Raw genomic sequence first — 114,230 nt, 5'->3', positions numbered from 1 at the left:
ACTGGCGACGTCGGGCCTCAGGGTCGCCAGCAAGGCGAGTGCCTGGTCGTCCTGTCCGGCGTGCGAAAGTGCGACCGCGCGGGCCAAGCCGTCGACCACGTTCTTTGCGCGTTTGGCATAGACATCCGTATCGCCCATGATTGACGTCCCTCCTCTGGATGGCCTCCGACCTCGACGAGAGGAGAGACGATCGATTGCCGGAAAAGCCTTCGGTCGATGATCCGCAGCCCGGCTCGCAGGTTGCGATTTGGATAAGAGGTCGACGTGCCGATCAAATCGTCGAGCCAAGGAGAGCCAATTCGGCTTTCACTTTGTCCGATCGAGCCGTGGAGGCGAGCTTGTCGTTGGCCAATTCCAACTGGACCTTGGCCTTCAGCGGCTCGAGCAGTGCACGCGCTTCGCTGATGCTCGGCGACAGATTGATGTTCGCGATGGAGGCGTCGCGAGCTTTGATCGACCCCTCCTTATATTCGCGACCGAGGTCGGTCAGCGCCGCCCAACGCGCGAGATAAGCGATCGCAGACGGCATGAACATGTCGCTCAGGTAGTATTCGATCCTCGCCTTTGGATCGTCTCCGCTTGCCAACTCGTCGCTGATCTTGGTGTTGATGTCGGAATCGGCCAGACGATCGCACGCCTTCTTCACGTTTTCCCAGAACTGCCTGGTCACGACCAGGGTCGTGGTGATATTGGCAAAGGCCCAAACTGCGATTTGCAACGCCACCTGAGCTGATTCATGGATCTTCTGCTCAGTGTCTGAAGAGGCGAGTTTCGAGCTCAACTCCGCAAGGTGGGAAACGATTTCACGCTTGGACGCCTCCTGCGCCAATTTCTGGTCGAGCAGTCTCATCTTCTCCTGGCGAACCGACTCGCCCGCCTTTGCGGCATCCTCGGACATTTGCCTGGTGGTTTTTCCCGCATCGTCGAGACCTGCGGCAACGCCGGCGGCCGTCGACCCGTCGCTCTTCTTGGCGCCTGTGCCTTTGTCTGCGGCGGTATCGTTGGCGGCTCCGGTGTCGAGGCCACCACCACTGGCCTGCCCGGTGGATGCAGATGTTTCGCCGGACGTTTGCTCCGTGGTCTCCTGACCCGAGCTGGATTGGCCGGGATCTTCCCGGTTCGGCTGGCGCGACAAGTTTGCGGCCACCGTTCCGAGCGGGTTCTTGGCCGCCGTGTAAGCGCCGAACGCCGATCCGAGGCCCGAGGTCACGCTGCTGACAATGCCCGTGATGAAGGCGCGCTCCTCTTCCTTCTCTTCGCGCGATTTGGCGTCTTCATACAGCGCATTGAGCGTGGCGATGCTGCCGGCCAGTTGTTCGTTCATCGACGTTTGCTTGGACTGTTCAGCCGCCATCTGCGCGCGCTCTGCGCGAATCTTGGCCAGAGCGTCTTGCTCCAACGCAGTGAGTTCGAGGGTGTCGTGCTGATCCTTTTGCACGTCGGTCCCGAGCGCTGCGCTCCGGTCGGCCAGGCCCTGCGCCGTTTGCGCCATGGCCGCGGCTTCCTTGCCCGATCTGGTGAGCCGGTCCATCGCACGCTTTTCCTGCCCCTTGACCAGCCAATGAAATGCTTCGGCGACGTCGTTGCCGATGCGACGCCCCGCAGTTTCGAAACTCGTCATCGCAGTGACACAGTCGGCACAAAGATCAAGAAAGACCTTGCGGCGATCGGAGATCGTCGCCTGCACGTGGGTTCCCGCGACGCCGCAGTAAGCCAGATAAAGAAGCTCCGAAACGCGCGACAGATTGGCGATCATTTCATGAAGGTCGAGATCGGTGAGGATCTCCTGCTTTGCCGCCGAGACCAGCGTCGAGCCTGCGTCGGGAAATTTGTCGATCTGGTATGTTTCGGAAGTCTGATCCGGGGTGGTAATTGTCATCGTCGCGCTGGCGGCGTCCAAAGTGACAGCCGCCTTGCTCGTCGTCGCCACGACTGAAGGCATGATCGACCCGCTGCTGGTTTGATGAATAGGAAAATTGCGAAAAGCTGCTTGGTGCCAATTTCGCCACCTTAGCGATCCACAAACGCAGATTGTGTGATATAGATTGCACAATCAAAACTAAATTCGCTTCAAATCATCAGCATGAAGATCGAGCGGGCTCGTCGTATGGCCCCCTCATCTCTCCTCAATGTTCGGGTCATGAGCGGAAGCCCAGGCGATCGCCGTGGGCGTGCGGACGGTTCGTCAACTGCAAATGCTACTCCGCTTCCCTCGCGTCGCGGGTCGACCCAGGGACGCACCGGAACTCCGGCATGGGCGCAAGGCCATGATCTCATTGCCGTCTGGGAACAGCAGCCGGTCGCCCTACTCCCGCGCCGACTGCGCCTCGACCGCCTGCACGGCGACATCAGCCACCTGCCGCAGCGCTTCGCGGTCCGCGCCGGAGGATGCCATCACGCCCATGCCGACCGACACCGCCGAGACATAGCGCGCGAGTGCGGCGGGATCTGACGTCGGCTTCAGATCACCTTCCGCCTTGGCGCGAACAAAACGGTCGCGAAGCTGGTCTTCGTTCTGGGCGCGGCGGGCGGCGAGCTCGAAGGGGACGTTCTCCGAACCGGTGCCGCAGGCGATGCCGCCCTGCACCAGCAGGCAGCCGGGCGGATTGGCGGGATCGGTCTGCTTGTCGGCGATACCCATCAGCATCCGCTCGGCCACGTCGCGCGCGGTGCGGGCCGCGACCACCTCGTCCATCCAGGCGCCGCGCAATTTGGTGTAGCGGTCGAGCGCGGCCTTCAGCAGGCCTTCCTTGTTGCCGAAGCAGGCATAGAGGCTGGGAGGATTGATGCCCATGGCGTCGGTCAGCTGCGCAATGGTGGCGCCCTCATAGCCATGGCGCCAAAACACTTCCATCGCCTTGTCCAACGCCGTTTCGGCGTCGAACTCGCGGGGGCGTCCCATGCGCATGTGCCTGTCTCCTCGGAATCGGCGAGCATCATCAACCTAACGCCGCCCCCTATCTATTTGTTCTAACTTTCTTTTTCTTGTGTCTTCCAATTGTCGCGGTATCGACGTACATTTTTCTTAGCGATTGGTACATAAGTATCTTGCGCTGCGGTATCCAGCTCCACATCTGTAGTGAACACTACATATATGGAGCGCGCAAATGCCCCCCTCCCAAGAAACATCTGCTGCCGGCCGTTTCCGCCGCCTTCTCGGCGGTGTCGCCATTGTCGGCGCCCTTGCCGCCGCCGGCTCGGTCGCGACCGGCCGCTACTTCCACGCCGCCCAGGCGACGGCGACGGCCGCCGCGGCTGAACAGGCCGTCCCCGTCACCGTCGCGCTGATCGAACCGAAGCAGACCGCGCTGTGGGACGATTTCTCCGGCCGGCTCGAGGCCATCCATCGCGTTGAGCTCCGGCCGCGCGTCGCCGGTGCGATCCTGGCGACCAAGTTCACCGAAGGCGCTCTGGTAAAGGCCGGCGACGTCCTGTTCAAGATCGACCCGGCGCCTTACGCGGCGGAGGTCGACAAGGCCAAGGCCCAGCTCGAGGCGGCGAAAGCGCGCGTCGTCTTCACCCAAAGCGAAGTCGAGCGCGGCGCGCAGCTCGTCGGCAATGCCGTCGTGACCCGTCGCGATTTCGATCAGCGCGAGAATGCCAATCGCGAAGCGATCGCCAACGTGAAGGCCGCCGAAGCGACGCTCCAGACCGCCCAGCTCAATCTCGACTATACCGAGGTGCGAGCCCCCGTGGACGGCCGCGTCGGCAAGATCGAGGTGACCGTCGGCAATCTCGTCGCCGCCGGCACCGCCTCCCCGGTGCTGACCTCGCTGGTCTCGGTCAATCCGATCTACGCCTCCTTCGATGCGGACGAAGAAGTCGTGCTGCATGCGCTGAACGCGATCGCGGACGCCTCCGGCCAGCGCGGCAATCTCGACCAGATCCCGGTGGAGATGACGACCTCCGGCAGCCTCTCGGCAAAAGGCCACATCCAGCTGATCGACAACCAGGTCAACGGCCAGAGCGGCACCATCCGCGTCCGCGCGGTGTTCCGGAACGAGGACGGGCGCCTGATCCCGGGCCAGTTCGCCCGCGTGCGCATGGGCCAGCCGAAGCAGCAGACCCTCGTGATGATCGACGAGCGCGCGATCGGCACCGACCAGGACAAGAAGTTCGTGATGGCGGTGGGCGATGACAGCCGCGCCGTCTATCGGCCGGTCACGCTCGGCGGCGCCGTGGACGGGTTGCGCATCGTCACTGCGGGTCTGAAGCCCGGCGACCGCATCGTCGTGAACGGTCTGCAACGCGTGCGACCGGGCGCCCTGCTCAAGACCGAGGTGGCGGCGATGGGCGCGCGAGGACCGCAGCAGGCTTCCAACCACAGCGATCAGGACGTGGTGCAACGCTAGCGTCATTCCGGGGCGCGACGAAGTCGCGAACCCGGAATCTCGAAATTGCTGAACTCCGAGCATCTCACCTCTGGATTCCGGGCTCCGCGCGATGCGCGCGCCCCGGAATGACCGGTGGGGCTGTCGGAGAACCACAGAATATTGCCCAGGGGCAAGACTATGAATCTCTCAAAATTCTTCATCGACCGTCCGATCTTCGCCGGCGTCCTCTCCGTCCTGATCTTCCTCGCCGGGCTGATCTCGCTGTTTGCGATGCCGATCTCGGAATACCCGGACGTGGTGCCGCCCTCCGTCGTGGTGCGTGCGACCTATCCCGGCGCGAACCCCAAGGTGATCGCGGAGACGGTGGCGACGCCGATCGAGGAGCAGATCAACGGCGTCGAGAACATGCTCTACATGTCGAGCCAGGCGACCACCGACGGCGCGATGACGCTGACGGTGACGTTCCGCCTCGGCACCGACCCTGACAAGGCGACGCAGCTGGTGCAGAACCGCGTGCAGCAGGCCGAGCCGCGGCTGCCGGCCGTGGTGCGCCAGCTCGGCATCATCACCAAGAAGTCCTCGCCGGACCTCACCATGGTCGTGCATCTGCTGTCGCCGAACGGCCGCTACGACATGACGTATTTGCGCAATTACGCGGTGCTCAACGTCAAGGACCGCCTGGCGCGGATCGACGGCGTCGGTGACGTCCAGCTCTACGGCGCCGGCGACTATTCAATGCGGGTCTGGGTCGATCCGCAGAAGACCGCCGAGCACGGCCTGACCGCGAGCGATATCGTCAGGGCGATCCAGGCGCAGAACGTCGAGGCCGCCGCCGGCGTGGTCGGCTCCTCCCCCAACGTCAAGGGCATCGATCTCCAGCTCTCGGTCAACGCCGAAGGCCGGCTCGCGAACGAGGATCAGTTCGGCGATATCGTGGTCAAGACCGGCACGCGCGGCGAAGTCGTGCGCCTGCGCGATCTCGCGCGCATCGAGCTCGGCGCCTCCGAATACGGCCTGCGCTCGCTGCTCGACAACAAGCAGGCGGTGGCGATCCCGATCTTCCAGGCGCCCGGCTCCAACGCGCTGCAGATCTCCGACAACGTCCGCGCCACCATGGCCGAGATCAAGAAGAACATGCCTGAGGGCGTGTCCTACCAGATCGTCTACGACCCCACCCAGTTCGTGCGCTCGTCGATCGAGGCTGTGATCCATACGCTGCTGGAGGCGATCGCGCTGGTGGTGCTGGTCGTGATCCTGTTCCTGCAGACCTGGCGCGCCTCGATCATCCCCCTGCTCGCGGTGCCGGTGTCGATCGTCGGCACGTTCGCGGTGATGCACGCGTTCGGCTTCTCCATCAACGCGCTCAGCCTGTTCGGCCTCGTGCTCGCGATCGGCATCGTCGTCGACGATGCCATCGTCGTGGTCGAGAACGTCGAGCGCAACATCGAGGCCGGGCTGTCGCCGCGCGATGCCACCTATCAGGCGATGCGCGAGGTGTCGGGGCCGATCATCGCGATCGCCATGGTGCTGATCGCGGTGTTCGTGCCGCTCGCCTTCATCTCCGGCCTCACCGGGCAGTTCTACAAGCAGTTCGCATTGACGATCGCGATCTCGACCGTGATCTCCGCGGTCAACTCGCTGACGCTGTCGCCGGCGCTGTCGGCGCTGCTGCTCAAGGGACACGACGAGCCGAAGGACCGGCTGACCCTGATCATGGAGAAGGGCCTCGGCTGGTTCTTCCGCGGCTTCAACAGGGCCTTCACCCGCTCCTCGGAGAACTACAGCGGCACCGTCACCAAGGTGATCTCCGGCAAGGCTGCCGTGATGGGGCTGTACGTGGTGCTGGTCGGGCTCACCGCCCTGCTGTTCCAGCAGGTGCCAGGTGGATTCGTACCGGGCCAGGACAAGCAGTACCTGGTCGGCTTCTCGCGGCTGCCCGATGGCGCAACGCTCGACCGCACCGAAGAGGTGATCCGCAAGATGAGCGACATCGCGCTGACCCAGCCCGGTGTCGAGAGCTCGGTGGCCTTCCCGGGCCTGTCGATCTCCGGCTTCACCAACTCGTCCAATGCCGGCATCGTGTTCTCGACGCTGAAGCCGTTCGACGAGCGCAAGGGCGCGGAGTTGAGCGGGAACGCCATCGCGGCCGAGCTGAACAAGAAGTATGCCGGCATCCAGGAAGCCTTCATCGCCATGTTCCCGCCGCCGCCGGTCAACGGCCTCGGCACCATCGGCGGCTTCAAGCTGCAGATCGAGGACCGCGCCGGTCTCGGCTATGACGCGCTGAACGAGGCGACGAACGCGTTCATGGCGGCGATGCAGAAGGCGCCGGAGATCGCCGGCGTGTTCTCGAGCTTCCAGGTCAACGTGCCCCAGCTGTTCGCCGACATCGACCGCACCAAGGCGCTGCAGCTCGGCGTGCCCGTGACGGAGGTGTTCAACACGCTCCAGATCTACCTCGGCTCCTACTACGTCAACGACTTCAACAAGTTCGGCCGCACCTATTCGGTCCGGGTCCAGGCCGATGCGCCGTTCCGCGCCCGTGCCGACGACATCAGGCAATTGAAGGTGCGCTCGTCCTCGGGCGACATGGTGCCGTTGTCGGCGCTGCTCAAGATCCGCCAGAGCGCAGGCCCGGAGCGCGCGATCCGCTACAACGGATTCCTGTCGTCCGACATCAACGCGGCGGCGGCGCCCGGCTTCTCGTCGGGCCAGGCGCAGGAGGCCGCGACGCGAATCGCGGCCGAAGTGCTGCCGCCCGGCTTTGCCTTCGAATGGACCGACCTGACCTATCAGGAGTTCATCGCCGGCAATTCCGGCATCTGGGTGTTCCCGCTGGCGATCCTGCTGGTGTTCCTGGTGCTGGCGGCGCTCTATGAGAGCCTGACCTTGCCGCTCTCGATCATCATGATCGTGCCGATGGGCCTCTTGGCTGCGATGTTCGGCGTCTGGATATCCAAGGGCGACAACAACGTCTTCACCCAGATCGGCCTGATCGTTCTCGTCGGACTCTCGGCAAAGAACGCGATCCTGATCGTCGAGTTCGCGCGCGAGCTCGAATTCGCCGGGCGCACGCCGATCCGGGCCGCGATCGAGGCGAGCCGCCTGCGGCTACGCCCGATTTTGATGACCTCGATGGCGTTCATCATGGGCGTGCTGCCGCTGGTGCTTTCGACCGGAGCCGGCTCGGAGATGCGGCGCGCCATGGGCGTCGCCGTGTTCTCAGGCATGATCGGCGTCACCGTGTTCGGCCTGTTCCTGACGCCGGTGTTCTACGTGCTGCTGCGAACCATCACCGGCAACAAGCCGCTGGTGCATCACGGCAGCGACATCAGCGCGGCGCCGGTCCGCAGTGCCGGGCACTAGAGTTGGAGCATGATCTTGTCGGAAAACCGCTTCACGCTTTTCCGGATCATGCTCTAGATCAGGGAAATCCCCGATACCAGCAACAGAACGAGCACGGTCTTGCGAAAGACCGTCTCGTTGACGCGGTGAAAGGCGATCACGCCCAGCGCGGAGCCGGCGAACAGCGCCGGCAGGCTGACTGCGAGGTCGACGAACACCTTTGACGACAGATCCTGATGCCCGACCAGCAGCACGATCGCGAAGAGCTGCATCACCGCGATGAAGGGCTGCACCAGGCCGCGCTGCTCGCTCTTGGGCATGCCGCGCATGTCGCACCAGATGGTCGGAACGGCGCCCGGCATCGCCGTCAAGCCGCCGACGAGCCCTCCTCCGAACCCGATCAGCGCGACCCAATGACGGCCGACGGCTTCGCCGGCGGTCACCAGGGTCGGCCGCAGCAGCATGTAGGCGGCATACAGCGCGACGACGATGCCGAAGCCGCGCCGCAGCAGATGCGTGTCCGTCGACTGCAGCAGCGAGATCGCGATGGGGACGCCGATCAATCCGCCGACGATCAGCATCAGGCTGCCTTCCCAGCGGATGTTGCGCCGGAGCGCCCACAGATTGGTCGCCTGCACGCCGATGCTGCAGGCCATCATCAGCGGCACGGCTTCGAGCGGCTGGAACACGCGCAGCAGGATCGCGCCTGCGACGGCCGAAAACGCGAAGCCCGAAAGCCCCGAGACGAAGGCGCCGGCAAACACGGCAACGCTAAGCAGAATCAGAGTCGCGACATCAGGCACGGACCGTCCTCCGGTCAATCGTAGGGAATCTGCGGAACGTCGGCGGCAAGGCCCTCGGGGCAGACCGCTGCCTCGTGCGGGAACGATGCGTACATCGCGTGGGCGTGGGATCGTTCCAAAATTGCCAGGCCGGCCAGTTGAAGAGCGACGAGCGCCGCGGTCAGCGCGATTGCAACGATGTTGAAATTACGCGCGTTCGAAGGCCGGGTGGCCGGCGGCTGTTTCACGCACATCAGATCCGTGGGCATTTCTCGAAATATCCTCTTCCCTGCTGACCGAGACGATCTCGTTCAAAGGCAATGTTTCGTCCGGCCGGGCCAGCAAATGGTGATAGCGCCGCAATGCGCGCTGCGCCTCGATTCTGCGCTGCTCGTGAAGCACGGCGCCGACGCGAGCGACGATGTCGCGGAACTTGTCGACCATGGCAAATGACGTCCTTCGCATGACGACCTCCTCTCAACCCGTGCGAGAGATTGGTGGGCTTCACTCCAACCCGCTGTGAGTTGCTTCACAGAGGAACTGATCGGTCGAACAAGAAATCGTGTGACTGGTCACTAGATCAGAACGCAAAAAAACGCGTCATTCGATCGAATGACGCGCGGTCACTTCATCATGATGTGTTCGGCTTGAACCTATCGCGCGCTGCGGCGATGCGGCTCGCCCTCGATGCGCATCAATGCAGCAGCGGATTGGAAAATCCCGCGGCGAGCTTGACCAGATCGGCCTGACGGGAAACGCCGGTCTTGGCGAAGACGCGATGCAGATGCGTCTTCACCGTCGTCTCCGCGATCCCCAATGCCGCCGCGGTCTCCGGCACGCCGCCGACTTCGACGATCGACTGCAGGACTCGCAATTCCGCCGGCGTCAGCTCGAAAGCGCGGTCGATCAGGCCGGCGCATGAGCGACTGTCGAGTTCCGCCTTCCAGACGAGCAAGGCCCCGACCGCCGATGTGCGCTCCGTCGCGCCGTCGCGCAGCAGCGACGGCAATGCAATCACGTGGGCGACGTAGTGCGATCCGTCATGCGCCGTCAGCGGAATCTTCCGCCCCATCGCCGCCGCCACGGCTACCTCTGCCGGATCACGGAAGATGTTGCGCAAGGCGAGATTCGCCTCCGAGGATCTCGTCACGAGCCGGCCCGCGATAGAACGCAGCACGTCGTCGGCCGCGAGGATCGTCTCCGCGGCCGGATTGCTGTGAACGACGCGGCAGGCCGAATCGAGCAGGATGACGCCGGCATTCAGCCGATCCACGACGTCGGCCAGCGCGGTCGCGCGCTGCTGCTTCCGCTCGATCGCGCGGTTGATCAGCAGCGCCCGGCTCGCATGCGGAACGAGCGACTGCATCCGCGCACGTTGCCCGGCGTCGAGCATCTCCCTGCCCGGGATGACGGTCATCAACATCGGGCACGGCGACTTCGACTGCTCCAGCACGACGTTGGCAACGTCGACGCAGCCCTGGGGACGGAGCCATTCCTGGTAGAAGCGGCCGCGGCGGTACTCGTCGAAATTCACGAGGTCCGGAATGTTGCGCACCTCGCCGTACCGCGGAAGCCGGGCGAGCGGATCGTATTGGGAGTAGGTTTCCGAATAGAGCTGGATGTAATGCGGATCAACGCCGCAATAATAATGGGTGGCCCCGGACTTGCTGACCGTGTCCTTCGAAATCAGGCCGCAGGCCTGGCTGCCGATGAACGCATTGAGCATCACGACGACGCCGCTCCACAACTCAGGGTGGAGCCCTGCATCGTAAATATTCTCGATCAGCTCGGAATGCTTGGGAACTCGGGACATCCGAAGAGCCATGGTCAGACGCGCAAGCTGCGGAAATGTTCTTCGCCCGGCGGCTAAAATGAGTCTGTCACGGCGACAAAAGGTTCAAATCCAGCACCGATTGACCGATCAATTGACGAACGGATTGGCAAATCCCGCCGCGAGCTTGACGAGATCGACCTGGCGGGAAACGCCGGTCTTGGCGAAGACGCGATGCAGATGCGTCTTCGCCGTAGTTTCCGCGACGCCCAGCGCGGCTGCCGTCTCCGGAATGCCGCCGACCTCGACGATCGACAGCAGCACGCGGAGCTCCGCCGGCGTCAGCTCGAAGGTCCGCGCGATCAATTCGCCATATGATTGTCCGCCGAGCGATACCTTGCGCACAAGCAGCGCGCCGGCGGCATCGACGACGCGCTCGCCGGCGTTGCGCAGCACGGACGATAGCGGCAGCATATGCGCGACGTAGCGCTCCCCCGTACGCGCCAGCAGCGGCATGGCATCGCTGCTTGCACCGGGCGGCGCACCGTCGCGGCCGGCAAACGCGTCGCGTAACGTCCGATTGGCGTCTGCGCTGCTGGTCACGAACTGACCGGCGACGGTCCGGACCACGTCATCCGCCGCGAGCAGGACACGACCGGCCGAATTCGCATGGACCAACCGGCAAAAGGCATCGAGCAGGAAGATTCCGGCCGTCAAATTGTCGAGCACATCGGCCAGTGCGGTCTCCAGCGTCAATTGAGCAGTCATGGCGCGGTTGATCAGCAGCGCGCGGCTGGCGTGCGGGACGAGGAGCGAGAGCCGATGCTTCATGCCGGGATCAACCATGCGGCGGCCCGACAGCACGGTCATCATCACCGGGCAGCTTGGATTCGACATCTCGAGCACGACGTTGGCCGCATCGCTGCAGCCCTGCGGCTGCATCCATTCCTGGTAGAAGCGCCCCTTGCGATATTCTTCGAATTCGACGAGTTCGGGAACGGTCACAACCTTTCCGTGTGGCGGCAGAACCGTGAGCGGATCGAACTTCGAATGCGTGTCGGCATAGAGCTGGATGAAATGCGGGTCCGCCCCGCAATAATAATGGGTCACGCCGGATTTGCTGATCGAATCCTTCGAGAACACGCCGCAAGCCTTGCCGCCGACGAAATCGCGAATACCGGCGACAGCATCATTCCAGCGCCACGGATCGATCCCGGCATCATAGATGGACTCGACGAGGTCGGGCAGATTCTGTGGTCCAGGCATGACTCGAAATGGCACTGAATGATCAATGCGAGCCAGACTAGCACAGCCGCAGCATGCGACATCCTCCGATCGGAGGAGGCGCCGGCCGGGCGGATGGACCCGGCCGGCGCGCGCCGTGTTCGAGCCGCCAGGGCTGATGCCGGCTCAGAACGCGACGCGGACCCCGCCCTTGGCAGAGCCGGTGCGGCTCTGGTCGGACATCATCACGCCCTCGACCGCACCGAACACGGACACGTTGGGCCCGGTGCGATAGTCGAAGCCGAGGCCGGCGACGGCACCGACGGTGCTGCGGCTGCCGGGCGTCACGAACGACAGGTTCTGGCCAAGCAGCACCGTGTTGATGGTGGTATCGCCGGCGCGCTGGAGCGCGATCACGCCGCCATGGATGTTGGCCTTCAGATCACCGCTGGCGAGCCTCGTGACGCGAGACAGGTCGACCTCGCCGCGCTCCTCGAAATCCTGCAGCGTGCGGCCGCCGACCGACAGTCCCTGCGCCGAGCCGCTCTCGCTGTAGCCGTCGAAGCGGCCGGCGACATAGCGCAGCCGCGCCGTCGGCGTCAGCACATAGCCATTGCCGATGTTGAGCCTGTAGCCATAGGCCACTTCCGGGCTGAGGTACCAGCCGCTGTAGCTTGCGGTCGCGGTCTCCATGCCACCGGCCGCGGCATTGTTCAGCACCAGGCGGCGCGACCTGTTGTCGGAATTGCCGCCCTGGATCGTGAAGTCGAAGAACTGCGAGGCCCATTCGAACCGGCTGTAGGCGCCGGCGAAGACGTAATTGGTATCGACCGACTGTGAATTGAGGTCGACCGAGAGGCCGCCCTGCCCGCCGCCGAGGAAGGCGCCGACCAGCCAGTCGTGCCGCACCTTGCGGTCGATGCCGATCGCCCCGCCCCAGGCCGTCGAGGTCGCGCGCAGCGTGGAGGTCGTCTCGTCCTGGATGCGCTGGCCGCCAAAGCTGTTGGCCCAGACCGTGATCGGCGCCGGATCGGTCCAGACGCTGCGCGGTGCCTTGGTGAAGGGACCAGCCTGTGCCGTCTCAGGCGCGTAGGCCATCGCCATCATGTTGCTGCCGGCGGGGCCTGCGCCGCCGCTCAGGCGGCCCTGCACCAGCGAGGAGACGCCGCCGGTGAAATCCATCAACGTACGGTCGGTCTGCGCCAGCGCGGTGGGGTCGAGGGTTGCCAGCGTGGCGCCGGCAAAGACCTTCGGGCCAGCGAAGCCCCCGCCTCCGACGTTGGTGTTGATGATGCCATTGAAGTTGACGAAGGTCGGAAGCTGAATGCTCGTCAGCGACGACACCCGGCTGCTCAGCGGAACGAAATTGACGTTGACGACGTCATTGCCGAAGCCGAAATCGACCACGCCATTGATCTTCGAGCCCGGCAGCAGCGTCAGCGTGTCCGCCCTGGTGGAAAGCTTGATCGCGACCCCGCCGGCCCCGGTGATCGTGCCGGAGTTCGTGATGTTTGATCCATCGCTCGACTCGATGCCGATCCTGCCGATAATCGTTCCGGAATTGTTGACAGTCGCCCGGGTCGTCAAGATGCCGGTGCCATTGATGGTCGAGCCCTGAAGCAGACCTGTATTCGTCACATTGGCGATGTTGGCGTTGACGGCGGCACTCCGGCCAACGATCGACCCGGAATTGTTGACGTTGCCGAAGATCGCGTTGATGCCGCGATCCGCTGTGACGGCTCCGGAATTGTCGAGGTTCACCGTGATGCCGCTCATGCCGAAGCCGAGCGTCGTTACGATCTGTCCGGTATTGGTCACGTTGACCGTCGTGGCGAAGATGACGGTCGAGCCGCTGGTGATCGTGCCGCTATTCAGGACGTTCGCCGCACCGTTCCTGGCATTGATGCTGGACTGGGTCCCGCCGATCGTACCACTGTTGCGGACGGTTGCATCTCCGGTGTCCGCAATGATGGCCACGCCCGTACTGCCGTCGGCGCTGATCGTCCCGGCATTGTCGATGACGGCAGACGTACCGGCGAACACCGCATTGTCGTGGGCGGTCACGGCACCACCGGCGAGGTTCGTCAGATTGATATCTCTGGCCCTTATCCCGGCCTCCTGGCCGGCAATCGTGCCGGAATTGTTCACCGTCGCCAGACGGTCGGAGAAAATCGCGGCGCCCGTTATTCGGGTCTGCGTGATCAGGCCTGTCCCGAGGTTGGTGATGGTTGCATTGCCGCTGGTGTCGATTGCCCTGTCCTCGCCTCTGACCGTGCCGGCATTGCTGAGAACGATCGACGTCGGCGTAATGGCGTTGAAGCCCGTAATCGTCGCGCCTTCCAGGTTGGTGATCGTCATGTCGCCGCCGGTAATACCCGCCGCATTCGTTCCGCTAATCGTGCCTGCATTGGTGAAAACGCTGTTGAAGCCGACCTTGAAGCCAAAGTCGTCTCCGCGGACGGTCACACCCGCGCGGATGTCATAGGAGTTATTGTCATCGTCGCTCGTACCGTAGCCGATACCGCTGCCCTGCTGGGTGTCCGTGTCACTGGCACACACCACCGTCGCATTGCTGACTGGCGCCGTCGGGGTACAGGCGGCCATGGCGGGTTCGCTCGTCAACACCGGGACGACCACCGCGGCTGGCACCAAGAGCCATAGCGATCGCCACAACGAACGCCAATGGGCCACGCCGTCCACGCCCAACCCGATCATTCCCAGTCCCTCGTCAAAGCTATGCCTCGTCCACCTCCTCCAATCGAAGAAGGGCGGTTCGCGCGAATTTGGATTCGCAGAGCGTCAGGCTACAGACGAGCACCGCCGCCGACTTGGACTGATGCGACCGGATTTTGTCTCACAACGAACCGAAGCGGCTTCGTGCAGCACTGGTGCGCAGTTGCGACACCTTCCCCAAAGGAGCTACGCCTGGTCCCAGCCGACCTTCTCTGAATTCTCCGCCCAGACCGGCGCGCGGTAGATCTCGTTCCCGCCAGCGTCCCTGACGCGGATAAAGGCGTCGCGATCACGCAGATCGTCGCGCCAGACGAACAGATGCCTTGCCATCTCGTCGGCAACGACGAAGGTCGCGCTGGTCTGCTCGAACACCATGCCGCCGGGATCGATCTTCACGATATTGCCGACCAGGAGGTCGAAAAAGAAACGACGCATTCAATACTCCGGCTACGGATGCCGCACGCAATGCTTGGGTCATGGTTTCGCAATCAGGGATCACGTCGGATCCCCGTCTGCTGATCGAAATCGGCAGATGGCTGGAATTCAGTCGCGCGTGGTCACGCCACCTCGCCGCTCCTGATGTCGCTCGGCGTCGCGTTATAGGTTCGCCGGAAGCAACGATTGAAATACGAGAGATCGCCGAAGCCGACGTCGTAGGCGATCGAGCTCACCGTTCGTTCGGCGTATCCGGGCTCCCTCAGCATGCGATGCGCGCGCTTGACGCGCTGCTCGATCAGGAAGGACGAGAAGGTCTTTCCGTCGGCCTCGAACAGGCGCTGGAGATATCGCGGCGTCACGCCGAGCTCCTGGGCAACCGAGGCCACCGACAGATCCTGCCGCCAGCAATTGTTGGCAATCGAGACTTTCGCTTTCTGGAGCCGGGCCGCCTTGACGCCGCGCCGTCCGGCCAACTCCCGCACCTCGCCGGTCGCACCAAGGACGAGCGCCAGCAGATCGTGCAGATGCCCGACCCCGAGCTGCCGGAGCTCAGGCGTCGCAAACGCCTTCTCCCGCACCAGCGTCACCGCGTAGTCGACCAGCAGCCTGAGCCCGGTGGAACTTTCCGGCATGACGCGCATCACGGCATCATCGACGTCCACGATCATCGGCGCCAGCACCCGTCTCGGTACGCGTAGCGAGAAGCAGCTGCCCAGCAGCAATCGCTCGAACGTCGTGACGTCCTCCGCGCTCGTCAGCACCGCCTCGCCTGCATGGAGCCTCAGATCGTGTCCCCGCTCGGATATCCCGAGAACGCCGGACCTGTTCACGATCAGGGCGAGACTGTCATCGCCATCGGCCACCAGCTGCTTGGTGCGAATGACCCGCGCTCCGCACAACCCTCCGATCAACAGCTGGGCCTCCGGCAGGACGTGAGACGTGAAGCTCGCCGCAGCCGGCTTTCCTTCCCTTGCCTCGACTTCCGCCTTCAGCACCCCGCGACGATAGAAATCGCGAAGCATCGGGATGCGCTCGCCTTCTGGAATTTCGTTCGTTGAAACATTGAGAACGGAAAAATCAACCATGCTGCTCACTGCAATCTCTCCAACCGACGAGCAGGCCGGCCATACGTTGTCGTTTCCTCATACGCGTTCGATGCCGTCGCGGCATGTTCGTGCGGCGTACGCTGCTCATTATTTCCGGAACGCGATATACGAAAGTCTCAAATGGCTCGCGTCCTGCGTTCGGAGGACCTAGGAGTCGGAGACATCACAATGGATTGAGAGCGCAGTGCGTAACAGCGAGGCAGGACAAGACGTACTACGTGGCCCTGTCATCACCGCTCGTCCGCCGCGCGAAGGGCACGGCAAAGCCGGCGGCGATCTTCACCAGATCGGCCTGCCTGCCGGCGCCCGTCTTCTCGAACAAGCGACCGAGATGCGTTTTCACGGTGGTTTCGGCGATGCCTAGCTTTGCTGCGATATCGGGAACTCCCCCGATCTCGATGATCGCCATCAGCACGCGCAATTCGGACGGCGTCAGCCTGAAGGCCGTTGCGATCGCGTCGGCTGCGAGCAACGGCAGCATGGAAGCTCTTTGAACGAAGAGCATCGTGGCTGCGATATCCCGTGGCAGACTGCGATCCCGCTTCAGCGGAAAGGCATGAAGCAGATAATGCTGTCCATCAGCCGCCGTCGCAAGCTCGATCTGACGTCGTGCGCCTCCATCGATTTCGCACAGGCTGCGGAATATTTTGTCGGTCTGGGTGTTGCGGGCCACGATCCGGTCGCCGACCATCGCGAGCAGATTGGCATCGGCGAACAGCTGGCGGCACGCCGCGTTGGCATGGACGACCCGGCCGTCTGCGTCGAGCAGGCAGATCGCCGTGTTCAATCCATCGAGAACGTCGGCGAGATCGTCTACCGTATGGGAACGAGCCCGAATCTGCCGGCCCATGATCTGCGATCGCTGGATGTGCGGAGCCAGCAGCCGCATGCGCTCCCGCATCGCGTCGTCGACGGTTCCACGGGAGCGATGGCGCAGCACCTGCAGGACCGTGGTGCGGGCGGCTGTCTTCTCCAGCGCGACGGTCGCGAGGTCTATCGCCCCCTGCGGTTCCACCCATTCGCGATAGAAGGTCGTCTCCAGAAAATCCGCATGAGGCATGATGTCGGTCACGCCGATCGTCTGCTCGGGCGCGAGATTGAGATGACGATCGAGCAGCGGATCGAATTCCACATAGCGGTCGCGATAGAGCTGACGGAAGCGGGCATCGGCTCCGAAATGCTGATGAATCTCGATCGAGAGCCGCGCCGAATCCCTGGAGACGATCATCGCGGCACAACCGCCGACGAAATGCGCAACCTGCTCCAGCGCGCCGCTGCGCAACGCGGGGTCGATCGCCGCATCGTAGATCTCGCCGATGAGGGACGAGAACCGATCTGCCTGCTGGGTCGTCATCGGGCGGACGACGCCATCTGCGTGTGGCTCGCGCGAGACGAAGGGCCCGCAGTCGGGGAACCGGCGGAGAAGGCGGGCCGGTCAATCGCCGCCTTCGACAATGAAAAAACGTTGCAGCCAGATGCTGGAATATCGAACATCGTCCTTGCGTAACGTCAACCGCGGGAGGCGGCTTGGACGGTTTCGCCAAAGACTAGGATAAATGCGAACAGCGCGCCGACTGTGTGCGAAGAGTCACGCGCCCGCTCGCTGCGATCGACTTCATGGCCGCCGTATTGTCGCCTTCACGGGCGGCGTCGGCAACTTATTTCCGGTTCTCTTCGCAGAACTTCAACGCCGCCAGCGCTTCGCCGGCGCGCGGGATCTGCATCTCGATACTATCGTCGTCATCGTCCTCGAAATCGAGCGTGAGGCGCTTTGCCTTCGACAGGCGGTCCATCAACGACTGGTCGTACTCGAAGATCCCGCGCACGGTGGTCTTGTCCATGACCTCCCACTTCGCCTTCTTCATGATGTCCGCATCATCGGTGCCGACATCGGCCCGGAGGATCTCGCCGACCTTCTCCCATTCCCAGCCGTCGTAGATCATCACGATGACGATCGCCTTCTCGGAATAGGTGATGACGATGACGTAGTCGCGGTTCTCGTCGTCCTTGTCCTTGTAGCCGCGGCTCGCATTGCAATGGGTATCCTGCGTCCGCTTTTCGATGGTCCAGTCGCCGACCTTGGATTGTTGCGCAAGCGCCGGCCCGGTGCCCATGGCACCCGCAGCCAGCCAAACGGCGAGAAGGAATCGCTTCATGTCGGCCTCCAGCACGTTCCCCGCACCGAGATGACCACCTCTTCGGGACAGCCGCAAGGGCCTCGGACCCGGCCAGGCGAACGACGCCCCTAACCTCGTCGCGGCACGATCGCGATCGGGGTGAAGGTGTAGACCTCCTCGCCGTCCTGGTTGACCATGGTCCACTTCACCAGCGCGATGCCCTGCGGCTTCGACTTGGAGGGCGTCAGGCTCATGACCTCCCCGACCAGATGCAGGCGGTCATTGGGCCGCACCGGCATCATCCAGCGCAGCCCGTCGACGCCCGCACCGATCAGCGGATGCGGTCCGAAGGGGCGGGTCTGGATCGCAAGGTTCATGGCGATCGCGGCGGTGTGCCATCCCGAGGCTGCGAGCCCCTTGAACAAGGTCGCCTTGGCCGCCTCATGGTCGAGGTGCATCGGCTGCGGATCGAACTCGGCTGCGAAGCGCTTGATGTCGGCTTCGGTCACCACCATTTCGGGCGATTTGAACCGCATTCCGATGCTGAGATCGTCGAACCACTCGACCTGCGCCATGATTTTGCCTCGCAATGTGATGGATCGCCTCGCCGGACGGCACGGCCGAAGACGTTAACCAAAAGCGGGATGTAGCGGCTCTGCAGCGCACAAGCCAGCCCGGGGTTCCATGCGAAACCCCTTTCCTGATGCGACGAAACACGCCTGAAACAGATGGTCGTCTAAGTGGTTGTCAAAATAGATACAGGGACGGCTACCATGCAATTCCTCCTCGACCTGATCTACGAATATTCCTGCTGTCAAAACCTCGTCGCCCAACCGCCACAGGAGGACGAGCTATGATCGAGCTGATCTCCGCCCTGCTCGCCCTCTGCAGCGTCGGCGTTTTCGCGGCGCATGCGCTGGATGCCTACCGCACCACGCACTACTGAGGGTATCGTCGCTGGGGGCAGCTAGAACGGCCGCCGGTAGAAATGCTCCGAATGCGTTGCCGGTGGAAACCGGTTGGCAAGCGCCAACGCCCCCTTCTCGTCCGTCTCGAGCGCGATCTTCTGCGCCAGCATCACGTCGCCCGGAACCAGAAAACCCGACGGGACGAAGCACCACCCCATCGTCGCAATGCCGGCCTCGTCGATCTCGTGGACATTGGCGGCCGTACCGTAGTGGATGCGGTAGGTCTTGCCGGTGTCACACCCGACGACGTCGAAATAGCGGTATTGCTCGAATTGGGCGCGCTGCGCCGGCGATAGCCATTCGGCCAGAAGCCGGCGGCCACGGGCATCAGGCGTGTTCTCGCCGAAGAACCGCCGATAGAGTTCACGCAGCGCATGCAGACGCGCACGCGCCGGCGCGCGGAGCCAAACTGCCGCGATCATGAGCAGCTCAGATCAGCCGCCGACCAGGCGCGGGTAGAACAGCGTTTCCTGCGCGGTCGGGTCGAACGATCTGATGCGGGTGACCTCGCCGGGTCCGTTTCGAAGGGCGGCGGTGAAGCCCGCGCCGGTCAGCTCCCGAAAGCGCCGTTCGGCTCGCGCCAGCGCCTCGGCATTGCCAGGATCAAACTCGTGGCGCGTATCGCCAGTCTGGTCCATCACGATCTGGGTTGCCATGTTGAGTCTCCTCATGCCCAGCCCTGAATCTGATCAAAGCAAACCTCGTGCCGTCGGTTCCCAATGGCAACAACTTTCTCGCGCTGGCGCATCACGCCTTGCTGAACTGATCAGCGCGAGACGGCCGCCCCTCCGCCCTCATCGATCTGCCGGCCCATCAGCGCGATTGCCTTCTGATAGACGCCCGCGGCATTCCAGGCCTCGATGGCGGCGAAATTCGGCTCGCCCGGCTGGTATCCGGCTCCCGCGCGCCAGCCATGGGCCTTGAGGAAATTCGCCGTCGAGTTCAGCGCATTGGCGGCGACTTCGAGATTGCCGGTGCCATAGGCCAGGATGTTCTTGGGCATGAACTGGGTCTGGCCGACCTCCCCGTGCATGGAGCCGCGCGTCGCCCCCGACAGCGTGCCGCGATCGATCAGCTTCAGGGCGGCGTAGAGCTGGTCGGTGAAGAATTCGGGACGGCGGCAGTCATAGGCAAGGGTTGCGATCGACGACAGCATGTTCTGATTGCCGCGCTGGCTGCCGAAGCCGGTCTCCATGCCCCAGATCGCGATCAAGGGTCCGGGCGGGACGCCATAGCGCTGCTGGATCGAGGCGAACAAGGCTCCTTGCGACTGCTTGAGCTGCCGCCCCTTGGCGACGATGGTGGTGGCACCGCGCTTGGCGAGGAACTGGTCGAGCGTCAGCGAAAAACTGCGCTGGCCGCGATCGGCGGCGATGGTAGCACTGGCATAATTGGTCTGCATGAGGGCCGAGAGCGCGGTCTGGCCGATGCCCTTGCCCTGCGCCTCCGCACTGAACTCGCGCTTCCAGGCCTCGAAGCCGCCGGGCCCGTTGCCGCAGGTGGCGGCCTCGGCCATGGGCAGAGAGAGCAGCAGCGCGGTCGCGCCAATCACCGCCGTTGCGACTGTCCTGCCGTTGATCATTGCGCGTTCCTTCTGCTGGTGCGCGACCGGCTCGCGCGAGCGCATGATCCTACGTCAACTGCAATCGCTCAAGTCCCGGCGGCTACAATCAATCCAGTCAAAGCCCTTGACACCAGCGGTCACGCCTCATCCGCTTCCAGCAGGAAATCCACCATGATGCTCTGGTGCTGCCGATACATGTCCGTGCCGGTGCCCGTGACACAGCCGATGCTGCGGGCGGCCGCGATGAAGGGCGAGACCTCTGGCCTGGTAATGACGCAGCCGCAATAGGCGGACGGCGCGAGCCGCGCGACATCGACCGGCAGCGGATCGCCTTCTTTCATCCCCGCGGGCGTCGCATTGGCGACAAAATCGAAGCCGGAAGGATCCATGGTGCCGGCCCGCACGGCCGCCTTGCCGAGACCGTTGAGGCGACAGATCAGCGCGTCGCGGCGCTCGGCCAGGCCATCATGAATGGCAAGCTCGCTGACGCCGGCCTCGACCAGCTCGAGTGCAATCGCCGACCCCGCACCGCCCGCGCCGACAAGCAGCGCCTGCATGCCTGCGGGAGCGATCCCCTTCGCCCGTGCCGCACCGACGAAGCCGAGACCATCCACCATGTCGCCATGCCACGAGCCATCGGCGCGCCGCCGCATCAGGTTCACGACACCCAGGAAATGGGCGCGATCGGTCGCGCTCGTGCAGGCCCGGTAGCAGGCGAACTTATGCGGAATGGTCACGACGATGCCGTCGAGATTCTTCAGCCGCGTCGCGACCGACAGGAAATCGGGCAAATCCGCCGGCGCGACCTGAACGGGCATGAGAATGCCATCGTGCCCCCGCGCGGCAAAGGCGGCACTGACGCCGGCGGGCGAGCGCACCTGGGCGATGGGATCACCAACGATGACGTAAAGCCGCGTCGCACCTGTTGGGGCCGGGATCATGCCGTTCGAGCCGGAACTGGGGTGCCGTCCCCCACGGTCAGTTCGAGACCTTCCAGACTGCCTTCCTTCCGCCATTTGTCGAGCAGCCGCAGGAACGCCATTGGCCCGCGCCAATATTGGCTGTTTCTGGCCGCGACCGGATCGAACACGCCCTCGTTGTTGTAGTAGCCGGGCGTGCATTCGGCGAGATAGGTCTGGCGGCCGATCGCGGCCTTGACGACCTCGTCGACCCAGGCGTTCTCGGCGGCAAGCGTCGGCTCCAGCGTCCGGGCGCTACGCTTGCGCGCCTGATCGATGACGTAGGCGATGTGCTGCGATTGTTCGTCGATGATGTGCGGGAAGTTGGCGCTCTGGCCGGCCTGCACCGTGACGATCAGGAAGCAGTTCGGAAAGCCGCGACTGTAGAAGCCGTGCATGGTCTTGACTCCGCCCCGCCAGCGCTCGGACAGGCTCATGCCGTCGCGGCCGTAAACCTCGAAGCCCATGCGGCGGGCGTAGTCCGTGCCGACCTCGAAGCCGCTGGCGTAGATCAGGCAGTCGAGCTCGTAGGCCTTGCCATCAACCACGACGGCATTCTCCGTGATGCGCTCGACGCCCTGCCCTTTGGTGTCCACGAGATGAACGTTCGGACGATTGAAGGTGTCGAGATATTCGTCGTGAAAGCACGGCCGTTTGCAGAACGCCTTGTACCAGGGCTTGAGCGCATCCGCGGTCGCCTTGTCTCTGACGACCGCATCGACGCGGGCACGGATCTCCTCCATCTTGCGATAGTCGGCCTGCTCGATGACCTTCAGCGCCTCCTCCATCGAGGTGACCGGCTGTTCCTGGCGGCGCGGCGCCAGCAGGATTTCGCCGAGCAGGCCCGTCCAGCCGTCCTGCACCAGATCCTTCTCGAACGGCTCGCCTGAGATCACGGCGGTGAAATTGTCCATGCGCTCGCGCTGCCAGCCGGGCTCGAGGCTTTGCGCCCACGCCTGGTCCGTGGGGCGGTCGTCGCGCACGCCGATCGCCGAGGGCGTGCGCTGGAAGACGTAGAGCTCCTTCGCGGAGCGGCCGAGATGCGGCACGCACTGCACGGCGGTGGCGCCGGTGCCGATGATGCCGACGCGCTTGCCGGCAAGTCCGGTCAGGCCGCCATCCGCATTGCCGCCGGTGTAGCCGTAATCCCAACGGCTGGTATGAAAGCTGTGGCCCTTGAAGGTTTCGATGCCGGGAATGCCCGGCAGCTTCGGCCGGCTCAGCGGACCTCCGGCGAGAATGACGAAGCGTGCGCGGATCCGGTCGCCCCGATCGGTCTCGACCAGCCAGCGCGCCTCGTCCTCCTGCCATGCCATCCGCGAGATGACGGTCTGAAACAGCGCGCGCTCGTAGAGCTTGAAATGATGGCCGATGCGGCGGGAGTGTTCGTAGATCTCAGGCGCCCGGGCGTATTTGCGCACCGGCATATAGCCGGTCTCCTCCAGCAGCGGCAGATAGATGTAGCTCTCGGTATCGCAGGCGGCGCCGGGATAGCGATTCCAGTACCAGGTGCCGCCGAAATCGGCAGCCTTTTCCACGATGCGGAAATCGTCGATGCCGGCCTCGCGCAAGCGCGCGCCACATAACAGACCGCCGAAGCCGCCGCCGACGACGAGCACTTCGGTCTCTTCGCTGAACGGGGCGCGCACAAATCCGGGATCGGCCCAGGGGTCGTCGAGGTAGCGACTGAGGCCGCCTGTGACCTCGACATACTGAGCCTTGCCCTCGGCACGCAAACGGCGGTCGCGCTCGTCGCGATAACGCGCACGGAGAGCCGCAATGTCCACCGTAGGTTCGCCGGCTGCACCGGTCTTGTGTCTTTCCGCTGACATCCATTTCCTCCACGGCGAACGCTGCTTCGCCGGCAGCTCGGATCAGTTAGCCCCGAAAAAGTGACGCATGCAATCGCGTCCCATGCTTTTTGCGTGAACGCCGCGCGACGTTCCGCTAACCTCGCGCGCAAATCACATGCGCCATGCAACGACATGGCAATCCGGAGGAAACCATGCAGGGATTGATGATGGATATGCCGCTCCTGATCAGCGGCCTGATCCAGTACGCCGCGGACTATCACGGCGAAGCCGAGATCGTCGCGCGCGAGATCGAGGGCGACATTCATCGCACCACCTATGCCGAGGCGCATCCGCGCATCAAGCGCATGGCGCTGGCGCTGAAGCGGCTCGGCATGAAGCAAGGCGACCGCGTCGGCACGCTGGCCTGGAACACCCACCGTCATTTCGAGATGTTCTACGCCGCGCCCGGCATGGGCTACGTGCTGCACACCGTCAACCCGCGGCTGTTTCCCGAGCAGCTGGTCTACATCATCAACCACGCCGAGGACCGCCTGCTGTTCATCGACCGCGCGACGCTGCCGATCGTCGAGGCGATCGCGCCGCAGCTGAAGACGATCGAGGCCTACGTCGTGATGTCCTCGCGCGAGCGGATGCCGGAGACCAAGCTCGCCAATGTCCATTGCTACGAGGAATTGCTGGGACGAGAGAACGACGCCGGCTTCGCCTGGCCGGAGTTCGACGAAAAATCCGCCTCCACCATCTGCTACACCTCGGGCACGACCGGCAATCCGAAGGGCGTCATCTACTCGCACCGCGCCGCGATCCTGCAGACCATGACCTGCTGCAATTTCGACTTCCTGCCGGGCCATGTCGAAGGCGTACGCGAGGTAATGATGCCGATGGCGCCACTGTTTCACGGCAACGGCTGGAACATGCCGTTCACCGCGCCCTATACCGGCTCCAAGCTGGTGCTGCCCGGCCGCAATTACGAGCCCGACAAGCTCTATGAACTGCTCGAGGGCGAGAAGGTGACGCTGTCCGCGGGCGTGCCGAGCTTCTGGCTGATCCTGCTCGACTGGCTGGGCCGCACCGGCAACAAGTTCTCAACGCTGCGCGCAACATTGTCGTCGGGCTCGGCGCCGCCGCGCGCGATGGTCGAGAAGCTCAAGCGCGACTACAACATCGATTACATCCAGGCCTGGGGCATGACCGAGGCGCTGGGCTGCTCGATGCCGGGCCTGCGGCCGGGCTCGGAGCATCTCAGCGACAAGGAGAAACTCGACCGGCGCCAGGTGTCGGGCCGCGCCTGCTTCGGCACGGCCCTGCGCATCGTCGACGATGCCGGCAATGAGCTGCCGCGCGACGGCAAGACCGTCGGCCATTTGCGCGCCCGCGGCCCCTGGGTCGCGTCCGGCTACATGAAGCTGGACGAAGGCCTCGACCGGGACGGCTGGCTGATTACCGGCGACATGGCCGTGATCGACCCACAAGGCCACGTCACGCTGACCGACCGCTCCAAGGACGTGATCAAGTCCGGCGGTGAATGGATCTCATCGATCCAGCTCGAGGACGTCGCGCTGTCGCATCCCGATGTGCTTCAGGCCGCGGTGGTGGCCATTCACCATGAGAAATGGCAGGAGCGCCCCCTGCTCCTCGTCGTCCGCAAGAAGGGTGCGACCGTCGACGGCAAGACGCTGCTCGAGCACATGCGCCCGAAGATTGCGAGCTGGTGGATGCCGGACGCCGTCGAATTCCTCGACGAATTCCCGATGACCGGAACCGGCAAGGTGCTGAAGTCGGCACTGCGCGACAAGTTCAGGGAGTATCGCCTCGCGTGACGGCGTTCGATCGCGTGCGGACAATTCCGCGTGCGGTCTTCATCTTTTGGTAGATCGAGGAGCGATATAGCGAGGCCTCGCTCACCTTGGATCGAGGACACCATGGCGTTTTCCGGATTGGGTCTGCATCTCGGCAATCTGTCGCGCCTGTCGGATGCGCAGACACGCTCGATCAGCCCCGAGAACTTCACCGGCGAGAAGGGCAAGGGCGGCATGTCCGTCGACGGCCCCGCGGCGCGCCAGGCCCGCGATCTCGGCCAGGGCTGGAAGGTCTCTCCTTACGTCGTCGTCGAACCTGGCGCGACCTTCACGCTCGCCGACATCGCCGGACAGGGCGCGATCCAGCAGATCTGGATGACGCTGGCGCGCGGACGGCTGCGCCATTCGATCCTGCGCATCTATTGGGACGGCCAGGAACACCCCAGCGTCGAATGCCCGGCCGGCGATTTCTTCGCCTGCGGCTGGGAAGAGTTCGCGCAGGTGTCCTCGCTCGCGGTCTGCGTCAATCCCGGCCGCGCCTTCAACTGCTACTGGGAGATGCCGTTTCGCAAGCGCGCGCGCTTCACGCTGGAGAACCGCAGCGAGGAGCAGCTCACGGTCTACTACCAGATCAACTATGCACTGACCGACGTGCCCGAGGACTGCGCCTACTTCCATGCCCAGTTCCGCCGCACCAACCCGCTGCCCTACAAGGACGTCTACACCATCCTGGATGGCGTCAAGGGCGCCGGCCACTATGTCGGCACCTACATGGCCTGGGGCGTCAACAACAATGGCTGGTGGGGCGAAGGCGAGATCAAGTTCTTCATCGATGGCGACGGCGAATTCCCCACCATCTGCGGCACCGGCACCGAGGATTATTTCTGCGGCGCCTATAATTTCGATCCTCATGTCGCGCATGGCGGTCAGGGGCAATCGCGCTACCAGGAATTCACAACACCCTACTCCGGCCTGCCGCAGGTGATCCGCCCCGACGGCGTCTACAAGTCGCAGCAGCGCTTCGGGCTCTACCGCTGGCACATTCCGGATCCCGTGCGCTTTCGGAGCGATCTGCGCGTGACGATCCAGGCGCTCGGCTGGCTGCAGGGCGTGAAGGAGGCCAGGTACCTTCCCTTGCAGGACGACATCGCGTCCGTCGCGTTCTGGTACCAGACGCTGCCGACCGCGCCGTTTCCAGCTCTGCCGGGGCCCGATTATCTCGAAATCGGCTAAACCGCCGATCCTTCAAGGAGACCAGAGATGCTCTACCCGATGTCGCCCAAAGTCGTCGAGCTCAAGCGCAAGCTGGAGAGCTTCATGGATCGGCACATCTATCCGAACGAGGAGCGCTTCTATCGCGAGGCCGAGGAGCTCGGGCCGTGGAAGGTCTATCCGGTCGTCGAGGAGCTGAAGCCGCTGGCGCGCGCGGAAGGCCTGTGGAATCTGTTCCTGCCGGAGTCCAGCCACGGCGCCGGCCTCTCCAACCTCGAATATGCCCCGCTCTGCGAAGTCATGGGCCGCTCGCATCTGGCGCCCGAAGTGTTCAACTGCTCGGCGCCCGACACCGGCAACATGGAGGTGCTGGAGCGCTATGGCACCGAGAAGGACAAGGAGCGCTGGCTGAAGCCGCTGCTCGCCGGCGAGATTCGGTCGTGCTTTGCAATGACGGAGCCCGCGGTCGCCTCGTCCGACGCGACCAACATCGAGAGCTCGATCGTGCGCGACGGCGACCATTACGTCATCAACGGGCGCAAATGGTACACGACCAACGCGACGGATCCGCGCTGCAAGATCTGCATCTTCATGGGCAAAACCGATCCCGACAACCCGGACCGCCACAAGCAGCAATCGATGATCCTGGTGCCGATGGACACGCCGGGCATCGAGGTGAAACGTCCCCTGCCCGTGTTCGGCTTCTACGGCGTGCCTGATCGCGCCTCCGAGGTCGTCTTCACCAATGTGCGGGTCCCGAAGGAGAACATGCTGCTCGGCGAAGGCCGCGGCTTCGAGATCGCGCAGGGCCGCCTCGGCCCCGGCCGTATCCACCACTGCATGCGGCTGATCGGCCTCGCCGAACGCACGCTGGAAAAGATGTGCCGCCGGGTGCGCAGCCGCGTCGCCTTCGGCAAGCCGGTCTCCGAGCAGACCGTGACCCAGGAGCGCATCGCGGAAGCCCGCATCATGATCGAGCAGGCCCGGCTGCTGACGCTCAACGCCGCCTATGCCATGGACACGGTCGGCAACAAGGTGGCGAAGGCCGAGATCGCGATGATCAAGGTTGCCGTGCCCAACATGGCCTGCCAGATCATCGACTGGGCGATCCAGGCCCATGGCGGTGGCGGCACCTCGAACGATTTCGGCCTGACCCAGGCCTATGCGACCGCGCGCTTGCTGCGGCTCGCCGACGGCCCGGATGAAGTGCACCGCAACCAGATCGCGCGGTTCGAGCTGAAGAAATATTCGAACGCTTGAACCGTGCGGGCGAGGCAGCCGTGCGGCTCGCCCGCACCAGGATCAGAGCGAGTTCTTGATGATCCCAACAAAGTTGCGGCGGCCGTCTCTGATGCACCCGTGGACGTCCAGCCGATAGGTCGTCCGCGTCGCAGCATTCTTGACGTTACCACCAATCACGTCGGCCTCACCCGTGCGCACAGCGACGACGATGTCGCAGTGACTGCAAAAGCTGTCCGCTTTCCCTGCACGAATCCGCTTCAATTCGCTCTTGGCTTCGGCAAAGCTCCGCGGCGGCGCCCGACAGCCATCTCCGCTGCGGCTTGCCCAGACGAGATCGCCGGTCACTAGTGATGTCGAGGCTGGATCCTGCAGCGAGAGGCCGGGGAAACGACCGCTGTCGATGTCCGCAGCATAGAGGGAATGATTCTCGTTGTAGGGAAACTTCTTGGCGGCTCCCGCCTCGCGGAAGCAATAGGAAATGAAGGCAGCCGACCAGGCCGGGGAATCTCTCCCGTCCAGATGGCTGCCGACGGCCTTCCAGTATTCACCGACATAAGTCCAGAATGGCGCATCCGCCTCCATTCGGTCGCTCGTGAAGCCGATCAGACGTCCGTCGATTGTCTCGGCGGGGCCGCCCCAACGCGTCCACTCCCGCCGGGCGATCTCGACCAGGGATTCCGCAATCGTCATGATCCGGCTCCTCAGACGAATTCGCCCATGGAGCGGGACCACCGCTTCTTCTTGAGGTTTGTGCGCCTCGTAGCGAGCGCCGTCTTCAAATTCGCGCAACGCCCCGGCTCGTTGTCACTTCCCACCTCCAGCAACGCGTCGAACGGTTTGCCGTCCAGCAGGGCCTTCTGCATGTCCGCGAAGGCGGCCCGGCCCTGATGACGAATGTCCATGACGACGCAGCAGATATCGGCCGTCATACCATCGAGGCCGAGACGCTTGTCCGCTTCGCGGACGAGTGCGCGCGCCGTCGTCACCATGTGCTGGACTTGCAACAGCCGCGCCCCCGGCACGCTCGTCGTCCAATGAATGAACTTTGCGGCGCCGATCACCTCTGAATCCTCAACCTCGTCCAAGGTTGGATTGAGGTACAGTTGCAATGCCTCGGTCGAGTTTGCCGTTTCCATCGGAAGGGTCTTGTTCTCTTCGACCTTGACGATGCGCCCATTCAGCACTTCGAGGTTCGGGAAGTAGTCCAGCGCCTCGGGGCGTTGCAGCATATCCCTGAACCAGCGAATGAAATCCCCGTCCGGCACGTGCGCAGCGAACTGACCGAACCCGAACGTGAACCGCGCCCGGTCATAGGTGTTCAGAGACAGAAAGCTCTGCCCCTCGCAGATGGCCGTCGGCTCGATGAAATCGGACCAGAACGGGTAGACGTCATGATAGTCCTTCGCGAGGTAAAGCCACTTCTTGGCTTCGGCTGAGCCAAAATAGTTGCCGTCGTTCGAGAGGCCAAATCGCTCAACGCCGGTCTTCTTGTTGCGGTATCTGACCTTCTGTCCGATCGCAAAGGGTTCACCATTGTCCGGACGTGCGGAAAAGTGTGCGCCGTCGCGCACGACATCAAAATGAACAGCCACAAATGTCTCCTGAAAAAACAACTTGTAAGTGATTAAATACTAACAACGCAATCAAAGGAGCCGCAAGACCAAAGTGACACTGCAAAGCAACGCAGCAAGCAGCCGCGTTGCATCGCGAAATGAAGCAGCGAAACCGTATTCCGGGTGAAGCGCAGTCTCGCGGAGGCCACGCTACCGCTTAGTTCAGGCACTGATCGACGGCCGAGCCCATTGCGGTGGGGCCGCGTCAACGGCGACCTTGCGCCCTCGGCTCAATTCGCCACGTACACATCCGGATCCGCGCTCGAACTCGGCTTCTTGAAGGCATTCCGCAGGGCGGCCGACATCGGGACGTTGTAGTTGAGACCATTCGGCGGCGTCGGCGATTGCAGCCATTTCTTGTAGAGCACCTCGATCTCCGGGCTCGCATAGAGCTCCGCGGTCGCGCGATCGGCGAGCGCCTTGAACGGGGCATCCTCGCGGCGCAGCATGATGCCGTAAGGCTCCGGCTTCGAGAACGCCTCCTCGCTGATCATGAAGGCTTGCGGCTCCTTGGAGCGCGCGATCGCGACCGCGAGCTGCACGTCGTCGAGCGCGTAGGCCTGGGCGCGGTCGGTTTCCAGGAGCAGGAAAGCCTCGGCCTGGTCCTTCGCCGGCATGATGTTGATGCCGAGATTGCGGTCCGTATTGACCTTGGCGAGTTGCGTCAGGTTGACCGAGCCGGCCACGGCCGTGACCGCCTTGCCCCTGAGGTCGTCGATGGTGTTGATCTTCGCGGCCTTCTTGGCGGCGAACCGCGTTGCGCTGAGGAAGTGCGTATTGGTGAAGGCGACCTGCTTCTGGCGGTCGGCGTTGTTCGTGGTCGCCGAGCAGTGCAGATCGAGCGTGCCGTTGACCATCAAGGGAATCCGGTTCGACGAGGTCACGGCAAGCGTGTCGACGGCGATGTCGGGCATATTGAGTTGCTTCTTCACGGCATCGACGATTTTGAGGCAGATGTCCATGGCAAAGCCGACCGGCTTCTGGTTGCCGTCGAGATAGCTGAACGGGACGGACGCTTCCTGATAGCCGAGCGTGATCTTCTTGGTCTCCTTGATTTTCTGGAGCGTGCCGGTGAGATCTTCAGCCGAAGCTGTGCCCGCAAGGCATGTGACGGCCAGAAAAAGGGTAGGAAGACGCATCGGGAGCTCCTTGAATAGGTGTCGGCCGTGCCAGCGCACAGCCGCGCGTGTGATAGCCCAGAGCAGCACCGATCGCCAGACGAGGTTCCGCTGATCAGCTATCGCGGTTTTGTATCGGCCAGACCAAGGCGACGCCGCTTCCCGCCTTAGTCGCAGGTGAGCTGTTGCTCGAACCAGCCGCCGACCCGCTCCGACAGGGCCGGCCACATCCGCTTGAAACCGTCGAGCTTGCCGACATTGGCGCGGTACATCGCCCGCAATTCCTGCTCGATGGCCGGCAGGTCAACGCCGGTACACGCCCCGTCGCCGACGATCGTCCTGCCTGAAACGACGACCTGCTTGACCAGCGAAGTGTTGCCGCGCGCAAACAGCAGCGTCATGGGATCGACAGGCATGATCCGGTCGCGGTCGAGCCGATCGAGGTCGATCACGACATAGTCGGCCGGGTTGCCGGCGACGAGCTCCCCGCTCCCGGGCGCCCCGGTGGCACGGCGCCCATTGCGGATGGCCAGGGAGAACAGCTCGGTCGGTGTCCATGTCGCCTTGAATCCCAGGCCGCCATGGGCCATCTGCACCAGCCGCATCTCGCGCAGGATGTCGTCGTCCTCGTCCAGCGCCAGCCCGTCGACGCCGACCGCGATGGCGCAGCCGCATTTGTGTGCGGCGGCGATCGGGGCGAGGCCCGAGCGCAGATGCATGTTCGAGCTGAAATTGGTGACGATGCGCGCACCCGACGCAGCGATCATCTCCAGCTCGTCGGGGCGGGCGTGGATGCAGTGCGCCAGCGTCAGCCGCTCCGAAAGGAAACCAGTATCGCGAAGCCAGCGCACCATGTCCGGAAAGTTCTGGTCGGCCCAGGCGCGCTGATACACGGTCTCCAGCAGATGCATGTGAATGCGCCGGCCCGTCCGCGCCGAATTCTCGGCAACCGCCTCCAACAGCGGCTTCGAGCACCATTGCACGCCGGCGGGTCCGAACTGCACGTCGATCATCGGGCCGGCGATGGCGGCGGCAATGGCGTCGGTCAGCTCGATATAGGCCTTGGGCGACATTGGCGCGCGGATGAAGAGATCTTCGATGGCCTTGCGATCGTCGGCGGGAAGTCCCGAGAGCGCCGGCTCGGCATCGCCATAAACGATCGGGTTCTGGTCGCGCACCGCGAGCGCAAAGGCCATGCGGATGCCGACGGCGGACGCCGCTCTTGCGATCGCCTTGGCTTCGTCGAGCAACGGCATCGTCCCGCTCGGGCGGGTGTAGTGCACCATCATGGCCGCGCAGCCGGCCTTGGCCGAGCGGGCCAGCGCGGAGGCGGCGGTCAGGTAGGGATCGACCGGTGTGCCGAGCGCGGTGCGCAGGATCCAGCTTTCCAGGGGCATGCCGACCGCGCCAAAGGACGATGCCGTGGCGCGGGCATGATCGTGGGCGTTGACGAAGGCCGGAATGACGAAGGAGCGCGTGCCGCTGCCGGCCTCCGCTCCTTCCGAGATGTCGGCGATGACACCGGCCTCGTGCCGCAGCACGACATTGTCGCGGATGCCCAGATCAGGGCCACGGAACAGGCTGGTCGCCGAAACCTCCGTGGCCATGACGGTCTCTCCGGGCTCAGTTGGCCGTATACACCAGCTCCCGCTCGGCACGCGGCGGCAGGAACTCCCGCGAGAACACCTCGGCCGTAGCCGGCGCGCGGGCGAGCTGATAGCCTTCGACGATGATGCCGATGGCGCGCGTCATGCGATCGTCCTTGATGTCGCCGACACCGATCTCCTTCATCTCCGGCGAGACGATCAGCTTGTCGAAGGAATATTGCAGCCGGCGCTTCTCGACCGCGACGTCGATCAGATTGTCGTAATTCAGCGCAGCTTTCATGCCGGCGTTCTGGTCCTTGGCCACCGCGATCGCGCCCTTGTTGATGGCACGCACGAGACCCGCGACCGCTTTCGGGTTCGACGCGATCAACTTCTTGGAGACCATTACGCCGTTGGAATAGAGGTCGAGACCGTACTCACCGAACGAGAACCATTTGAAGTCCTTGTCGGGGTCCTGCCGGTTCAGCACCAGGTTGAAATAGCTGGTGATGTTGAAGACGAGCGCGCCGTCGATATCGCCCTTGATCAGCATCGGCTCCTGGAGATTCGGTGCCATGTTGGAGATCTTGATCTTCTCGCCGTCGAGGCCGTTCTTGCGCGTGAACACCGGCAGCAGGCGGGTCGTCGGCGTGCCCTGCGCGCCGCCGAGGGTGTGGCCCTCGAAATCCTTGATGGTGTTGATGCCGCTGGTCTTCTTGGCGACGATCGCGAATGGCGGCTGGTTCCACATCATGTAGACCATGACGGGCGCCTCCTGCGGCTTGGTCGAGGCGTTCTGGATGATGGCGTTGACGTCGCCGAAGCCGGCGTCGTAGGCCCCGGACATGATGCGCGTCACGGTGGCACCCGAGCCCTCGCCCTGGTCGATGACGACGTTGAGGCCCTCCTCTTTGAACAAGCCATGATCCTTGGCGTAGAAGAAGGCGGCATCGCTGCCTTGGGTCTTCCAGCCCAGCGTGAACTTGATCGTGGTCTCCTGGGCAATCGCGGCCCCCGTGGACAGGGCCAATCCCAGCAGCGCGGCAGTTACTTTTCTCAACATCGAGACCTCCTCAAGCTTCGTTGCGTGACGGTTCAGAAAATCAGGTGGCAATCACGTCGTTCTTGCGCGTGGCCCAGCCGGTGACGCGGCTCTCGATCAGCGAAAACACGACGTAGAGCGCGACACCGAGGCCCGCGAGCACGAACAGGCCCGCGAACACCAGCGGCACGTTGAAATTGGAGGACGCGGTCATCATGACGTTGCCGATGCCGCGGTTGGAAGCGACCGTCTCCGACAGCACCGCGCCGACAAAAGCGTAGGAGATCGCGACTTTCAGCGAAGCGAAGAAGAACGGCATCGTCCGGGGCAAGCCGACATTCCAGAGGATGTCGAACTTGCTGGCGCCGAGCGCCTTCAGCACGTCCTCGAGCTCGGGCTCGGTGGTCGCAAGGCCCGTCGCGATATTCACGACGATCGGAAAGAAGCAGATCGACAGCGCCGTCAGCACCGCAGGCACCGTGCCGGATCCGAACCACAGCACGAAGATCGGCACCACCGCGACCTTGGGAATCGAGGAGAAGCCAATCAGCAGCGGATAGCAGGTGTCGTAGGCCGTCTTCGACACGCCGATGATCGCGCCGAGGGCGACGCCGAGCGCGACGCCCAGGACGAAGCCGAACATCGTGGTCGCGAGTGTCTGCACGATGTGAGGCCACAGCACCGGGAAGCGCTGAACCAGCGTCACGAGCACTTGCGACGGCCGCGGCAGCACGAGGTCCGACATGCCCGTCATCAGGCAGAACAATTCCCAGGCGACGAAGAACAGCACGATCAGTCCGGCCGACCACGCCTTCTGCCTGATATCGATCCCGAACATCAGCCTGCCCCCTGTTCGCTAGCGCTGCGCGCATCCTCGATGAAGGCGCGCAGCTTCTGGTTCAGCGCGACGAAATCCGGCTCGAAGGTCATGGCGACGGTGCGCGGCCGGGCGAAATCGACGCGGCTGTCGTCGAGGATGCGGCCGGGGCGTGAGCTCATCACGCAGATGCGGCTGGCGAGGAAGCCGGCCTCGCGCAGGTCGTGCGTGACCAGCAGCACCGTCGGCTTGTGCGTCATCCAGAGGTTCTGGAGGATCGCCCACAGCTCCTCGCGGGTGAACTGGTCGAGCGCGCCGAACGGCTCGTCCAGCAGCAGCATGCGCGGCTCGTGGATCAGCGCGCGGCAGAGATTGGCGCGCTGGAGCATGCCGCCGGAGAGCTGCCAGGGATAGCGGCTGCCAAATCCCTTGAGGCCGACCTGCTCCAGCAGCGCATTGGCCTTGTCGCGGAATTCGGTCTTGCGGAGCCTGCGGAAGCTGGAGCGGAACGGCTCGACGATCTTGAGCGGCAGCATGATGTTCCGCTCGATCGTCATCCACGGCAGCATGGTCGGGTTCTGAAACGCCATGCCGACCCGCATCGCCCGCGCCGCGACCTCGCGCCCGCCGACGATGACGACGCCGCTGGTCGGCTGCACCAGGCCGCTGACCAGACGCAAAATGGTCGATTTGCCGCATCCGGACGGGCCGACCAGTGCGACAAACTCGCCGTCGCCGATCTTCAGCGTGGTCTTCGACAGAGCCGGCACGGCGCGGTCGCCGCGCCCGAAGGTCACGGAGGCCTCGGACAGCTCGATCGCGGTTGCGGCAACGCCTTCGGGAACAGGCCGGCCGTCGAATTGGGCGTTGGGTTGCATGCGCATCACAGCCAAAGTGCATGCAAGCTGGATGCCAGCCGGCCTGCCCCTTAAAATCAATGATTTGGCGGAACGCACCGCCAAACGGCCGGACTCGATTTGGGCAATCCAGCCCCCAAACTGCATGCAATTGGGGCGCCGGATCGCCGCAAGGCTGTGCTAGAGAGAGGCTTCGACCTCCTCAAGGATTCGCCGATGGCGGCCCGCAGCACCAGCAAGACTTCTGAATCGTCGGACAAGGTCAGTGTGATCTGCCGCGCGCTGCGACGTGCGATCATCGAGCAGGCGCTGGAGCCCGGCGCGAAACTGCCCGAAGATGCCCTCGGCGAGCGCTTCGGCGTCAGCCGCACCATTGCGCGCCACGCGCTGGGGCAACTCGCCGCCGAGGGTCTCGTCGAGCTGCGTCGCAACCGCATCGCGGTGGTGGCGACCCCGAGCTGGCAGGAGGCGCGCGACGCCTTCGACATCCGCATCGAGCTCGAACGCCTCGTCGTCCGCCAGCTCGCGGGCAAGCTGACCAAGGCGCAGATCGCGGAGCTGAATGCCCATGTCGACGCCGAGGACGGCGCACGCGGCGGCGCGGATGCGGTCTCGATCCGCCTGGCCACCGAATTCCACATCCTGCTCGCGCAGATGACGAACAGCCCGATTCTGGTGCGCTATGTCAGCGAGGTCGCCTATCGCTGCTGCCTGACGCTGTCGCTGTACAGCCGGCCGCATTCGACCGAATGCGCCATCAACGAGCACCGCGCCATCATTTCTGCGCTGGCCAAGGGCGACGAGGCCAAGGTGATGGACTTGATGCACCATCACCTGGATTCCGTGGCCAATCGCGCGCTGGTCGCCCCCACGCCGCAGCGCGGCCGCGACCTGCTCGACATTCTCGCGCCCTATGCCGACGAGGTGACGAGCGACCGCGTCGTCAAATTGCCGAAAGTGGCGCGGAGAGGTTAGGCCTCGATCCCGCGCTGCACGAGGATACGCTCGGCGCTGTCGTTCCAGACGTCCATCTTCACGATCTGCCCGCCCTTGACGACGAAGCGATCGACATAGCGATTGCCTTCGAACGGCGTGCCGTCGATCCACTCGCCATAGAGCGTGCCGACGCTGTAGACGACAGTCTCGTCTGCGCCGGGGCAGACGTCGAATCGGTCCATCTTCTTCTTCACCCAGCGATAGCGCCTGGCATTGAAGCCAGTCGGGCCGCGCGGATGATCGAACTCTCGCCCGCCGGTGAACGTGATCACCGTGCCGGGCTTCATATAGGCCGCGGCGGCATCGGGATCGGGTATCATCGAGGCCGTCAGATAGGCCTCCACGATCTCGGCGTCGGTCATCGGGCGGTCGGCTTTTGCGGGAGCGGACATGGTGGAGCCTCCAAAGGTGCCGGCATTCTACAATTCGACCCAAAAAGTGCATGCATATTTTTTGGACAATCTGGCCACAGAACTGCACACAATCTGGAGCTGCCCGCGCTCACCGTTTCCGCTAAGGCTATCACAGCTGAACTCGATGCCATGACCGCGCAGACCGCCTTCGACCTGATTTTCCGCAACGCGCTGTTGCGATCATCCGCCGCACCCGTCGATATCGGCGTGAAGGCCGGCCGGATCGCCGCGATGGAGCCGCGGCTTGCCTGCGAGGGTGTCGAGGTCGACCTCGGCGGGCACCTTGCCCTGCCCGGCTTCGTCGACACCCACATTCATCTCGACAAGGCCTGCCTGCTCGGCCGCTGCGGGCACAATCACGGCAGCGTCTCGGAAGCAATCCGCGCGGTCGCCGGAATGAAAAAGGATTTCACGGTCGAGGATGTCTACGCACGCGGCGCCAGGGTGCTCGAACGCGCCATCCTGAACGGTACGACGCGGATGCGCACCCATGTCGAGATCGACCCGCGCATCGGCCTGCGCGGCTTCGAAGCGGTCAAGTCGCTCAAGCGCGACCATGCCTGGGCGATCGACCTGTCGCTCTGCGTCTTTCCGCAGGAAGGCCTGACCAACGACCCCGGCAGCGACGAACTGCTGGTGCAAGCGCTGCGCGACGGCGGCGAGGCCGTCGGCGGCTGTCCCTACATGGACGCGGATCCGAACGCCCATCTCGCGCGCATCTTCGATCTCGCGCAAGAATACGACGTCGATGTCGATCTCCATCTCGACTTCGATCTCGATCCCTCCTGGTGGCATCTCGACGAGGTCTGCCGGCAGACCGAGCGGCGCAATTACGGCGGGCGCGTTGCGATCGGCCATGCGACAAAGCTCTCGGCCTTGCCGCCGCAGCGGATGCAGGCCGCCACCGCGCAACTGGCCCGATCAGGCATCGCCGTCACCGTGCTGCCCGCGACCGATCTCTATCTGATGGGACGCGAAGCCACCCACAACGCGCCGCGCGGGCTGACGCTCGCCCACAAGCTCGCGGGCGACGGCGTCGTGTGTTCGGTCGCGACCAACAACGTGCTCAACCCCTTCACGCCGTTTGGCGACGCCTCGCTGCTGCGGATGGCGAACTTCTACGCCAATGTCGCTCACGCCGCGGTGAGCGATTTCGACACCTGCCTCGATCTCGTCACCGAGCTGCCGGCGCGGCTGATGAATCTCGAAGATTACGGCCTCAAGGTCGGCAACCCCGCCGATCTCGTCGTGCTCGATACGCAAGACAGCCGCTTCGCCATCGCCGAGCTGCCTGACATCGTGATGGGCTTCAAGAGCGGCCGGCAGACCTTCGAGCGGCAACGGCCCACCCTGTTCCGCCCACAGAGCTGAGCGGCCCTCGCTGCGTCTTGGCCTTGCGCGCAGCGTACGCAATACTCACCGCAATTGATCGACGGAGGAACCAAACGGCGTTCGACAAAGCCTTCCTCAACGCGCGCTCTGACGGCGGCGGCCGCCACCATACCGCCGTCAAGGTCGGCCGAATCGCCGAGATCACTTCGGCCGAGCGAATGCGGCCGATGTTCCCGACGGTGGTCGCAGTGCCGCAGGGCCGCGCTGTGTACAAGGCAGGTATGCTCGTCGCTTCTGACGGCAAGATCGTCGGAAAACGTCGCTGAGCGCAGGAGGTTTCCAACCGTTTTCCGGCCGAGTCTCCGCTGAATCCGAGTCCGGTAAAATCCCGGACCGTAACCCAACGCGTTGCGGGAAAGGTCCTGCTAACCCTACTAGGACATGCGCACTGACCGTCTGCGTTCTCTGGGGAAGTTATGGATATGTTCAGCGCATTCAACAGCATCGACTATCGATCGATCCGGGCCAGCACACCTGCCGAAACCGCCGTCAAGCGATTGAACGGCATTGGCGAAGTTCTATCTGGCCTCGATATCTCGGCGATCCACACGCAGGACGACAAGACCCGTGCGCTCTGGACGCTGGATACCGCGGACAAGTGCATCCGCATGATTGTCACCGAGTTCCGCACCGCGCCTGCCAGGGAGCAGGTCGTCCGCAAGGCCAAGAGCCTGGTCGATCTGATCGAGCTCGCCCGGGACGAAATCTCCAACTATCGCGACGACGGCAGGGTCCTAAGCTGAACGTTCGCGTTCGGCGTCAACGTTTGATTCTTGCCAATATCCGGTCTGCCTCGGTACGCCAATCCGCGCTGCGGGCAAACTCCTTGGTGCCCCTGATGCCAAACAACCCTTCATCAGCCAGATCGGCCACCCAGGCCTGACGTTCGGCCGTGCCCTGCGCGGACCACGGCGTCAGCCCCGCCTCACGCACGGTCTCGGCGACCTCACGCACCTCCTCGGCACGGCGGCGACCATGCTCGATCACGCGCTGGAAGAAATAGGCGCCCTGCTTTTCCCAATTGATGGCAGGAAACGTCTCCGCGAGTGACGCCAGCACCGCATCCTCGACGCCATAAGCGCGCGCGGTCGTGAAGCTTTCGATGACCATGGCCTCCAGACCCTTGATCATGATGCTGCGGCACATCTTCACCGCCGATGACACCCCAAGCCCGTCGCTCGCGACCTTCGCGGCAAAGCCGATCGCGTTCAGCAGCGGCTCCAGCTCCCTCGCGCCGGGACCACCGAGCAACAGGGGCACCTTGATGCGATAAGGCGGCACCGAGGTCATCACCGCGCCCTCGACATAGCGACCAGCGGCGCCGTCGATCAGCGCAGCAGCCCGCTGCTTGGCGCCGGGAGATGCCGAATTGAAATCGAGGAACCAGGTGCCCTGGTTGATCGCTGCGGAACAGGCCTTTGCGACCGGAACAGCCTGGCTTGCGGTGACGGCCGAGATGATGAAATCGGATTTCGCGGTCAGCTCGGCATGAGACGCCGCGAGCACGACACCAGATTTGGCCGCATGCTCTTTCAGCGGTGCGCCCTGCTCGCCCCCGAGCTTGACGTCATAGGCCGCGACCTTGATGTCCTGTTGCCGCAGATCCTCGGCCAGAATCCGGCCGACCTCGCCATAACCGACCAGCCCGATCTGCCACCGTTTCGGATCCGCCATCAGTTCAATCCTCGTGTCGTCTCGTCGAATAGCTCGTCGACCGCATAGCGGCGCGGGATCAGCGCCTGCTGGAAGGCGTAGTCGACGATCAGCTCGAGCGGCTTTCTGTTGGCCTCGATTCCGAACGGAACGAAGTCGGGATGTCCCGCAGGTCCCATCTGGCCCTTGTTGCGCTTGAGCAGATCATAGATACCCTCGACCACGTCGGGGCGCGATTTCGCAAGCCTTTCGGTCACGACCACGAGATGGTTGACCGGGACGACACCACGCCGCGCGTACCACTTTGCGGCCTCTGCGGCCGGATCGGGGAATAGCGGCTTCAGGTTCGGATCGTTGGAGGTCTCGCCGAGGACCGCATCGAGCTCGCCGTCGAGCAGCATCTGCAACACCTTCTTGTCCTTCGGCGCGCGCTCGGTGGTGTCGACATATTCGGCGACATGCGGATCCTCGAAGGTCACCCAGCGGATCTTGTCGAGATTGACGCCGTAGTCGTTGGCGAGGATGCCCCGGATCCAGGCGCCCGTCGTCGTCGTGAACGAGCGAATGCCGACGCGCTTGCCTTCGAGATCGGACGGTCCGAGCGTTCCTCTCGCGGGATTGTACAGCGCATAGGAATGCTGGAAGCGGCCCATCATGGTCGCCGGCAGCAGCACCAGCGGCTTGCCGTGCGCCTTTGCCATCAGATAGGTAACGATCGCCATCTCGCAGACGTCGAAGGCTTGCTCGCGCACCATCGGCTTGAACGCCGCGTTGGTCGGCGTGTATTCGACGAAATCGAGATCGAACAGATCGGAGCGGAGCGCGCCGCTCTTCACCGCCTGAACGTGGGGGTGATTGCCGAGCACGGCCTTCAGCTTGAGACGATCCATCCGCCCGCTCCGCTTCGCCCTCAGACGTCCTCGGGATTGTCGACGTAGACGAGACCGGCCTTCGCCAACGGCTCGCGCATGCTGTACATGTCGAGGCCGAGCTCGCCCGAGGCGAGGCGCCTACGTTTGCCGCCCTCGTCCGCGTTGCGCTTCTTCGCCTTCTCGGCTACTTCGCCCGCATAGCGCTTCGGCACCACGACGACGCCATCGTCATCGGCCACGACGATATCCCCGGGATCGACGTTGACGCCGGCGCAGACCACGGGGATGTTGACCGAGCCGAGCGTCGCCTTCACGGTGCCCTTGGCCGAGACCGCGCGCGACCACACCGGAAAATTCATCTCGTGCAGCGCTTTGACGTCGCGGCAGCCCGCGTCGATGATCAGCCCCTGCACGCCCCGGGCCTGGAGCGAGGTCGCGAGCAGCTCGCCGAACATGCCGTCGGTATTGTCGGTGGTGCAGCCGACCACGAGGATGTCGCCCTTCCTGCACTGCTCGACCGCGACATGAATCATCCAATTGTCGCCGGGTTGCGCCAGCACGGTGACGGCGGGTCCGGCAATCGACGCGCCCGCCCAGACGGGTCGCAGATAAGGCTTCATCAGGCCAAGCCGGCCATAGGCTTCGTGCACGGTCGAGACGCCGTACTCCGCCATGCCGGCGGGATCGGCACGCTTGATGTTGCGAACGACGACCGGCTTCATGCCAGTTCCTCCGCAACCGTCGGGAACAGGCGCTGATAGGCCTCGCCATAAGTCATGGGCACGCCGGTGTTGCGGCTGCCCTGGATGCCGCGGTTGAGGGCGACGCGCTCGTAATAGCCCCAGAGATGTTTTTGCGCGGCGAGGATGTGGAACGCCTCGTACTTCTCCTTCCAGACCTCGTCGATCTTGAGGATCGTGTCCGGCTTGTAATTGCACTGCTCGGGCTGGTGCGGCTCGAACAGGAACACAGGCGGCGCCGAATATTTGTACTGCGCGCCGGGCTTGTGGCCCATCGCCTGCGCGACGACCCGCGTCTCCTGCGCGAAATGCGCCGCGTTCGGATGGTCGAAATTATAGGGATCTTCCAGCGCGTGGGTCAGCACGAAGCTCGGATTGAGCTCGCGGTAGATGTCGACCATGCGGTCGAAATGCGCTTCCGTCAGCTTGAGCGGATAGTCGCCGCAATCGAAAAATTCGATCTCGGCGCCGAGCAGCTTGGCTGCGCGCTCCGCCTCGTCCTTGCGCCCGGCCTTGACCGATTCCAGCGTCGCGCCCTTCTCCTTCCAGGCGAACTGGCTTTCGCCACGCTCGCCGAAGGATAGGCAGACGATCTTCATGCGATAGCCCTTCTTCGCATGCAGCGCGATGGCGCCGCCGGCGCGCCAGACGAAATCGCCGGGATGGGCGGTGACCACGAGACCTGTTTTCATGGGACGAACTCCCCTCTTCGTTCGTAAGCATCTTAGGCCACCCGCCTCATGCAGGCAGCAAATTCATCAGGCGACTGCGGCCGCAGGTTCCTCGCCGTCGAGCACGCGCTTCAACCGCTCGGCGTCGAGCGCGCCTTCCCATTTGGCAATGGCGATGGTCGCGACCGCGTTCCCGATCAGATTGGTCGGCGTCAGCCCCTGCGACATCAGGCGATGGATGCCCAGCACCAGCGCGACGCTGGTCACCGGAATGGTGCCGGTGGCGGACAGCGTCGCCGCCAGCACGACGAAGGCGGCGCCGGCGATTCCCGCCGCGCCCTTGGACATCACCAGCAGGATCAGCAGCAGCTCGATCTGCTCGGCGAGCCCGAACGGCGTGTTGGTCGCCTGCGCCAGGAACACCGAGGCCGCAGCGAGGTAGAGGCAGGTGCCGTCGAGGTTGAAGGAATAGCCGGTCGGGATCACGAGCCCGACCACGCTCTTCTCGCAGCCGGCTCTCTCCAGCTTGGTCAGCATTCGCGGCAGCACCGTCTCGGACGACGTCGTGGCGATACAGATCAGCAGCTCTTCCCAGATATAGCGGATCAGCTTGAGCAGCGAGAAGCCGCACAGCCGGGCCACCGGTCCGAGCGCGACGACGATGAAGACCACGCAGGTGAGATAAAAGCCGCCGAGCAGCTTGCCGAGCGCGGCCAGTGATCCCACGCCGAACTTGCCGACCGTAAAGGCAATGGCGCCGAACGCCCCGATCGGCGCCGCCCACATCACGAAGCCGACCACCGCGAACACCATCTTGGCGGCGATGTCGATCAGGTGGACCAGCGGCGCGCCGCGCTCGCCGAGCTGCACCAATGCGAAACCGCACAGCACGGAAATGAACAGCACCTGGAGGATGTTGCCTTCCGCAAAGGCGCCGACGAACGTCGCCGGCACGATGTTCATCAGGAACGGCACGAAGCCGATGACGCTGGTCTGCTTGACGTAAGGCTCGATCGCGCCGGCATTGATGCTGGCAGGATCGATGTTCATGCCGACGCCGGGCTTAAGGAGATTGACAGCAATAAGACCGATGATCAGCGCTATCGTAGTCATGATCTCGAAATAGACGATCGCCTTCACCGCGACACGTCCCACCCGCGCCATGTCGGCCATGTGGGCGATGCCGTGCACGACGGTGCAGAAGATGATCGGCGCGATCAGCATCCGGATCGCCTTGATGAAGGCGTCCCCGAGCGGCTGCATCTTGGCGCCGGCCTCGGGGCTGACACTCCCAAGCGCGATGCCCGCGGCCATGGCGATGAGCACCTGGATCCAGAGCTCCTTCCACCAGACCCGCCCTCGCGGCTTGTCGATCGCGAGCGCCGTCACCGGTCGAACTCGAACAGACGAGCCGGATTGTCGACGAGGATCTTCTGCTGAAGCTCCGGTTCCGGCGCAAACAGCGGAATGAGATCGACGAGGTCGCCGTCATTCGGCATGACTTTAACGTTGGGATGCGGCCAGTCCGTGCCCCAAATGATGCGATCGGGCGCGGTCTCGACGATCTTTCGCGCGAACGGCACCGCATCCGTGAACGGCGGACCGGCCGAGGACACGCGCTCGGAACCGCAGATCTTCACCCAGCACTTCTCGTCGCGCTGCATCAGCTCGATCAGGATCCGGAACGGCAACTGGTCGAGCCCCTCGGACGCCTTCACCCGGCCCATGTGGTCGATGGTGTAGCTGAGCGGCAGCCTGGTCAGCATGTCGGCATATTCGGGCAGATCGATCGCGTCGAAATGCAGGTCGATGTGCCAGCCGAGCGGCGTGACCATCGCGACGATGCGGTCGAACACGCGCTTGTCGGGCACCCCGCCGAGATGGCGGACGAAATTGAAGCGGCAGCCGCGAAAGCCGCCCTCGTGCAGCACGGCTAGCCCGCGCTCGGTGATGCTGTCGTCGATATTGGCGACCGCACGGTAGGCGCCGCCACTTTGCGCAATCGCATCGAGCGCCACCGTATTGTCGGTGCCGTGCACGCTGGCATTGACGATCACGGCGCGCTGGACGCCGAGCTTGGCGTGCAGCGCCCTGAAATCCTCCAACGGTGCGTCGGGCGGGGTATAGGAGCGATCCGGCGCGTAAGGATATTTCGAGCCGGGCCCGAAGATGTGACAATGCGCGTCGCAGGACAGCTTCGGCAGCTTGAACTTCGGCGTGCGCGTGTTCGGATCGGGCGGCGGAATGGTCGGCGTGTACATCGTCTTCATCAGGTGAACTTGAACAGGCGCGCGGGATTGTCGACCAGCAGCTTCTGCTGGACCTTGGCATCGGGTGCGAAGAGCGGGATCAGGTCGACGATCTCGCCGTCATTCGGCATGACCTTGACGTTGGGATGCGGCCAGTCGGTGCCCCAGAGCACGCGATCGGGCGCATTGTCGATCAGCGCCTTCGCGAACGGCACGGCGTCATGGAACGGTTTGCCGGTGCTGGACGCGCGCTCCAGGCCCGTGATCTTGACCCAGCACTTCTCGTCCTTCTTCTGGAGATCGAGGAGCGAGGTGAAGCCGGGGTCGTCCAGCCCCTTCCCGGCCTGCACCGTCCCCATGTGGTCGATCACATAAGGCGTCGGCAGCGCAGTGAGGATTGGCGCGAATTCGGCGATCGTGCCCGGCTCGAAATAGACGTCGATGTGCCAGCCGAGTTCGGCAACGCGATGCACGATGCGCTGGAACTTGTTCATGTCGCCGACGCCGCCGAGGCGCTTGAGGAAGGCGAAGCGGCAGCCGCAGATACCGGCCTTGTCGAGCGCCCCCAGTTCCTTCTCGGTCATCTCGTCGTTGACGTTGGCGATGCCCTTGTAGGCGCCCTCGCTTCCAGCGATGGCATCGGTGACGACGCGATTGTCGGTACCGTGCACGGTCGCGTTCACAATCACGCAGCGCTCGACGCCGATCTTCTCATGAACGATCCGGAACATCTCCAGCGGTGCATCGGCCGTATTGTAGGGCCGCTTCTCCGAGAACGGGTAGCGCGACGCCGGCCCGAAGATGTGGGTATGGCTGTCGCAGGATTTCGGCGGCAGCTTGAACGACGGCGTTTTGGGATTGGGGTCCGGCGGCGTAATCGTCGGCATCGCCTTCGGCTCTTCCGCGCGCACCTCGCCCGTGAGCACCGCGCCGGCCAGCCCGGTCAAGAGATGCAAGCACTCCCGCCTGTTCATGTTTCCAACACCCTGTCACATCATCCGCCTGCAAGCGGAAGCGCGGTTGCGCGCCTCCCCTCGGGCGGCTGTTCTTCAAGTCTTGCTGCTGACGACCGGCCGCCGCCGTGCCGGCGCGGCCTGATCGAGCGCCGGCGCCTGGAACGCGGCGACGGTGGCCTGCACCAATTGCTCGATCGCATTGGCGGGATCGCTGCCGTCGGCCTCGCCGCGCGACAGGCGCGAGACCCGGTCCGGCGTCACCAGCGAATAATAAAGCGCGCCGAGCAGGAAGTGGCTGCGCCAGACGATGTCGGTGCGCGGAATGTGTGGCAGGCTCTCGTGGATCGCGTCGATGAAGGCGTGGCTTGTGTCGTCGAAGGTCTGCGCGATGATCTTTCGCGCGACCTCGTTGCCCTCGGCCGACATCACGGCGCGCAGCCGCGTGAAGCGCGCCCCGCCGCCGGCAAGGTCGCTGCCCGAGGTGAAGGCCGGCGCCACATAGGCGCGCACGATCGCCTCCAGCCGGTCCTGCAGATCGCGCACGCGCTTTGCGGCCGCCAGCAGCTCCGAACGGCGCAGGTTCATCGGCCCGCAATGACGCCGGTAGATTTCCAGCAGCAGGCCGTCCTTGGTCTTGAAATGATAGGTCACGCTGCCGGGATTGGCCCCGGCGGCTTGCGCGATGTCGCGCACCGAGACGGCGTTGAAGCCGTTGGTGGCGAACAGCTCCTCGGCGGCGGCGAGGATCGCCTCGCGCATGTTCGGCTTGCGGGCCGATTCCTTGCTGGTGGGCTTGCGTACCATGTGATTTGTACTATCGTACAAAAGATCAGGTCTCGTCAACAAAAACCACGGGCGGTGTCCGGGCGGGTCGGAAGACCGGCCGCAAGCACGCAAACGCCCGCAAGGAGTGCTGGGAAATGCTGGGTTTGAACAAGATGATCGGCGGTGTGATGCTGGGCGCCGGTTTGCTGCTGGCAGGCGGTGCCGCGCAGGCGGCCGACGCTTATCCGAGCAAGCCGGTCCACATTCTCGTCCCCTACGCCGCCGGCGGCGCGGTCGATGTGCTTGCGCGCACCCTGGGCCAGGCGCTGGCCAAGACCTGGGGCCAGCAGCCGGTGGTCGACAATCGTCCCGGCGCCGGCGGCATCGTTGCCTCGCAGGCGCTGACGCAGGCCGCGCCCGACGGCTACACGCTGATCCTGGTCGCGAGCGGACATCCGCTCAACCAGTTCATCTATCCGAGCGTGCCCTACGACACGTTCAAGGATTTTACTGCGATCACGGAAGTGGCGTCCTCGCCGCTGGCGATCGTGGTCGCCAAGGACAGCCCGTACAAGACGCTCGGCGATCTCCTCGCCGCCGCGAAGAAGGAGCCGGACAAGCTCTCCTATGGCATGTCCGGCAACGGCACCTCGGCCCATCTTGCCGGCGAGCTCTTGAAATACATGTCCGGTACCAAGATCGTCTCGATTCCCTACAAGGGCGGCGCGCCGGCGCTGACCGCGGTGATATCAGGCGAGATCCCGCTCAGCATCAATCCGCTCGCCGAAGCCATCGGCCAGCTCGAAGGCGGCCCGGTGCGCGCGCTCGCGGTGACCTCGGCTGAACGTTCGAAGGCGCTGCCGGATGTCCCGACCGTCGCCGAGGCCGGCGTGCCCGGCTATGACGTCTCGGTCTGGTGGGGCGTCCTCGGCCCAGCCAAGATGCCGCCGGAGATCGTTGCGAAGCTCGAAACCGACCTCAAGGCCGCGCTGCAGGATCCGAACGTGAAGTCGACGCTCGGCAAGATCGGTGCTGCCCCGGTGGGCTCCTCGTCCAAGGATTTCGACGCCTACATGCATGCCGAAGCGACCAAATGGGAGCCGGTGCTGAAGGCGGCCAACATCCGCGCGCAGTGAGGCGCGCATGAAGATCTGCTCCGGACGTTTCGCGCGCACCGCCCTGCTCGCGGTTACATTCCTCGGCCTGGCCGACGCGCCCGTGCGCGCCGACGGCGAAGCAAAGCTGCTGGCGCCGAGCGGCACCTTGCGCGTCGGCATCTATCCGGGCAGCCCGACCTCGATGGTGACCGATGCCGCCGGCAAGCCGCACGGCCTCGCCTATCATCTCGGCGGCGAGCTGGCCAGGCGCCTTGGCGTCGGTGTCGATTACGTCAAATTCGAGCGCGTGGCCGATATCGTCGCCGCCATTCACGACGGCAAAATCGATTTCACCGTGACCAATGCCACGCCGGCGCGCGCGAATGACGTCAGCTTCAGCCAGCCCGTGCTGGCGATCGAGCTCGGCTATCTCGTCCCGCCGAACTCGCCGATCGGAAACGTCGAGGACATCGACAAATCAGGCGTGAAGATCGGCGTCACCAAGGGCTCGACCTCGGAGCGCACGCTGCCCGCCAAGTTCAAGAACGCCACCATCGTCCCCGCCGAGAGCGTCAAGGCCGCCATCGGCATGTTCGGCCGCGGCCAGATCGATCTTTACGCAACCAACAAGCCGACGCTGTTCGAGATGTCCGACCAGATGCCGGGTGCGCGCATCCTCGACGGCAATTGGGGGCTCGAGCACATGGCAATCGCGATCCCAAAGGGGCGCGAAGACTCTCTCATCATGCTCAACCGCTTCGTTGCGGACGAGCAATCCTCCGGCGCGCTCGACACGATCCAGCAGCAGGCAGGCCTGCGCGGAGCGACCAAGGCCAGGCGCGAGTAGGCTCTCGCCCGCGCCACGCGCTGGAGCGCGGCAGTGTGGCGACGCCGATACCGTCGACACGTCGCGCCGCGAACTTTAATTCCTGTTGCTGCACATCAACGCAACAACATGGATAAAGCGTCATTTGTGTTTTGCACGGCCTTGCGCGAGCAAGGTCTGGCGAACACGAGAGACGACGCATGAGCAAACCCGCATTGTTGAAACTTCATCGCTGGATCACGCTGGTCTTCGCCCTTCCGCTGTTTGCGATCATGGCCACCGGCTTGATCCTGTCCGTCGAGCCCCTCGTGCAAACGAGTGGCATTGGCGGTGGCGCGATCGATGCGGGCCGTGTCATCGAGTTAGTGAAACGGTATGATCCCGACGGCAAGGCGCGCGGGCTTTCCATCAACGCGGCCAGCCGGCGGATCACGCTGCAGGGCACGAACGTGCCTGCGATCGATCTTGCCACCGGCGAAGCTGCATCGGTGAGTTCGACCGTGTCGGACATCTTCCTTTGGGCGCGTTTCACGCACGAGAGGCTCATGGGACAGGCCTGGCTGGTGACTGCATCCACGCTGGCGATGGTGATCGTCCTGGTGCTTGGCATCGTCATGGGGCTGCCGCGGCTGCGCAACACGCTCTCGGGATGGCACAAGGGGACCGCCTGGTTCACGCTGCCGCTGATCCTGCTCAGTCCGTTGACCGGCCTGTGCATGGCGTTCGGCCTGACCTTCCAGACGGCAGCTCCTCCCACGGGCGGCCGCCCTCTCGCTTTGCCGGACGCGATCCGCATGGTCGCGGCCTCGCATGAGCTGTCGCACGTCATCTCGATCGGCACCCGCGGCGGCCGCATGATGGCAAGGCTTTATGACGGCGGAGAGTTGCGCGCCTATGCCATCACCTCCGCGGAGGTCACGCCGCTGCCGCGCAACTGGCCGCGCCTGATCCACGAAGGAAACTGGTCGGCCATGATCGCCTCGCCGCTCAATGTCGTAACCTCGATCGCGCTGCTGACGCTGCTGTCGACCGGGCTGCTGATCTGGGCGCGGCGAACGCTGCGCAAGCCGCGGCCCCGCGCGGGACGACCGGCCGACGCGGCCGTGGCCGGCGCCGGCTAATCGCGTCGAGCATCAGTTGCGGGCATTTGCCCTCATCTTCTCCGGTGGCGCAGGCCGTCGCAGGAAATCAGCGTCAGCGTCGGCCGACGGGATCAGGATCGCGCGCTCGCGCGGCAGCGCCTCCGGCATCTCGTCGCGAATGAAGGCGACGAGCCTCTCCCTGATCTCGCAGCGCAGGTCCCAGGATTGCGGCGCGTTCCGCGCGCTGACCAGCGCCCGCAGCTCGATGGTGCGCGAATCCGCGTCGATCACCTGAAGGTTGACCACGGCCCCGTCCCAGAGCTTGGACTGCTTCACGGCGTCCTCCAGCCAGCGCCGGATGCGCGGGACGTCGGCACGGTAATCGACGTGGAGCGCGATCACGCCGATCAGCGAAGCGGTGTCGCGGGTCCAGTTCTGGAATGGCTTCTCGATGAAATAGGACAGTGGCACCACCATGCGGCGCCAGTCCCACAGCCGGATCACCACATAGGTCGAGGCGATGTCCTCGACCCAGCCCCACTCGTTCTCGATGATCACGGCGTCCTCGATCCGGATCGGCTGGGTGATCGCGATCTGCAGGCCGGCGATCAGATTGCTCAGCAGGGGCCGGGCAGCAAGACCGACGATGATACCGGCCGCGCCGGCGGAGGCGAACAGGCTGACCCCGTATTGCCTCACCGAGTCGAACGTCATCAGCGCGGTCGACACCGTGATGATGACGATGATCGTGTCGGTGACACGCTTGAACACGCGGACCTGCGTGACGTGCTTGCGCGCGACGAAGTTCTCGGAGACATCGCGGAAATTCTGCAGATAGCGCGCCGCGCTCATATCGACGATCCGGATCGAGATCCACCCGATCAGGGCGATGAAGGCCACGACGAACAGGCGCATCAGCGGTGTGCGGATCGTGTCGTCGAGCGGCGCGAGCGGCAACACCAGCGCAACGGCCGCCAGACAAAGAGCCAGTCGCGCGGGCCCTGCCGTCCGGTCGATGAAGACGCTCAGCAGCGGAAGCCGGGCTCCGAAGGCGCGAGTGAGCAGCCACATCGCAAGCCGATAGGCGAACTGTGCAAGCAGGATGGCGCCGACGACGAGGCTGAGGCCGACAAACCACGACGGTATCCAACCGAGCATCCCATCGATCTCGGCCATGAGGGCCTGCCAGTTCATTCCTGTCCCCGAGGTTGCATTCACATAGCGGGCTCAACGCCTCCCGGCGGGCTTCGCTCCCCCGCCCCGTGCAACGCAGCATTCCGCTGGTGCAACCGTCGCCGGACTGCGCTAATGTCACTGCATTCATGACTCGACGTAGCGGCAGCGCCGATCTTCCCTTGCACACCGGCCGGGTTCCGCCCTGGCTGGCCAGCCGCATGGCTTCACTCGGGGCGATCGTCACACAGGCGATCGTGCATCATTACGGCCGCGATGCATTTCTGCAGCGGCTGTCCCATCCCTTCTGGTTCCAGTCGTTCGGCGCCGTGATGGGAATGGACTGGCACTCCTCGGGGATCACGACCTCGGTGATCGGCGCACTGAAGCGCGGGCTCGGGCCTCTCCAGGACGAGCTCGGGATTTACGTCTGCGGCGGCCGCGGCCAGCACTCGCGCAAGACGCCGGACGAGCTGATGCAGCTCGGCGACCGCGTCGGCTTCGACGGCGCGAAACTCACCCGCGCCAGCCGGCTGGTGGCGAAGGTCGACAGCGCGGCCGTGCAGGACGGCTTCGATCTCTATCTCCACGGCTTCTTCGTCACCGCCGACGGCAAATGGACGGTGGTGCAGCAGGGCATGAACGGGGACAAGCGGCAGGCACGACGCTATCACTGGCATTCCGAGGCGCTGAAGAGTTTCGTCGATACGCCGCATAGCGCGATCGACGGCCCCCAGCAGGGTGAGATCGTCAATCTCACCGACCATCGCGCCGAGATCTCGCGCACCGTGCAGCTCGATCTCCTGGAGGATCTCGGCCCCGATCGCATCGTCTGCGAATTCGAACGGCTGATCGGGACCGCGCCGGAGCCGGCGCAGGCCATGCTGCCGCATCTGATCATGCCCGCGCATCACGACGTCAGGCCGAAGGACGTATTCGCGCGCCGCCTGCACGGCACGCTCGCGGCGGCAGCCGAGCGCGGCCCGGTCGATTTCCCGGAGCTGTTGCTGACGCCGGGCGTCGGCGCCCGTACCGTGCGGTCGCTGGCGATGGTCGCGGAAGTCGTGCATGGCGCGCCCTACCGCTTCACGGACCCCGCGCGATTCTCGCTCGCCCATGGCGGCAAGGACCGGCATCCCTACCCCGTCCCGATCAAGGTCTATGACGAGACCATCCGCGTGCTGAAGGGCGCGATCCAGAACGCAAAGCTCGGGCGCGAGGAAGAGCTGCAGGCGATGAAGCGGCTCGACGATCAGGCGCGGCGGCTGGAGCGAACCGCGCGCGGTCCTTCCGTCGAGACCTACATCGCGGGTGAACGCGCCGCCTCGCCCGATCTCGACGGCCGCTCGGTGTTCGGCTGGGAGCGCGATCTGGCGGAAACAAAAAAGCGGACCGGCTGAACACCGGTCCGCCAAGGCCTGTCGTGTTCAGCTCGCCACAGTCAGCGAACGGTCGATGCTCGCTTCGCTGCGCGCAGTTGCCCTTGTTCCCCGCCCCTCGGCCGTCACGGGAAGCATCGCGATCGCGCGCAAGCCCGGTCGCTTGCGCCAGTGAACGTCGGCGGGATCGACGGCCAGTCCGAGTTTCGGCCAGCGCACGAATAGCGCTTCCAGCGCGCAGGCACCTTCGATGCGGGCGAGCTGATGGCCGAGGCAGAAATGGATTCCCGTTCCGAACGACATGTGACGGTTCGGCTTGCGTTCGAGATCGAGGCTGTCAGGGCGATCATGCATCGCCGGATCCATATTGGCCGCGGCGAGCATCACCATGACGCGATCGCCCTTCTTGAGGCGCGCGCCCTCGACATCGATATCCCGCCGCACATAGCGCGGTTTGGAGAACTGCACCGGCGAGACGAAGCGCAGGAACTCCTCCACGGCAAGTCCGACGCGGCTCCAGTCCTGCTCCAGCCAATCGCGCAAGCCCGGATTTCTGAGCAGCTCGTAGGCCGACCCGCTGATGAGATGCGTGGTCGTCTCGGAGCCGGCGGCCAGCAGCAGGAACACCATCGAGACCATCTCATCCGGCGTGATCTCGCCGCCCTCGCGCTCGACCTGGATCAATTCGGCAATCAGGCCCTCGCCGCCCCTTTCGCGCGCGATCTGCAATTGTCGCGCGAGATAGGCGCGCATCTTTCGGAACGCGAACAGCAGGCGGAAGAAGCTGACGACATTGGTCAGCGAGGACATCTCGTTGGCCCAGGCGATGAATCTCGGACGGTCGGTCTGTGGCAGGCCCAGCAGTTCGGAGATCACCGCGAGCGGCAGGATACGCGCGTAGCGCTGGACGAGATCGGCCGGATTTCCGGTCACGAACAGCTCGCCGGCTAGTTCGTCGGCGATGGCGCGGATGCGAGGCTCCATCGCGACGATCGCGCGGCGGCGAAAGGCCTCGTCCACGATGCCGCGCAGCCTGGTATGGTCCGGCTCGTCCATCGTCAGCATGTTGTTGGCGATGGTCCTGACGTATCGCGGCATCCACCAGCGCAAGCCGGCGACGTCGCCATCATCCTTGCGCAGCGTGAAGGTCGTGCTGTCCTTCAGGACCGCTGCGGTCGCGTCATGCGTGGTCGTGATCCAGACATCGCCGACGAGAGGAAATCGCGTCGCGACCACGGGGCCGGACATGCGCAATGCCGCGATCGCCTTGGGCGGATCGCGAAAGAAGGCCTCGCTGGTGAAATCGAGGCGCGGTGTCATGGGATCACCGGTGTGATTGGTGGCGCTTCAGGCAGATGGGACGCGGCGCGGCTCGCGCAAGGGCCGGAACCGCTATCGTCTCGCGAGAACGGACGCTCGAAACCCGCCTAGCCGCGTCCCGGCGGGCGCTGTCCGGTCTTGCGCTGCTGTTGCGTGTAGGCGTCCCAATGGCTCCAGCTGCCGTTGCTGAGGCTCTGCAGGTCCGTCGCGAGCGGACGACGTGTGCGCTTGTCATGATCGGCGATCACGCGCTCCGACTGCACGATCTTGCGCTTGAGTTCCGCGATGGTCTTCAGGGTCTGGCCGTTCCGCTTCGACGAAGCGATTTCGCCGATCGTGAAGCGCGCGGTCTCCACCGCCTTCAACTCGGCGCGGTTCTTCTTCAACTGAACCCGGTGCCAGGCGATGTGGCTGTCGCTGTCCGCAACCATGTGGGAACTCCGCTGATTCGCTCCCACAGTGTATCAAGCGCCGAATCGGCGCCGCAACGCCCGGCAGGCGGCGAAAATGCGGTCTTATTGCGCAAGAGGACCGACTTAGCGTTCGGCGAAGGCCTTTTCGACCACGAATTGGGCCGGCTCGCCGTGATTGCCCTCGACAAAGCCGCGCTCGCCCAGCAGCACGCGGGTGTCCGCCACCAGCGCCGGGCTGCCGCAGATCATGACGCGGTCATGGGCGGCTTCCAGCACCGGCAGGCCGATGTCGCTGAACAGCTTGCCCGAAGTGATGAGGTCGGTGATGCGGCCGCGGTTGCGGAAGGGATCGCGGGTCACGGTCGGGTAGTAGATCAGCTGGTTCTGGATGTACTCGCCGAGCAGTTCGTCCTTCGGCAGATGCTCGGTGATCATCTCGCCATAGGCGAGCTCCTTCACGTGACGGCAGCCGTGCAGGAGCACGACCTTCTCGAACCGCTCATAGGTCTCGGGGTCCTTGATCACGCTCAGGAACGGCGCAAGGCCGGTCCCGGTGCCGATCAAATAGAGGTTGCGCCCCTCTTCCAGATTGTCGATGACCAGCGTGCCGGTGGCCTTGCGGCTGACGATGATCTCGTCGCCTTCCTTCAAGTGCTGAAGGCGCGAGGTCAGCGGACCGTCCGGCACCTTGATCGAGAAGAACTCGAGGGTGTCCTCGTAGTTGGCGCTGGCGACACTGTAGGCCCGCAGCAGCGGCTTCTCGCCGACCTTGAGCCCGATCATGGTGAATTCGCCGTTGCGGAAGCGGAAGGTCGGGCTGCGGGTGGTCTTGAAGGAGAACAGCGTGTCGGTCCAATGGTGGACGCTCAAAACGCTTTCCTGGTTGAAATTGCTCATCTCACCCTTCCGTGTCGCTCGCTTGCGGTTCCGAGGCGGTCAGCTATGCGTCGTTTGTACACGATCATTCGTACACTAATGAATAATCCTGCTTGATCCCGGGGTCAAGGCTGCCCAAGATCGACAGCGTTGCAGTTAGGAATAAGGAGCCCCTTCCATGGCGCATGACGCACCCCAGGCCACCGGACCCTCGAAGCTCGTGATCCGGAATATCGGCCTGATCCTGTCCGGCGCCCTGGAAAAGCCGATCCTGGACGGCGACACCATCGTCGCCGAGAACGGCAAGATCACCGCGATCGGCCGCTTCAAGGACGTCGACATCGAAGGCGCGACCACCATCGTCGACGCCCAGGGCACCACGGTGGCGCCGGGCCTGATCGACAGCCATGTCCACCCCGTCGCGGGCGACTGGACACCGCGCCAGAACCAGATCAACTGGATCGACAGCTATCTCCATGGCGGCGTCACCACCATGATCTCCGCGGGCGAAGTGCACATGCCCGGCCGCCCCCGCGACGTCGTCGGCCTGAAGGCGATGGCCGTATTCGCCCAGCGCGCATTCTGGACCCTGCGTCCCGGCGGCGTGAAGGTTCATGCCGGCGCGCCGGTGATCGAATGCGAAATGGTCGAGGAAGACTTCAAGGAGATGGCCGCCAACGGCGTCAAGCTGCTCGGCGAGGTCGGCCTCGGCGGTGTCAAGGACGGTCCGACCGCACGCAAGATGGTCGGCTGGGCGCGCAAATACGGCATCCAGAGCACGATCCACACCGGCGGCCCCTCGATCCCCGGCTCCGGCCTGATCGACAAGGACGTGGTGCTGGAGGCCGACACCGACGTGGTCGGTCACATCAACGGCGGCCACACCGCCCTGCCCGACGACCAGATCCGCTGCATTTGCGAGGGCTGCAAGCGCGGCCTCGAGCTGGTGCACAACGGCAACGAGCGCTCGGCACTGTTCACCCTGCGCACAGCGCGCGAGATGGGCGACCTGCACCGCGTCATCCTCGGCACCGACGCCCCCGCCGGCTCCGGCGTGCAGCCGCTCGGCATCCTGCGCATGGTCTCGATGCTGTCCTCGCTCGGCGAGCTGCCGGCCGAGATCGCGTTCTGTCTCGCCACCGGCAACACCGCACGGATGCGCGAGCTCGATTGCGGCCTGATCGAGGTCGGCCGTTCCGCCGACTTCGTCATCATGGACAAGGCCCAGCATTCGCCCGGCAAGAACATCCTGGAGAGCGTGCAGCTCGGCGACCTCCCCGGCATCGGCATGACCATCATCGACGGCATCGTGCGCACCCAGCGCAGCCGCAACACCCCGCCGGCCGGCAAGGTGCCGGAGGTGGTGGCGAAGTGACGCAGCCGGAGCGGCTCGCCGCTCCGCATCGCCCCTCGATGGCGTTGAACAAGTCTGCGGCCTGCTGCGTCTAACGCAGGCAGCCCTCGGCGGCGGCAGTTCATTGCTGGACCATCGAGGAGACATGAAGAATTCATCACGGATAGCCGTCGGCGTTGTCGGCGCGGTGACGGGCTACGTCGCCACTTTCGTGCTGTTGTCCTTGTTCGATTTCGGCAACCGGGCCGACCCCATCACATCGGGGCTGCTGGGACTGTTCGTCTATTCCCCCATCGGCGCGATCGCCGGCGCGGTGCTCGTCAACTGGCTGATGGGACGCTCCGACAAGGCCACCAGCAATGGCAGCGTCGCGCGCAACAGCCTGAAGTCGCTCGGAATCGTCGCCCTGCTCTGTGTTGCAGGTATCGGGATCTACATTGCATACGCCTATGCGACTGCGACGCCCTGGCTCAACCGGAACGGCGCCAATCCCCTGCTTGTGTTCGAAGTCCGTTTTCCCGCCGGCGTCACGGTGCCGACGTCGACCCAGGGCATCACCATCGAATTGCAGACCGACCTCAACACCATGCCGGGCGAAGTGACCCCCGCCGCGTTCCATCGCGACGGCGACCAGGCCGTGATCGCTGGCGAAGTCGAGCTGGCGTTTCGAACCTCGCACCGGCAGCTCGCCGTCACCATCCAGGGCCAGCCGAGCCGAACCTATCCGATCGACTTGACGGCCCGGGCGCCGCATACGCCGGAGTTCGGCACGTGGCGGCGGATCGGCGACGGCAGCGAGATCCGCTACCGCGCCAAATGGCCAGGCAAGTCGTGAGCGCTGGGATTAACAATCTTCCGATTTCGCAGCGCATATAGGTCTGGCGCTTAGGTAGCCGACCACACCGTCTTCATCGATATCAGTCGCCAGTCCCCGCGCCTTGTTCAACTGCCGTGGGGTGGGCAAAGGCGCGAAGCGCCGTGCGCACGATCTCTTCCTGACCGAGAAAGATGGTGGGCACGCTTCGCTTTGCCCACCCGACTGCACCGCTACGGCACCGCCCTCGACGGCACCGTCACCTTAGCTTGTTCAGCAGCGCCATCAATGTCTCGCGCTCCTTGGCGTCGAGCGGCGCCAGCGTCTCGCGCGTGATGGCGAGTGCATTCGGGGCAAGCTTTTCCGCGAGCTGTTGACCGGCGCGCGTGAGGCTCACCAGAAGCCGCCGTCCGTCCTCGGGATCCTGGCTGGTCTCGGTGAGGCCCCGCGCCGTCAGGCGGTCGATCACCCCCTTGATGGTCGCAACGTCCATTGCCGTGAGCCGGCCGAGCTGGTTCTGCGAGCACGCACCTGTCTCGGCGAGCTTCGACAGCGCCGCCCATTGCGTCGGAGTCAGATTGGTGCCGATATCACGGGAGAAGATCGAGCTGTGGCGCTGCCAGACCTGACGCAGGATGAAGCCGACCTGCTCGTCGAGCACGTAAGGCGGCTTCTGCAACGATTTTGCCGATTTGATGCTCTTCTTCGCCGTGACGCTTCTCGCCATCCGCTCGCCGCCCCTTCCCTTCGCCTTCACAACGACAGATGCGCGTCGCGGATATCCGGACGCGCGTCGAGCTCGGCCATGGTGCCCCCGAAGCAGATGCGGCCACGCTCGATGATGTAGGCGCGATCCGAGATCAACCGCGCGAAATGCAGATTCTGCTCGGAGACGACGATGCTGACGCCCTCCTTCTTCATGGTCAGGATGGCATCGACCATCTGCTCCACGATCTTCGGTGACAGGCCTTCCGACGGCTCGTCGAGCAACACCAGCGACGGATTGCCCATCAACGTGCGGGCAATGGTAAGCATCTGCTGCTCGCCGCCGCTCATGCGGCCGCCCGGACGGTTCTTCATCTCGCCGAGATTTGGAAACAGCGCGAACAGTTTTTCGCGGGTCCAGTATGGCGCGTTCGGACGCTTGGGCTGCTTGCCGACTTCGAGATTTTCCTCGACCGTGAGATCGGTGAAGATACGCCGCTCCTCCGGCACGTAGCCGAGGCCCTCGCGGACGATCTCGTGCGTCGGCTTTGCCGAGACGTCCTTGCCCTCGAACGTGATGCGGCCGGAGCGCTGCGCCACGAGGCCGACGATCGAGCGGAACGTGGTCGACTTGCCCGCGCCGTTGCGGCCGAGCAGCGCCACCACCTCGCCCTCGCCGACCTCGAAGCCGATGTCGAACAGGATATGCGCCGGGCCGTAATGGCTGTTGAGGCCCTCGACAGTCAGCTTCACACTGATGCTCCCTCGCGATGGCGGGCATCGTAGACGAGGCCTTCGCCGAGATAGACCGCCTGGACCTGCGGATTGCCGCGCACCTCGGCCGGCGTGCCCTCGGCGATCAGCGTGCCGCGGTTGAGCACGATGATGCGGTCGGCATGCTCGAACACCACGTCCATGTCGTGCTCGGTGAAGAGCACGCCGATCGACTTCTCCCGCGCGATCTGCGCGGTGAGCCGCATCAGGTCGACGCGCTCGCGCGGCGCCATGCCGGCGGTCGGCTCGTCCATCAGCAGCAGCTTCGGCTGATTGGCGAGCGCAACCGCAAGCTCGAGCCGCTTGAGGTCGCCATAGGCTAGCTCGCCGCAGGGACGGTCCGCGTAGCCGCCCATGCCGACCAGCTCGAGCAGACGGCCGGCCTCGGCGCGGTCGAATTTCGGCGCCGAGCCGAACAGATTGAACAGCTGCTTGCCATGCGAGATCAGCGCGACCTGCACGTTCTCGCGCACGGTCATGGTGGCGAAGGTCGCAGTGATCTGGAACGTGCGCCCGACGCCCATGCGCCAGATCTCGCGCGGCTTCCTGCCGGTGATCTCCTCGCCGAGCAGGCGAACGTGGCCGGTATCGGGCTTGTTCTGGCCGTTGAGCATGTCGAAGCAGGTGCTCTTGCCCGCGCCGTTCGGACCGATCAGTGCGAGGATCTCACCGGCGCGCAGCGAGAACGACACGCCGCGGACGGCGTGGATGCCGCCATAGGATTTGGTCAGGCCTTCGACCGCGAGAAGTGGAGATGCGACGCTCATTCGGCAGACTCGATCGGCTTGGCAATCAGAGGTGATCCCGGCGGCGATGCCTTTCGCCGGCGCTGCGCCAGCATCTCCAGCACGCCGACGATGCCCTTGGGGAAGACGACGACGATCAGCATGATGAAGCCGCCGAGCACGAGCTTCGACAGATCGGTCTGGCTGACCAGCCAGATGTTCAGCGCCTTGTAGACGATGGCGCCGACCACCGCGCCCGACACCGTCTCCACGCCGCCGAGCAGCACCATGACCAGTGCATCGACGGAGAGCGAGATACCGAGATTGTCGGGGAAGACGCTGCCCTTCAGATACGCGAACAGCGCGCCGCCAATGCCGGCGGTCGTGCCTGCGATCACGAAGGCTGTCCACTGGATGCGCTTGGCGTTGATGCCGATCGCTTCGCTACGCAGAAGCGAGTCGCGCGTGGCCCGTAGCGCGTAGCCGAATGGCGAGAACACCATGGCCCGCAGCGCGATGGTCACCAGTGCCGCAACGCCGAGCGCCAGCCAATAGAAGTGCGACGGGCTCGCCGCCCATTTCTCCGGCCAGATACCCAAGATGCCGTTGTCCCCGCCGGTGACGCTCACCCATTGGAACGCGATCGACCAGACGATCTGTGCGAAGGCGAGCGTCAGCATGGCAAAGTAGACACCGGAGAGCTGAACGGCGAAGAAGCCGAACACGGCGGCGCCCATGCAGCCGAGCAGCGGCCCGAGCAGCAGGCAGACGATCATCGGCAGCCCCGCCATCTTGGCAAGGAAGGCGACGCCGTAGGCGCCGAGGCCGAAATAGGCGGCATGGCCAAAGGACGCGAGCCCGCCGACCGACATCAGGAAGTGCAAGGAGACGGCGAAGATCACGAAGATCGCGATCTCCGAGCCGACCGTCAGCGCGTAATTGCCGGCGAACAGCGGCAGCATCGCCGCGACGACGAGGGCCGCCAGCGAAGCGAGGCGCTCGTTCGACGTCAACGGCCGCCAGGGATTGACAGTGAGGCCCGGCGTCTTGCGCGCGGCCGCCTCGGGCTTGCCGAACAGCCCCCAGGGACGGACGATCAGCACCACCGCCATCACCAGGAAGACCAGGATGATGGAAATCTTCGGAAAGATCAGGATGCCGAAGGCATTGAGCTCGGACACCAGCACCGCCGCGACGAAGGCGCCGACGATGCTGCCGAGGCCGCCGATCACGACCACGACGAAGACCTCGACGATGATGCGCAGATCCATGGCGTGATGCACCGCGTCACGCGGGATTTGCAGCGCGCCGCCGAGCGCCGCGAGGAAGACGCCGACCGCGAACACCGATGTGAACAGCCATTTCTGGTTGACGCCGAGCGCTGCGACCATGTCGCGGTCCTGCGTCGCCGCGCGCACCAGCACGCCCCAGCGCGTGCGTTGAAACAAGAGCCAGAGGATGCCGAGCACGACGGGGCCGAGCGCGATCAGGAACAGATCGTAGCTCGGGATGTTCTGGCCGAAGAAATCCACCGCGCCCTTGAAGCCCGGTGCGCGGCGGCCGACGAGATCGTCAGGCCCCCAGATCAGCACCACGAGGTCCTCGACCATCAGGGTCAGGCCGAAGGTCGCGAGCAGCTGGAACAGCTCGGGTGCGTGATAGATCCTGCGGAGCAGCACCATCTCGACCAGGACGCCGATCAGCGCCACCGCGAGCGCGGCCAGCACGATGCTGCCCCAGAAGCCAAACGCGCCTGAAAGCCGCTCGGTCAGCGTGAAGGCGATGTAGGCGCCGATCATGTAGAAGGCGCCGTGCGCGAAGTTCACGATCCGCGTCACGCCGAAGATGATCGACAGGCCCGAGGCCACCAGGAACAGCGACGCCGCGCTGGCGAGACCGGTCAGAAACTGTACGACGTAAAAGGCCATCGGCGGTCCGGGTTAGGTGCTGCATGCCGCGGCACGCGGGTCCTGGTTCACCTCTCCCCGCTTGCGGGGAGAGGTCGAATTGCGGAGCAATTCGGGTGAGGGGGAGTCTCCGCGAGTCGTCTGTCACCTCCCTCGCGGAGGCTCCCCCTCACCCGAACCCTCTCCCCGCAAGCGGGGCGAGGGAGAAGGAAGCGATCAATCCTTCGGACGCATCTTCTCGACTTCGGCATCGCCAGGCAGATAGTCCGAACCCTTCTTGTAGGACGAATCCACCATCACGCCCTTGCCGTCCTTCAGCGCGGTCTTGCCGACATACGCGCCAAGCGTCGATTGGTGGTCGATCTTGCGGAAGGTGATCTCACCGAACGGAGACGGCACCGAGAGGCCTTCCGCCGCAGCGATCAGCTTCTCCGGATCGCTCGAGCCGGCTTTCGCCAGGATGGCAGCCGCCGACTTGATGGTCTGGTAGCCGACGATCGAGCCGAGGCGCGGATAGTCGTTGTACTTGGCCTGGTAGGCCTTCAGGAACGCATCGTGCTCCGGGGTCTTGATCGAGTACCAGGGATAGCCGGTGACGATCCAGCCCTCGGGCGTCTCGTCCTTGAGCGGGTCGAGATATTCCGGCTCGCCGGTCAGGAACGAGACGACCTCGCGTCCCTTGAACAGGCCGCGGGTGTTACCCTCGCGCACGAGCTTGACGAGATCGGCGCCGAAAGTGACGTTGAGGATAGCTTCCGGGTTCGCGGCGGCAACCGCCTGCACCACTGGGCCCGCGTCGATCTTGCCCTGCGGCGGCCATTGTTCGTCCACCCACTGGATATCAGGACGCTTCTCGGACATCAGCTTCTTGAACACCGCGACCGCCGACTGGCCGTATTCATAGTTCGGCGCGATCGTCGCCCAGCGCTTGGCGGGCAGCTTGGCGGCGGCCTCGACCAGCATCGCGGCCTGCATGTAGTTCGAGGGACGCAGGCGGAAGGTGTATTTGTTGCCCTTCGACCAGGTGATGGCGTCCGTCAGCGGCTCGGCCGCGAGGAAGAACACCTTCTTCTGGTTGGCGAAGTCGCTGACGGCAAGACCGATGTTCGACAGGAACGTGCCCGCGAGCATCGCAACGCCCTCGCTCGACACCAGCTCATTGGCTGCGGTCTGCGCATCGGCCGGCTTGCCGCCATCGTCCTTGGAGACGACGACGAGCTTCTTGCCGTTGATGCCGCCGGCCGCGTTGACCTCCTCGACCGCGAGCTGCCATCCCTTGCGATAGGGCTCGGTGAAGGCCGGCAGCAGCGAGTAGCTGTTGATCTCGCCGATCTTGATGTCCTGCGCCAGGGCCGACTGAGCCATGCCGCCCGCCAGAAGCGCGAAGGCCGCGCCCACAAAATAGTCTCTCGCTCGCATCCCAACCTCCAGTTTTGAACTCTACGTCTTCAGCGTGTCTTGTCGGGGAAGCTGTGTCCGCCTCCCCGGTTCAAACCTATCTCAGACCGTCTTCGCCCTTGATCTCCGCGACCGTCAGCCCGCCGACGCGCGGCAGCGGCCGGCCGCTGTCGGTAACGGCGACCGCGACCATGATCTCGTTGGCGCGCGGCGCGTCGTTGATCTGCACCTCCATGCCATCAAAATGGCTACGCACGAAGGCGGCGTCCTTGTGCCCCAGCGGAATGTCGAGCGTCGTGCCCGGCCCGCTGCGCTTCTTCGACGACGGGATCAGCGCCGCGCCCTTACCCAGAACCTTGCGTACCGGCGCGCCCATTTTCGGATGCAGGATCGCGGCGGCATGTTCCAATTCGCCGTTCTCGCCGACGGCCGCGGCCTTGCCATAGCTCTGCGCCTTGGCGCCGTCGATGCCAAGCGCGGCCACCGCACGCTTCGACAGGAGCTCGCCGAGCTCCTCGCCGATCGCGATCAGCGGCGAGAGGTCCTCGACATATTTCCCGGCAAAGGGATTTTCGATGACGGCGATGGCGGCAGCGCGCCGGGTCGGCGGCGAGACCTGGCGGCCCATCTCCATCTGCGTCTCTTCGACGACGGTGACGATCTTGCGGATGATCGCGCTCATGTCTCGCTTCCCTGTTCAGGCACCGACCGCGCTCTCCAGCAGACGCGGGCGCGTTCGTTGCTCTTCTATATCCTTAGCTCCGACGACAAGCATATCACCACAAAGCCGCAGCACCGCATCCTCAATCAATCCGCGATCGAACAATCGACGTGCACATTCCGCGCCAGATTCGAGGGCGGCCGCGATCTCGTCCCGTGACAGTTCGCCGACATGTCGGGTGACAAGGCGCGCGCCGAGATCGCTATCGGGCTGAAGCTCGCAGGCGGGCTGCCTGACGATGGCGGGATGCCCCGGCAGATCGACGGCGTTGGCGATGACCGTCGCCGCGGCATCAGCCCGTGACGCGGTCGCGGCCAGCACCGTCACCGCGTCGGCAATCCCGAGCGAAAAGCTGCGGCCGTGGCGTCCGCTGGTCGCGATGCCCCGCACCGGATCGTCCGCATCGACCCTCATGGCGCGCATCACACCGTCACGATCGGGGCGATCCATCAGACCGATCGAAAAATGCTCGCCTCCGCCCAGATGAAGCGCGATGTCGCCGCCATTGTTGACATAAGCCTGATCCAGTGTCGCAGCGCCCAGCATGGCGACGAGAATTTCCTCCGCCACGCTGCCGGCAACGGCAGCCATCGGCGTGATGAAACCGTCAGCGGCAAAGGGCGCGACCGCGGCGTGCATCCTGCGCGCCACCACGCCCTGTAGCGAGGTCCGCTCCTCAGCAGCCGCCCGAAGCGCCGGCAGCTCCGCACAGAGCTCGTCGAGCAACCCGTTGAACCGCTGCGCCGCAGCCTCGTAAGCCGCACGCACCGCGTCCGCACGCCCCCTCGCCTCGATGATCAGATCAATCGGCCCGTCCTGCAAATGCAGCCGCCGACCATCAGACAGCAATGCGATTTGCGGGAGCCTTGTCATGTCCGCGGTCCCGGAATCGGGTTCTGCCAGGGCAACTGCCTGATATCCTCACCGTTCTGCACTTCGGACAACGGCTTCACATGATCCATGTGACCGCCGAGCGCGGCGTAGTCGGACAGCTTCATCGTGAACTCGATCGGCGCGACCAGCGCCGGCGTCGGCACATAGCCAAACGCGCCTGCCGGCATCTGCGTGACATCGACCATGTAGGTGATGCCGCCGCCGGGCCAGACATAGACCGGCGCGCCGCCGCTGGTGACGCGGGTCAGTGCGTCCTTCACCGAGCGGGTCAAACGCACCGGATTGTCGGTGACACCGGCGCGCAACGAACCACCCGCGCCCGCCATGAACAGAACCGTGCACAGCGCCGGCTCGCAATTTTCCTGGATGCGTTCGACCGAGAACTTCAGGTCGGCCGGCATCTCGGTCTCGACCGGGTTCAGGGCCTCATCGAGCACGTAATAGGACGAATGCTCGCCGGTGGTGGAGACCATCAGCATGGTCAGCCCAGCCTTGGCTTCCTTCTTGTCGAAGGGCCCGAGAATCGCCAGCGGATCGGAGATGTTGGTACCGCCCCAGCCCGTGCCGGGATCGGCGACCTGGAAATAGCGGCCGGGCGTCGAGCGCCGGCCCTTCATCTTGATGCCGGTGTCGGCGATGTCGAGCAGCTTGCCGGCCTGATGCTCCGAGAGCACGCCGGTGATGTGGTCGTCGACGACCACGACCTCGTCGACCTTGCCGTGCCATTGCTTGGCGAACATGCCGATCGTCGCCGAGCCGCAGCCGACGCGCATGCGCTCTTCCCTCACGCCGTTGACGATCGGAGGCTGTCCGGCCTGCACCACGACGCTCGCGCCGCCGTCGATGGTCAGTTCCACCGCCTTGCAATTGGCGAGGTCCATCAGCGTGTCGCAGGTGACGCGCCCCTCTTTCTTGGAGCCGCCGGTCAGGTGATGCACGCCGCCGAGCGACAGCATCTGCGAGCCGTATTCGCTGGTGGTGACATGGCCGACCGCCTCGCCTTGCGCGCGCACGGTCGCGGTCTCCGGTCCGAGATAGCGGTCGGTGTCGATCTTCACCTTGACGCCGCAATAGGAGAAGATGCCTTCGGTGACGACTGTCACCATATCGACGCCGTCGACCTCCGCAGAGACGATGAACGGCGCCGGCTTGTAATCGGGATAGGTGGTGCCTGCACCGATCGCGGTCACGAAGGTCGAGGGCTCGTGGACGATCTTGCCGTCCCAATCTTCCGTCCGGCTGAACGGGACCAGCTTGCCGCCATGGGAGACCGTGCGCTCCAGGATCACGTGTGGATCGACGCGGACGAGCTTGCCGTCGTGATTGGCGTAGCGGTCGCAGGCCCCCGCCGCACCCGGCTTGATGTAGCACATCACCGGGCAAGCATCGCAGCGGATCTTGTCGATGACGGCGCTCGTCGTTTCAGTCGTCATGTCGGAGCCAGCGGACTTGCGGTTATCATTCGTATACGAACGATGTTGCGCGCTGATCCCCGGAACTGTCAAGCGGCGGTGCAGTGCAAAAGATACAGCTGCCGCATAAAACCTCATTTGCCTATCCGCGCTGTCCACAAAGAAGGCAACCGCGCTGCAGTGCGGCATGCGCGGCTTGCACGTTTGTGTACAAACGGTATCGTCGCGATGTCGAATTTTATGCGGGCTTGGGACGAGGGATGACGCAAACACCGATCCGCTTCACCGTGAACGGCAGGATCCACGAGGTCACGGCAGAGCATCAGACGCCGCTGCTCTACGTGCTGCGCAACGATCTCGCGCTCAACGGCCCGAAATACGGCTGCGGCCTTGGCGAATGCGGCACCTGTACTGTCCTGATCGACGGCGCCGCGGCGCGCTCCTGTGTGATTCCGGTCGGCGGTTGCGCCGGCCGCGACATCGTGACGCTCGAAGGGCTCGGCACGCGCGATAAACCCGATGTGGTGCAGCAGGCCTTCATCGACGAACAAGCCGCGCAATGCGGCTACTGCCTCAACGGCATGATCATGACCACCAAGGCCCTGCTCGCGATCAACCCGCAGCCGACCGAACAGGAGGCGCTGTCGGCGCTGCGCTACAATCTCTGCCGTTGCGGCACCCACGTCGAAATCCTGCGCGCCGTGATGCGGGCATCGGGCCAGCTCGCCGAGGCCGCGGACTGATGGCCTCCCCTGTTTCGAACGGAGCTGAGCGCCAATCCGGTTCGCTCGTCGTCGTCCGCACCGCGGACGAGGTCACATCCGAGACCTTCATCCGCATCACCGCGGACGGTTCGGTCTCCGCCTATAACGGCCACGTCGATCTCGGCACCGGCATCCGCACTGCGCTCGGCCAGATCGTGGCCGAAGAGCTCGACGTGTCCTTTGCGCGCGTCGTGATCGTGCTCGGCGACACCGCCTTGGTGCCGAACCAGGGCGCGACCATCGCCAGCGAAACCATCCAGATCACCGCAGTCCCGCTGCGCAAGGCCGCGGCCCAGGCGCGGCAGTTCCTCATCGCGCGCGCGGCGGAGCAGCTGGAGCAGCTGGAGGGCGATCTCAGGATCGAGGACGGCCTCGTGCGCGGGCACGACAACCGCAGTGTCAGCTATGGCGAACTGATCGGCGGCGAAGACATCCGGCTCGAGCTTGCCGACGACGTCACCGTCAAGGCTGTCGGCGACTACGCCATTGTCGGCCAGTCGGTCCCGCGCGTCGATCTGCCGGCCAAGGCCACGGGCGAATTGACCTTCGTCCACGACATCCGCGTGCCTGGCATGCTGCACGGCCGCGTGGTGCGGCCGCCCTATTCCGGCGTCGATGCCGGCCCGTTCGTCGGCACCAGCCTGATCGCGGTCGATGAATCATCGGTGCGCGACATTCCGGGGCTCGTCGCCGTGGTGCGCATTGGCGACTTCGTCGGAGTCGTCGCCGAGCGCGAGGAGAATGCGATCCGCGCGGCGGAGCAGCTCAAGGTGAGCTGGAAGCCGACGCCCAGCCTCACCGATCTTTCCGACGTCGAAACCGCGCTGCGCGCCAATCCGTCGACCCCGCGCACGCTGATCGACAAGGGCGACGTCGATGCGGCGATCTCAGGCGCGGCCAAGCCGATGCAGCGTACTTATGTGTGGCCGTATCAGATGCATGCCTCGATCGGCCCGTCCTGCGCCGTTGCCGACGTCCAGGACGGCAATATCCGCGTCTGGTCGGGCACGCAGAACCCGCACGTGCTGCGCAGCGACCTCGCGCTGCTCGTGGAGCGTCCCGAGAGCGAGGTCGAGGTCATCCGGCTCGAGGCCGCCGGCTGCTACGGCCGCAACTGCGCCGACGACGTCACCGCGGACGCCCTGCTGCTGTCGCGTGCGGTCGGCCGCCCCGTGCGCGTGCAGCTGACGCGCGAGCAGGAGCACGCCTGGGAGCCCAAGGGCACCGCGCAGCTCATCGACGTCAATGGCGGGCTCGATACCGACGGCGGCATTGCCGGTTACGATCTCGCCACGCGTTATCCCTCGAACGCCGCGCCGACGCTGGCGCTGCTGCTGACCGGTCGCATCTCACCGGAGCCGGCCGTGCTCCAGATGGGCGACCGCACCGCGATCCCGCCCTACGACTACGACCACATGCGTGTCGTCGCCCACGACATGGCACCAATCGTGCGGGCCTCCTGGTTTCGCGGCGTCTCGGCGCTGCCGAACACCTTTGCGCATGAATCCTACATCGACGAGGCCGCCACTGAAGCCGGCGTCGACCCGATCGAATACCGCCTGCGCTATCTGAAGGACCCGCGCGCCGTCGATCTCGTCAACGCGGTCGCCGAACGTGCGGGCTGGACCCCGCGCCCGGTGCGCGAGGAGAAGGACGGCGAGGTCGTGCACGGGCGCGGCTTTGCCTATGCGCTCTATGTCCACAGCAAGTTTCCGGGCTATGGCGCGGCGTGGTCGGCCTGGGTCACCGACGTTGCCGTGAACAAGACGACCGGCGACGTCAGCGTCACCCGCGTGGTCGCGGGGCAGGACTCCGGATTGATGATCAACCCGGACGGCGTGCGCCACCAGATCCACGGCAACGTCATCCAGTCGACCAGCCGTGCGCTGATGGAGGAGGTCTCGTTCGAGCGCGGTGCGGTGGTGGCGCGCGAATGGGGCGCCTATCCGATCATTCCCTTCCCCGACGTCCCCAAGATCGACGTCTTGATGTTGCCGCGGCAGGACCAGCCGCCGCTCGGCGTCGGCGAGTCCGCCTCGGTGCCGAGCGCGGCGGCCATCGCGAATGCGATCTTCGATGCCACCGGCGTGCGCTTTCGCGAGCCGCCGTTCACGCCCGAGCGGATCCTGAAAGGCCTGCACGGCGAGACACCGGCGACGCCGAAGGCTTTGCCCGCGTCCATATCGCCGCAGTCCCGCATCTGGGAGAACCCGTTCGCCAAGCGCGCCGGCATCTTCGCGGCGATTGCGGCCGTCTGCACCGCCGCGATCGGCATCGGCGCGGCGCTACTGCCAGGGCGCGCCATCGCGCCGATCGCGCGGCCCGATGCCTCGGTCTATTCCGCGGCGACGATCGCGCGCGGCCAACAGCTTGCCGCACTCGGCAATTGCGCGGAGTGCCACACCAACATTGGCGGTGTACTCAACGCCGGTGGCCGCGCATTGGAGACGCCGTTCGGCATGATCTATTCGACCAACATCACGCCCGATGTCGAGACCGGCATCGGTGCCTGGTCCTATCCCGCCTTCGAGCGCGCGATGCGCGACGGCCTGCACCGCGATGGGCGGCAGCTCTACCCTGCCTTCCCTTACACGCACTTTGCGAAGACTGGCGACGCCGACATGCAGGCGCTCTACGCCTATCTGATGGCGCAACCTTCGGTGCGCGCGACGGCGCCGACGAACGAACTCGCATTCCCGTTCAACCTGCGTCCTCTTCTGGCAGGCTGGAATGCGCTGTTCCACGACACGAAGGAGTTCAAGCCGGATCCCGCAAAATCGGATGCCTGGAATCGCGGCGCCTATCTCGTCGAGGGTCTCGGCCATTGCAGCGGCTGCCATTCGCCGCGCAACGCGCTCGGCGCCGAGCAGCGCAATGCCTATCTCGCCGGCGGTTTTGCCGAGGGCTGGGAAGCGCCGCCGCTGACCTCGCTCTCGCACGCGCCGATCCCGTGGAGCGAGGACGAGCTGTTCGCCTATTTGCGCACCGGCCATTCGCGCTATCACGGCGTCGCCGCCGGCCCAATGGCGCCTGTCGTCAGGGACCTCAAAGCCTTGCCCGACCAGGACATCCGCGCGATGGCGGTCTATCTCAATTCCTTCAACGACTCCGCCGCCGATGCACCCGCGCTCGCGGCAAAACTCGAAAGCGCGACGCAAGTCACCGTCGCCTCCTCCACCGGCGCGCGGCTCTATCGGGGCGCCTGCGCCGTCTGCCACGAAGTCGGCGGCCTGCCGCTGTTCGGCAGCCGTCCCTCGCTCGCGCTCAACAGCAATCTGCACAGCGCCACATCGGACAATCTCGTGCAGGTGATCCTGCACGGGATCGCTCATCCCGTGTCGAGCGATCTCGGCTACATGCCCGCGTTTGGGAATAGCATGAGCGATGCGCAGGTCGAGGAGCTGGTCACGTTCCTGCGCAAGCAGTTCGCGCCGGACAAGCCGGCATGGACCGGCGTGCGCGAGACGATCGCGCGCGCGCGGGCGTCGGCGCACTAACGTTCATTCCGTCATTCCGGGGCCCGAGCGTAGCGAGGGAGCCCGGAATCCATAATCGCCAGCCGGGGTTATGGATTCCGGGCTCGCCGCTTCGCGTCGCCCCGGAATGACTCGAAACACTAGCCGTGCTTCTTCACTTCCACCGGCGGCGTGCCGTGGGTGTGGAAGGATTCGATGGTCTTCAAGCCCCAGGCCTGGCCCTTCTTGCGCTCCTCCTCGGTCCACACGATCGGCTTCCAGTCGGGCGCGAGAATGAGGCGCGCGCCGGCATTGGCGACTTCGACGCGGTTGCCGCCGGGCTCGTAGACGTAGAGGAAGAAAGTCTGCTGGATCGCGTGCTTGTGCGGCCCGGTCTCGATGTGGATCCCGTTCTCCAGGAAGATATCGGCCGCGCGCAAAATTTCCTCGCGGCTGTCGAGCGCGTAGGTGACGTGGTGAAAGCGGCCGGGCACGCCGGAATGGTCGAGCGAATAGGCGAAGTCGTAGCTCTTGTTCGACATGGTCAGCCACATCGCGGCTTCGCGGCCGTCATTGAGCACGATCTGCTCGGTGAGCCGGCAGCCGAGATAGTTCTCGAAGAACTCGCGGTTGGCCTTGATGTCCACGGCAAGGCAATTGAGATGGTCGAGACGCCGGACGTTGACGCCGCGCGCAGGAAAGCGCTGCGCCTGGTTCTTCAGCGCAGGTCTAAGCTCCGGCGGCGCCTGATACCATTCGGTCTCGTAATAGAGCTCGACGATGTGACCATCGGGATCGCGGCAGCGGAAGGTCGGGCCCTGCCCCATGTCGCCGTCGATCCAGCCGATATCGAAGCCGGATCCCTTCAGCGCCGCGACACGGCGCTCCAGCGCCTGCTGGCTGCGCGCGCGCAAGGCCATGTGCTCCATGCCCGAGGTCTTCGACGCCGTGAGCTTGAGCGAATAGCGCTCGTAATCGTCCCAGCCACGCAAGTATACCGACTCGCCCTTCTGGCCGCTGACCGTCATGCCCATGACGTCGACGAAGAATTTCAGGCTCTCGTCGGGCTTCGGCGTCAGCAGCTCCATGTGGCCGAGATGGGCGAGATCGAGGATCGGTTCGGGCTGCATGATGTCCTCCAGGCACAGCAAGCGATCCTCAGGCCGGATCGCGTCATCGGACGCCGAGCCGCAACGCGCTCACACATCCGAAGCCGGCACCGAGGCCGCCCCTTCATTTGTACTAATGTACAAATGATTAGGTCTCGTCAACAAATCAAACACTCTGCCTCAACTGGACGAGGCTACGCCGAGACCAATGTCCTGCGAACGGAGGGCCCAGCCTCGCCGGATGGTAAAATATTCCTTAACTGCCGGCGGCTCCAACGCCCTGGAATTGCAGCATTTTCCTGCATTTTCTGCCCAAAACCGTGCCATCGGAACAAAGCTATTGGCCGAATTGTCGCGGATTTAACGAAGCGGCCGCGGCTGCCGTTTAACCGTTTGTGCAGCCGGGCCCCGCATAGTCAGGATTAAACTCCTCGCTCATGCCAGGTTCATTCATCGTGACATCCTTTGGACGCGTGATTTCGGTTCGCGGATCGCTCGCCCGGGTCGGGCTGCTGGCGGAAAGCCAGATGCCGATCTCGGAAGTTCGGGCTACCGTCGGCCGCTTCGTCAGCATTCGCTGCGCCAGCTCGGTCATCGTCGCCATGATCACCGAGGTCTCCTGCGAAAACCTGTCGAGCGCCGACAATTACATCGCCATCGCCTCGGTCGACCTGCTCGGCGAGATCCTCAACGCCGCCGACAAGGCCAAATTCCAGCGCGGCGTCACCAACTATCCGACCATCGGCGATTCCGTCGACCTGATCACCAGCCAGGAGCTGCGCACGATCTACGCGCCGACCGGGTCGGACCAGATCAATGTCGGCTTCCTGCAGCAGGACCGCTCCGTCATTGCCTATGTCGACGTCGAGGAAATGCTGTCCAAGCATTTTGCGGTGCTGGGATCGACCGGTGTCGGTAAATCGACCGGCGTCTCGCTCCTGCTCAACGAGATCCTGAAGGCGCGGCCGAACCTGCGCATCTTCCTGCTCGACGTGCACAACGAATACGGCCGCTGCTTCGGCGATCGCGCACTGGTGCTCAACCCGCGGAACCTGAAACTGCCGTTCTGGCTGTTCAATTTCGAGGAGATCGTCGACGTGCTGTTCGGCGGCCGCGCCGGCGTTCCGGAGGAGCTCGACATCCTCGCCGAGGTGATCCCGATCGCCAAGGGCGTCTATACCCAGTACCAGAACGCCGACCGCATCGGCCTGAAACGCATCGACCCCAAGCAGATCGGCTACACCGTCGACACGCCGGTGCCCTATCGCCTGGTCGACCTGATGTCGCTGATCGACGAGCGCATGGGCAAGCTCGAGAACCGCTCCTCGCGCATCATCTATCACAAGCTGATCTCACGCATCGAGGCCGTGCGCAACGACCCGCGCTACGCCTTCATGTTCGACAACGCCAATGTCGGCGGCGACACCATGGCCGAGGTCATCAGCCATCTGTTCCGCCTGCCCGCGAACGGCAAGCCGATGACGGTGATGCAGCTCGCCGGCTTCCCGGCCGAGGTGATCGATTCCGTCGTCTCGGTGCTGTGCCGCATGGCGTTCGACTTCGGCCTGTGGAGCGACGGCGTCTCGCCGCTGCTGTTCGTCTGCGAGGAAGCGCATCGTTACGCCTCCGCCGACCGCAATGTCGGCTTCGGGCCGACCCGCAAGGCAGTGTCGCGCATCGCCAAGGAAGGCCGCAAATACGGCGTCTATCTCGGCCTCATCACCCAGCGTCCGGCCGAGCTCGACGCCACCATCATCTCTCAGTGCAACACGCTGTTCACGATGCGCCTCGCCAACGAGCGCGACCAGGCGCTGCTGCGCGCCGCGGTGTCCGATGCCGCCGCGAACCTGCTGTCCTTCGTACCCTCGCTCGGCACGCGTGAGGTGCTGGCCTTTGGCGAAGGCGTCGCGCTGCCGACGCGCCTGCGCTTCAAGGAGGTGCCGCCGCACCAATTGCCGCGCGGCGAAGCCACCATCTCGAGCGTGCCGTCGGTCACCTCGGGTCACGACATGCATTTCGTCAGTGCCGTGCTCGAACGGTGGCGCGGCGCCACCTCGCAGCGCGACGTGCCGAACGATCCGGTGTTCTCGGCCCCGCCCGCCAAGACGATGTCCAGCGTCGAAGCCCCGATGCTGCAGCCCTCGATGGGGCTCGATCCCGACCGCTTCTCGCTCTTGAAGAAGCCGCTGCGGTAACCCGCTGACCGGTCCCGGACGCGCCGCGGCGTGCACGCCGCCGCGCAGAGCCGGGACCAACGCCGCAATCACCGTCCTCATCAGCGGAGGCCTTGCCATGCCTCTGGAGCGGCTCGCCCGCATGGACTAAGTATTGCCGACTCGAAGCTGGCTTTCCGGCCCATGCCGACGAAGCGACGGACAGGACATGACCCAACTGGATTGGCCAGAAATTCTGCTGCGCCTCGGAAGTGCAGCGCTCGCCGGAAGCGCGATCGGCCTGAACCGCGATCTGCACGGCAAGCCGATCGGGCTGAAGACGCTCGGCATCGTCGGGCTCTCCACCGCGACCGTGGTGCTGCTCGCGGTCCAGTTCGCCGAGCCCGGCAAGATCACCGATGCGGCAAGCCGTGTGATCCAGGGCATTCTGACCGGCATCGGCTTTCTCGGGGCCGGCGTCATCGTCCACGAGAGCGACCGTTTCCGCGTACGGGGCCTGACCAGCGCGGCGTGCACTTTTCTCGCCGCCTGTCTCGGAATTACCTGCGGCGCCGGCGAATGGAAGATCGTCCTGGTCGCACTGGTCTTCGCTTTTGTTCTGCTCACAATCGGCCGCCGCGTCGAACGCTGGCTGCACCGGATGCTTGGCGGCAAGGATGATCCGCACCAGGCCGAGGCTTCACCGAAGACTCAGGACCGCGGCTAGAACCGCAACCGCCGCGCCCATATCGGCTTTAGCAGCTCGAGCACCGTCAGCAGCAGGAATCCCGCGCCGAGCGTAACCATGAGATCGTCCAGATGCAGGGGACCGAACCGAAACAGGCTGGACGCCGGCGGCCAGAACAGAGCGGCTGCGATAATCGACGCGATCGACACGAAGATCCAGAGCAATGCCGGGTTCGGACGGAAGAAGGCCGACAAGAACGAAGCGCTGAACGACCGGTTGGCCAGCACCAGCGCGAGGACGCAAGTGACGAGCGCGATGAAGGCGAGCGTGCGCGCCTCGTCGGACGGAACGCCGGAACGAAGCGCGACGACGAAGATCGCGGCAATCAAAGCAAATGCCATGGCACCCTGGAGAACGCTCCAGCCAACCAGGGCCCAGGAGAACAGCTCCGCATCGGCGCGCCGCGGCGGGCGGGCCATGACATCGCGTTCCTCCCGCTCGGCTTCGAACACGAGCGAGCAGACGGGGTCGATGATCAGCTCCAGAAGCGCAATGTGGACGGGACCGAGAATCACGGGCAGCCCGAACACCAGCGGAAGCAGCGCGAGCCCCGCGATCGGAACGTGGACGGCGAAGATGAAGGCCATCGCCTTGCGGAGATTGTCGTAGATCCGGCGTCCCAGGCGGATGGATGCAACGATGGAGCCGAAATCGTCGTCGAGCAGGACGATCGAGGATGCCTCGCGGGCGACATCGGTGCCACGGCCGCCCATCGCGATCCCGATATTCGCAGCCTTCAGCGACGGCGCATCGTTGACGCCGTCTCCGGTCATCGCTGCGATCTCGCCGTTGCGCTTCATGGCCTGAACGATCCGCAGCTTCTGCTCCGGCAGGATCCGCGCAAAGATGTTCACGCTCCCGACGAGTGCCTCCAACTCGCGATCGTCGGCGAGCTTGATCTGCTCGCCGGTTACGACGTCGTTGACGTCGAGCCCGGCCTGCCGGGCGATCGCCATGGCGGTCGCCGGATAGTCGCCCGTGATCATGACGACGCGAATGCCGGCCGAGCGACATTCGGCGACGGCTTCGGGGACGTGCGGACGCAGCGGATCGGCCAGCCCGACGAGACCGAGGAAGTGAAACGCAAAGCCTTCGTGCGCGGCCGGCAGAGCCTCACCGTCACAGGTCGCGGCTGCCACGCCCAGCACGCGAAGACCATTTTTCGCCATCGCGGCGACCGAGGCCTGCATCGCCGCCTGCTGCGCACCATCCAGCTTGCACAGCCGTGCGATCGCCTCGGGGGCACCCTTCGCCGAGACGAAGGCTCCCTCGCGATGTGGCAACTGCCAAACCTGACTCATCGCCAGCAGTTCGGGACGCAAGCCGTAGGTGCGGATCAAAGTCCGGGCGCCCGCGGTTTCGTCCTCCTTCGGCAGACCGGCCTGCACGAACGCGTGCAGGGCCCTCTCCATCGGGTCGAAGGGTTCCGGCGAGCTTGCCAGGACGCTGCAGCGCGCCAGCTCGAAGAACTCTGCGCCCACAGGAGCGGGCTGTGGCGAGGCAACGCGCAGACTCGTCCCATCGCGCAGCCTCAGTTCCGCGACCGACATCCGGTTCTGCGTCAGCGTGCCCGTCTTGTCGGTGCACAGCACCGTGGCCGAGCCAAGCACCTCGATCGCGGCCGCGCGCCGCGTCAGCACGCGCGCCTTCGAGATGCGCCAGGCGCCCATGGCCATGAACACCGTGAGGACGACGGCAAACTCCTCGGGCAACATGGACATGCCGATGGCGATGCCGCCGAGCAGCGCCTGCAGCCAATCCCCGCGCAATGTTCCGTAGAGCACGACCGCGGCCAGGCTGATCGCAGCGCCGCCGAGAAAGCAGAGCCGCACGAGCCGTGCAGTCTGCTGTTGCAGCCGCGGCGGCTCCGCCTGCAGGCCATGCAGCGACAATCCGATCTTTCCGATCTCGCTGCGAGGGCCCGTCGCCTTGACCTCGGCCAGCCCCTCGCCGCGCACCACCAGCGAGCCTGAATAGACGAAGGGCAAGTCATCGCCACCCGGACGATGGTCAGCGAACGCGGCATCGGCGATCGGCATCTTGACGGCCTGCTTGCGCACCGGAACCGACTCTCCGGTCAGCAGCGACTCGTCGACCGCCAGATCCTGCGCTCTGACGAGCACTGCATCTGCCGGAACCCGGTCGCCTTCGGCCAGGACAAGGAGATCGCCACGGACGACCTCGCGGCCGGCGATCCGCTGCCGCTCACCGTCCCTGACCACAAGCGCTCGCGGACTGGTCAGCTCCCGCAGGGCTTCCAGCACGCGTTCGGTGCGGGTTTCCTGCACGATGGTGATCACGACGGAGATGGCGCCGAACGCCAGGAGCAGCAGTGCCTCGCGGAGGTCGCCGAGCAGCAGGTAGACCAGCCCGCCGCACAGAAGCAGCGCGAGCATCGGCTCGCGCAACACCTCGATCACGATGCGCAGCGGCGTGCGCCGTTCGGCCCGAGGCAGTTCGTTGAAACCGTCCTGGTGCAGCCGCAGCCGGACCTCGGCTTCGCTGAGCCCGGCCGAACCTGCGCCTTGGTGCTTGCTCACGTCTTCCGCCGCAGGCTCCAGAGACTCCCCGCCCCGACGACGGCCGTCACAAGCAGGACAGCAACGAAGGTCTGAATGATGGTGAAGTTCAGGGCGTCACGCGCGACGAACAGCGCGGTGACCGCGCCGGCGATGATAAAGACGATGCGAAAGATGATGCTCATGGCCGTGCCTCCAGTCCTGCATGACTTGGAGCCCGGGCCCTCGACGTCGGGGCGCAACGCTGCCTCTGCAACCATGCAGGCAAACTCTAGCCGGTCACCGCGGCGCAGATTTGCGACAGGTCAAGCCTGCTCCGGCCATCGCCGCATCTGACCGATCGGCGGGTGCGACCCGATGTCCCGCGGCGGATCGCTCAGCCGCGGCATCGCTCATGGCAGCAAGGCGCCATGCAGCTAGCGCTTCGCCATCAACTCCAGCGCGGGCGCAAAGCGCTCCGCGAACGTCAACGACTTGGCGTGGTGGACTGCGGCAAACGATGCCGAGATTCCTGCCGAAGCGACCGCGAGCAATGCAATGACGAAAACCAGACGGCGCATGTCCGCCTCCTGTGTGAGCTCGACTACCCCATAGAGATGGGACGGCTGTGTTTCAGGACGGTTTCATGAGCGCGGAAATTGATTTCGCTCAAGCGCCTGTGATGGGATTCGGCTTATCTGGGCACAAGCGATCACCAACTAACAGAAATAGACGTGTCTTGCAGCGGAGCGCCGGTCGAGTCGGGAATTTTCTACCCGCGGCAGCGATCCTAGGCAACGCGACAAACGGCACACGTGGGAACGTGGAGACACCGAGGACTACGCAAATGAAGATCGTGATCCAGAAGCTCAATGGCCTGTGGCACCTCATCGTCGGGTCGTACCAGATCCGAACGCCCTTCCTGGACACCCAGGACCGCGCGCTGGTGGTCACTTATGCCCGCCGCGCCTACCCCGGCGCCCGGATCTTCCAGCGCGACTGATGAGCGATTGCCCCTAATCTTCATCCTCCGGGCCGCACCAGCCGGGCAGATAGATCGCATCCTTGCTTTTCGCCGCGGACATCGCCTTCTCCAGCGCCTTGTCGAAATCGGCCGCGATCACCTTTCGCGAGACCTTTCGGCGCAGGAAGTCGGCCCACAGGAATTCGGAGAACGGCGTGGTGTCCTTGGCGAAACCACCCATGCGGCGCAATTCGCCGGCGAGACTGCGGAACGGATCGTCCGTGAGATCGGCGATCGATTTCGGCAAATCGCGGAACGACCGCCGCTCGCCCTTGGCGTCGTAAGGGTAGACCCAGCGCTTGTTGTCCATCACGCCCCAGAACGCTTCGCGCTCGACCATGCGCAGGTCGCCGACGACGGTCACCAGCACCTCCTTGACACCCTCGTCGTGCAGCGCGCGGCCGAGATGATGATGGTCGATCACGTAATAGCGCGCGTCGGGGCCGTAGACGACGGGGATCATATGCTTGCCGAGCAGATCGGCCTGCTTCTTCTTGTCATGCTCGCGCCAGCGCTTGCGCTTCTCCTTGACCTCGCGCATGCCGACCGTCATCTGCGTCGGCCGGAGCGACAGGATCGGGACCGGATGCACTCTCGGCTCGCGCGCGTTGGTCGTGGTCATGGTCGAAGGCCCCTCGGATGGATGCAACTGACGGCTCAGGTTCCCGGACTATGACATGGGCCCCGCGGCGGCAAAACGTGTTCGGAAGGGCGCGCAGATCACAAGCCGATGTAGAGCAAACGAAGACGTGAACTTCATTGCCGTTGCTCTGCCGGTTATTGCAGCGCAACGCCCGCCGACCTCGCGGCCGGTTCCGCGACCGCTGCACACCGATCTCTGTACAAATAGTGCGAGGCAACGAATACACGCCTGCATTGAAAAGATTTTCTGCAACGCGTTTATCCCGTATGCTATCTAAAATCGCTGCTTCGGAGTGATCCCCACCCCATGAACAACCAGCGGCCCATAAGCTCTGACGACGAGCACCGGGTGCTCCAGTTCAGGCCGCGCACCTCGCCTTCCCCTGCGGTCCACCGCGGCAGCGGTACCGTGCAGCCGTTGCGCGTCGCGCCCGAACCGCTCGACTTGTCACGCTACGAGCAGCCCCGCTCCGAGCCGGACGATTTCCGCCATCGCATGCTCGCCAATATCGCGGCGCTGGCCTTCACCATCGCGCTGACGGCCATCGGAATTTGGCTCGCGGTCAGCATCGCCGACCTGCGCCGTACCCAGGATTGCGTGCTGATGGGCCGCCGCGACTGCGTCAAGATCACGACGCCGCATATCTAGGCCCGATCCGGCCGATCGGTTTGGCGGAAGGGGCTCGGGCGGGCATCCCCAGCTCCGTCTCCCCACCTGCCCGGCTCCATTGAACTCGGGGCGGCGCTCCGATATACGGGCTTTCGACCCGGCCAGAGGGGGGTTGAGGGCGTCATCAGGGGCGCGATGCCCACCCACCGTGCCACTCTGGATAATCTGACAAATATCCGCAATATATCAAAGGCTTAGTGATGTCCTCCACATTCGATCAGGTCGCCACGATCATCGCTGAAACCTGCGACATCCCGCGCGACACGATCACGCCGGATAGCCATGCCATCGACGATCTCGGCATCGACAGCCTCGATTTCCTGGACATCGCGTTCGCGATCGACAAGCAGTTCGGCATCAAGCTGCCGCTGGAAAAGTGGACCCAGGAGGTCAACGACGGCAAAGCGACCACCGAACAGTATTTCGTGCTGAAGAACCTGTGCGCCCGCATCGACGAACTGGTTGCGGCCAAGGGCGCGAGCGCCTAAGCGCGCGGTCATGCAACTCGAATACTTCCACATGATCGATCGGATCGTCGACCTCAAGGTCGACGAGAAGACGATCGTCGTCGAAGCCCAGGTCCCCAAGGAGAGCACCGTCTTCGAGGGGCACTTCCCGGGCTATCCCCTGATGCCCGGCGTGCTGCTGATCGAATCGATGGCGCAGGCCTCGGGTTTTCTCCTGCTCGGCGTGCTCAAGTTCGAGCGCATGCCTATCCTTGCCGCCGTCAAGGAGGCCAAGGTGCGGGGTTCCGTGTTCCCCGGCGATCTCATGAGCATCGAGGCGAGCCTGACCCACGAAGGCTCCGGCTATGCCATGACAGAAGCCAAGATCAGGGTCGGCGGCAAGATCCGCGCGAATTCCTCGCTGACTTTCACGCTGATCCCCTTCCCCAACGCGGATATGCGCGGATACATGGCGAAGGTCGCCGAGCGCGTCGGCTTTCCGCAACAGGTCGTATCGCCATGACTCACACCGCTTCGAAGCCCGGCCAGACGGAAGTCTGGATCACCGGCATTGGACTCGCGACCTCGCTCGGTGAGGGCCTCGAGGCCAATTGGGCCGCGCTTTCCGAGAAGCGCATCAACGTCGACGACAAGGGCTTTGCGCCCTACATCGTGCATCCCCTGATGCCGGTCAGCTTCGACGCCCAGATCCCGAAGAAGGGCGACCAGCGCCAGATGGAAGCCTGGCAGCGCATCGGCACCTATGCCGCCGGCCTGGCGCTCGATTCGGCCGGCATCAAGGGCAACAAGGACATCCTGTCGAAGATCGACATGGTGGTGGCCGCCGGCGGCGGCGAGCGCGATCTCAACGTCGACACCGGCGTCCTGACGGCCGAGGCCAAGGGCGCCAACGCGCCCGGCTTCCTCAACGAACGGCTGATGAGCGATCTGCGCCCCACTCTGTTCCTGGCGCAGCTCTCCAACCTGCTCGCCGGCAACATCGCCATCGTGCACGGCCTTGGCGGCACCTCGCGCACCTTCATGGGTGAAGAGGTTGCCGGCGCCGATGCCGCCCGCATTGCGCTGGCGCGCATCGCCTCGGGCGAGAGCGACATCGCGCTGGTCGGCGGCTCGCACAATGGCGAGCGCAAGGACTTGCTCGTCCTCTACGAATTCGGCGACTTCAACCTCAAGGACAAGTTTGCGCCGGTATGGGCGCGCAAGGATCACCCCGGCTTCGCGCTCGGTTCGGCTGGCGCGTTCCTGGTGCTGGAATCGAAGGCCCACGCCGAAGCGCGCGGCGCAAAGCCGTTCGCGAAGCTGTCGAGCGTCGTCGCCGACCTCGCCCGCCGCAAGCAGCCCGGCGACATGACCGCGACGCTGGAAAAGCTCTGGGCCAAGCTGCCGAAGCGCGAAGGCAAGGGCGCGATCATCACGGGCGCGACCGGCGCGGAGCCTGCGACCTCGGAAGAGCGTGGCTTCCTGAAAGGCCATTCCGACTTCCCGGTGCGCTCCACCGGTACGATGTTCGGGCACACCATGGAGACGCAATTCCCACTGGGAATCGCGCTCGCCGCGCTGTCGATCTCGCGCGGCGCCCTGTTCCCGCCGAACGATTCGACCGGGACCGAGATTGAAATGCAGGGGGCGCCCACCCAGATTGTGGTCGTGGGAGCCGGACACTGGCGCGGCGAAGGCATGGCGCTGGTCGAAGCTGTCGGCTGAAGCGCGGCGCGCTTCGGCCGGATGTTGTTTTGAGCATGATCTCGTCGGACAACCGCGTCACACTTTTCCGGATCATGCTTTAGCTCTATCGGGGGATCGACATGACTGCACCACGCGACAAACTCGGGCGCCCCGTCGTCGTCGTTACCGGCATGGGCATCATGACCTCGCTCGGTGCCGGCAAGGCCGACAATTGGGCCAAGCTCGTCGCCGGCGAATCGGGCATCCGCACCATCACGCGCTTTCCGGTCGACGGCCTGAAGACCACGATGGCCGGTACGGTCGACTTCGTGAACGTCGAACCGTTCTCCTCCACCGGCCTGTCGGAGCGGATGGCGGAGCTGGTGACGGATGAAGCGCTTGCGCAAGCCGGCATCGGCGCCAAAGGCGACTTCCCGGGTCCCCTCTTCCTGGCGGTCGCGCCGGTCGAGGTGGAATGGCCGCAGCGCCGCGAGCTCGGCCGCGCCGTCGGCAAGCCCGACTTCACCTATGACGACCTCCTGCGCATCTCCGGCGGCGGCAAGTACAGCGCCTATCATCACCGCTTCATGTTCGGTTCGGTCGCCGCATACCTCGCCGAGACTTTCGGCACCAAGGGCTCGCCGATTTCGCTGTCGACGGCGTGTGCCTCCGGCGCGACCTCGATCCAGCTCGGCGTCGAGGCGATCCGCCGCGGCGAGACCGACGCCGCGCTGTGCGTGGCAACCGACGGCACCGTGAACCCGGAAGCGCTGGTGCGCTTCTCGCTGCTCTCGGCGCTGTCGCAGCAGAACGATCCGCCGCAGGCGGCCTCCCGTCCCTTCTCCAAGAACCGCGACGGCTTCGTCATGGCGGAAGGCGCCGGCGCGCTCGTGCTGGAAAGCTATGAGGCCGCCACCGCGCGTGGCGCAAAGATCCTTGGCGTCATCGCCGGCTGCGGCGAGCTCACCGATTCCTTCCATCGCACCCGTTCGTCTCCCGACGGCAAGCCGATCATCGGCTGCATGAACAAGACGCTGGCCGACGCCGGCATGACGCCGGACCAGATCGACCACATCAACGCGCACGGCACCGCGACGCCCGAGAACGACAAGATGGAGTACAACACGACCTCGGCCGTGTTCGGCGAACTGCTGCAGAAGATCCCGGTCACCTCCAACAAGTCGATGGTCGGCCACACCATCTCGGCCGCAGGCGCCGTCGAGGCGATCTTCTCGCTGCTCACGCTCGAGCATCAGCGCATCCCGCCGACCATCAACTACGACACCCCGGATCCCACGATCCTGTTCGACGTGGTCGGCAACAAGGCGCGCGACGCCCGCGTCACCGCAGTGATGTCGAACTCGTTCGGCTTCGGCGGCCAGAACGCCTCGCTGATCCTGACCCGCGAACCGGCCTGACCGGACGCAGCATGGCGCTGATTTCTATCAGCACGAAGATTCGCGCGCGGAACGCAGTGAAATCGCTCGGCGGCAGCTTGATCGGCGCCGCCACCGTCGGCATGCTGCGTACCACGCGCTATTTCGATCCGGTCAAGACCTCGGACTTTTTCGCACGCGCAACCAAGCTGATCGGACCGCGGCTGCGCGAGCACCGCATCGGCCGCGCCAACCTCACCGCGGCCTTCCCGGAAAAATCGCCCGAGGAGATCGAACGGATCCTGATGGGCGTGTGGGACAATCTCGGCCGCGTCGGCGCCGAATTCGCCCATATGGACCACGTCTGGGATTACGACCGCACGCACCCGGAGCGCAGTCGGATCGAATTGCCGCCGCGCACCGTCGAGCTGTTCGATCATATCAGGGACGACGGCAAGCCGGCGCTGATCTTCGCCGCGCATCTGGCCAATTGGGAATTGCCGGCGCTCGCCGCCGTCGCGCACGGGCTGGACAGCGCGATCCTCTATCGCCGGCCCAACATCGCCTCCGCCGACCGCATCATCCAGGAGATGCGCCAGGTCAACATGGGCACGCTGATCCCGGCGGGCCGCGACGCGCCGCTGCGGCTCGGCCAAGCGCTGAAGGACGGCAAGCACGTCGCCATGCTGGTCGACCAGTATCTGACCGGCGGCGTCGAGGTCACCTTCTTCGGCCGCAAGACCCGCGCCAACCCGATGCTGGCGCGTCTCTTGCGCCAGGTCGAATGCCCGATCCACGGCGTCCGCATCATCCGCCTGCCCGGCTTCCGCTTCCGCGCCGAGCTGACCGAAGAGATCCCCCCGGTGCGCGATGCCGAGGGCAAGATCGACATCCAGGGCACGACGCAGGCGGTCACGAGCGTGGTGGAGAGCTGGGTGCGCGAGCATCCGGAGCAGTGGCTGTGGCTGCACAGAAGGTGGCGATGATTTCTACTGCTCCGGCAATCCCGCATCCACCATTCCCTGAACGATGCGATCGGCGGCTGCGAGATAAACCGGGCTCGCATTCTTCGCCGGCGGCGCGACGTTGAGTCTGGTCGTGCCGGGCTGCAGCTTCAGACCCTCCTCGATCGCAGCCTTTGCCTCCTCGAACCGCCCCGATCGCTGGTAGGCGACGGCGAGCAGCATGTGCGAGCGTCCGGTTGCCGGCGTGATCGCGATCGAGCGCTGGATCCAGGGCACCGCCTCTTCGCCCTGCCCCTTCAGAAGCGTCGCCCAGCCCGCGCCGAGCAGCCAGGTCCAGCGCGAGGCCGGCGGCGTGTCGTAGCGGTCGGCCAGCCGAAACGTCGCGAGCGCATCGTCGAACCGGCCGAGAAAGACCTGCCCGAGGCCAATCAGATAGAGCGCGGACCCGTTCCAGGGATCGAAGCTCAGCGCCTTGCCGCAGGTCACGAGACTTTCCACGAAACGATTGGTGGCGCTCTGGAAGCGGCAATAAGCCTCGAGCGCCGGAATCGAATTGGGCCTCGCCCGCAACGCCTGCTCGAGGGTCGCACTGGCCCCGGCCTCGACCGCAACGGCTTCATCCGGGCTGAACCACCGCATCTGGATGCCCCGCATCTGAAGCGAAGCGAGCGCAACCGCGATTTCGAGATTGTCGGGATCGTCCGTGCGTGCCTTTTGCAGCATGGTCTGCGCCGCACCAAAGCGCTCGCGCGTGGTCTGGTTGATCGAGGCGAGCGCCTGCTCGACGGCGACCTTGTCACCGCCCGCAGACGAGCCGGTGCTGCTGGAGCGCACCGAGCCCGGCGCCAGGATCTCGTTGAGGCGGCGTGCAAGCACATGACCGACGCCGGCGACGAGACGCGACTGCGCGAGCTGCGGGTCCGCCTCGTCCGCGGCGACGGAAGCTGTGACGACCGACTGCACCTCGCCGGTGGCCGCCTTGATGATGCGAGCACGCAGCGTCCACGATTGATCGCGACGCTCCAGCTCGCCGCGCAGCTCGTAATCGGATGATGCGGTGGAGGCAGCGCTGCTGTCGCCGCCCCTGGCCGCCAATCGCGGCGCAACCACGCTGATGTTCTGAATCCTGGCAAAACCATCGGTGAGGCGAGCGGTGACTTCGGCCGCCATCGCCGCGCCGCGCGCGTCCTTGCTGTCGTCAACGATCGGCATCACCGCAAGCCGCGGCGGCGTTCGCTTGAACAGGAGGTCCGGTTTCAGCACGGGCGCGGCAACCGCAAGGCCCATGACGATCACGCAGAGCCCGGCCACGGCGGTGACCGTTGCCTGCCGGCGCAAGCCGAACCAGGCGCGCTGTGGTCTTGCGGCGGCGATCTCAGCGGGCGGCGGGGACGCGACCTCGCCGGCCAGGGCTGGCCGGTCCTCTTCGGCCGGCACCGGGTCGGCGGCCGGCGCAGCCTCAACCTCCGTCGCCAGCAGGTAGCCGCCGCCGGAGGCGAGCTTGATCAGCTGCCGCCGCTCGTCGCCGAGCGCGGCGCGGAGCTCGCGGATACACTGGAACAGGCTGTCCTCGCCGACATGGACGTTCGGCCAGACCGCCTCCATCAGCTCCTGCTTGCTCAGCACGCGGCCGCCACTGGTAGCGAATAGCCGGAGCATCTCGAAGGTCTTGGGCCGGAGCTTGATCGGCGTGCCATCGGCCCCGCGCAGCTCCGCGCGCTGCTGGTCCAGCTCGAAGCCGGCGAAACGAAGCAAGTGAACCCCCAACACGTCTCTCAAGGCGGCTCATATAGCGGAAGTCTGGCGAATATGCCCGAAAATCGGCTCTGAAACGCAAATATCAGAAACTTTCAGAAGTGAGCCAAGCCCTTATCAGGACACCAATCCCCACCCGATGCAATGAATCCGATCGAGGACTCGGGACCTGCGTGTTGGGGGAAGTGGTGAGGACGGGGAAAGACTATTTCAAGGCGACCCCCCGGTTGCGGGTCGCGCTGCTGACGTCGTCGGCGCTGGCCCTGGCCTGGGCGCTGCCGGCTGCGCCATCGCGCGCCGCGTCGAACGGCACCTGGCTCACCTCCCCCGGCAGCGGCGACTATGGCACCGCCTCCAACTGGGACGGCGGCTTCGTGCCTGTCGGCACGGCCTCCTTCGGCACCTCGGACACCACCGGCCTGGCGATTTCAAGCGTCAGCGTCGGCGGCTGGACGTTCAACGCCGGCGCCTCGAACTACACGTTTGACGTCAGCGGTCCGTTGAATTTCACCGGCACCGGCATCACGGTCAACGGCGGCAGCGTTACGATCAACTACGCCATCGGCGCGGCCCTCATCACGTTCAGCGGTTCAAGTACCGCCGGCAGCGCCACCATCAACAACAGTGGAAGCCTATGGTTCACACAGGGCAGCACGGCCGGCAGCGCCACCATCAACAACAACGGTGAGTTAGTCTTCTTTGGTTCAAGCACCGCCGGCAACGCCACCATCAACAACAATAGCGACCTCCAGTTCGTGGACAACAGCACGGCCGGCAATGCCACCATCAACAACAGCAACATTGGCAGCATACTAAGCTTCTACAATTCAAGCTCGGCCGGCAGCGCTACCATCACCAACAATTACATCGTGCGGTTCCGGGACAACAGCACGGCCGGCAATGCCGCCATCATCAACAATGGCGGCGGCTCGGTCGACTTCTCCCTCACCACGGGGTTGAACGGCGACAACAAGATCAGCGCCGGCTCGATCGCCGGGGGCGGCTCTTACAACCTCGGCGCCAATGAGCTGACGGTCGGCTCCAACAATGCCTCGACCGAGGTCAGCGGCGTCATCTCAGGCGCAGGCGGCTCGCTGGTCAAGATTGGCACCGGCACGCTGACCCTGACCGGCGCCAACACCTATACCGGCGGCACCACCGTCAATGGCGTCGGTAGCGAACTATGGCTTGGCAATAACACCGGTGGGGTTGGCTCCATTCTGGGGGCGGTCACCGTCAGTGGTGGAGGCACGTTCAGGATCCTCAACGCCGACACAAGCGGCATCACGACGATCACGAACAATGCCTTCACGTATTTCTACAACACCAGCACGGCGGGTAGCGCCACCATCACCAACAACAGCAGCCTGGGTTTCCTAAACACCAGCACGGCTGGCAGCGCCACCGTCACCAACAACAACATCCTGGAGTTCTTTGGCACTAGCACGGCGGGCAACGCCGCCATCACCAACAACGGCACGCTGTATTTCTACGCCTCCAGCACGGCAGGCAATGCCGCTATTGCAAACAACTCCATCCTGACTTTCAACAACACCGCCACGGCGGGCAGCGCCACCATTACCAGCAGTAACGCCTCCAGCCCGATCTTCATGTATTTCTACAGCAACAGCACGGCTGGCAGCGCCACCATCACCAACGGCAATAATTCTTATCTGAACTTTTTCGGCAACAGCACGGCGGGGAGCGCCAGCTTCACCAACAACTCCTATATGTACTTCAAGGAGTCCAGCTCCGCCGACAACGCCACCATCGATAACACCAACGGCACGACGTTTTTCTACAACAACAGCACGGGCGGCAACGCAACGATCACCAACAATGCCGGCGGCAAGACCTATTTCTACGAGAACTCTACCGCCGGCAACGCGCAGTTGATCAACAACGCAGCAAACGCGGTCTTCGATTTCTCCTACGGCGCCGGCCCGAATGGCGACAACAAGCTCTCGGCCGGCTCGATCGCTGGCAACGGCACGTTCTCGCTCGGCGCCAACGCGCTGACGGTCGGCTCCAACAACCTGTCGACCACCGTCAGCGGCGTGATCGCCGACGGCGGCGCCAATGGCAGCACCGGCGGCTCCCTGGTCAAGACCGGCACCGGCACACTGACGCTGTCAGGTGCCAACACCTATACCGGCGGCACCATCTTCGCCGGCGGAACGGTGAGCGTCTCCTCGGACGCAAATCTCGGCGACCTCGCGGGGGGCCTGACCTTCAACGGCGGCACGCTGAAAATCACCGGCACGGCATTCACCGCCACCACGCGCACCATCACCCTGGGTGCCGGCGGCGGCACGTTCGACATTGCGAACGCCGGCAACAATTTCACCGTCAGCCAGACTCTCAACGGCGGCGCGCTGACCAAGTCCGGCGCTGGAACGCTGACCTTGACCGGCGCGGACAATTTGTCCGCCCTGACGGTTTCCGCCGGCACGCTGGTGTTCAGCGGCAACGCTACCGCCGGCAGCACTCAGATTACCAACAGCGCGCAGCTGACGTTCGATACCAACGCCACGGCCGGTAGCGCCACCATCGCCAACAGCGGCAACGTGCTGTTCGACGGCAACGCCACCGCCGGCAGCGCACAGCTCATCAACAGTACGCCGGGTGCCGTCTTCGACTTCTCGATGAGCACCGGCCCGAACAGCGACAACAAGCTCAGCGCCGGCTCGCTCGCCGGCGGCGGCACCTTCGACCTCGGCGGCAAGGAGCTCACACTCGGCAACAACAACCTGTCGACCAATGTCACCGGCGTGCTCGCCGACGGCGGATCCGGCGGCGGCACTGGCGCCTCGCTGGTGAAGGTCGGTACCGGCAAGCTGACTCTTTCGGGCGTCAACACCTACACCGGCGCCACAACGATCGATGGCGGCACGCTGGCGGTGAATGGCGATATCACGGCCTCGAGCGGCGTCACAGTGAATGCGGGCGGTGCGCTCGGCGGCACCGGCATCGTCGGCAACACGACGATTGCGAGCGGCGGCACACTGGCGCCGGGCAATTCCGTGGGCACCCTCACCGTCAGCGGCAACCTCGCTTTCAGTGCCGGTAGCTTCTACACGGTAGAGGTCTCCACGTCCGCGGCCGACCGCACCAACGTCTCAGGCACCGCGACCCTGACCGGCGCCACCGTGCAGGCGGTGGCGATCCCCGGCAGCTTCCGCAGCCAGACCTACACCATCCTCAATGCGACCGGCGGCTTTGGCGGAACGCAGTTCGCCGGGCTGAGCGTCAGCGGCAGCTTCAGCCCCGCGCGCAATCCGCATCTCACCTACGACCTCAACAACGTCTACCTCGTGCTCGATCCCGGCGCGAGCGCGCTGCCGGCGGGCACCGGCGCCAACCAGAGCAACGTCGCCGGCGCCATCAACGGAGCCGTCGCGAGCGGCGGGACGCCGCCGGCCGGCTTCGATGCCCTGCTCAACATGGGCCAGCCGCAGCTCAACCACGGGCTCAGCCAGGTCTCCGGCCAGCCCGGCGCCGCCGGGACGCAGGCCTCGTTCAACGCCATGCAGCAATTCGTCGGCATGCTCGATCCCTTGGGCGGTGGCGGTACGGATGGCGAGCGCGGCGGCACGGCTGGCGACGGCGGGACGCTGGGCTACGCTTCCACCGCACCAGAAAACGCCAGGGTACGCGAGGCCTACGCCGCAGTGACACCGCGCGCGGCCAGCGGCGAGGTCATCGACCGACGCTGGGGCGTGTGGGCTTCCGGGTATGGCGGCGCCAGCACGCTGAACGGCAACGCGGCATCGGGTTCGAGCACCACCACCAGCCGCATCTACGGCACCGTGGTTGGTGCCGATTATCGCGTCTCGCCGAACACGCTGCTCGGCTTTGCGCTCGGCGGCGCCGGCTACAACTTTGCGCTGTCCGACAGTCTCGGCAGCGGCCGCGCCGATCTGTTCCAGGCCGGTCTCTATGCCCGCCACAATTTCGGACCGGCCTATCTCTCCGCGGCACTCGCCTATGGCTGGCAGGACGTCACGACGGATCGCACCGTCACGGTGTCAGGCACCGACAAGCTCACCGCCAACTTCAAGGCGAGCACCTTCTCCGGCCGCCTGGAAGCCGGCTGGCGCTTCGCACCGATCCCCGCCTCCAGCTTCGGCGTGACGCCCTACGCGGCCGTGCAGGCCACGACCTTCCACCTCCCCGGCTACGGCGAGACCGCGATCGTCGGCAGCAACCAGTTCGCGCTGTCCTACACCCCGCAGGACACCACCAATGTGCGCACCGAGTTCGGCGCCCGCACCGACCAGCGCTTCCTCGTCAACGACGGCCTGCTCACGCTGCGCGGCCGGCTCGCCTGGGCGCATGACTCGAATACCAACCGCCTCGTCAGCGCCGCCTTCCAGACGCTCCCCGGCGCGGCCTTCACGGTCAACGGCGCGCAACCGGCGGCGGACGCCGCACTCGTTGGAGGCCGCGCCGAGATGAAGTGGAGGAACGGCTTCTCGCTCGCAGGCACCGTCGAGGGCGAGTTCTCGCAGAGCACGCAGACTTACACGGGCAAGGGCACGGTGCGATATGAGTGGTGAGCGGCGATGCGACGCGCCGCGCGTGGTGTTGCGCCCGCGCGTCGATTAAGCCAAACCGCGCTACGACTTATGCGGCGTCGCCGCCCGCAACGCGCGCGTCACAGTTCTACTGTGCATGGGGTTGTTTTGCTGATTTTAGTTCCGGCCAGGTTCGGAAGTGACTACCGCCCCGTCTTCACCTTGGTCCACAGCCGGTTGATGATCCGCTGCGTCGCCGGCTCGCGCGCTGTGATGACGAACAGCTTTGCGAGCGTCGCCTCGTCCGGATAGATGTTCTTGTCGTTGAGGATCTTTGGATCGACCAGCTTCTGGCTGGCGAGATTGCCGTTGGCGTAGGACAGGAAGTCCGAGTTCTTGGCGGCGACGTCGGGGCGATAGAGATAGTTGATCAGCTCGTAGGCTTCTTTGACGTTCTTGGCATCGGCGGGGATCGCGAGATTGTCGAAGAACATCTGCGCGCCCTCCTTCGGAATGGTGTAGCCGATCTCGACACCGCTCTTGGCCTCAGCCGCTCGGGCGCGGGCCTGCATGATGTCGCCGGACCAGCCGACCACGAAGCAGATCTCGCCGGTCGCGAGTGCGCTCAGGTATTCGGACGAGTGAAACTTGCGCACGGACGGGCGAACCTTGGCGACGGCATCGGCGGCCTTCTCGAGGTCGGCCTGCTTGGTCGAGTTCGGATCGAGCCCGAGCCAGCTCAGCGCCGCCGGAAAGATGTCGTCGGCGGAGTCGAGCATGTGGACGCCGCAGTCTTTGAATTTTGCCAAATTCTCCGGCTTGAAGACGATGTCCCAGCTATCAATCTTGGCGTCGGCCCCGAGGATCTGCTTCACCTTGGCGACGCTGTAGCCGATGCCGGTCGTGCCCCACATGTAATTGGCGGCATAGACGTTGCCGGGATCGTAGATGCCGAGGCGCTGCGTCACGACAGGCCATGCATTGGCGAGGTTCGGCAGCTTCGACTTGTCGAGCTTCTGGAAGATGTTCGCCTTGATCTGGCGCTGCAGGAAATAGGCCGTGGGCACCACGACGTCGTAGCCGGACTTGCCGGCCATCAGACGCGTCTCCAGCGTCTCGTTGGCATCGAAGGTGTCGTAGACGACCTTGATGCCGGTCTCCTTGGTGAAGGCCTCGAGGACATCCGGCGCCATGTAGTTGGACCAGTTGTAGAAGTTGACGAGGCGCTCCTCGGCCCCGGCGGCAGGCGAGAGCCACGTCAGCGCGGCGGCGATCGCGAAACCAATCCCGGAGCGGCTGACGTTCGTCATCTCTGTCTACCTCTTGCGTCCACGCACCGCGTCCGACAGCCGCTCCAGCGCGGTGTCCAGCGTCTGGTCCTTCTTGGCAAAGCAGAAGCGCACCACCGAGGTGACGGGGTCCTGCTCGTAGAAGGCCGACACCGGGATCGCGGCGACCTTGTAGTCCTTCACGATCCGCCAGCAGAACTCGGTATCGCTCTCGTTGAGGCCGAGCGGCGACAGGTCGACGGTGAGAAAGTAGGTGCCTTGCGACTTCAGCACGGGGAAGCCGAGGCTCTCCAGCCCCTTGGTCAGGCGGTCCCTGCTCCGTGTCAGGTCCTTGCGCATCGACAGAAAGTAGTCGTCGGTCTTGCCGAGGCCGTAGGCAACGGCGGCCTGCAGGTTCGGCGCGGTGGTGAAGGTCAGGAACTGGTGCACCTTGGCGGCGACGCGCAGCAGCGGCGGCGCCGCGCAGACGAAGCCGATCTTCCAGCCCGTCAGCGAAAAGATCTTGCCGGCCGAGCCGACCTTGATGGTGCGCTCGCGCATGCCGGGGATGGTGATCAGCGGGATGTGCTTGTGCTCGTCGAAGGTGACGTGCTCCCAGACCTCGTCGCAGATCGCGATGACATCGAACTCCTGGCAGTAGCGCGCCAGCAGTTCGAGATCCTCGCGCGGATAGACCACCGCCGACGGATTCAAGGGATTGTTGAACAGCACCGCCTTGGTCTTTGAATTGAAGACGCTTTTCAGCATGTCCTCGTTCAGCCGCCAGTGCGGCGGCTCCAGGCGAACCAGGCGCGGAATGCCGCCGGCCTGGCGGATGATCGGCAGGTAGGAATCATAGACCGGCTGGAAGCAGACCACCTCGTCGCCGGGCTGGACCACCGCGAGGATCGCCGAGGTCAGCGCCTCGGTGCCGCCGGAGGTGACCATCACCTCGCTCATCGGATCGAGCTTGAGGCCGTGCCAGTGGCCGTAATGAGTCGCGATGGCCTGGCGCAGCTCCGGCAGGCCCATCATCGAGGGGTACTGGTTGTAGCCGTTGAGCGAGGCCTCGGCCGCGGCGCGGCGGATGTCCTCCGGACCTGGATCGTCAGGAAAACCCTGGCCGAGATTGATGGCGTTGTTGTCGCGCGCGGCCTGCGACATCGCCTCGAAGATGGTGACGGGAAGGTCGGCGAAGACCTTGTTCAGGGACGAGCTTTTTGACATCGGCCGGATCAGCCAACCTTGGTGGGAAGACCCGCCGCCTTCCAGCCGAGCATGCCGCCGGCCAGATGCTTGTCGTAAGGCAGGCCCACCGCCTGTGCCGCGAGCGAGGCCGTCACCGAGCGTTTGCCCGAGCGGCAGGCGAACACCACCTGCTTGCCCTGGGGATCGGGGATCGCCTTGGGATCGAAAGTCGAGAGCGGCACCACGACGCCGTAAGGATAGGCTTCGGCCTGCACCTCGTTCGGCTCGCGAACGTCGACCAGCAGATAGCGCCCTTCCGCGACACCCTTGGAGACCTCGTCCGGGGTCAGATCCTGCACCTGGTTTGCCACATCATCCTCCAACGTCGCGAGCCGCATGCCGGGGGGCCCCGGCCGGCGGCAACCTCGCCTCTCAGGCGGCGAAAATCAAGCGCTACAAAGGCTTGAGCCGCGTGGCGCAAGTTAAAGCTAAATCGCAGCGACTTGAAGTCCGCTTTGAATCCCCGGCCCTAGATCGCCACCTGGGTGCCGACCTCGACCACGCGGCCAGAGGGGATCTGGAAATAGTCCGTGGCGTCGTTGGCGGAGCGGCTGAGCGAGATGAACAGCCGGTCCTGCCAGCGCGGCATGCCCGAATGGGCGGCCGGCTTCAGCGCCCGCCGCGACAGGAAGAACGAGGTCGACATGATGTCGAACTGCCAGCCGAGCTTGCGGGCGATGGCCAGCGCCTTCGGCACGTTGGGCGATTCCATGAAGCCGAACTTCAGCGTCACCTTGGAGAAGGTCGGTGAGATCTGCTCCAGCTTGACCCGTTCGGACGGATCGATCCGCGGGGTCTGCGCCGTCTCGATGGTGAGAATGACGTTCTTCTCGTGCAACACCTTGTAGTGTTTCAGACTATGCATCAACGCGGTCGGCGCGCTGAGCGGGTCCGACGTCAGGAACACGGCGGTGCCAGGCACGCGCTGCGGCGGCCGCTTCTCCAGCATCGCCACGAGGTCGGCGAGCGGGAACTCCAGCTTGCGCGACTTCTCGAACAAGAGCCGGCTGCCGCGCCGCCACGTATACATCAGGATGATCATGAGCGCGCCGAGCGCCAGCGGCACCCAGCCGCCATCGAACACCTTGAGCAGGTTCGCGGTCAGGAAGGTCAGGTCGAGGAACAGGAACGGGGCGATCAGCGCCGCGGCGGTCAGCGGCTTCCACTTCCAGCCCTTCCAGATCACGACAAAACCCATCATCGCCGTGACAACCATGGTGCCGGTGACGGAGATGCCATAGGCCGAGGCCAGCGCGCTCGAGGAGCGGAACAGCAGCACCAGCAGCACCACCGCAACCAGCAGCAGTTGGTTGATGCGCGGGATGAAGATCTGGCCGGAATGGGCTTCAGACGTATGGCGAATTTCAAAGCGCGGCAGCAGCCCCAGCTGAATCGCCTGGCGCGTCAGCGAATAAGCGCCGGTGATGACGGCCTGGCTTGCGATGACGGTCGCGGCCGTGGCGAGCACGACCATGCCGCCGCGGATCCAGCCTTGCGGGAACAGCTGGAAGAACGGGCTCTCGATCGCTCCGGGATCGCCGAGCACGAGCGCCCCCTGCCCCAGATAGTTCAGCGCCAGCGACGGCAGCACGATGAACAGCCAGGCGGTCTGGATCGGCCGCTTGCCGAAATGGCCGAGGTCCGCATAGAGCGCCTCGGCGCCCGTCACCGCCAGGAACACCGCGCCCAGCGTCACGAAGCCGATGATGCCGTGGTGGAGCATGAAGGACACGGCGTAGAACGGGTTCAGCGCGAACAGCACCTGCGGCTGCTGGATGATGGGATGGATCGCCGCCACCGCAAGGACCGCAAACCAGACGCACATCACCGGACCGAAGAACGCCGCGACGCGGGCCGTACCGCGCGACTGCACGGCGAACAGACAGACCAGGATGATCACGGTCAGCGGCACGATGTAGGGCTCGAACCGCAGCGTGACGTCTTTCATGCCTTCGATCGCCGACAGCACTGAAAGTGCGGGGGTGATCACGGCATCGCCGTAGAACAGCGCGCCCGAGATGATGCCGAGCAGGACGATGGTCGCCCCGCCGGTGCCGACCGCGCGCTGGGCCAGCGCCATCAGCGCCAGCGTGCCGCCCTCGCCGTTGTTGTCGGCGCGGAGCAGGATCACGACATATTTGAGCGTCACCACGATGATCAGCGCCCACAGGATCAGGGAGAGCACGCCGAGCACGGCCGCCGGCGAGGCGACCCCTTCGGCGCCCGAGGCGGCCATCACCGCTTCGCGGAACGCGTAGAGCGGGCTGGTGCCGATATCGCCATAGACGACGCCGATGCTGCCGAGCGTCAGCGCACCGAAACCGGCGGTGGTGTGGGCGTCGCCATGCCCATTGGCCGCCGCCGTTTCCGGGGCGGGAACTGCTACGTCACTTGTCATGGGAGAGCCCAGTGGCCTCTAAAAATGCTTCACTGCACAACGGCGGAAGAGCGCGCGGCTTATAGTCCTGCGCTGCCGGCATAGCCTAGCCCGATTCCGGGCCCTCACCATGCAAATTTTGCATAGGTTCGCCAGTTGCGCTTCAAATAGTGACCTGGGTTCCAACTTCAACCACCCGCCCCGTGGGAATCTGGAAATAGTCGGTGGCATCGTTGGCGGACCGGCTCAGCGCAATGAACAAATGGTCCTGCCACAGCGGCATGCCTGACTGTGCCGAGGCCTTCAGCGACCGTCGCGACACGAAGAACGACGTCGACATGATGTCGAACTGCCAGCCCTGCTTGCGCGCGATCGCGAGCGCCTTGGGGACGTTCGGCTGCTCCATGAAGCCGAAGCGCAACCGGACCTTGGAGAACTTGTCGCTGACCTTCTCCATGCGGAATCGCTCCGCCAGGTCGACCCGCGGCGTGTGTGCGGTCTCGATGGTCAGGATCACGTTGTGCTCGTGCAGCACCTTGTTGTGCTTGAGATTGTGCAGCAGCGCGGTTGGCACGAAGGCGGGATCGCTGGTCAGGAACACCGCGGTGCCCTTGACGATGTGCGGGGGCCGCTTCTCGAGGCTCCGGATCAGATCATCGAGCGGCACCTCGATCCGGCGCGTCTTCTGGATCAGGATTCCGGAGCCCTTCCGCCAAGTCCAGATCGTTCCGGCCATGGCGGCGCCGAACAGCAGCGGCACCCAGGCACCCTCGAGCAGCTTCAAGAGATTGGCGCTGAAGAAGCTCAGATCGACGACGACAAAGGGCATGATCACGGCGGCAGCGGTGGCCGCGCGCCAGTTCCACAACTTCCAGATCACGACGAAGCCCATGATGCCGTCGGCGACCATGGTGGTGGAGACGGCGATGCCGTAGGCCGAGGCCAGGTTGCTGGGCGTGTGAAACAGCAGCACCAGCAGCATCACGCCGATCAGCAGCAGCCGGTTCACCCGCGGAAGATAGATCTGGCCGGCATGGGTCTCGGACGTGTAACGGACCTCGAAGCGCGGCAGCAGGCCGAGCTGCACCGCCTGATAGACCAGCGAATAGGCACCGGTGATCACCGCCTGGCTCGCGATCACGGTGGCCGCGGTCGCAAGCCCGACCAGCGGCAGCACCAGGCCCTCGGGCACCATGCGATAGAAAGAGTGCTCGATCGCGCTCGGGTCGGACAGCACCAGCGCACCCTGCCCGAAATAGTTGATCAGGAGCGCGGGCAGCACGAAGAACATCCAGGCCGACTGGATCGGCTTGCGCCCGAAATGACCAAGGTCGGCGTAGAGCGCCTCGCCGCCGGTAACCGCCAGGAACACCGCGCCGAGCGTCACGAGGCCGATCGTGCCGTGCGACAGCACGAACTGCACCGCGTAATAGGGATTGATCGCCGCCAGCACGGAAGGATCGTCGACGATGTGGACAGCGCCCATCACCGCGATGACGGTGAACCAGACCACCATCACCGGCCCGAAGGCGGAGGCGACCAGCGCGGTCCCCTTGCTCTGCACGGCGAACAGCAGCACCAGGATGAGGACGGTGAGCGGCACGACGTAGTGCTCGAGCGCGGGGGCTGCGAGCTTCAAGCCTTCCACTGCCGATAGCACCGAGATCGCCGGCGTGATCATGGAATCGCCGATGAACATGGAAGCGCCGACGACGCCGAGGGCGAGCAGGAACCAGCTCCGCCGCCCGAGCGCACGCTGGCCGAGCGCCATCAGGGAGAGCGTGCCGCCCTCTCCGTTGTTGTCCGCCCGCAGCAGCAGCAGGACGTATTTGGCGGTGACGACGATGAGCAGGGCCCACAGGATCAGCGAGAGCACGCCGAGCACGATGACGCGCGAGACCGGCTCGCCATGCGCCGCGCCCCTGACAGCCTCGTGGAATGCGTAAAGCGGCGAGGTGCCGATATCGCCGAAGACGACGCCGATGCTCCCGAGCGTAAGGGCCCAAAAACCTGAGGTGACCGGCCCTTCCTGGGTCTCGGCCTGTGTGATGCTCGCCGTCATGAAGGTGGAAAACGCTTCTTCCCTGGAATTGATCCGGCGCCTTTTGACGCTTCCGGTGCGCCTGTCAATCGGCGCACCACCATAGCAGGCGCCGAGCCGGATGCTGTGACGCCGCAGCCACGCTCATCGCCAGCGCGACGACATGCCTCAGGTAGAATGGTAGCGCAAGGGGACCTATTTTCCGAGCAGGATCCCGTCCGAAAACCCGGTGCTCACCGTGCCCGGGTGATGCTCACGGCTTCAGATTCGGCGGCAGTGGCGGATCCTCGCGCATCAGGGTGATAGTCACCCGCCGGTTGGCCGCGAGCGACGGATCGTCCGGAAACAGCGGCTGGGTGTCCGCCTTGCCGGAGACGGCGAAGATGTGCGACGGCGGCAGGCCCTCGCGTTCGAGGATCTGACGCACGGCATTGGCGCGGTCGGCCGACAGATCAAAGGCGCCGTAGTCGCTGCGGTTCGGCACGAAGCCGGCCGCGGTATGGCCGGCGATGGAGACGCGGAGCGGCGTCGCCTTGAGCGGGATCGCGAGCTTCTCGACCAGGCGGCGGGTGCGGTCATAAGGCACCTTGGAGCCGTCGGCGAACATCGAGCGGCCGTCCTGGTCGACGATTTCGAGGTTGAGACCCTGCTTGGTTTCCTCGAACATGATGTGCTTGGACATCTCGGTCAGTTCCGGCATGTCCTGCAACGCCTGGCGCAGCGAGGCTGCGGCGAGCGCGAAATTGCGGTCGATCTTGATCTTCGCGCCCGACGTCTTGTCGCGATCTTCCTGGTCCGGGGTCGGCGTGTTGGAGGCGTCCTCGGGCTGGATATGGTCGACGTTCTTCAGCCGCGGACGGGTCGGCAAACCGTCGGACTCCACGATGCCGGCATAGCGCGCTTCGCTCTGCACGCCGAAGGCGTCGCGCATCGAGCCGGCGACGATCTTCAGCTTGTTGGCGTCCTGGGTCGAGAACGCCACGAGCATCACGAAGAAGCTCATCATCAGGCCCATGAGGTCGGCGAAGGTCACGAACCAGCCGTGACCGCCTCCATGCGCATCGCCGCGTTTCTTCTTGGCCATGTCTCGGATCCCGGCGGGCGGCTTACGCCGGCACCGGCTCGCCCTCGGCGTGACGATGCTTCTCCGGCAGGTAGGCCAGCAGCATTTCGCGCACGAGCGTCGGGCTCTTGGAGTCGCGGATCATCAGGATGCCGTCGATGATCAGGGTGCGGTTGGTCTCCTCGTCCAGCAGCTTGCCGTGCAGCTTGTCGGCGATCGGCAGACAGAACAGGTTCGCGACCAGCGCGCCGTACAGCGTGGCAAGCAGCGCGGTCGCCATGAACGGGCCGAGCTTGGAGGGGTCGGTCATGTTGGCGAACATCTGCACCATGCCGATCAGGGTGCCGATCATGCCGAACGCCGGGGCGCAGTCGCCGATGGCGCGGTAGATCTTGCTGCCCTCGTCGAGGTGCATCAGGAAGTTGTCGCGGTCGCGCTCGAGATTGTCGCGGATGAAGTCGAGATCGTAGCCGTCGGCGACGTAGCGGATGCCCTTGGCGAGGAACGGCTCGTCGGTCTCGACCTTTTCGAGGCCGACCGGGCCCTGCTTGCGGGCGATCTCGGCGATGCGGGCGAGCTCGTCGACGAGGTCGTGCGCCGACAGCCGGCTCATGGTGAAGGCGAACTTGGCGCCAAGCGGAAGGCCGTGCAGCAGCGCCGAGAGCGGAAAGCGGATCATGGTGGCGGAGATCGAGCCGCCGAAGATGATGATCATCGCATGTTCGGAGATGAACATGTGGAGATCGCCACCCATGAAGATCATTGCGGTGATGACGATGATGCCCGCCGTGAGCCCGACGCTCGTCATGATATCCATGGGATACTCCAACGCGTACGCAACAACGGCCGTCCTGGCCGCTGGCGCGGCCCAACCCCGAACCGCATCGGAAACCCTAGAGCGCCGCCCTTAAAGCCGCGTAAAGGTTAAGTTGCGCAGGCGCGTCAGACCGGCGCATCGCGGCCCGGAGGATGCCGGCTTTGCTGCTTGCCGACACGAATCTCAACACATTGCTAACCATAATTGCGGCAGCGGACGATGATGTCCTCGCGGCACGGACCGCGGACTCGTCAACGCGCGGTCGTATAGGCTGATACAAAGCGTCGAGGTGTCCTCCCATGGTTTTCTGGCTAGCGAGCGCGATCGGATTGGCCTCCGCCTATCTTTTCGGCTCTGTGCCCACCGGCTATCTGGCGGGGAAACTGCTGAGGGGGATCGACATTCGGGAGCACGGCTCCAGATCGACCGGCGCGACAAATGTGTTGCGCGTCCTGGGAAAATGGCCTGCGCTGGTCGTGCTTCTGGTCGATGTGTTCAAAGGTGCCGCGGCAATCGCCTTCGCCCGCTGGTTCTTTGGCCAGGTCTTCACGTTGCCATCGGGCACGCCACCGTCCGCGCTTGATCCGCGAAGCTGGATGGACTGGGGCGTGTGCGTTGCTGGACTTGCCGCGCTGCTCGGGCACGCCCTTTCGATCTGGCTGAACTTTACGGGCGGCAAATCCGCTGCGACGGGGCTCGGCGTCCTGCTGGCATTGTCGTGGCCAGTCGGCCTCGGGGCTGCAATCGCTTTTGCCATTGCGCTGGCTGTATCTCGCATCGTGTCGCTTGGCTCGATCTTGGCGGCGCTGACGGCGATCGTCCTCGTCTGCGGCCTGGAGCAACCGCTGCCCTATCGGCTGCTGGTGATTGCAGGCGGCATCTACGTGATCGTGCGCCATCGCGCCAACATCCAGCGACTGCTGGCGGGGACGGAGCCGCGGTTCGGACAATTCAGTCCAGAACCGAGGACGGAGGCGTAGGGCCACTCGTTGATCGTCGAAGCTGCCCCCCAAGCTAACGCATATTGAGAGCGCCAGCCGGCGAGCGACTGCGGCCCTGCGCCACGGGCGAAATGAAGGACGATTTGGTATTCTACGGCTCTGCGGCAGGCTCGACCGCGGGAGCAATTTGCCATGTTGACGCTGTTCAGTCTTCTCACCGCGTTGCCTGCGGTGCTGGCGCTCCACCTGCTCGAGCCGGCGCTCGTCCTGCCGGCCTTCAGCCTTGCGCTGTTTGCCGAAGCCGCTTTCGCGGTGATCGCGGCGCGGTTGATTCACAGCCCCGACAGCACGGACGACATCACGCTGTGGGATCTTGCTGGCGGCTTCACCCTGATCGGATGCGCCGCCGCGATGTTCGGAGAACCGGATCAAGCTGCCCTGTTCCTGACCGAACAAGGCAGCTCGAGACCGGCGTCGTCGCCTTAAGCTTCAGTGGATCTCGGCCGAGCGCTTCAGCGCGGCTTTCAGCTTCTCCAGCGAGAAGTCGGGGCTGCGGGCGATCTCGAGGATCGGCGTCTCGCGGCGGCCGCAGAGCTCGGCGGCTTCGGGCAGCTTTGCCGCGACGTCGAGCGGGATCACGATCGCGCCGTGCTGATCGGCGTGGATCAGGTCGTCCGACCTCACGGTCATGCCGGCGACGCGCACCTCGCCGCCGAAGCTCTCAGCGTGCACCCAGGCATGCGACGGGCCGATCGAGCCGGCCAGCGCCTGGAAGCCCGGCGCCCATTGCGGGATGTCGCGGATCGAGCCGTCGGTGATGACGCCGAGGCAGCCGAGCGCCTTGTGCACGTTGCTCTGCACCTCGCCCCAGAACGCGCCGTATCCGACGTCGGGACCGTCGATGTCCTGGATCACCGAGATCCGCGGACCATGGCCGGTGCCGACATATTCGTAATATGCGATGCGGCGCTTCGACTGCTCTTCGGGTGCAAGCGAGGACTTCAGCACCGAGCGGATCGCAACCGTCCGGGCGTAGCCGACGATCGGCGGCAAATCGGGGAACGGGCAAACCAGCTGCTTGGTGGTGTAGCCGATCAGCCGGCGCTCGGGCGCCACGATCTCCATGGCGTTGCAGATCGTCGGCGTGTCATAGCGGCCCAGCGCTTCGAGGACGGAAGCGGGCAGCGGCCCGGTCGCGGAATTGGTCACGGCGTTCTCTCCCAGATTGGCGGCGGTTGATTGCGCGATGCCGCCCGCATCAGGGCGATATAGCCGAGATCGGGTCTCGACCCAACTCAGCACGCCATCATGGCAGATATCCGCGCCTCGCCGCTCAGTGCAGCCGTCCAGGCCGGTCGTCGTCGTGCGGCGGCTCCGACAAGTTCGCCAGCGTCGGCGCCGAGGGCGGCGACGAGACCTCGCCTCCCGATGGCGCAGCCGCCTCCATCGCGCGTGCCTGATCGCGATAGGATTTGTAGCCGAGCGGCAAAGCGAGAAGATACAGCACCGTGCCAATCGACAGCACGTGCCAGGGATAGGCGATCAAGAGCGCGATGAAGACGATCACCGCAACGAAGGCCGGAAGCACCAGCTCCGGCGGCACGCGCATGCGCATGCTCTTGCCGGAGAACACCGGCAGGCGCGATACCATGAGAAACGCAATCAGCAGCGTGTAGGCGGCCGTCAGCGCCGCCGGCCAGCGTCCCACATCGAGGAAGACCGCATAGATCGGCAACATCACGGTGATGGCCCCGGCCGGCGCGGGCACGCCGGTGAAGAAGTTGGCGGCAAAGGCCGGCTTGTTCGGATCGTCCAGCGTGGCGTTGAAGCGCGCGAGCCGCAGACACATCGAGATCGCGAACACCATCGCCGCAATCCAGCCGGCATTGCCGAGTTCGTGCAGTTGCCAGAAATACAACATCAGCCCGGGCGCCACGCCGAAATTGACGAAATCGGCGAGACTGTCGAGCTCAGCGCCGAACTTGGACTGGCCCTTGATCATGCGCGCGATGCGGCCATCGATGCCGTCGAGCGCGGCGGCGAACACGATGGCATAGACCGCGAGCGACATCCGCCCCTCGATCGACAGCCGGATCGAGGTCAGGCCGGCGCAGATCGCCAGCAGCGTGATGACGTTGGGCACCAGCATCCGCACCGGGATCGGGCGGAACCGGCGGCGGCGTATGTCGGGATCTCTCAAATCGTAGGGCGTCATGGCGGTCCTCACCTCAAGGCGAGATATAGCAAGCCGCGCCCTCCTCCGCCATTGCTGCGGAACCCGCTCGCAGGCCGACTATTGGTTAATTGGCGCGGAAGGCGCGGCTGGGGTCGTCGCCGGCAAGATCGGCCAAAATCGTCTCGCCGGCGATGGCGGTCTGCCCTTCCGAGACCAGCGCCTTGGTACCCACAGGCAGATAGACGTCGAGCCGCGAGCCAAAGCGGATCAGACCGAAACGCTCGCCGGCGCCGATCGCCTGCCCCTCCCTGACGAAACAGACGATGCGCTTGGCGACGAGGCCTGCGATCTGAACCACGCCGATGCGAGCGGTCGGCGTCGAGATGACCAGCGAGTTGCGCTCGTTGTCTTCGCTGGCCTTGTCGAGCTCGGCATTGATGAAGAGGCCGGGACGGTACGCGATGCGGTCCACCCTGCCTGCTACGGGCGCGCGGTTCACGTGGCAATTGAACACGCTCATGAACACCGAGATGCGCGGCAATGGCCGGTCCCCGAGCCCGAGCTCGGCCGGCGGCAGCGCCATGGTGATCATCGAGACGCGGCCATCGGCCGGCGACACCACCAGCCCCTCGCGCACCGGCGTCACGCGCACGGGATCTCGGAAGAACAGCGCGCACCACACGGTCAGGATCGTGCCGATCCAGCCCAGAGGCGACCACAGCCAGAACAGAATCAGGCTTGCCAGCGCAAAGCCGCCGATGAAGGGATAGCCCTCCTTGTGGATCGGCGGGATCTGACGCTGGATCGAATCGAGAATGGACATCGCTATCTGCCGCTGAAAGGGTTGACGGCGCGCGGGTCGCCCCGTGCGGTGGGGATGTTTAGGCCAGAGTTGGGACCGGAGACAAGGTCACACCGCCGCAGGCGCCGTCAGGGCGTCATCGACCGGAGGCGGCTCCCGGTTGGGCGCCTCGCTGGTGTCGGCCATCTTGGCCAGTTTCTCGCGCGCCTCCTCGGCCTCGCGCTGCCTGTTCCACATGCTGGCGTAGAGACCGCCATGTGCGAGGAGCTTGGCGTGGGTCCCCCGCTCGGCGATCCGGCCCTGGTCCAGCACGATGATCTCGTCGGCCCCGACGATGGTCGATAGCCGGTGCGCGATCACCAGCGAGGTGCGGTTCTTCGCCACCCGATCGAGCGCGCCCTGGATCTCGTGCTCGGTGTGGGTATCGAGCGCCGAGGTCGCCTCGTCCAGCACCAGGATCGGCGGCGCCTTCAGCACGGTGCGCGCGATCGCAACGCGCTGCTTCTCGCCGCCCGACAATTTCAGCCCACGCTCGCCGACCTGGGTTTCGTAGCCCTTCGGCGCCATGCGGATGAAATGATCGATCTGCGCGAGGCTCGCGGCCTCCTCGACCTCGGCATCGCTGGCGTCCCAACGGCCATAGCGGATGTTGTAGCGGATCGTGTCGTTGAACAGCACGGTGTCCTGCGGGACCATGCCTATGGATGCGCGCAGCGAATCCTGCGTCACCGCGCGGATGTCCTGGCCGTCGATCAGGATCTTGCCGCCGGAGACGTCATAGAGGCGGAACAGAAGGCGCGAGATGGTCGACTTGCCTGCGCCCGACGGGCCGACGATGGCGACCGTCTTGCCGGCCGGCACTTCGAAGCTGATGCCCTTGAGGATCGGGCGCGTCGGCTCATAGGCAAAGCGCACGTCCTCGAAACGCACCGTGCCGGCGGAGACGGCCAGCGGCTTGGCATCGGGGATGTCCTTGATCTCGGCCTCGCGGCCCAGCACGCCAAACATCTTCTCGATGTCGATGATCGCCTGCTTGATCTCGCGATAGACCATGCCCATGAAGTTCAGGGGCTGGTAGAGCTGGATCATCATGGCGTTGACCAGCACGAAATCGCCGACCGTGTTGGTGCCGTTGCGCACGCCGATCGCGCACATCAGCATGGTCGCGGTCAGGCCGAGCGTGAAGATCACGGCCTGGCCGGTGTTGAGCACGGCGAGCGAGGTGTAGGCCTGGATGCTCGACTCCTCGTAGCGTGCCACCGAGCGGTCGTAGCGCTGCGCCTCGCGCGCCTCGGCACTGAAATACTTCACGGTCTCGTAGTTGAGCAGCGAGTCGATTGCCTTGGTGTTCGCCTCGGTGTCGGAATCGTTCATCCTGCGGCGGATGCCGATCCGCCACTCGGTCGCGACGTAGGTGTAGTACATGTAGACCGTGACCGTAATCAGGGTCGCGACGACGTAGCGCCAGTCGAACTGCCAGAGCAGCACGGCCATCAGCAGCGAGACCTCGACGATGGTCGGGATCAGTTGCAGGATCACCATGCGCACGATGACCTCGATGCCCTCGCGGCCGCGCTCGAGCACGCGCGTCAGGCCGCCGGTCTTGCGCTCGAGGTGAAAGCGCAGCGAGAGCTCGTGCATGTGGATGAAGGTGATGGTGGCAAGCTTGCGCACGGCATGCATGGCGACGCGCGCGAAGATGCCGTCACGCCATTGCGTCAGCACCGCCATCAGGATGCGCATCACGCCGTAGCTCACGGTCAGCAACAGCGGCGAGGCGATCACCCAGAGCTGCCAATTGTCGGCCTGCACCGGCGCCGTGTTGGCGCCGGTCAGCGCGTCCGTCGCCCATTTGAAGCTGAACGGCACCGTCAGCGTGATCAGCTTGGCGGCGAGCAGCAGCACCATGGACCAGACCACCCGCATCTTCAGGTCGAAGCGGTCGCCCGGCCAGATATAGGGCCACAGATGCGCCAGCGTGCCCATCAACGTGGCCCGCTCGAGCGGCCCGCCTGCGGGATCAGGCACGTCGGGAACGTGGGGCGAATGAGGTGGGCTCATCAAGAAACCTGGAAGGCCCGCCGGGCGCGGGCAAGCTGCGATGACTGTTTTCGCCCGTCCATATAGAAGCTTCCGGAGGCGAGCGCACCCCGCCAGATGGCGATTCTTCGATAGTTTGTCGGTATTTACGGGTAGATTTCCTGACGATCCGAATCACCTGAAGGGCTTGACGCCCCTTCGCTGCAATGCATCATGGTACCAATGAGCACGATCAAAACCGTCTGTGTCTATTGCGGCTCCGGCCCCGGAACCAATCCCAACTTCATCGAAGCGGCGAAGGCGCTTGGCAAAGCGCTGGCGGACAACAAGATCCGCCTCGTCTACGGCGGCGGCTCGCTCGGCCTGATGGGAGCGGTCGCAACCTCGGTGCTGGATCACGGCGGCACCGTCACCGGCATCATCCCTGACTTCCTCCGGATGCGCGAGAACGCGCTGACGCGGGTGCAGGAGATGGTCGTCACGCCCGACATGCACGAGCGCAAGCGGCTGATGTTCGAGCGCTCCGACGCTTTCGTCGCCCTGCCCGGCGGGCTCGGAACGCTCGAGGAGCTGGTCGAGCAGCTGACCTGGCAGCAACTCGGCCGTCACGCCAAGCCGGTGCTGCTCGCCAACATCGACAATTTCTGGGAGCCGCTGTTCTCTCTGGTCTCCCATATGCGCCAGACCCAGTTCATCCGCGCCGGCCTTTCCGTCGAGATCCTGAAGGCGGACAAGGTCGAGGAGATCGTCCCGCGGCTGCGCGCCGCGGCTGCGCAGATTCCCGACAGCCAGCGCGATCTCGCCCCCGAAGTGGCGCGCAAGCTGTAGCGCCCTACTCTGCGGGAAACGTCACCGCCTCGATGCGGTTGCCGTCGGGATCGGTGACGAAAGCCGCATAGTAGCGCACGCGGTCATGCGGGCGGATGCCGGGCGCGCCGTCGGAGGCCCCGCCCGCCGCGAGAGCCGCGGCATGAAACGCATCGACCTCCCCAGTCGTCTTCGCCCGCAGGCAGATGTGCACGCCGCTCTCCGGAGCTACGCGCGGCATGTTTTCGCGCAGATTGATCCAGAACTCGGGATAGGCCTTGCCGAAGCCGACCGTCCGCGGTCGCGTGACGAGGCGTGTGAGGCCGAGCGCTGCGAGCGCGGCTTCGTAGAATTTCGCCGACCGATCGAGATCACTGACGCCGACGGAAATGTGGTCGATCATTGGCTACGCTCCCCCTCCTCCTCGCAATGACGGCGTTCATTGTCGACGCCGTCCGTTACGCTGGCGCGCCCGACTTCACGAGCTTGTAGATCACCGAATCCATCAGCGCCTGGAACGAGGCGTCGATGATGTTCGGGGAGACGCCGACCGTGGTCCAGCTGTCGCCGTTCTCGTCCTCGCTCTCGATCAGCACGCGCGTGACCGCGCCGGTGCCGCCGTTGAGGATACGCACCCGGTAGTCGATCAGCCTCAAGCCCTCGATGTATTTCTGGTACTTGCCGAGATCCTTGCGCATGGCGACGTCGAGCGCGTTGACGGGGCCGTTGCCCTCGGCGGCCGAGATCAGGTGCTCGCCGGCGACGTCGACCTTCACAACGGCCAGAGCGACGGTGACGCGCTCGCCGAGCGCGTTGTAGCGCTGCTCGACATTGACGTCGAACTGCTCGACCTCGAAATAATGCGGCACCTTGCCGAGCGTGCGGCGCGCCAGCAGCTCGAACGAGGCGTTGGCGGATTCATAGGCGTAGCCGGCCGCCTCGCGCTCCTTCAGCTCCTCGACGAGGCGCGTCAGCTTCGGATCGCTCTTCTCGTAGGGGATGCCGGCACGGTCGAGCTCGGCGATGACGTTGGAGCGTCCGGCCTGGTCTGACACCAGCACCTTGCGGTGGTTGCCGACCGTCTCCGGCAGCACGTGCTCATAGGTCTGCGGATCCTTCAACACGGCCGACGCATGAATACCGGTCTTGGTGACGAAGGCGCTCTCGCCGACATAAGCGGCATGCCGGTTCGGCACGCGGTTGAGCATGTCGTCGAGCGTGCGCGAGACTTTGACGAGCGTCGCCAGCTTCTCGGACGTGACGCCGATCTCGAAAGCCTCGGCAAAGCCCTTCTTCAGTTTCAGCGTCGGGATCAGCGAGCAGAGATTGGCGTTGCCGCAGCGCTCACCGAGCCCGTTCAGCGTGCCCTGGATCTGCCGCACGCCGGCGCGCACCGCGGCGAGCGAATTGGCCACCGCCTGCTCGGTGTCGTTATGAGCGTGGATGCCGACATGATCGCCGGGGATGTGCTTCGTCACCTCGCTGACGATGGCCTCGACCTCATCAGGCATGGTGCCGCCATTGGTGTCGCACAGCACCACCCAGCGCGCGCCGGCCTCGTAGGCGGCCTTGGCACAGGCGAGCGCAAACTCGGAATCCTCCTTGTAGCCGTCGAAGAAATGCTCGCAGTCGAGCATGACCTCGCGGCCCGCGGCCTTGGCGGCCGCGACGCTGTCGCGGATCGAGGCGAGGTTCTCCTCCTTCGTCGTCTCCAGCGCGACACGCACCTGATAGGCCGACGATTTTGCCACGAAGCAGATCGCATCCGCCTTCGCTTCCAAAAGCCCGGCCACGCCAGGATCGTTGGAGACCGAGCGCCCGGCCCGGCGCGTCATGCCGAAGGCGGTGAAGCGCGCGTGGTCGAACTTCGGCTTGGTGCCGAAGAATTCGGTGTCGGTCGGATTGGCGCCGGGATAACCGCCCTCGACGTAGTCGATGCCGAGATCGTCCAGCATCGCGGCGATGGCCTGCTTATCGGTCAGTGTGAAATCGACGCCGTTGGTCTGCGCGCCGTCGCGCAGCGTGGTGTCGAACAGATAAAGGCGGTCCTTGCTCATTGCCCCGCTCCGAGCGTCTTCTTCATCGTGGTGTTGGCGAGCCACTCGTCGTTGACGGTAATGCTGTTGCGCTGCATGGCGACATAGCCGCGCTTGGCGAAAAAGCCCTGCGCGGTGTCGCTGGCATCGACCGAAAGGCTCTGCGCGCCGCGGCCGCCGGCGAGCTTCTCAAGCGCGTCGACCAGCATGGCGGCGACCCCTTGCCCGGCCACTGCCGGATGCACATAGAGCATCTGGATGTGGTCTTTGCCGCGCAGCGAAGCAAAACCAACCGGCGAGCCTTCGATCGTCGCGATCAGCGTCAGGTCGGAAGCGAGGTGCCTGCCGAAGTCTTCGTCTTCCGCCTTCTCCATCCAGGCCTGCTGCTGCGCCTCGCTATAGTCCTCGCCGGTCAGCTCCTCGATGCTGGCCGTAAAGATCGCGGCGAGCACGGGAACGTCATCCGGCAGGAACGGCCGCAATCCAGGCTTCGGCAAAGTCTGTCCCATAATGTTCACCACAGCCCGTAGAGTTTCAGCACGATCGCCACGGCGGCTCCGAGCAGCAGAACCTTCAGCGCGATATAATAGAGCCAGTGCCGCGGGAAAGGCGTGTCGGGCCGCTTCATCGCGCAATCTCCCACGTCGTTCCGTCCTTGGAATCCTTGATCGCAACGCCCATCGCGGCGAGCTGATCGCGGATGCGGTCCGACTCCTTGAAATCCTTGCGGCCACGGGCTGCCGTCCGCTCCGCGATCAGGCGCTCGACCTCCTTGGCATCGACGCCGCTCGCCTGCTGCTTGCGGCCTTCCCACTGCGCAGCGCTCTCGGACAGGAAGCCGAGCAGCCGCAACGAGCCCGCCAGAGCCGCGACGTCACCGCCACGCAGGCCATGCAGCGCCGCGATCGCCAGCGGCGTGTTGAGATCGTCGAGCAGCGGCTCGACCACGGATGCGGCCGGCTTGCCGGGCGCGACGTCGGCCGCAACGCGGTACCAGTCGTCGAGCGTCTTGGCGCTCTCCTCCAGCGACTTCATGGTCCAGTCGATCGGCGAGCGGTAGTGCGTCTTCAGCATGTTCAGGCGCAGCACTTCACCCGGCCAGTCACGGAGCAGCTCGTGAATGGTGATGAAGTTGCCGAGGCTTTTCGACATCTTCTCACTCTCGACCTGCAGGAAGCCGTTGTGCATCCAATAGTTTGCCATGCGCTCCCGGTGGAAGGCGCAGCAGGTCTGCGCGACCTCGTTCTCGTGGTGCGGAAACACGAGATCGATGCCGCCACCGTGGATGTCGAAATGCACGCCGAGATGCTTCCAGGCCATGGCCGAGCACTCGATGTGCCAGCCCGGACGCCCCTCGGCCTTGATGCCTGATGGCGACGGCCATGACGGCTCGCCGGGCTTGGACGGCTTCCACAGCACGAAGTCGGTGTTGCCCTTCTTGTAAGGCGCGACATCGACGCGGGCACCGGCAACCATCTCGTCGAGCGAGCGATTGGAGAGCGCGCCATAGCGCGGCAACCCTGAAACGGCGGCGTTCATCGCCTGCGGCGAGAACAGCACGTGATCCTCGGCGACATAGGCAAAGCCGCCCTTGACCAGCCGCTCGATGATCTCGCGCATCTCCGCGATATGCTCGGTCGCGCGCGGCTCGACGCTCGGCCGCAGTGCGCCAAGCGCATCGACATCGGCATGAAACTGCTTGCCGGTCTGCTCGGTGACCTTGCGGATCGCCTCGTTCAGCGGCAAGCCGGGAAAGTCACGCGCCGCGCGGTCGTTGATCTTGTCGTCGACGTCGGTGATGTTGCGGACATATTTGACATGCGCCTCTCCGTAGAGATGGCGCAGCAGGCGAAACAGCACGTCGAACACGATCACGGGCCGCGCATTCCCGATATGGGCGAGGTCATAGACGGTCGGTCCGCAGACATACATGCGGACGTTGCTGGCATCGAGCGGCACAAAGGCGCGCTTTTCCCGGCTCAGCGTATCGTAGAGGCGCAATTCCATGACAACCCATCCCTTGCGGCCGGGCGTCCGAGGCTCTCAATGTTTGAGAAAAGACGGCTCCAGCCAGCGAATCGCTAGCTCGTAATCTCGCGGCAAATGGCGCAAATGGCGAGGAGACCGTTCATGCGGAACATATGGGCTATCAGGTGCCCCTGCGTCAAGAGAGCCGCGAAAACGCCGTTTTGTCCTCCCGCCCAGCGCGCGTCCATCATGACGGTTCATGATCCCCTAACCATTTGAGCCCATTCTGGAACCGGCAGTTCCCCTTTTTGCCCCCGGTGCTTTTCATGCGAGTCTTGCCCGCGCTCATTTCCAGCGCCTTCATCTTTGCGGCTTCCAGCGCCCTCGCCGAGAGCCGCGTCTTCATCATCGCCAACCCGGCGGTCGACCATTGCCTGGCCAAGGGCGACAAATGCGGCGCCTCCGCCGCGCGCACCTATTGCCAATCACGCGATTTTGCCCAGGCATCAAGCTATCGCCGGGTCGATCCCGACGAAATTACCGGCTCTGTCCCCAAATCCGGCACAAATTGCTCCCATGGCCATTGCGACGAATATGTCGCAATCACCTGCCAGCGCTGAATTTGCTCGGAGCTGGCGCAGCTTAGGCCGGTCCTTTGGCCCCCGAAACGACGTGACGATGCCGCGGGAAGCGGCTATTGGAGGGCGCGCTTCGGCCCTGCAAAGTCACGTCGAAAGTCACATTGGGCCGTGACCTCGCTAGAATGGCGGATATGCCTGAATTCCTGTCCCTCTCCCGTGCCCGCTTCGTCCTTGCCTGCACCGTGCTCTTGAGCACGGCCGTGCTCGTCACCGGCGCTTTCGCGCAGGCCGGCCCGCCCGGACCGCCGCCTCAGCCGGGGCAGAACGGACTTGGGCCCAATCCGATGTGCGTGCGGCTGGAGGGCCAGCTCGCGGCGCTCGACCGCGGCGGCGGTGGCGACCCCGCGCGGGAAGACCAGATCCGCCGTTACCAGGATTCCCAGGCCAAGCAGCAGGCCGAGCTCGACCGCGTCACCATGCAGGCCAAGCGCATGGGCTGCGATTCCTCCGGCTTCTTCTCGCTGTTCGGTGGCCAGCAGGCGCAATGCGGCCCGGTCAACACCCAGATCCAGCAGATGCGCGCCAATCTGGACCAGATCACCAGCAATCTCGAACGCCTGCGCGGCGGCGGTGGCGGCGGCTACAGCCCGGAGCGCGACAGTCAGCGCCGCTCGGTGCTGGCGGCGCTGGCGCAGAACAATTGCGGCCCGCAATATGCCAATGCCGCGCAAGGTCAGGGCGGCGGCAACTTCCTGAGCAATCTGTTCGGCGGCAACAACGCCGGCAATCCGCAGGGCGCCCCGCCCTCAGATCTCGGCCCGCAATCCGGCACTTACCGGACCGTGTGCGTGCGCACCTGCGATGGCGCTTATTTCCCGGTCTCATTTGCAACGGTGCCGGCGCGCTTCCCCGACGACGAGAAGACCTGCAAGGCGCTCTGCCCGGCCGCCGAAGCCGTGCTCTACACCCATCGCAATCCCGGCGAAGACATGAACTCGGCGGTCTCCATCAGCGGCCAGCCCTACACGGCGCTGCCGACCGCTTTCAAATTCCGCAGCGAGTTCAACCCGTCCTGCTCCTGCAAGGCCGCCGGCCAGACCTGGGCGGACGCGCTGAAATCCGCCGACGACAAGGCGACCGCCGAGCAGCAGGGCGACATCATCGTCACCGAGGAGAGCGCCAAGAAAATGCAGCAGCAGCGGCTCAACAAGGGCACGCCTGCGAACGCCAAAAAGGGCGCGGCCCCCGCGCCGACGACGGCGACTGCACCGGCTGCGGCGCCACCGGTGGATACGGGCACCGCCGCAAGCTCCGAGAACAAGCCGATCCGCTCGGTCGGCCCGACCTTCCTGCCGCAGCAGCAGAAATAGGCGCGGCGGCTAGCCACCGCCTCACCCTCAGTGTCACGCCACGCGAAGGCGGGGCATCCAGTACCCCGTGGCAGATGTCGTATCCGGCAATGTCCGCCGCGGAGTACTGGATCATCCGCCTTCGCGGATGATGACAGCCGAATGAGGGGCGAGACCGCCTGCCCTCACCCCAAGCATCTTTGACAGCTCACCCCTCGAACGCGTCGATCGACGCCCTGCTCCCGCGCGACACCAGCGTCTCGTCCGCCGCGGGCGGCGTCTCGCCCTTGTCGCGGAAGCGGTTGGTGATGGGGTAGCGGCGGTCGCGGCCGAAATTTCTCGCCGTCACCTTCACGCCGGGCGCGGCCTGGCGGCGCTTGTATTCGGCGACGTTGAGCAGATGGTCGATGCGCAGCACGGTCTCGCGATCGAAGCCGGCGGCAATGATCTGATCCAGCGGCTCCTCGCCCTCGATCAGCCGCTCCAGGATCGCATCGAGCACGTCATACGGCGGCAGCGAGTCGTCATCGCGCTGGTTCTCGCGCAGCTCCGCGGTCGGCGGCCGCGCGATGATGTCGGGCGGGATCACCTCGCCGGCCGGTCCCAGCGCGCCGTCCGGCTTCCAGCCATTGCGCAGGGCCGCCAGCCGAAACACCTGCGTCTTGTAGATGTCCTTGATCGGGTTGAAGCCGCCGTTCATGTCGCCATAGAGCGTGGCGTAGCCGACTGACATTTCCGACTTGTTGCCCGTCGTCACCACCATCAGGCCGGTCTTGTTGGAGATCGCCATCAGGAGCGTGCCGCGGGTGCGGGCCTGAAGATTCTCTTCGGTGATGTCGGGCGGCAGATTCTTGAAAAGGCCCGAGAGGATGGTCTCGAACCCGCCGACGGCTTCGGCGATCGGCAGCACCTCGTAGCGGATGCCGAGATGGCCGGCGAGCTCGCCGGCGTCCGCAATCGAAGTGGCCGCCGTGTAGCGATAAGGCAGCATCACGCCGTGCACCTGGTCGGCGCCGAGCGCATCGACCGCGATCGCCGCGCACAGCGCGGAATCGATGCCGCCGGAGATGCCGAGCAGCACGCCGGGAAAGCCGTTCTTGGCAACATAATCGCGCAGGCCCAGCACGCAGGCGGCGTAATCGGCCTTGTCGCCCTCGACCTGCTCCGCGATCGGCCCCGCGCAGCGCCAGTCGTCGCCGTTCCGGGTGAAGCGCAACGTGGTGACGCTCTCCTCGAACGCCGGCAGCTGCGCCGCGAGCGAGAGATCGCCGTTGAGCGCGAAGGAGGCGCCGTCAAACACCAGCTCGTCCTGGCCGCAGATTTGGTTGAGATAGACCAGCGGCAGGCCGCTCTCGGTCACGCGTGCGACCGCGACCGACAGGCGCACGTCGTTCTTGTCGCGGGCGTAAGGCGAACCGTTCGGCACCAGGATGATCTCGGCGCCGGTCTCGGCCAGCGTCTCGACCACGTTCTCGTAGTCCTCGGACTCTTCCAGCCAGATGTCCTCGCAGATCGGCACGCCGATGCGAACGCCACGCACGGTCACCGGGCCCGCGGCAGGGCCGCGCGCAAACAGCCGCTTCTCGTCGAACACGCCGTAATTCGGCAGGTTGCACTTGAAGCGAAGTGCGGCGATGCGGCCGCCGTCGAGCAGCGCGCAGGCATTGTAGAGCTTGCCGTCCTCGACCCAGGGCGTGCCGACCAGCATGGCCGGCCCGCCGTCGGCGGTCTCGCGCGCCAGCGCTTCGATCGCGGCACGGCAGGCCGCCTGGAACGCCGGCTTCTGCACAAGGTCTTCCGGCGGATAGCCGGCGATGAACAGTTCCGGAAACAGCACGAGATTGGCGCCGTCGGCGATGGCGCGCGCGCGCGCATCACGCGCCTTGGCGGCGTTGCCCTCAATGTCGCCCAGGGTCGGATTGAGCTGGGCGAGCGTGACCGCGAAGGCGTTGAGACGTTCGGCCATGGCCCCGCGCTCCGATCAGATGAATCCCAGTCGCTCGATGATGGCGATGATCCAGAACGCGCCGGCCATCAGCAGCGCGACGCCGACTGCCGCCGAGCCCATGTCCTTGACCCGACCGATCTGCTTGTCGTGGTCCATGGTCAGGCGGTCGGCGAGCTTCTCGATCGCGGTGTTGAGCAGCTCGACGGTCAGCACGAACGCAACCGAACAGACCAGCTCGACCGCGCGCATCGCGGTCGCGCCGACCAGCCAGGCCAGCGGCAGCGACACGAGGAGCGCAAAGATCTCCTCGCGGACCGCCTGCTCCGATCGGAACGCAAAGGCCAGCCCGTTACGGGAATTGATCGTGGCCTTCCAAATCCGCAGCAAGGTCTTAGAGCCCCGCTGCGACCGGCATCGGCTGGGCCTTGCCGGCGCGCTCCTGCTTGAGGAGCTCTGCGATCAGGAAAGCCATGTCGATGGATTGCTCGGCGTTGAGACGGGGATCGCAGACCGTGTGATAGCGGTCGTTGAGGTCCTCGTCGGTGATCGCGCGGGCGCCGCCGAGGCATTCGGTGACGTCCTGGCCGGTCATCTCCAGATGCACGCCGCCGGCATGGGTGCCTTCGGCGGCATGGATCGCAAAAAACGACTTCACCTCGGACAGGATGCGGTCGAACGGCCGCGTCTTGTAGCCCGACGTGGAGGTGATGGTGTTGCCGTGCATGGGATCGCACGACCAGACCACCACCTTGCCCTCGCGCTTCACCGCGCGGATCATGTTCGGCAGATGCTCGCCGACCTTGTCCGAACCGAAGCGGCCGATCAGCGTCAACCGGCCCGGCTCGTTGTCGGGGTTGAGCACGTCGATCAGCTTCAGGAGCTCGTCGGGCTTGAGCGACGGGCCACATTTCAGCCCGATCGGGTTCTTGATGCCACGGAAATACTCGATATGGCCGTGATCGAGCTGGCGGGTGCGATCGCCGATCCAGATCATGTGGCCCGAGGTCGCGTACCAGTCGCCCGTCGTTGAATCGACCCGGGTCAAGGCCTGCTCGTAGCCGAGCAGCAGCGCCTCGTGGCTGGTGTAGAAATCGGTGGCGCGGAGCTCCGGATGGGCTTCGAGATCAAGGCCGCAGGCGCGCATGAAATTGAGCGCGTCCGAGATGCGGTCGGCCAATTCCTTGTAGCGGCGGGACTGCGGTGAATCCTTGAGGAAGCCGAGCATCCATTGATGCACGCTGCCGAGATTGGCGTAGCCGCCGGTCGCAAATGCGCGGAGCAGGTTCAGCGTCGCGGCCGACTGGCGATAGGCCATCAGCTGACGCTGCGGATCGGGGGTACGCGCTTCCTTGGTGAAGGCGATGTCGTTGACGATGTCGCCGCGATAGCTCGGCAGCTCGACGCCATTCAGCTTCTCGGTCGGCGATGAGCGCGGCTTGGCAAACTGGCCGGCGATGCGGCCGACCTTCACCACCGGCACCGCGCCGGCATAGGTCAGCACGACCGCCATCTGCAGCAGCACGCGGAAGAAATCGCGGATGTTGTTGGCGCCGTGCTCGGCAAAGCTCTCGGCGCAGTCGCCGCCCTGCAGCAGGAAAGCTTCACCCGCCGCGACCCGCGCCAGCGCCTTCTTCAGGTTGCGCGCCTCGCCCGCGAACACCAGCGGCGGAAAGGTCGCAAGCTGCGCCTCGACGTCGGCCAAAGCCTTGGCGTCGGGATAGTCGGGCACCTGTAGCACCGGCTTGCTGCGCCAGGACTCGGGCGTCCACCGCTCGGACATCGCAATCTCTCCGTGAAGCAAAAAAGTGCAACCTGATCTGGGGGTTGCGAGGGCCGCCTTATACACAGGCTGGCACGACATCGCCAGTTGTAAATCCGTTTCGGATCGCAAACCCTTGCGGGTAAAGCCAAATTCGCATTTGCTAGGAAACGGCGAGGAAACCGGCAGGGATACCTTCTGCCCATGGACGTGGCACTGGACGACGTTTTCATCGACGAGATCAGCTTCCCGGCGACCGACGGGTATGCCCTGACCGGCACCCTGTTCCTGCCGCGCGGCACCAAGCGCCATGCGGTGCTGATCAACTCGGCGACCGCCGTCCCGCGAAAAATCTATCGCGGCTTTGCCTCCTACCTCGCCCATCGTGGCTGCGCGGTGCTCACCTACGACTATCGCGGCATCGGCGATTCCCGGCTGCCGGCGATGGTCGGCTACAACCAGCCGAAATCCCTGGTCGGCTTCAAGGCCTCGATGTCGGACTGGGCGGCGCGGGACGTCACCGCCGCGGTGCGCTGGATGCGCGAGCGCTATCAGGGCCTGCCGCTGGCCTATATCGGCCATTCCTTCGGCGGCCAGGCGCTCGGGCTGATCGAAAACAATACCGACATCTCGCGCGCGGCCCTGGTGGCCTCGCAGGCCGCGACCTGGCGGCTGATGACCTCGCCGGAGAAATATCGCGTCTACGCCTTCATGAACTTTGTCGGCGTGCCACTGGTCCACGCGCTCGGCTACGCCCCGGGCTGGGCCGGCGTCGGCGAGGATTTGCCCAAGGGTGTCTTCCTGCAATGGGCCGAGTGGGTCTCGAGCCCGCGCTACCTGTTCGATTCAAAACTGCCGGCGCTGGAGAATTTCGCCAACTTCAAGGGCGAGCTGCGGGCGCTCTGCTTCTCCGACGACCCCTGGGCGACGCGACCGGCGGTCGAACTGCTCGCGAGCGGTTTTTCCGCGATCATGCCGGAGGTGCTGACGGTGAGGCCGTCCGACGTCGGCGCCAAGGCGATCGGGCATTTCGGCTTCTTCCGCCCCGATCACCGCGACACGCTGTGGCGCGGGGTGGCGGAATGGATTCAGGGAGAGTGAGACACAGCTTCGCGTCCTCGCGGCACATCTCGCCCGAGCTTTGCTTGATCGCTTTACCCTCGCTTGAAAGAGGGCGCAGGGAAGA

Annotated in this window: 104 protein-coding genes (1 of these 104 only partly in view); 33 read left to right on the top strand and 71 right to left on the bottom strand. The window is 64.8% G+C overall.

Annotated features, from left to right (window positions below; genetic code table 11):
• The 3 genes from TSA1_RS36270 to TSA1_RS36260 form a co-directional block, all read right to left on the bottom strand.
• A protein-coding gene (locus TSA1_RS36270; protein WP_100180506.1) for a coiled-coil domain-containing protein crosses the window boundary here: on the bottom strand, positions 1-138 show its start. 1,287 nt of this gene lie to the left of the window's left edge; the window shows 138 of its 1,425 coding nt (coding positions 1-138); its start codon is at positions 136-138; the stop codon falls past the left edge of the window.
• A gap of 133 nt (positions 139-271) precedes the next feature.
• Positions 272-1,942, bottom strand: coding sequence for a hypothetical protein (locus TSA1_RS36265; protein ID WP_100180505.1), 1,671 nt, complete (start codon positions 1,940-1,942; stop codon positions 272-274).
• Between the two features lie 363 nt (positions 1,943-2,305).
• Entirely contained in the window at positions 2,306-2,908 is a 603-nt protein-coding gene (locus TSA1_RS36260) for a TetR/AcrR family transcriptional regulator (RefSeq protein ID WP_100180504.1), read from the bottom strand.
• 199 nt (positions 2,909-3,107) lie between these two features.
• Here TSA1_RS36260 and TSA1_RS36255 point away from each other — a divergent pair, with 199 nt between their 5' ends.
• Both TSA1_RS36255 and TSA1_RS36250 read left to right on the top strand, forming a co-directional pair.
• The gene (locus tag TSA1_RS36255) at positions 3,108-4,352 is read left to right on the top strand and encodes an efflux RND transporter periplasmic adaptor subunit (RefSeq protein WP_100180503.1); all 1,245 of its coding nucleotides are present in this window, start codon (positions 3,108-3,110) and stop codon (positions 4,350-4,352) included.
• A 159-nt stretch (positions 4,353-4,511) separates the two neighbouring features.
• The gene (locus TSA1_RS36250; RefSeq protein WP_100180502.1) at positions 4,512-7,700 is read left to right on the top strand and encodes an efflux RND transporter permease subunit; all 3,189 of its coding nucleotides are present in this window, start codon (positions 4,512-4,514) and stop codon (positions 7,698-7,700) included.
• A gap of 53 nt (positions 7,701-7,753) precedes the next feature.
• On the opposite strand, the gene TSA1_RS36245 is transcribed toward TSA1_RS36250, so the two are convergent.
• The 16 genes from TSA1_RS36245 to TSA1_RS36170 form a co-directional block, all read right to left on the bottom strand.
• A complete protein-coding gene (locus tag TSA1_RS36245) occupies positions 7,754-8,482 on the bottom strand; it encodes a sulfite exporter TauE/SafE family protein (protein ID WP_100180501.1) in 729 nt (242 codons plus the stop codon).
• 14 nt (positions 8,483-8,496) lie between these two features.
• A complete protein-coding gene (locus TSA1_RS36240) occupies positions 8,497-8,715 on the bottom strand; it encodes a hypothetical protein (RefSeq protein ID WP_245448612.1) in 219 nt (72 codons plus the stop codon).
• A complete protein-coding gene (locus tag TSA1_RS36235) occupies positions 8,669-8,905 on the bottom strand; it encodes a hypothetical protein (RefSeq protein WP_245448498.1) in 237 nt (78 codons plus the stop codon). The genes TSA1_RS36240 and TSA1_RS36235 overlap by 47 nt, the downstream gene beginning before the upstream one ends.
• A gap of 250 nt (positions 8,906-9,155) precedes the next feature.
• Complete coding sequence (locus tag TSA1_RS36230) at positions 9,156-10,274, bottom strand: helix-turn-helix transcriptional regulator (RefSeq protein WP_100180499.1); 1,119 nt, start codon at positions 10,272-10,274, stop codon at positions 9,156-9,158.
• A gap of 108 nt (positions 10,275-10,382) precedes the next feature.
• Entirely contained in the window at positions 10,383-11,498 is a 1,116-nt protein-coding gene (locus TSA1_RS36225; RefSeq protein WP_100180498.1) for a helix-turn-helix transcriptional regulator, read from the bottom strand.
• 144 nt (positions 11,499-11,642) lie between these two features.
• Positions 11,643-14,060 (bottom strand): autotransporter family protein, encoded by a 2,418-nt coding sequence (locus tag TSA1_RS36220; protein WP_161497301.1) that lies wholly within the window; start codon positions 14,058-14,060, stop codon positions 11,643-11,645.
• Between the two features lie 315 nt (positions 14,061-14,375).
• The gene (locus tag TSA1_RS36215) at positions 14,376-14,624 is read right to left on the bottom strand and encodes a DUF6894 family protein (RefSeq protein ID WP_100180496.1); all 249 of its coding nucleotides are present in this window, start codon (positions 14,622-14,624) and stop codon (positions 14,376-14,378) included.
• Positions 14,625-14,746: 122 nt separating this feature from the next.
• The gene (locus TSA1_RS36210; RefSeq protein WP_174719372.1) at positions 14,747-15,712 is read right to left on the bottom strand and encodes a helix-turn-helix transcriptional regulator; all 966 of its coding nucleotides are present in this window, start codon (positions 15,710-15,712) and stop codon (positions 14,747-14,749) included.
• Between the two features lie 235 nt (positions 15,713-15,947).
• A complete protein-coding gene (locus TSA1_RS36205; protein ID WP_100180494.1) occupies positions 15,948-17,087 on the bottom strand; it encodes a LuxR C-terminal-related transcriptional regulator in 1,140 nt (379 codons plus the stop codon).
• 304 nt (positions 17,088-17,391) lie between these two features.
• Positions 17,392-17,889: a hypothetical protein gene (locus tag TSA1_RS36200; RefSeq protein WP_100181534.1), complete on the bottom strand. Its 498-nt coding sequence runs from the start codon at positions 17,887-17,889 to the stop codon at positions 17,392-17,394.
• Positions 17,890-17,978: 89 nt separating this feature from the next.
• Positions 17,979-18,425, bottom strand: coding sequence for a MaoC family dehydratase (locus TSA1_RS36195; protein WP_100180493.1), 447 nt, complete (start codon positions 18,423-18,425; stop codon positions 17,979-17,981).
• A 392-nt stretch (positions 18,426-18,817) separates the two neighbouring features.
• Positions 18,818-19,240 (bottom strand): hypothetical protein, encoded by a 423-nt coding sequence (locus TSA1_RS36190; RefSeq protein WP_100180492.1) that lies wholly within the window; start codon positions 19,238-19,240, stop codon positions 18,818-18,820.
• 12 nt (positions 19,241-19,252) lie between these two features.
• Positions 19,253-19,474, bottom strand: a complete 222-nt coding sequence (locus tag TSA1_RS36185) for a hypothetical protein (RefSeq protein ID WP_018319783.1) — start codon at positions 19,472-19,474, stop codon at positions 19,253-19,255.
• A gap of 110 nt (positions 19,475-19,584) precedes the next feature.
• Positions 19,585-20,400, bottom strand: coding sequence for a lytic murein transglycosylase (locus tag TSA1_RS36180; protein WP_100181533.1), 816 nt, complete (start codon positions 20,398-20,400; stop codon positions 19,585-19,587).
• Positions 20,401-20,519: 119 nt separating this feature from the next.
• Complete coding sequence (locus tag TSA1_RS36175; RefSeq protein WP_100180491.1) at positions 20,520-21,323, bottom strand: shikimate dehydrogenase family protein; 804 nt, start codon at positions 21,321-21,323, stop codon at positions 20,520-20,522.
• Positions 21,320-23,173, bottom strand: a complete 1,854-nt coding sequence (locus tag TSA1_RS36170) for a flavin-containing monooxygenase (RefSeq protein ID WP_100180490.1) — start codon at positions 23,171-23,173, stop codon at positions 21,320-21,322. The genes TSA1_RS36175 and TSA1_RS36170 overlap by 4 nt, the downstream gene beginning before the upstream one ends.
• Positions 23,174-23,346: 173 nt before the next feature.
• Between TSA1_RS36170 and TSA1_RS36165 the strand changes: the two genes are divergently transcribed.
• The 3 genes from TSA1_RS36165 to TSA1_RS36155 all read left to right on the top strand — a co-directional run bounded on the left by TSA1_RS36165 (position 23,347) and on the right by TSA1_RS36155 (position 27,423).
• Entirely contained in the window at positions 23,347-24,972 is a 1,626-nt protein-coding gene (locus tag TSA1_RS36165) for a long-chain fatty acid--CoA ligase (RefSeq protein WP_100180489.1), read from the top strand.
• Positions 24,973-25,074: 102 nt separating this feature from the next.
• Positions 25,075-26,184, top strand: coding sequence for a glycoside hydrolase family 172 protein (locus TSA1_RS36160; protein ID WP_100180488.1), 1,110 nt, complete (start codon positions 25,075-25,077; stop codon positions 26,182-26,184).
• Positions 26,185-26,211: 27 nt separating this feature from the next.
• Positions 26,212-27,423, top strand: coding sequence for an acyl-CoA dehydrogenase family protein (locus tag TSA1_RS36155; protein ID WP_100180487.1), 1,212 nt, complete (start codon positions 26,212-26,214; stop codon positions 27,421-27,423).
• Between the two features lie 42 nt (positions 27,424-27,465).
• Here TSA1_RS36155 and TSA1_RS36150 read toward each other — a convergent pair whose 3' ends face one another.
• From TSA1_RS36150 to TSA1_RS36120, 7 genes are all read right to left on the bottom strand, one after another.
• Positions 27,466-28,095: a DUF2272 domain-containing protein gene (locus tag TSA1_RS36150; protein WP_100180486.1), complete on the bottom strand. Its 630-nt coding sequence runs from the start codon at positions 28,093-28,095 to the stop codon at positions 27,466-27,468.
• 11 nt (positions 28,096-28,106) lie between these two features.
• Complete coding sequence (locus TSA1_RS36145) at positions 28,107-28,997, bottom strand: hypothetical protein (RefSeq protein WP_142249940.1); 891 nt, start codon at positions 28,995-28,997, stop codon at positions 28,107-28,109.
• Positions 28,998-29,248: 251 nt separating this feature from the next.
• Complete coding sequence (locus TSA1_RS36140; RefSeq protein ID WP_100180484.1) at positions 29,249-30,157, bottom strand: amino acid ABC transporter substrate-binding protein; 909 nt, start codon at positions 30,155-30,157, stop codon at positions 29,249-29,251.
• 146 nt (positions 30,158-30,303) lie between these two features.
• On the bottom strand, positions 30,304-31,743 hold the full coding sequence (locus TSA1_RS36135; RefSeq protein WP_100180483.1) for an amidohydrolase family protein: 1,440 nt from the start codon (positions 31,741-31,743) through the stop codon (positions 30,304-30,306).
• Between the two features lie 16 nt (positions 31,744-31,759).
• On the bottom strand, positions 31,760-32,785 hold the full coding sequence (locus TSA1_RS36130) for an ABC transporter substrate-binding protein (protein WP_100180482.1): 1,026 nt from the start codon (positions 32,783-32,785) through the stop codon (positions 31,760-31,762).
• Positions 32,786-32,825: 40 nt separating this feature from the next.
• On the bottom strand, positions 32,826-33,602 hold the full coding sequence (locus TSA1_RS36125) for an ABC transporter permease (RefSeq protein ID WP_100180481.1): 777 nt from the start codon (positions 33,600-33,602) through the stop codon (positions 32,826-32,828).
• Entirely contained in the window at positions 33,602-34,459 is an 858-nt protein-coding gene (locus TSA1_RS36120) for an ABC transporter ATP-binding protein (RefSeq protein WP_245448497.1), read from the bottom strand. Before TSA1_RS36120 ends, TSA1_RS36125 begins: the two co-directional genes overlap by 1 nt.
• A 195-nt stretch (positions 34,460-34,654) precedes the next feature.
• Here TSA1_RS36120 and TSA1_RS36115 point away from each other — a divergent pair, with 195 nt between their 5' ends.
• Positions 34,655-35,413, top strand: coding sequence for a GntR family transcriptional regulator (locus tag TSA1_RS36115; RefSeq protein ID WP_100180479.1), 759 nt, complete (start codon positions 34,655-34,657; stop codon positions 35,411-35,413).
• Here the strand turns inward: TSA1_RS36115 and TSA1_RS36110 are convergent.
• Positions 35,410-35,826 (bottom strand): nuclear transport factor 2-like protein, encoded by a 417-nt coding sequence (locus tag TSA1_RS36110; protein WP_100180478.1) that lies wholly within the window; start codon positions 35,824-35,826, stop codon positions 35,410-35,412. The genes TSA1_RS36115 and TSA1_RS36110 overlap by 4 nt on opposite strands.
• A gap of 150 nt (positions 35,827-35,976) precedes the next feature.
• Between TSA1_RS36110 and TSA1_RS36105 the strand changes: the two genes are divergently transcribed.
• The 3 genes from TSA1_RS36105 to TSA1_RS36095 all read left to right on the top strand — a co-directional run bounded on the left by TSA1_RS36105 (position 35,977) and on the right by TSA1_RS36095 (position 37,982).
• Positions 35,977-37,218, top strand: a complete 1,242-nt coding sequence (locus TSA1_RS36105) for an amidohydrolase family protein (protein ID WP_100180477.1) — start codon at positions 35,977-35,979, stop codon at positions 37,216-37,218.
• Between the two features lie 17 nt (positions 37,219-37,235).
• Entirely contained in the window at positions 37,236-37,505 is a 270-nt protein-coding gene (locus TSA1_RS36100; protein ID WP_100180476.1) for a hypothetical protein, read from the top strand.
• 156 nt (positions 37,506-37,661) lie between these two features.
• The gene (locus TSA1_RS36095) at positions 37,662-37,982 is read left to right on the top strand and encodes a hypothetical protein (protein WP_100181532.1); all 321 of its coding nucleotides are present in this window, start codon (positions 37,662-37,664) and stop codon (positions 37,980-37,982) included.
• Positions 37,983-37,998: 16 nt separating this feature from the next.
• Here the strand turns inward: TSA1_RS36095 and TSA1_RS36090 are convergent, their stop codons facing one another.
• The 8 genes from TSA1_RS36090 to TSA1_RS36055 all read right to left on the bottom strand — a co-directional run bounded on the left by TSA1_RS36090 (position 37,999) and on the right by TSA1_RS36055 (position 45,184).
• Positions 37,999-38,916 carry a DUF1932 domain-containing protein gene (locus TSA1_RS36090; protein WP_174719371.1) on the bottom strand — a complete coding sequence of 306 codons (918 nt, stop codon included), beginning with the start codon at positions 38,914-38,916 and terminating at the stop codon, positions 37,999-38,001.
• A complete protein-coding gene (locus tag TSA1_RS36085) occupies positions 38,913-39,782 on the bottom strand; it encodes a substrate-binding domain-containing protein (RefSeq protein ID WP_100180474.1) in 870 nt (289 codons plus the stop codon). Before TSA1_RS36085 ends, TSA1_RS36090 begins: the two co-directional genes overlap by 4 nt.
• 20 nt (positions 39,783-39,802) lie before the next feature.
• Positions 39,803-40,486 carry a 4-carboxy-4-hydroxy-2-oxoadipate aldolase/oxaloacetate decarboxylase gene (locus TSA1_RS36080; protein ID WP_100180473.1) on the bottom strand — a complete coding sequence of 228 codons (684 nt, stop codon included), beginning with the start codon at positions 40,484-40,486 and terminating at the stop codon, positions 39,803-39,805.
• Positions 40,483-41,196, bottom strand: a complete 714-nt coding sequence (locus TSA1_RS36075; protein WP_100180472.1) for a PIG-L deacetylase family protein — start codon at positions 41,194-41,196, stop codon at positions 40,483-40,485. Before TSA1_RS36075 ends, TSA1_RS36080 begins: the two co-directional genes overlap by 4 nt.
• 66 nt (positions 41,197-41,262) lie before the next feature.
• The gene (gene dctA / locus TSA1_RS36070; RefSeq protein ID WP_100180471.1) at positions 41,263-42,564 is read right to left on the bottom strand and encodes a C4-dicarboxylate transporter DctA; all 1,302 of its coding nucleotides are present in this window, start codon (positions 42,562-42,564) and stop codon (positions 41,263-41,265) included.
• Entirely contained in the window at positions 42,561-43,445 is an 885-nt protein-coding gene (locus TSA1_RS36065; protein WP_100180470.1) for an amidohydrolase family protein, read from the bottom strand. Before TSA1_RS36065 ends, dctA begins: the two co-directional genes overlap by 4 nt.
• Entirely contained in the window at positions 43,445-44,398 is a 954-nt protein-coding gene (locus TSA1_RS36060; RefSeq protein ID WP_100180469.1) for an amidohydrolase family protein, read from the bottom strand. Before TSA1_RS36060 ends, TSA1_RS36065 begins: the two co-directional genes overlap by 1 nt.
• 75 nt (positions 44,399-44,473) lie before the next feature.
• Positions 44,474-45,184: a TetR/AcrR family transcriptional regulator gene (locus tag TSA1_RS36055; protein ID WP_100180468.1), complete on the bottom strand. Its 711-nt coding sequence runs from the start codon at positions 45,182-45,184 to the stop codon at positions 44,474-44,476.
• A 116-nt stretch (positions 45,185-45,300) separates the two neighbouring features.
• Between TSA1_RS36055 and TSA1_RS36050 the strand changes: the two genes are divergently transcribed.
• From TSA1_RS36050 to TSA1_RS36040, 3 genes are all read left to right on the top strand, one after another.
• Positions 45,301-46,281: a tripartite tricarboxylate transporter substrate binding protein gene (locus TSA1_RS36050; protein ID WP_100180467.1), complete on the top strand. Its 981-nt coding sequence runs from the start codon at positions 45,301-45,303 to the stop codon at positions 46,279-46,281.
• Between the two features lie 7 nt (positions 46,282-46,288).
• Complete coding sequence (locus tag TSA1_RS36045) at positions 46,289-47,089, top strand: ABC transporter substrate-binding protein (RefSeq protein WP_100180466.1); 801 nt, start codon at positions 46,289-46,291, stop codon at positions 47,087-47,089.
• A gap of 179 nt (positions 47,090-47,268) precedes the next feature.
• Positions 47,269-48,189, top strand: a complete 921-nt coding sequence (locus tag TSA1_RS36040; protein WP_100180465.1) for a PepSY domain-containing protein — start codon at positions 47,269-47,271, stop codon at positions 48,187-48,189.
• Positions 48,190-48,201: 12 nt separating this feature from the next.
• Here TSA1_RS36040 and TSA1_RS36035 read toward each other — a convergent pair whose 3' ends face one another.
• Positions 48,202-49,344: a mechanosensitive ion channel family protein gene (locus tag TSA1_RS36035; RefSeq protein WP_100180464.1), complete on the bottom strand. Its 1,143-nt coding sequence runs from the start codon at positions 49,342-49,344 to the stop codon at positions 48,202-48,204.
• A gap of 128 nt (positions 49,345-49,472) precedes the next feature.
• Between TSA1_RS36035 and TSA1_RS36030 the strand changes: the two genes are divergently transcribed.
• Positions 49,473-50,723: a DUF763 domain-containing protein gene (locus tag TSA1_RS36030; protein WP_100180463.1), complete on the top strand. Its 1,251-nt coding sequence runs from the start codon at positions 49,473-49,475 to the stop codon at positions 50,721-50,723.
• A 27-nt stretch (positions 50,724-50,750) separates the two neighbouring features.
• Here the strand turns inward: TSA1_RS36030 and TSA1_RS36025 are convergent, their stop codons facing one another.
• The 3 genes from TSA1_RS36025 to TSA1_RS36015 all read right to left on the bottom strand — a co-directional run bounded on the left by TSA1_RS36025 (position 50,751) and on the right by TSA1_RS36015 (position 53,332).
• Positions 50,751-52,022 (bottom strand): cytochrome P450, encoded by a 1,272-nt coding sequence (locus TSA1_RS36025; protein WP_100180462.1) that lies wholly within the window; start codon positions 52,020-52,022, stop codon positions 50,751-50,753.
• Positions 52,023-52,129: 107 nt separating this feature from the next.
• Positions 52,130-52,453, bottom strand: coding sequence for a hypothetical protein (locus tag TSA1_RS36020; RefSeq protein WP_100180461.1), 324 nt, complete (start codon positions 52,451-52,453; stop codon positions 52,130-52,132).
• A gap of 105 nt (positions 52,454-52,558) precedes the next feature.
• Positions 52,559-53,332 (bottom strand): ferredoxin--NADP reductase, encoded by a 774-nt coding sequence (locus tag TSA1_RS36015; RefSeq protein WP_100180460.1) that lies wholly within the window; start codon positions 53,330-53,332, stop codon positions 52,559-52,561.
• Positions 53,333-53,489: 157 nt separating this feature from the next.
• Between TSA1_RS36015 and TSA1_RS36010 the strand changes: the two genes are divergently transcribed.
• Positions 53,490-54,686 (top strand): amidohydrolase family protein, encoded by a 1,197-nt coding sequence (locus TSA1_RS36010; RefSeq protein WP_100180459.1) that lies wholly within the window; start codon positions 53,490-53,492, stop codon positions 54,684-54,686.
• 124 nt (positions 54,687-54,810) lie between these two features.
• Positions 54,811-55,500 carry a hypothetical protein gene (locus tag TSA1_RS36005; protein WP_100180458.1) on the top strand — a complete coding sequence of 230 codons (690 nt, stop codon included), beginning with the start codon at positions 54,811-54,813 and terminating at the stop codon, positions 55,498-55,500.
• A 238-nt stretch (positions 55,501-55,738) separates the two neighbouring features.
• Here the strand turns inward: TSA1_RS36005 and TSA1_RS36000 are convergent, their stop codons facing one another.
• The 8 genes from TSA1_RS36000 to TSA1_RS35965 all read right to left on the bottom strand — a co-directional run bounded on the left by TSA1_RS36000 (position 55,739) and on the right by TSA1_RS35965 (position 64,036).
• Complete coding sequence (locus TSA1_RS36000; RefSeq protein WP_100181531.1) at positions 55,739-56,206, bottom strand: MarR family winged helix-turn-helix transcriptional regulator; 468 nt, start codon at positions 56,204-56,206, stop codon at positions 55,739-55,741.
• Positions 56,207-56,232: 26 nt separating this feature from the next.
• Positions 56,233-56,937, bottom strand: coding sequence for an ABC transporter ATP-binding protein (locus TSA1_RS35995; protein ID WP_100180457.1), 705 nt, complete (start codon positions 56,935-56,937; stop codon positions 56,233-56,235).
• Complete coding sequence (locus TSA1_RS35990; protein ID WP_100180456.1) at positions 56,934-57,725, bottom strand: ABC transporter ATP-binding protein; 792 nt, start codon at positions 57,723-57,725, stop codon at positions 56,934-56,936. The genes TSA1_RS35995 and TSA1_RS35990 overlap by 4 nt, the downstream gene beginning before the upstream one ends.
• Positions 57,722-59,611: an ABC transporter permease gene (locus TSA1_RS35985; protein WP_100180455.1), complete on the bottom strand. Its 1,890-nt coding sequence runs from the start codon at positions 59,609-59,611 to the stop codon at positions 57,722-57,724. The genes TSA1_RS35990 and TSA1_RS35985 overlap by 4 nt, the downstream gene beginning before the upstream one ends.
• 195 nt (positions 59,612-59,806) lie before the next feature.
• Positions 59,807-61,009, bottom strand: a complete 1,203-nt coding sequence (locus TSA1_RS35980) for an ABC transporter substrate-binding protein (protein ID WP_100180454.1) — start codon at positions 61,007-61,009, stop codon at positions 59,807-59,809.
• 76 nt (positions 61,010-61,085) lie between these two features.
• A complete protein-coding gene (locus TSA1_RS35975) occupies positions 61,086-61,670 on the bottom strand; it encodes an amino acid synthesis family protein (protein ID WP_024338309.1) in 585 nt (194 codons plus the stop codon).
• A 15-nt stretch (positions 61,671-61,685) separates the two neighbouring features.
• Positions 61,686-62,582, bottom strand: coding sequence for a UPF0280 family protein (locus TSA1_RS35970; protein WP_100180453.1), 897 nt, complete (start codon positions 62,580-62,582; stop codon positions 61,686-61,688).
• Complete coding sequence (locus TSA1_RS35965) at positions 62,579-64,036, bottom strand: 6-hydroxynicotinate reductase (protein ID WP_100180452.1); 1,458 nt, start codon at positions 64,034-64,036, stop codon at positions 62,579-62,581. Before TSA1_RS35965 ends, TSA1_RS35970 begins: the two co-directional genes overlap by 4 nt.
• A gap of 239 nt (positions 64,037-64,275) precedes the next feature.
• Between TSA1_RS35965 and TSA1_RS35960 the strand changes: the two genes are divergently transcribed.
• Together TSA1_RS35960 and TSA1_RS35955 are read left to right on the top strand one after the other, a co-directional pair.
• The gene (locus TSA1_RS35960; protein WP_100180451.1) at positions 64,276-64,758 is read left to right on the top strand and encodes a (2Fe-2S)-binding protein; all 483 of its coding nucleotides are present in this window, start codon (positions 64,276-64,278) and stop codon (positions 64,756-64,758) included.
• Positions 64,758-68,276 carry a molybdopterin cofactor-binding domain-containing protein gene (locus TSA1_RS35955; RefSeq protein WP_100180450.1) on the top strand — a complete coding sequence of 1,173 codons (3,519 nt, stop codon included), beginning with the start codon at positions 64,758-64,760 and terminating at the stop codon, positions 68,274-68,276. Before TSA1_RS35960 ends, TSA1_RS35955 begins: the two co-directional genes overlap by 1 nt.
• Before the next feature lie 119 nt (positions 68,277-68,395).
• Here the strand turns inward: TSA1_RS35955 and TSA1_RS35950 are convergent, their stop codons facing one another.
• Entirely contained in the window at positions 68,396-69,364 is a 969-nt protein-coding gene (locus TSA1_RS35950) for a catechol 2,3-dioxygenase (RefSeq protein ID WP_100181530.1), read from the bottom strand.
• A gap of 416 nt (positions 69,365-69,780) precedes the next feature.
• Here TSA1_RS35950 and TSA1_RS35945 point away from each other — a divergent pair, with 416 nt between their 5' ends.
• Both TSA1_RS35945 and TSA1_RS35940 read left to right on the top strand, forming a co-directional pair.
• Positions 69,781-71,538 (top strand): ATP-binding protein, encoded by a 1,758-nt coding sequence (locus TSA1_RS35945; RefSeq protein WP_100180449.1) that lies wholly within the window; start codon positions 69,781-69,783, stop codon positions 71,536-71,538.
• A 187-nt stretch (positions 71,539-71,725) separates the two neighbouring features.
• Positions 71,726-72,223, top strand: coding sequence for an MgtC/SapB family protein (locus TSA1_RS35940; protein ID WP_100180448.1), 498 nt, complete (start codon positions 71,726-71,728; stop codon positions 72,221-72,223).
• Here TSA1_RS35940 and TSA1_RS35935 read toward each other — a convergent pair.
• The 3 genes from TSA1_RS35935 to TSA1_RS40215 form a co-directional block, all read right to left on the bottom strand.
• Positions 72,220-74,784 carry a cation-translocating P-type ATPase gene (locus tag TSA1_RS35935; RefSeq protein ID WP_100180447.1) on the bottom strand — a complete coding sequence of 855 codons (2,565 nt, stop codon included), beginning with the start codon at positions 74,782-74,784 and terminating at the stop codon, positions 72,220-72,222. The genes TSA1_RS35940 and TSA1_RS35935 overlap by 4 nt on opposite strands.
• Positions 74,781-74,948 (bottom strand): hypothetical protein, encoded by a 168-nt coding sequence (locus tag TSA1_RS40220; protein WP_174719234.1) that lies wholly within the window; start codon positions 74,946-74,948, stop codon positions 74,781-74,783. Before TSA1_RS40220 ends, TSA1_RS35935 begins: the two co-directional genes overlap by 4 nt.
• Positions 74,949-75,179: 231 nt before the next feature.
• On the bottom strand, positions 75,180-75,323 hold the full coding sequence (locus TSA1_RS40215) for a hypothetical protein (protein WP_167443344.1): 144 nt from the start codon (positions 75,321-75,323) through the stop codon (positions 75,180-75,182).
• 266 nt (positions 75,324-75,589) lie between these two features.
• Between TSA1_RS40215 and TSA1_RS40210 the strand changes: the two genes are divergently transcribed.
• Positions 75,590-75,745: a hypothetical protein gene (locus tag TSA1_RS40210; protein ID WP_174719233.1), complete on the top strand. Its 156-nt coding sequence runs from the start codon at positions 75,590-75,592 to the stop codon at positions 75,743-75,745.
• Positions 75,746-75,758: 13 nt separating this feature from the next.
• Here the strand turns inward: TSA1_RS40210 and TSA1_RS35925 are convergent, their stop codons facing one another.
• A complete protein-coding gene (locus TSA1_RS35925) occupies positions 75,759-76,388 on the bottom strand; it encodes a ParB-like protein (protein WP_100180445.1) in 630 nt (209 codons plus the stop codon).
• Between the two features lie 327 nt (positions 76,389-76,715).
• Between TSA1_RS35925 and TSA1_RS35920 the strand changes: the two genes are divergently transcribed.
• The 6 genes from TSA1_RS35920 (at position 76,716) to TSA1_RS35895 (ending at position 81,572) form a co-directional block, all read left to right on the top strand.
• Positions 76,716-77,057 (top strand): hypothetical protein, encoded by a 342-nt coding sequence (locus TSA1_RS35920; protein ID WP_100180444.1) that lies wholly within the window; start codon positions 76,716-76,718, stop codon positions 77,055-77,057.
• Positions 77,058-77,278: 221 nt separating this feature from the next.
• Positions 77,279-77,566 (top strand): acyl carrier protein, encoded by a 288-nt coding sequence (locus tag TSA1_RS35915; RefSeq protein ID WP_007592476.1) that lies wholly within the window; start codon positions 77,279-77,281, stop codon positions 77,564-77,566.
• A gap of 10 nt (positions 77,567-77,576) precedes the next feature.
• The gene (locus tag TSA1_RS35910; RefSeq protein WP_100180443.1) at positions 77,577-78,047 is read left to right on the top strand and encodes a 3-hydroxyacyl-ACP dehydratase FabZ family protein; all 471 of its coding nucleotides are present in this window, start codon (positions 77,577-77,579) and stop codon (positions 78,045-78,047) included.
• Positions 78,044-79,249, top strand: coding sequence for a beta-ketoacyl-ACP synthase (locus tag TSA1_RS35905; RefSeq protein WP_100180442.1), 1,206 nt, complete (start codon positions 78,044-78,046; stop codon positions 79,247-79,249). Before TSA1_RS35910 ends, TSA1_RS35905 begins: the two co-directional genes overlap by 4 nt.
• A 101-nt stretch (positions 79,250-79,350) precedes the next feature.
• Positions 79,351-80,628 (top strand): beta-ketoacyl-ACP synthase, encoded by a 1,278-nt coding sequence (locus TSA1_RS35900; RefSeq protein WP_100180441.1) that lies wholly within the window; start codon positions 79,351-79,353, stop codon positions 80,626-80,628.
• Positions 80,629-80,639: 11 nt separating this feature from the next.
• Entirely contained in the window at positions 80,640-81,572 is a 933-nt protein-coding gene (locus tag TSA1_RS35895; protein ID WP_100180440.1) for a lipid A biosynthesis lauroyl acyltransferase, read from the top strand.
• Between the two features lie 3 nt (positions 81,573-81,575).
• Here TSA1_RS35895 and TSA1_RS35890 read toward each other — a convergent pair whose 3' ends face one another.
• A complete protein-coding gene (locus TSA1_RS35890) occupies positions 81,576-83,306 on the bottom strand; it encodes a winged helix-turn-helix domain-containing protein (RefSeq protein WP_100180439.1) in 1,731 nt (576 codons plus the stop codon).
• Positions 83,307-83,494: 188 nt separating this feature from the next.
• Here TSA1_RS35890 and TSA1_RS35885 point away from each other — a divergent pair, with 188 nt between their 5' ends.
• Positions 83,495-87,865, top strand: coding sequence for an autotransporter outer membrane beta-barrel domain-containing protein (locus TSA1_RS35885; protein WP_145984420.1), 4,371 nt, complete (start codon positions 83,495-83,497; stop codon positions 87,863-87,865).
• 161 nt (positions 87,866-88,026) lie between these two features.
• Here TSA1_RS35885 and TSA1_RS35880 read toward each other — a convergent pair whose 3' ends face one another.
• The 7 genes from TSA1_RS35880 to TSA1_RS35850 form a co-directional block, all read right to left on the bottom strand.
• Complete coding sequence (locus TSA1_RS35880) at positions 88,027-89,133, bottom strand: polyamine ABC transporter substrate-binding protein (protein ID WP_100180437.1); 1,107 nt, start codon at positions 89,131-89,133, stop codon at positions 88,027-88,029.
• A gap of 6 nt (positions 89,134-89,139) precedes the next feature.
• Complete coding sequence (locus tag TSA1_RS35875; RefSeq protein WP_100180436.1) at positions 89,140-90,318, bottom strand: aminotransferase; 1,179 nt, start codon at positions 90,316-90,318, stop codon at positions 89,140-89,142.
• 8 nt (positions 90,319-90,326) lie between these two features.
• The gene (locus tag TSA1_RS35870) at positions 90,327-90,650 is read right to left on the bottom strand and encodes a rhodanese-like domain-containing protein (RefSeq protein ID WP_174719232.1); all 324 of its coding nucleotides are present in this window, start codon (positions 90,648-90,650) and stop codon (positions 90,327-90,329) included.
• A gap of 158 nt (positions 90,651-90,808) precedes the next feature.
• The gene (locus tag TSA1_RS35865; protein WP_100180434.1) at positions 90,809-92,737 is read right to left on the bottom strand and encodes a potassium transporter Kup; all 1,929 of its coding nucleotides are present in this window, start codon (positions 92,735-92,737) and stop codon (positions 90,809-90,811) included.
• Between the two features lie 142 nt (positions 92,738-92,879).
• Positions 92,880-94,778, bottom strand: coding sequence for a potassium transporter Kup (locus TSA1_RS35860; protein ID WP_174719231.1), 1,899 nt, complete (start codon positions 94,776-94,778; stop codon positions 92,880-92,882).
• A 232-nt stretch (positions 94,779-95,010) separates the two neighbouring features.
• Positions 95,011-95,841 carry an OmpA/MotB family protein gene (locus tag TSA1_RS35855; protein ID WP_100180432.1) on the bottom strand — a complete coding sequence of 277 codons (831 nt, stop codon included), beginning with the start codon at positions 95,839-95,841 and terminating at the stop codon, positions 95,011-95,013.
• A 22-nt stretch (positions 95,842-95,863) separates the two neighbouring features.
• Positions 95,864-96,637 carry a motility protein A gene (locus TSA1_RS35850; RefSeq protein WP_063195489.1) on the bottom strand — a complete coding sequence of 258 codons (774 nt, stop codon included), beginning with the start codon at positions 96,635-96,637 and terminating at the stop codon, positions 95,864-95,866.
• Between the two features lie 299 nt (positions 96,638-96,936).
• Here TSA1_RS35850 and plsY point away from each other — a divergent pair, with 299 nt between their 5' ends.
• Both plsY and TSA1_RS35840 read left to right on the top strand, forming a co-directional pair.
• Positions 96,937-97,617, top strand: coding sequence for a glycerol-3-phosphate 1-O-acyltransferase PlsY (gene plsY / locus TSA1_RS35845; RefSeq protein ID WP_100180431.1), 681 nt, complete (start codon positions 96,937-96,939; stop codon positions 97,615-97,617).
• A 153-nt stretch (positions 97,618-97,770) separates the two neighbouring features.
• Complete coding sequence (locus TSA1_RS35840; RefSeq protein WP_100180430.1) at positions 97,771-98,064, top strand: hypothetical protein; 294 nt, start codon at positions 97,771-97,773, stop codon at positions 98,062-98,064.
• A gap of 3 nt (positions 98,065-98,067) precedes the next feature.
• On the opposite strand, the gene TSA1_RS35835 is transcribed toward TSA1_RS35840, so the two are convergent.
• The 4 genes from TSA1_RS35835 to TSA1_RS35820 all read right to left on the bottom strand — a co-directional run bounded on the left by TSA1_RS35835 (position 98,068) and on the right by TSA1_RS35820 (position 102,617).
• A complete protein-coding gene (locus tag TSA1_RS35835) occupies positions 98,068-98,787 on the bottom strand; it encodes an RraA family protein (RefSeq protein ID WP_100180429.1) in 720 nt (239 codons plus the stop codon).
• A 124-nt stretch (positions 98,788-98,911) separates the two neighbouring features.
• The gene (locus tag TSA1_RS35830) at positions 98,912-99,793 is read right to left on the bottom strand and encodes a CDP-alcohol phosphatidyltransferase family protein (protein WP_100180428.1); all 882 of its coding nucleotides are present in this window, start codon (positions 99,791-99,793) and stop codon (positions 98,912-98,914) included.
• A gap of 85 nt (positions 99,794-99,878) precedes the next feature.
• Positions 99,879-100,583 (bottom strand): phosphatidylserine decarboxylase, encoded by a 705-nt coding sequence (locus tag TSA1_RS35825; protein WP_283811659.1) that lies wholly within the window; start codon positions 100,581-100,583, stop codon positions 99,879-99,881.
• An 81-nt stretch (positions 100,584-100,664) separates the two neighbouring features.
• Positions 100,665-102,617 (bottom strand): ABCB family ABC transporter ATP-binding protein/permease, encoded by a 1,953-nt coding sequence (locus tag TSA1_RS35820; protein ID WP_100180426.1) that lies wholly within the window; start codon positions 102,615-102,617, stop codon positions 100,665-100,667.
• 201 nt (positions 102,618-102,818) lie between these two features.
• Here TSA1_RS35820 and TSA1_RS35815 point away from each other — a divergent pair, with 201 nt between their 5' ends.
• Positions 102,819-103,424, top strand: coding sequence for an LOG family protein (locus tag TSA1_RS35815; protein ID WP_174719230.1), 606 nt, complete (start codon positions 102,819-102,821; stop codon positions 103,422-103,424).
• A gap of 4 nt (positions 103,425-103,428) precedes the next feature.
• On the opposite strand, the gene TSA1_RS35810 is transcribed toward TSA1_RS35815, so the two are convergent.
• The 4 genes from TSA1_RS35810 to cysS form a co-directional block, all read right to left on the bottom strand.
• The gene (locus tag TSA1_RS35810; protein WP_100180424.1) at positions 103,429-103,806 is read right to left on the bottom strand and encodes a VOC family protein; all 378 of its coding nucleotides are present in this window, start codon (positions 103,804-103,806) and stop codon (positions 103,429-103,431) included.
• Positions 103,807-103,861: 55 nt separating this feature from the next.
• A complete protein-coding gene (gene cimA / locus TSA1_RS35805; protein ID WP_100180423.1) occupies positions 103,862-105,460 on the bottom strand; it encodes a citramalate synthase in 1,599 nt (532 codons plus the stop codon).
• Positions 105,457-105,948 carry a GNAT family N-acetyltransferase gene (locus TSA1_RS35800; RefSeq protein ID WP_174719229.1) on the bottom strand — a complete coding sequence of 164 codons (492 nt, stop codon included), beginning with the start codon at positions 105,946-105,948 and terminating at the stop codon, positions 105,457-105,459. The genes cimA and TSA1_RS35800 overlap by 4 nt, the downstream gene beginning before the upstream one ends.
• A gap of 115 nt (positions 105,949-106,063) precedes the next feature.
• Positions 106,064-107,446, bottom strand: a complete 1,383-nt coding sequence (gene cysS, locus TSA1_RS35795; RefSeq protein WP_100180421.1) for a cysteine--tRNA ligase — start codon at positions 107,444-107,446, stop codon at positions 106,064-106,066.
• Positions 107,447-107,733: 287 nt separating this feature from the next.
• Here cysS and TSA1_RS35790 point away from each other — a divergent pair, with 287 nt between their 5' ends.
• Together TSA1_RS35790 and TSA1_RS35785 are read left to right on the top strand one after the other, a co-directional pair.
• Positions 107,734-108,027 (top strand): hypothetical protein, encoded by a 294-nt coding sequence (locus TSA1_RS35790; protein WP_174719370.1) that lies wholly within the window; start codon positions 107,734-107,736, stop codon positions 108,025-108,027.
• A gap of 143 nt (positions 108,028-108,170) precedes the next feature.
• Complete coding sequence (locus TSA1_RS35785; protein WP_100180419.1) at positions 108,171-109,358, top strand: DUF2865 domain-containing protein; 1,188 nt, start codon at positions 108,171-108,173, stop codon at positions 109,356-109,358.
• A 187-nt stretch (positions 109,359-109,545) separates the two neighbouring features.
• Here TSA1_RS35785 and TSA1_RS35780 read toward each other — a convergent pair whose 3' ends face one another.
• The 3 genes from TSA1_RS35780 to TSA1_RS35770 are packed head-to-tail and all read right to left on the bottom strand — an operon-like array spanning position 109,546 to position 113,065.
• Positions 109,546-111,303 (bottom strand): NAD+ synthase, encoded by a 1,758-nt coding sequence (locus TSA1_RS35780; protein ID WP_100180418.1) that lies wholly within the window; start codon positions 111,301-111,303, stop codon positions 109,546-109,548.
• 15 nt (positions 111,304-111,318) lie between these two features.
• Complete coding sequence (locus TSA1_RS35775) at positions 111,319-111,672, bottom strand: diacylglycerol kinase (protein ID WP_018320918.1); 354 nt, start codon at positions 111,670-111,672, stop codon at positions 111,319-111,321.
• Between the two features lie 4 nt (positions 111,673-111,676).
• The gene (locus TSA1_RS35770) at positions 111,677-113,065 is read right to left on the bottom strand and encodes a class II 3-deoxy-7-phosphoheptulonate synthase (RefSeq protein ID WP_100180417.1); all 1,389 of its coding nucleotides are present in this window, start codon (positions 113,063-113,065) and stop codon (positions 111,677-111,679) included.
• Positions 113,066-113,248: 183 nt separating this feature from the next.
• Here TSA1_RS35770 and TSA1_RS35765 point away from each other — a divergent pair, with 183 nt between their 5' ends.
• Complete coding sequence (locus tag TSA1_RS35765; protein WP_100180416.1) at positions 113,249-114,145, top strand: alpha/beta hydrolase family protein; 897 nt, start codon at positions 113,249-113,251, stop codon at positions 114,143-114,145.
• Positions 114,146-114,230: the final 85 nt, after the last annotated feature.

This window comes from Bradyrhizobium nitroreducens, from assembly GCF_002776695.1.
GTDB classification, from domain to species: Bacteria; Pseudomonadota; Alphaproteobacteria; order Rhizobiales; family Xanthobacteraceae; genus Bradyrhizobium; species Bradyrhizobium nitroreducens.
This window is presented reverse-complemented; position numbering and strand designations above follow the sequence as displayed.

Excerpts from the sequence above, each read along its gene's own strand:
- TSA1_RS36045 (WP_100180466.1), top strand. The coding sequence starts at position 46,289 with ATGAAGATCTGCTCCGGACGTTTCGCGCGCACCGCCCTGCTCGCGGTT.
- TSA1_RS35985 (WP_100180455.1), bottom strand. The coding sequence starts at position 59,611 with ATGGCCTTTTACGTCGTACAGTTTCTGACCGGTCTCGCCAGCGCGGCG.
- TSA1_RS36255 (WP_100180503.1), top strand. The coding sequence starts at position 3,108 with ATGCCCCCCTCCCAAGAAACATCTGCTGCCGGCCGTTTCCGCCGCCTT.
- TSA1_RS36150 (WP_100180486.1), bottom strand. The coding sequence starts at position 28,095 with ATGACGATTGCGGAATCCCTGGTCGAGATCGCCCGGCGGGAGTGGACG.
- TSA1_RS35920 (WP_100180444.1), top strand. The coding sequence starts at position 76,716 with ATGAACAACCAGCGGCCCATAAGCTCTGACGACGAGCACCGGGTGCTC.
- TSA1_RS35840 (WP_100180430.1), top strand. The coding sequence starts at position 97,771 with ATGTTGACGCTGTTCAGTCTTCTCACCGCGTTGCCTGCGGTGCTGGCG.
- TSA1_RS35965 (WP_100180452.1), bottom strand. The coding sequence starts at position 64,036 with ATGACGACTGAAACGACGAGCGCCGTCATCGACAAGATCCGCTGCGAT.
- TSA1_RS36220 (WP_161497301.1), bottom strand. The coding sequence starts at position 14,060 with ATGGCCGCCTGTACCCCGACGGCGCCAGTCAGCAATGCGACGGTGGTG.
- plsY (WP_100180431.1), top strand. The coding sequence starts at position 96,937 with ATGGTTTTCTGGCTAGCGAGCGCGATCGGATTGGCCTCCGCCTATCTT.
- TSA1_RS35790 (WP_174719370.1), top strand. The coding sequence starts at position 107,734 with ATGCGAGTCTTGCCCGCGCTCATTTCCAGCGCCTTCATCTTTGCGGCT.
- TSA1_RS36115 (WP_100180479.1), top strand. The coding sequence starts at position 34,655 with ATGGCGGCCCGCAGCACCAGCAAGACTTCTGAATCGTCGGACAAGGTC.
- TSA1_RS36200 (WP_100181534.1), bottom strand. The coding sequence starts at position 17,889 with ATGAAGCGATTCCTTCTCGCCGTTTGGCTGGCTGCGGGTGCCATGGGC.
- TSA1_RS35855 (WP_100180432.1), bottom strand. The coding sequence starts at position 95,841 with ATGGCCAAGAAGAAACGCGGCGATGCGCATGGAGGCGGTCACGGCTGG.
- TSA1_RS36020 (WP_100180461.1), bottom strand. The coding sequence starts at position 52,453 with ATGGTTGCGGACAGCGACAGCCACATCGCCTGGCACCGGGTTCAGTTG.
- TSA1_RS36015 (WP_100180460.1), bottom strand. The coding sequence starts at position 53,332 with ATGAGCAATTTCAACCAGGAAAGCGTTTTGAGCGTCCACCATTGGACC.
- TSA1_RS35950 (WP_100181530.1), bottom strand. The coding sequence starts at position 69,364 with ATGCAGCCCGAACCGATCCTCGATCTCGCCCATCTCGGCCACATGGAG.
- TSA1_RS36135 (WP_100180483.1), bottom strand. The coding sequence starts at position 31,743 with ATGGCCACGGAGGTTTCGGCGACCAGCCTGTTCCGTGGCCCTGATCTG.
- TSA1_RS35815 (WP_174719230.1), top strand. The coding sequence starts at position 102,819 with ATGAGCACGATCAAAACCGTCTGTGTCTATTGCGGCTCCGGCCCCGGA.
- TSA1_RS36055 (WP_100180468.1), bottom strand. The coding sequence starts at position 45,184 with ATGGTACGCAAGCCCACCAGCAAGGAATCGGCCCGCAAGCCGAACATG.
- TSA1_RS35990 (WP_100180456.1), bottom strand. The coding sequence starts at position 57,725 with ATGAGCGTCGCATCTCCACTTCTCGCGGTCGAAGGCCTGACCAAATCC.
- TSA1_RS36110 (WP_100180478.1), bottom strand. The coding sequence starts at position 35,826 with ATGTCCGCTCCCGCAAAAGCCGACCGCCCGATGACCGACGCCGAGATC.
- TSA1_RS36265 (WP_100180505.1), bottom strand. The coding sequence starts at position 1,942 with ATGCCTTCAGTCGTGGCGACGACGAGCAAGGCGGCTGTCACTTTGGAC.
- TSA1_RS36075 (WP_100180472.1), bottom strand. The coding sequence starts at position 41,196 with ATGAAAACAGGTCTCGTGGTCACCGCCCATCCCGGCGATTTCGTCTGG.
- TSA1_RS36085 (WP_100180474.1), bottom strand. The coding sequence starts at position 39,782 with ATGGATCGTCTCAAGCTGAAGGCCGTGCTCGGCAATCACCCCCACGTT.
- TSA1_RS35820 (WP_100180426.1), bottom strand. The coding sequence starts at position 102,617 with ATGAGCCCACCTCATTCGCCCCACGTTCCCGACGTGCCTGATCCCGCA.
- TSA1_RS35850 (WP_063195489.1), bottom strand. The coding sequence starts at position 96,637 with ATGGATATCATGACGAGCGTCGGGCTCACGGCGGGCATCATCGTCATC.
- TSA1_RS36120 (WP_245448497.1), bottom strand. The coding sequence starts at position 34,459 with ATGCAACCCAACGCCCAATTCGACGGCCGGCCTGTTCCCGAAGGCGTT.
- TSA1_RS35940 (WP_100180448.1), top strand. The coding sequence starts at position 71,726 with ATGACCCAACTGGATTGGCCAGAAATTCTGCTGCGCCTCGGAAGTGCA.
- TSA1_RS35895 (WP_100180440.1), top strand. The coding sequence starts at position 80,640 with ATGGCGCTGATTTCTATCAGCACGAAGATTCGCGCGCGGAACGCAGTG.
- TSA1_RS36030 (WP_100180463.1), top strand. The coding sequence starts at position 49,473 with ATGACTCGACGTAGCGGCAGCGCCGATCTTCCCTTGCACACCGGCCGG.
- TSA1_RS35765 (WP_100180416.1), top strand. The coding sequence starts at position 113,249 with ATGGACGTGGCACTGGACGACGTTTTCATCGACGAGATCAGCTTCCCG.
- cimA (WP_100180423.1), bottom strand. The coding sequence starts at position 105,460 with ATGAGCAAGGACCGCCTTTATCTGTTCGACACCACGCTGCGCGACGGC.
- TSA1_RS36240 (WP_245448612.1), bottom strand. The coding sequence starts at position 8,715 with ATGTGCGTGAAACAGCCGCCGGCCACCCGGCCTTCGAACGCGCGTAAT.
- TSA1_RS36260 (WP_100180504.1), bottom strand. The coding sequence starts at position 2,908 with ATGCGCATGGGACGCCCCCGCGAGTTCGACGCCGAAACGGCGTTGGAC.
- TSA1_RS35810 (WP_100180424.1), bottom strand. The coding sequence starts at position 103,806 with ATGATCGACCACATTTCCGTCGGCGTCAGTGATCTCGATCGGTCGGCG.
- TSA1_RS40215 (WP_167443344.1), bottom strand. The coding sequence starts at position 75,323 with ATGCGCCGTCTGGTTTTCGTCATTGCATTGCTCGCGGTCGCTTCGGCA.
- TSA1_RS35980 (WP_100180454.1), bottom strand. The coding sequence starts at position 61,009 with ATGCGAGCGAGAGACTATTTTGTGGGCGCGGCCTTCGCGCTTCTGGCG.
- TSA1_RS36190 (WP_100180492.1), bottom strand. The coding sequence starts at position 19,240 with ATGATCGCGGCAGTTTGGCTCCGCGCGCCGGCGCGTGCGCGTCTGCAT.
- TSA1_RS36130 (WP_100180482.1), bottom strand. The coding sequence starts at position 32,785 with ATGTTGAGAAAAGTAACTGCCGCGCTGCTGGGATTGGCCCTGTCCACG.
- TSA1_RS36165 (WP_100180489.1), top strand. The coding sequence starts at position 23,347 with ATGCAGGGATTGATGATGGATATGCCGCTCCTGATCAGCGGCCTGATC.
- TSA1_RS35970 (WP_100180453.1), bottom strand. The coding sequence starts at position 62,582 with ATGACAAGGCTCCCGCAAATCGCATTGCTGTCTGATGGTCGGCGGCTG.
- TSA1_RS35910 (WP_100180443.1), top strand. The coding sequence starts at position 77,577 with ATGCAACTCGAATACTTCCACATGATCGATCGGATCGTCGACCTCAAG.
- TSA1_RS36000 (WP_100181531.1), bottom strand. The coding sequence starts at position 56,206 with ATGGCGAGAAGCGTCACGGCGAAGAAGAGCATCAAATCGGCAAAATCG.
- TSA1_RS36160 (WP_100180488.1), top strand. The coding sequence starts at position 25,075 with ATGGCGTTTTCCGGATTGGGTCTGCATCTCGGCAATCTGTCGCGCCTG.
- TSA1_RS35955 (WP_100180450.1), top strand. The coding sequence starts at position 64,758 with ATGGCCTCCCCTGTTTCGAACGGAGCTGAGCGCCAATCCGGTTCGCTC.
- TSA1_RS35860 (WP_174719231.1), bottom strand. The coding sequence starts at position 94,778 with ATGACGGCGAGCATCACACAGGCCGAGACCCAGGAAGGGCCGGTCACC.
- TSA1_RS36080 (WP_100180473.1), bottom strand. The coding sequence starts at position 40,486 with ATGAAGCCGGTCGTCGTTCGCAACATCAAGCGTGCCGATCCCGCCGGC.
- TSA1_RS36175 (WP_100180491.1), bottom strand. The coding sequence starts at position 21,323 with ATGATCCCGGCCCCAACAGGTGCGACGCGGCTTTACGTCATCGTTGGT.
- TSA1_RS35880 (WP_100180437.1), bottom strand. The coding sequence starts at position 89,133 with ATGACGAACGTCAGCCGCTCCGGGATTGGTTTCGCGATCGCCGCCGCG.
- cysS (WP_100180421.1), bottom strand. The coding sequence starts at position 107,446 with ATGGAATTGCGCCTCTACGATACGCTGAGCCGGGAAAAGCGCGCCTTT.
- TSA1_RS35865 (WP_100180434.1), bottom strand. The coding sequence starts at position 92,737 with ATGACAAGTGACGTAGCAGTTCCCGCCCCGGAAACGGCGGCGGCCAAT.
- TSA1_RS35780 (WP_100180418.1), bottom strand. The coding sequence starts at position 111,303 with ATGGCCGAACGTCTCAACGCCTTCGCGGTCACGCTCGCCCAGCTCAAT.
- TSA1_RS36010 (WP_100180459.1), top strand. The coding sequence starts at position 53,490 with ATGGCGCATGACGCACCCCAGGCCACCGGACCCTCGAAGCTCGTGATC.
- TSA1_RS36180 (WP_100181533.1), bottom strand. The coding sequence starts at position 20,400 with ATGATCAACGGCAGGACAGTCGCAACGGCGGTGATTGGCGCGACCGCG.
- TSA1_RS36215 (WP_100180496.1), bottom strand. The coding sequence starts at position 14,624 with ATGCGTCGTTTCTTTTTCGACCTCCTGGTCGGCAATATCGTGAAGATC.
- TSA1_RS35785 (WP_100180419.1), top strand. The coding sequence starts at position 108,171 with ATGGCGGATATGCCTGAATTCCTGTCCCTCTCCCGTGCCCGCTTCGTC.
- TSA1_RS36155 (WP_100180487.1), top strand. The coding sequence starts at position 26,212 with ATGCTCTACCCGATGTCGCCCAAAGTCGTCGAGCTCAAGCGCAAGCTG.
- TSA1_RS36065 (WP_100180470.1), bottom strand. The coding sequence starts at position 43,445 with ATGAAGACGATGTACACGCCGACCATTCCGCCGCCCGATCCGAACACG.
- TSA1_RS40220 (WP_174719234.1), bottom strand. The coding sequence starts at position 74,948 with ATGAGCATCATCTTTCGCATCGTCTTTATCATCGCCGGCGCGGTCACC.
- TSA1_RS36250 (WP_100180502.1), top strand. The coding sequence starts at position 4,512 with ATGAATCTCTCAAAATTCTTCATCGACCGTCCGATCTTCGCCGGCGTC.
- TSA1_RS36050 (WP_100180467.1), top strand. The coding sequence starts at position 45,301 with ATGCTGGGTTTGAACAAGATGATCGGCGGTGTGATGCTGGGCGCCGGT.
- TSA1_RS40210 (WP_174719233.1), top strand. The coding sequence starts at position 75,590 with ATGAAGATCGTGATCCAGAAGCTCAATGGCCTGTGGCACCTCATCGTC.
- TSA1_RS35945 (WP_100180449.1), top strand. The coding sequence starts at position 69,781 with ATGCCAGGTTCATTCATCGTGACATCCTTTGGACGCGTGATTTCGGTT.
- TSA1_RS36040 (WP_100180465.1), top strand. The coding sequence starts at position 47,269 with ATGAGCAAACCCGCATTGTTGAAACTTCATCGCTGGATCACGCTGGTC.
- TSA1_RS35770 (WP_100180417.1), bottom strand. The coding sequence starts at position 113,065 with ATGTCCGAGCGGTGGACGCCCGAGTCCTGGCGCAGCAAGCCGGTGCTA.
- TSA1_RS36140 (WP_100180484.1), bottom strand. The coding sequence starts at position 30,157 with ATGCGTCTTCCTACCCTTTTTCTGGCCGTCACATGCCTTGCGGGCACA.
- TSA1_RS35905 (WP_100180442.1), top strand. The coding sequence starts at position 78,044 with ATGACTCACACCGCTTCGAAGCCCGGCCAGACGGAAGTCTGGATCACC.
- TSA1_RS36105 (WP_100180477.1), top strand. The coding sequence starts at position 35,977 with ATGACCGCGCAGACCGCCTTCGACCTGATTTTCCGCAACGCGCTGTTG.
- TSA1_RS35925 (WP_100180445.1), bottom strand. The coding sequence starts at position 76,388 with ATGACCACGACCAACGCGCGCGAGCCGAGAGTGCATCCGGTCCCGATC.
- TSA1_RS36005 (WP_100180458.1), top strand. The coding sequence starts at position 54,811 with ATGAAGAATTCATCACGGATAGCCGTCGGCGTTGTCGGCGCGGTGACG.
- TSA1_RS36095 (WP_100181532.1), top strand. The coding sequence starts at position 37,662 with ATGTTCAGCGCATTCAACAGCATCGACTATCGATCGATCCGGGCCAGC.
- TSA1_RS35960 (WP_100180451.1), top strand. The coding sequence starts at position 64,276 with ATGACGCAAACACCGATCCGCTTCACCGTGAACGGCAGGATCCACGAG.
- TSA1_RS36170 (WP_100180490.1), bottom strand. The coding sequence starts at position 23,173 with ATGTCAGCGGAAAGACACAAGACCGGTGCAGCCGGCGAACCTACGGTG.
- TSA1_RS35975 (WP_024338309.1), bottom strand. The coding sequence starts at position 61,670 with ATGAGCGCGATCATCCGCAAGATCGTCACCGTCGTCGAAGAGACGCAG.
- TSA1_RS36025 (WP_100180462.1), bottom strand. The coding sequence starts at position 52,022 with ATGACACCGCGCCTCGATTTCACCAGCGAGGCCTTCTTTCGCGATCCG.
- TSA1_RS36060 (WP_100180469.1), bottom strand. The coding sequence starts at position 44,398 with ATGAACAGGCGGGAGTGCTTGCATCTCTTGACCGGGCTGGCCGGCGCG.
- TSA1_RS35900 (WP_100180441.1), top strand. The coding sequence starts at position 79,351 with ATGACTGCACCACGCGACAAACTCGGGCGCCCCGTCGTCGTCGTTACC.
- TSA1_RS35830 (WP_100180428.1), bottom strand. The coding sequence starts at position 99,793 with ATGACGCCCTACGATTTGAGAGATCCCGACATACGCCGCCGCCGGTTC.
- TSA1_RS35915 (WP_007592476.1), top strand. The coding sequence starts at position 77,279 with ATGTCCTCCACATTCGATCAGGTCGCCACGATCATCGCTGAAACCTGC.
- TSA1_RS36125 (WP_100180481.1), bottom strand. The coding sequence starts at position 33,602 with ATGTTCGGGATCGATATCAGGCAGAAGGCGTGGTCGGCCGGACTGATC.
- TSA1_RS36205 (WP_100180494.1), bottom strand. The coding sequence starts at position 17,087 with ATGACGACCCAGCAGGCAGATCGGTTCTCGTCCCTCATCGGCGAGATC.
- TSA1_RS36185 (WP_018319783.1), bottom strand. The coding sequence starts at position 19,474 with ATGGCAACCCAGATCGTGATGGACCAGACTGGCGATACGCGCCACGAG.
- TSA1_RS35875 (WP_100180436.1), bottom strand. The coding sequence starts at position 90,318 with ATGTCAAAAAGCTCGTCCCTGAACAAGGTCTTCGCCGACCTTCCCGTC.
- TSA1_RS36035 (WP_100180464.1), bottom strand. The coding sequence starts at position 49,344 with ATGAACTGGCAGGCCCTCATGGCCGAGATCGATGGGATGCTCGGTTGG.
- TSA1_RS36210 (WP_174719372.1), bottom strand. The coding sequence starts at position 15,712 with ATGGTTGATTTTTCCGTTCTCAATGTTTCAACGAACGAAATTCCAGAA.
- TSA1_RS35800 (WP_174719229.1), bottom strand. The coding sequence starts at position 105,948 with ATGGGACAGACTTTGCCGAAGCCTGGATTGCGGCCGTTCCTGCCGGAT.
- TSA1_RS36225 (WP_100180498.1), bottom strand. The coding sequence starts at position 11,498 with ATGCCTGGACCACAGAATCTGCCCGACCTCGTCGAGTCCATCTATGAT.
- TSA1_RS36230 (WP_100180499.1), bottom strand. The coding sequence starts at position 10,274 with ATGTCCCGAGTTCCCAAGCATTCCGAGCTGATCGAGAATATTTACGAT.
- TSA1_RS36235 (WP_245448498.1), bottom strand. The coding sequence starts at position 8,905 with ATGGTCGACAAGTTCCGCGACATCGTCGCTCGCGTCGGCGCCGTGCTT.
- TSA1_RS36195 (WP_100180493.1), bottom strand. The coding sequence starts at position 18,425 with ATGGCGCAGGTCGAGTGGTTCGACGATCTCAGCATCGGAATGCGGTTC.